The following is a 113625-nucleotide window of genomic DNA, read 5'->3' on the forward strand; positions in this document are numbered from 1 at the left end:
GCAATCGACACGCCATATTGCGGAAAGCCGTGGATGAAGTTGGTGGTGCCGTCCAGCGGGTCGATGACCCACACATTTTCGCTGGAGGTCTCGCCGTCGGCCCAGGATTGGCCGGACTCTTCCGCTAGAATCGCGTGATCGGGGTAGGCTGTCTTGATGACTTCGATGATCGCGGCCTCGGCCGCGCGATCGACTTCGGTGACGAAATCGTTGTGTCGTTTGCGCTCGGTGCGCAGGCTATCGACGTCGAAGGACGCGCGGTTGATGATGGTGCCGGCCTTGCGGGCAGCCCGGACGGCGATATTGAGCATCGGATGCATGACGGATCTCCGCGCCTGACACGCTTTTGGCAGCAGGCGAACAACACAGCGAATTGTAGAAGAACGAGCGGCGGGCCAATCTCACGATCCTGCCCGCCGTCAAAAGAGTGGCCGTATTGTATATGAACCCCGCCTCCAGTGCCCCGGAAAACACACCGAACGGCGCGCCTGCCGACCCTGAAACGTTGCGCCTGCGTGCGGCACGCTGCCGCTTCGTGCTGGTCGAGACCAGCCACCCAGGCAATGTCGGCTCCGCCGCACGTGCGCTCAAGACAATGGGTTTTGGCGAGCCCGGCAGTTTTGTACTTGTCCGCCCGCGTGAAGCCGGGGCCCAGTCACATGCCGACGCCATCGCCATGGCAAGCGGCGCGGATGATGTGCTCGCCAGCGCGCGCGTGGTCGACGACATTGGCGCGGCACTGGCCGGTGCTTCGCTCACCATTGCGCTAACGGCCCGCCCGCGTGAATTCGGCCCGCGCCGCATCGGCCCGCGTGCCGCGGCTGAGGAGGTGGCGGCCTTGCTGGCGGCGCCCGATGCCAGCGTCGCGTTTGTCTTCGGCAACGAGCGTTTCGGCCTACCCAACGAGGTGGTCGAGCGCTGCCATGTCGTGACGCATATTCCCGCCAATCCTGCGTATGCATCGCTCAACCTGTCGCAGGCGGTGCAGTTGATCGCATATGAAGTGCGCATGGCCCTGCTCGCCGCAACCGGCACCGCAGACACGCGCATGGAGGGGGTCGGTTTTGTCGGCGAGCCAGCGACGGCAGAGCAGATCGACGGGATGTTCGAACATCTGGAGCGAGGTCTCGTCGAGATCGGTTTCCTTGATCCGGCCCAACCGAAGAAGCTGATGCCGCGCCTGCGGCGTCTGTTTGCCCGCACGCAGCTGGAGACCGAGGAAGTCAATATCCTGCGCGGCATCGCGAAGCGCATGCTCGGCCGTGACGCCGAGGTCGCGCCAGGACAGCGCGCCACTTCCCCGACGGGCGCTGCCGACGACTGTCGCTGATCGCGGCGGGCCGCTGCCGCAGCGCAATCCACCTGTGACGGGCCTTTGACCCTTGCCGTCGTGCGGTAAGGCAATGCCTTACACTGCTTCGCAGCGCACATTGATGCGCGGCGGTTTCATAACGATCCACACACACCAAGATGTTCACACGCATTCGCGAAGATGTCCGCGCCATCATGGAGCGAGACCCGGCTGCGCGCAGCCGCTGGGAAGTGCTGACCTGCTACCCGGGGCTGCATGCTGTCATCGTTCATCGGGTCGCGCACGCGTGTTGGCGCCATGGCTTCAAGCTGCTGGGGCGGTGGTTCTCGCACCTCGGGCGCTTCCTGACCGGTATCGAGATCCACCCTGGAGCGACCATCGGCCGGCGCGTGTTCATCGACCACGGCATGGGTGTCGTGATTGGCGAGACGGCCGAAATCGGTGACGACTGCACGATCTACCAGGGCGTCACGCTGGGCGGCACGTCGCTCTACAAAGGCGCCAAGCGGCATCCGACGCTCGGCAAGGGCGTGGTGGTGAGCGCGGGTGCGAAGGTGCTTGGTGGCTTCGAGATCGGCGATGGCGCGCGCGTGGGGTCAAACGCCGTGGTGCTCAAGCCGGTGCCGGCTGGCGCCACGGCGGTGGGCATCCCGGCACGCATCATCGAGCGCGACGTGCCAACGGCGAAGGAGCCGGCGCTCAAGCAGGAGTTCTCGGCTTACGGCATCACGCCCGATGCCGATGATCCTGTATCGCTGGCGCTCAAGCGGTTGATCGACCACAGCGCGCTTCAGCAGGAGCGCATCGAGTCGATCCTGGCGGCGCTCGACCGTCTGGGGGCACATCTCGAGAACTCACCGAATGATCCGTTCGATGCGAGCCAGCTCAAGGGGATGCTCAAGTAGGCGTGGCGCAGTGGCGGCGCCTCAAGCCGCCACGTGCTCCACGGTCAGTACGCCGTCTTGCAGCTTGAGGAAGCTGCCGCGCGGCCGGCCCTGATCGAAGTCCCAGTCCGACAGCACCCAGCGTTCTCCGCGTGGCTCGTGATGCCGTTGCGGGCGGTGCGTGTGGCCGTGGATCAGTGTCGGCGCGCCGGTGCTTTTGAACAGGGCATCGACAGCCTCTGGCGCCACGTCGCCCATCACGGCCGCGGCGCGCGGTTCGCCAGCCACATTGGCGGACATCGCCCGGCCGGCCTCGCTGTCGGCGCGCATCTTCTGCGCGATCTTCAGCCGCCAGCGCAGGGGCATCGTCAGGAAAAGCCGCTGCACCCAGCGCTTGCGTGTCCAGTGGCGAAAGCGCATGTAGGCCGTATCGCGGGTGCAGAGCGCGTCGCCGTGGGCAAGCGCGATGCGCTGGCCGTCGGCTTCGAGCAAGCTGGGGTCGGGCAGTAGCGTGGCGTGCGCGGCGGTCAGGAAACGCCGGCCGAGCAGGAAGTCGCGGTTGCCGTGCATGAACAGCACGCGTGTGCCCGCGTCCGCGAGTTCGGCGAGCAGGCGGGCGATGTGCTGGTGGAACGGATCCACGAGCTCTTCATCGCCGACCCAATACTCGAAGAAGTCACCCAGGATCACCAGCGTGCGGGCCTCGCGTGCGCGCGTGCGCATGAAGCGCTCGAACGCGGCGGCCGTGGCGGGCATGCCGGCTGTCAGGTGCAGATCCGAAATAAAAAACACCGGCCCGGAAACCCGGACCGGTGTGTTCAGCGCGGACCCATGCGCTGCTTCGGTCATTCGATCACTTCAGCGCTTTCGATGATCACGTCTTCCAGCGGCACGTCCTGGTGAAAGCCGCGGTTGCCGGTGCGCACGGCGCGGATCTTGTCCACCACGTCCATGCCTTCGGTGACCTTGCCGAACACGGCATAGCCCCAGCCTTGCGGCGTCGGCGACGTGTGGTTCAGGAAATCGTTGTCGACCGTATTGATGAAGAACTGGGCCGTCGCCGAGTGCGGATCGTTGGTGCGTGCCATGGCAATCGCGCCGCGCTCGTTCTTCAGACCATTGTTCGCTTCGTTGTCGATCGGTGCCTTGGTCGGCTTCTGGCTCATCTTCTCGCCAGCCTCGAAACCGCCGCCCTGGATCATGAAGCCCTTGATGACGCGATGGAAGATCGTACCGTTGTAGTGGCCGTCCTTCACATAGCTGATGAAGTTGGCGACCGACTTGGGTGCCTTTTCAGCGTCCAGGGCGAGGGTGATGTCGCCGTGGTTGGTATGCAGCTTGACTTGGGTCATGGTGAATTCCTTCGGGAGCAAAGCGTTACTTCGAAACAATGGTGGCCGATTCAATCACGATCGGCTTGACGGGCACATTCTGGTACGGGAACTTGGTGGTGGTCTCCACGCCCTTGATCTTGTCGATGGTGTCGGTGCCCTCGACCACCTTGCCGAAGACGGTATAGCCGTAACCATCCTGACCAGGGTAGTTCAGCATGTTGTTATCGACCACGTTCACATAGAACTGCGCGGTGGCCGAATTCGGATCCATCGTGCGGGCCATGGCGATCGTGTACTTGTCGTTCTTCAGGCCGTTCTTCGATTCGATCTCGACGGGCGGGCGTGTGTCCTTCTGCTTCATGTCGGGCGTGAAACCGCCGCCCTGCACCATGAAGCCGTCCATCACGCGATGGAAGATCGTGCCTTTGTAGAAACCGTCCTTCACGTATTGCAGGAAGTTGGCAACCGTCTTGGGCGCCTTGTCCGGATAGACCTCGACGGTGAAGTTGCCCATCGACGTCTTGAACTGCACGCGTGGCGCTTGCGTTGCGGCGGCGGCAGTCGACACGGCCAGCGCACAGACGAGCCCGGCAAGAAGGGAGCGGAAACGGAGCATGGTCAGGAAGAGATTTGCAGGTGGGGAAACGGGATGGGCGGCGTCTCGTTACTGACGCTTGGCCGGCTGTGGGCTCACGCCGCTCGCGGCCGGTGGCGTGGCAGCCGGCTTGGGCGCCGGACGCAGGCCCGGCAGATCGGGCAGGGCCTCGAGGCGGGTGCGTGCGGTTGCGTTCTTCGGGTTCAGCTTGATGGCGTTCTGATAAGACTGCGCCGCGAGCCGCACATAGATGTCGCCGAGGCTCGATTGCGCCAGGGCATTCTCGGGTGCGACGCGGCTCGCCATGATCAGGTCGTCGCGGGCGCGCAGGAGTTCGCCGCGTTCGGCATACAGCGCCGCCAGGTTGATATACGGCTCGGGCAGTTCAGGAAAATCCTGTGTCATCTGGCTGAAGGCGACAATGGCGTCGTCGGCACGCCCCAGGCCTGCGAGCGCCACGCCGCGCTGAAAGCGGGCCTGCGCATTGCGCGGCTGCTCGGCGACATCCTTGTCGAGTTCGGCCAGCGCCTCGCGATATCGCTTCTTGGCGAGCGCGTCGTCGATGCGTTTCTGGCGCGCGACCTGGGGCGGCTGCTGGGTGCTCGGTGTCAGGTCCGCCGGTAGTGCAAAGCCGGCGGTCTGGGCGAAAACCGGTGCGGCCGACACGGCAAGCAGGCAGGCCAGGGTTGCAGCGCACAGGGTGGCACCGTGCAGACGCAGCGAACTGTTCATGAGAATGGGTTCCGTTATACTCCGCCGCATTCTAACAAACCGCCCTTGGGCGCAGCAGCGGCGACGTGCGCCAGGAAAGGTTCTTGACGGGGAGCATGCCGAGCACGTCGGCAGCCCGCTTCGTCGGTGCAGTTCCGGTAAGATATGGCGCTGGTTTTGCAGGCGCCGTGCCGCAGCAGTATGCCTCCAAGTCGGTCCGCCCGCATCGTTTGACCTCGCACACGCGGGGTGCCGAACCTCCCGACACCGCTTCATGGAATCACTCAAGATCTACAACACGCTCGCGCGTGAGAAACAGACGTTCGTCCCCATCGAGCCCGGCCGCGTACGCATGTACGTGTGCGGGATGACGGTGTACGACTACTGTCACGTCGGGCATGCGCGGGTGATGGTGGTCTTCGATATGGTGCAGCGCTGGTTGCGTGCGTCGGGGTACCACGTGACCTACGTGCGCAACATCACCGACATCGACGACAAGATCATCAAGCGGGCGGTCGAAAACGGCGAGACGATGAGTGCGCTCACGAACCGCTTCATCCAGGCGATGCACGAAGACGCCGACGCGCTTGGCGTGCAGCGCCCGGACCATGAGCCGCGCGCCACCGAATACGTGCCGCAGATGCTGAGCATGATCGGCAAGCTGCAGCACAATGGCCTGGCCTATCAAGCCGCCGATGGCGACGTGAACTACGCGGTGCGCAAGTTCCCCGGCTACGGCAAGCTCTCGGGCAAGTCGCTCGAAGACCTGCGCGCCGGCGAGCGCGTGGCAGCCAATGACGCCAAGCAGGACCCGCTCGATTTCGTGCTGTGGAAATCCGCCAAGGCCGATGAGCCAGCCGAATCGCGCTGGGCGTCGCCGTGGGGAGAGGGGCGGCCAGGCTGGCATATCGAGTGCTCTGCGATGAGCTGCGATCTGCTCGGCGAACATTTCGACCTGCATGGTGGCGGTGCCGATCTGCAATTCCCGCATCACGAAAACGAAATCGCCCAGTCCGAAGGTGCCAATGGCAACACCTTCGTCAACACCTGGATGCACAACGGTTTCGTACGCGTGAACGACGAGAAGATGTCGAAATCGCTCGGCAACTTCTTCACCATCCGCGATGTGCTGAAGGTGTACGACGCCGAAGTGGTGCGCTTCTTTATCTTGCGCTCGCACTATCGCAGCGACCTGAACTACAGCGACGCCCACCTGGACGATGCACGCCACGCTCTCACGCGCCTGTACACGGCGCTGAAGGATGTGCCCGCCGTCGCGCATGCCACGCCCGACTGGAGCGAGCCGCACGCCAAGCGTTTCCGCGAGGCGATGAACGACGACTTCAACACGCCGGTGGCCGTGTCGGTGTTGTTTGAGCTTGCCAGCGAAGTCAACAAGACGCGCTCGTCCGCGTTGGCGAATCAGTTGGCTGCGCTTGCCGGTGTGATGGGTTTGCTGGGCCGTGATCCGCATGCCTTCCTGCAGGGCGGGGCGATGGCGGATGGCCTCGATGCCTCTGAAGTGGAAGCCCGCATCGAAGAGCGTCGTGCTGCCAAGGCGGCGCGTGATTTTGCGCGCGCCGATGCCATCCGTGCCGAACTGCTTGCCGCAGGCATCGTGCTCGAGGACAAGCCTGGCGGCGTGACCGAGTGGAGACGCGCATGACCGCGGTGGCAAAGAAGGCCAGCACAACGCGTGCGGCGGCGGCCAAGAAGGCCCCAGCCGTGAAGGCGCCCGCGGGCAAGAAGGCGGCTGCGTTGAAGGCCGATGGAGTGGCGAGCAAGACTGTCGCTGCGAAGCGTCCAGCGGCCAAGACGGAGAAAGTCGCGGCGAAGAAGGCTCCGGCCAAGCGCCCGAACGCATCCAAAGTGCCGCTGCCCGAAACGCTCGGGGCCAACGAGGCTGTTCCCTTGCCAACCGAGGTCGTGCTTTCCGGGCCCCCCGCTTATTGGCAGGAGGCTTGCGCAGACCTCATGAAGCGGGACCGCATCCTGCGCAAGATCATTCCCGCGTATGGTCCGGCCCACTTGGCTTCGCGCGGTGACCCGTTCGTCACGTTGGCGCGATCCATCGTGGGGCAGCAGATTTCGGTCAAGGCGGCGCAGTCGGTGTGGGAGCGGGTGGTGGATGCGTGCCCCAGGCTGGTGCCCGCGCAGTTCCTGCGAGCCGGGCAGGAAAAGCTGGCAGGGTGCGGCTTGTCCAAGCGCAAGGCCGAATACATCCTGGATCTGGCGGATCACTTTCGCAACGGCACGCTGCACGTCGCCAAGTGGGCCGAGATGGAAGACGAGGACGTCATCGGCGAACTCACGCAGATCCGCGGTATCGGCCGCTGGACGGCAGAGATGTTTCTGATATTCAATCTGATGCGCCCGAACGTATTGCCACTGGACGACATCGGACTCATCAACGCCATCTCGCAGAACTATTTCAGTGGCGAGCCGGTCACGCGCAGCGAAGCGCGCGAGGTGGCCGCCAACTGGGAACCGTGGCGCACCGTGGCGACGTGGTACATGTGGCGCAGCCTCGACACGGCGACCACCTATTGATCCGTTCATTTCGATGAAACGCCGCGCGTCGCCGGGCGGTCAAAATCCGGTAGAATGCGCGCCTTCAAGAGCCTTTCAGAAGATCCATGAAAACAACCTTCCTGGAGTTCGAGCAGCCGATCGCTGAACTTGAGGCGAAGATCGAAGAACTTCGCTTCGTACAAGACGATTCCGCTGTCGACATTTCTGAAGAAATTTCCCGCCTGGCTTCCAAGAGCCAGCAGCTCACCAAGGATCTGTACGCCAACCTGACGCCATGGCAGGTTGCGCAGATCGCCCGGCACCCGCAGCGTCCGTACACGCTCGATTACGTCCGCGAGATCTTCACCGACTTCCACGAGCTGCACGGCGACCGTACCTTTGCAGACGATCTGTCGATCATCGGCGGTCTGGCGCGCTTCAATGGCCAGGCGTGCATGGTGATCGGTCACCAGAAGGGCCGCGACACGAAGGAGCGCGCACTGCGCAACTTCGGCATGTCGAAGCCCGAAGGCTACCGTAAGGCTAAGCGGCTGATGGAGCTGGCCAACAAGTTCGGTCTGCCGATCTTCACCTTCGTCGATACGCCGGGCGCGTTCCCCGGCATCGACGCGGAAGAGCGCGGCCAGTCCGAAGCCATTGGTCACAACCTGTTCGTGATGGCGGGCCTGAAGGTGCCCCTGATCGCCACCATCATCGGTGAAGGCGGGTCGGGCGGCGCGCTGGCCATCGCCATGGGCGATGCGGTCATCATGCTGCAGTACGCAACGTATGCCGTGATTTCGCCGGAAGGCTGTGCGTCGATCCTGTGGAAGACCGCCGAGAAGGCGCCGGAAGCCGCCGAGGCGCTGGGCCTGACCGCGCATCGCCTGAAGGCGCTGGGCCTGATTGACAAGATCGTCAACGAACCGCTGGGCGGTGCGCACCGTGACCCGAAGGGCATGGCGACGATGCTCAAGCGCGCCCTGGCAGAATCGCTGCGCCAGTTCCAAGGCATGAAGACGTCGGAACTCCAGGCGCGCCGTCACGAGCGCTTGATGTCTTATGGCAAGTTCAAGGAAACCGAAGGTCGCTGATTCGTCGGCTGATCTCGTCAACAAGGTCGCACAACGCGTTGCCGCGTGTGCGGCCTTTGTTGTTTCTGGCGAGGCGCCAACCGTCGCGATTGCGCTGTCGGGTGGTCGGGACTCCGCAGCCCTGCTGCATGCATGTGCCGCGTGGCGCGATGCCGGCACGCCCGTGCGCTTGGTCGCCGTGCACGTACACCACGGGCTGCATGCGGATGCCGACGCCTGGGAAGGCGCCTGTGCGCGCATGGCCGAAGCGGCGGGTGTCGCATTCCACGCGCGTCGTGTTCATGTTGTTGCCGACGCGGGGAAAGGCATCGAAGCGGCGGCGCGCGATGCCCGCTATGCCGCACTCCGAGCGATGTGCGCAAGAACCGGCGCGTCCATTCTGCTGACTGCGCATCATCTGGACGATCAGGCCGAAACCGTGCTGCTTCAGCTATTGCGCGGAGCAGGTGTCGATGGCCTGGCTGCCATGCCGATGGTGCGTGAAGGCGAGCTGACGTTGCTGCGTCCGTGGATCGATGTGCCGCGCAGTGAGATCGAGTCGTATGCCAGCGCGCATGGGCTCGTGTGGGTCGACGATCCGTCCAACGATGACAGCCGCTATGCGCGCAATGCATTAAGGCCGCTGCTGAGGGGCATGGCCGATCATTTCCCTGCATATCGCGAAGCGCTGGCGCGCAGCGCCGCGCATCTGGCGGACGCCGCGGCACTGATTGACGAGATGGCACAGGAGGATCTTGCGCGGGCGACCTCGGCGCAGGGGCTCAACGTTGAGAAGCTTGCCGCGCTGCCGAGGGCGCGTCAGCGGGCAGTCTTGAGGGCGTGGCTGTCGCAGGCCGGCATGCGCGCAGTGCCGGCGCGTCGCTTGGAGGACCTTTGTGCGCAACTGCTGCATGCGAGCGAACACGGTCGTTTATGCATCGACTTACCCGGGCATCGTGTCAGACGCTATCGAGGCGTGGCGGTCATCGAGCCGGAGGAGGCCGTGGCTGCCCGGCCTGTTGCCGCTGAGCCCATCCGGTTCGATCCGGCACACCGTGTTGAACAACGCGTGAGCGTCCAGGGGTGGGGCGGAGAACTCGTTTTTTCACCTGCGGTGGCGGGCATCGAGCCGCGGACACTGCAGGCGCCGCTGTCATTAGCCCCCCGTCGTGGCGGCGAGCGTATCGTGCTTCGCCCCGGCGGCCCGTCGCGGGCGCTCAAGCAGGCCTACCAGGAGGCCGGGATTCCGCCGTGGGCGCGCGCAAGGCTTCCGCTGCTCTATGCCGGTGAATCGCTGGTTTTTGCGGCGGGGCTTGGCATCGATCGCGCGGCGACCGGTCCGGGGCCCGGCTGGGATGTCTCCTGGTATCCGGCTGCCGAAGGCGGCCGCTACAGCACACGCTAGGCCGGCAGCTTGCTTGCCGATCGCTGCAAATTGCTGTATTTTCAAAAGCTTTTGCACCGCTCCGCCTCCTCCTGATCTTTCCAAGATGGCTCTCATCGTTCACAAATACGGCGGCACCTCGATGGGTTCGGTTGAACGCATCAAGAACGTCGCCAAGCGCGTCGCCAAGTGGCACCGCGCAGGTCACCAGATCGTGGTCGTCCCATCGGCCATGTCCGGCGAAACCAACCGCCTGCTGGGCCTGGCCAAAGAGATTTCGGCCCAGCCCGACCCGCGTGAACTCGACATGATTGCGTCGACCGGCGAGCAGGTGAGCGTGGGTCTTCTGGCCATCGCCCTGCACGCCGAGGGTATCGACGCCCGCAGCTACACCGGCTGGCAAGTGCCGGTGAGGACGGATTCGGCCTATACCAAGGCCCGCATCCAGTCGATCGACGACGAACGCGTGCGCGCCGACCTCGACGCGGGTCGTGTGGTCGTCATTACGGGTTTCCAGGGTATCGACAGCGAAGGCCATATCACGACGCTCGGCCGCGGTGGTTCGGATACCTCCGCCGTGGCGGTCGCCGCTGCGCTCGAAGCCGATGAATGCCTGATCTACACCGACGTCGATGGTGTGTACACGACCGACCCGCGCGTGGTGGACGACGCTCGTCGTCTGGACAAGATCACCTTCGAAGAGATGCTGGAAATGGCCAGCCTGGGCTCGAAGGTGCTGCAGATTCGCTCGGTGGAGTTTGCCGGCAAGTACCGCGTGAAGACCCGCGTGCTGTCGTCGCTGACCGACCCGCTGATGCCGCTCGACGTCGAGATGAACTCGGGCACGCTGATTACTTTTGAGGAAGATTCGAACATGGAAGCCGCCGCCATTTCCGGCATCGCCTTTGCCCGCGACGAAGCCAAGATCACCGTCATCGGTGTGCCGGACAAGCCCGGTATCGCTTATCAGATCCTCGGTCCGATTGCCGACGCCAACATCGACGTCGACATGATCATCCAGAACCAGTCGCTCGAAGGGAAGACGGACTTCACCTTCACCGTGCCGCGCGGCGAATACCAGCGCGCCCTGGCGATCCTGAACGACAGCGTGAAGGCGCATATCGGTGCAGCGAGCGTGTCGGGTGATCCGAAGGTGTCGAAGGTCTCGGTGGTCGGTGTCGGCATGCGCTCGCACGTGGGCATCGCCAGCAAGATGTTCCGCACGCTGTCGGAAGAGGGGATCAACATCCAGATGATTTCCACTTCGGAAATCAAGATCTCGGTGCTGATCGACGAGAAGTACATGGAGCTGGCCGTGCGCGCGCTCCACAAGGCGTTTGAGCTGGATCAGGCCTGATCGGCTGAACGCGTGCCGGATGGCGATCCGGAGCCACGCATCCTCACCGCGTTGTCATGCAGTTGTCGTTGACCGTGCGGGGTGAAGTGGCTAGAATACGCGCTTCGTCGCGCGGGCTCCTTCGTGCGACGCAGGTTTGGGAGACGTGGCCGAGAGGTCGAAGGCACTCCCCTGCTAAGGGAGCATCCGGGCCAAAACCTGGATCGAGGGTTCGAATCCCTCCGTCTCCGCCAGCAATGGCGGAACAACCCCGGAAGATCGCGGTCTTCCGGGGTTTTCTTTTTGGCGCGACCGGTTTTGTTCGAAATGTGTTCTGGCTGCTCGTCCGGGCTTCACGCTGAAAGACTACTGCGGCGCCAATGCACTGGCGCAAGACCGAAAAAAAGCCCGCAAGGCTCAAACCATGCGGGCTTTTTCTTGGCTCAGCGTGTGAGCGGCATCAGCCTTGGCCGACGACATCCGGCACGCCCGCGGTCACGTTGAAGCCACAGTCCACGTAGGTGATCTCGCCCGTCATGCCGCTCGCCAGGTCCGACAGCAGGAAGGCGGCCACGTTGCCGACTTCTTCGATCGTCACGTTGCGGCGCAGCGGCGCGACATCTTCCATGTACTTGAGCAGCTTGCCGAAATCCTTGATGCCGGAGGCGGCGAGCGTTTTGATCGGGCCAGCCGAGATGCCATTGGCGCGAATGCCCTTCGGCCCCAGTGCGCCGGCCAGGTAGCGCACACTGGCTTCCAGCGATGCCTTAGCCAGGCCCATCGTGTTGTAGTTCGGGACCACGCGCTCGGCACCCAGGTAGGTCAGGGCGAGCAGCGAGGCATTCGGCGAGAGCATCGGCAGCGCGGCCTTGGCCAGCGCCGGGAAGCTGTACGACGAGATGTCGTGGGCGATGCGGAACGACTCACGCGACAGTCCCTCGAGGAAATCTCCGGCGATCGCTTCACGCGGCGCAAAGCCGATCGAGTGCACGAGGCCGTCGAAATGGCCCCAGTGCTGGCCGAGGTCTTCGAACACCTTGGCAATCTGCTCGTCGCTGCCGACGTCGCAGTCGAACACCAGCTTGCTGTCGAACTCGTTGGCAAATTCGGTGATGCGATCCTTGAACCGTTCACCGACATAGGTGAAGGCCAGTTCGGCGCCTTCGCGCTTGCAGGCGTTGGCGATGCCGTAAGCGATCGAGCGGTTGGACAGAAGGCCGGTAATCAGAATGCGTTTGCCAGCAAGGAATCCCATGGTTTCTCCGTACAAATGTGGGCGAAGAAGCCGCCTCGGCATGGCGATGCGCTGCGGCTTCTGAGTCGCGCCTGCGTGCCATGGCGATCTCGCATCAACGGCACTCGGGCGATTCGGTCGGCGCGATCATACCGGAAAGCGCAGGGCTGCTCCGCTTTTGCGGGCTGCCAGACGTGCCACGTTGCAAGTCTTGTCAATGCGGGACGATCCCCGGAGCCAATTTGGCGGGAATGCGGCGACAGCGCGTTAGAATCGTTTGAACGACGCATTCAGGCGACGGTGGAGTGGGGGCAGGATATGCAAAAGAAACGGGGGCAAGAGGCGGCATGAGCGTGCTTGCAGCGGCACACAAGACGTTCAGGCGGTTGATCGCGGGATTGGTCTGCCTGCTGGCAGCCGCCGGCGCAGCACCGAGCTGGGCAGCCCACGGCTATGCCGAGTACGGCGATCTGAAATATCCCGCAGGATTTTCGCATTTCGCCTATCTCAATCCGAAGGCCCCCATCGGTGGCGTGCTGTTGCTGGGCAACCCTGATCGGCGGACGAGCTTCGACAAGTTCAATCCGTTCACGATCAAGGGGACGTCTGCGCCCGGGCTCAACCAATTGGTGTTCGAGAGCCTGCTGATCACCAGTTGGGACGAAACTGCCAGTGGCTATGGCCTCCTCGCCGACGATGTGACAGTCGCGCCTGATGAGCTCTCCGTCACCTTTCACATCAATCCGCGCGCGCGTTTTTCCAATGGCGATGCGGTGCGCGCGTCTGACGTGAAGTACTCATACGACATGCTCATGGGAAAGGGCGCCAGCCCGGCCTACCGCAGCATGACCACCGATGTGGCGAAGGTGACGGTGCTGGACGCCGCGACGATTCGCTACGACTTCAAGCGCCGCAACAAGGAACTGCCGCTCATCGTCGGCGGATTGCCAGTGTTCTCGCCCAAGTGGGGCAAGGGCAGCGGCAAGGCTGAGGATCCGGACGGCGGCAAGGATGTCGCTTTCGACAAGCTCACGTTCCAGGAGCCGATTGCCAGTGGGCCCTACGTGATCGAACGGTTCGATCCGTCTCGCGGCATCACCTTCCGTCGCAACCCGAACTACTGGGGGCGCGATCTGAACGTGCGGCGTGGCTCGTTCAACTTCGAGCGCATCCAGTACAAGCTCTACAAGGACGAGACCGCACGCCTGGAAGCGTTCAAGGCAGGCGAGTACGACGCCATGGTCGAATACCGCGCCAAGAACTGGGCCAAGAGCTACGTCGGCGTGAAGTTCCGTAACGGTGAACTGATCAAGAGCGAGTTCCCTCATCGCAACGGTGCCGGCATGCAGGGCTTCGTGATGAACCTGCGCCGGCCGCTCTTCCGTGACCTGCGTGTGCGCCAGGCGCTGACGCTCGCGCTCGATTTTGAATGGCTGAACCGTCAACTGTTCTACGGGGCGTATCGCCGGCTCGACAGTTATTTCGCCAACAGTGAACTGGCCGCCTCCGAGTCGCTCACCGGTATGCCGGGCAAGGGTGAGCTGGCACTGCTGGAGCCGCTACGCAGCAAGCTTGATCCCGATGTGTTCGGTGTGCTGCCCGCGCCGCCTTCCACCGATCCGCCGAGTTCGCTGCGCGACAATCTGCGCAAGGCGCGCCGCCTGCTGGCCCGGGCCGGCTGGACCTACTACGACGGAGCGCTGCGTAACGTCAAAGGCGAGCCCTTTGTCTTCGAGATGCTCGACGACGGCGGTGCGATGAGTCGCGTGATGGCGGCGTACGCGCGCAATCTCGAGAAGCTCGGCATCGAGGTCAATCAGCGCATGACCGACTTTGCGCTCTACCAGAAGCGTCTTGAAGAGTTCGACTTCGACATGATTTCGCTGCGTTTTCCTGACTCGCAGAGTCCGGGCAACGAGCTGAAGGACCGGTTTGGCTCTGCCGCGGCAGATGAACCAGGTTCCGACAACGTCATCGGGCTGAAGTCGCCTGCCGTGGATGCGCTCATCGACGACGTGCTGCGCGCCGGCAGCCGCGACGAGCTGATCATCGCGTCCCGCGCGCTCGATCGGGTGCTGATGCACGGCTACTATGTCATTCCGCACTGGTACTCGGCGACACACCGTGTGGCATACAACAAGAACCTGATGTATCCGGATCGTCTGCCGTATTACTACTCGGCAGAGGCCTGGGTGCTGACGGCTTGGTGGCGTGTCCCCGAGTCCCGCAACTGAACGCATCGCCTGAAGCCATGTTTGCCTATCTGATCAAACGCCTGCTGCTGCTGATCCCGACCCTGATTGGCGTGATTACGCTCACCTTCGTGGTGATTCAGTTCGTGCCGGGCGGCCCTGTCGAACAGATGATGATGGAGATGAAAGGGCGCGGTGCCGGGAGCGAGGCGAGCGGCGGCGGCGCCTTCGACTATCGGGGCCGTCGCGGCGTCGATCCCGACAAGATCAAGGAGATACGCGCGCTCTATGGCTTCGACAAGGGCCCCGTCGAGCGCTACTTCCTTATGCTTGGCCGCTTTGCGCGGTTCGACCTTGGTGAGAGCTATTTCCAGCATCGCAGCGTGTGGGAACTCATCAAATCGAAGTTGCCGGTGTCGATCTCGATCGGGCTATGGACGTTCTTCCTGACCTACCTGATAGCGGTGCCGCTCGGTATCGCCAAGGCGGTGCGGGCGGGCAGCCGGTTCGACCTGGTCACCAGCATCATCGTGCTGGTGGGTTATGCCATCCCCGGCTTCGTGCTGGGCGTATTGCTGCTGGTACTGTTTGGCGGCGGCACGTTCTTCCAGTGGTTCCCGATTCGCGGCATCACGTCAGACAACTGGGACCAGATGAGCTTGCTTGGCAAGGTGACCGATTACCTCTGGCACATCACGCTGCCGGTGACGGCCTCGGTGGTGGGGAGTTTTGCCGTTAGCACCATGCTGACGAAGAACGCATTCCTCGAAGAGATTCGCAAACAGTATGTGCTGACCGCGCGCAGCAAAGGGCTTTCGGAGCGGCGCGTGCTCTGGAAGCACATCTTTCGCAACGCGCTGCTGCCGCTGGTCACGGGCTTTCCGTCCGCATTCATCGGCGCGTTCTTCACGGGCTCGCTGCTGATCGAGCAACTGTTCTCGCTGGATGGCATGGGGCTGCTGTCGTATGAGGCGGTGGTGCGGCGCGACTATCCGGTCGTGCTTGGTACGCTCTACCTGTTCACCCTGATCGGTCTGGCTGCCCGATTGATCTCCGATGTGTGCTACGTGCTGGTGGACCCGCGCATCCATTTCGGCTCGGTTGGGCGCTAGGCGGGACGACGATCATGACCGAGTATCTGCGGACCGCCGCGCACCCGTCCAACGCCCCGGCACCCCATGCCATCCGGCATTCGCCATCGCCGCTCAAGCGTGCCTGGCGGCGTTTCAAGCAGCACCGCCTGGGTTACTGGAGCCTGATCCTCTTCGTCGCGCTGTTCGTCCTCAGCCTCGGGGGCGAGCTCATCTCCAACGACAGGCCGCTGGTCGTCAGGTATCACGGCACCTGGTACTTCCCCATCGTGAAGACCTATCCCGAGACAACCTTCGGCGGCGACTTCCCCACGCCGACGGACTACCTCGATCCGTATATCCGCGACAAGTTCAAGGAGCCGGGCAGCTTCGCGATCTTTCCGCCCAATCCCTATTCATACGAGACGTTGAATTACTTCTCGAAAGAGCCCAATCCGGCGCCCCCGTCGGCAGAAAACTGGCTTGGCACCGATGACCGCGGCCGCGATGTGTTCGCTCGCCTGCTGTACGGCTTTCGCGTATCGGTGCTGTTCGGGATGGCACTCACGCTGCTCGGGCTGCTGGTCGGTACGTTCACTGGAGCGCTCATGGGTTTCTTTGGCGGGCGCTTCGACATGGTGTCTCAACGGCTGATCGAAATCTGGAGCTCAATGCCGGAGCTGTATCTCCTGATCATCTTCGCCTCGATCTTCACCCCGAGTCTGGGGCTGCTCATCATCCTGCTGTCGCTGTTCGGGTGGATGAGCCTCTCAGACTACGTGCGCGCCGAGTTCTATCGCAACCGCTCGCTCGACTACGTCAAGGCTGCGCGAGCGTTGGGGCTCTCGAACTGGCAGATCATGTGGCGCCACATCATGCCCAACAGCCTGACGCCGGTCATCACCTTCCTGCCGTTCCGCATGAGCGCGGCCATTCTTGCGCTGACAAGCCTGGATTTCCTTGGCTTGGGCGTGCCGCCTTCCACGCCCAGCCTGGGCGAACTCCTGGCACAGGGCAAGGCCAACCTGGATGCCTGGTGGATCTCGCTGTCGACCTTTGCAGTGCTCGTGTTGACCCTCGTTCTGCTGACCTTCATGGGTGACGCGCTGCGTGACGCGTTTGACACGCGCCTGTCGTTCGCGCACCTGCGTGCACGCCAGAAACCAGCGGGGGTGAAATGACCCGAGCTGATTTGCGGCCGTCTGCGCCCAAGTATGACGGGCCGCTGCTGCGGCTGGACGATCTGTGCGTGCATTTCGAATCCGAGCACGGGGACGTGACCGAGGCGGTCAGGCATGTTTCGCTCGATCTGCATGTCGGGGAGCGCTTCGCCCTGGTGGGGGAGTCGGGGTCGGGCAAGTCCGTCACGGCGCTGTCGATCATGCGCCTGCTGGCCGATGCCCAGTACAGCGGCCGCATACTCTTCGAGGGCCGCGACCTGCTGAGCGCCAGCGAGCGTGAAATGCGAGGCCTGCGTGGCGCGGATGTCGCCATGGTGTTCCAGGAGCCGATGACGGCGCTGAATCCGCTCTATACCATCGGCAACCAGATCGTCGAGACGCTGGAGCTGCACGAAGGCCTGGGCAAGCGTGCAGCAAAGGCGCGCGCCATTGCGTTGCTGGAACGTACCGGCATCAAGGAGGCCCCGCGCCGTTTCGATGCCTTCCCGCATCAGTTGTCAGGCGGCCAGCGCCAGCGCGCGATGATCGCCATGGCATTGGCCTGTTCGCCCAAACTGCTGTTGGCCGACGAGCCAACCACCGCGCTGGACGTGACGGTTCGGATGCAGATCCTGCAATTGCTGCGCGAGCTGCAGGTCGAGTTCGGCATGGCCATCATGCTGATCACCCACGACCTGAACATGGTTCGCGCCTTTGCCGAGCGTGTCGGCGTGATGGAGCGGGGCGTACTCGTCGAGACCGGAGCGACGGCCGACGTATTCGCCGCTCCGCAACATCCCTACACCGTGCGCCTGCTGGAGAGCCGGCCGCAGCGCGATGTGCTGCCGCTGGTGCCGCTTGCGCCGGTGCTGCTCGAAGCCGACCAGTTGACCGTGACGTACGCGCGCCATCGGCCAGGGTTTGCCGGTTGGTTTCGCAGCGACGCTTTTACTGCGGTCGACGCCGTGTCATTGCAGCTGCGCGAAGGTGAAACGCTCGGCATCGTGGGTGAGTCCGGCTCGGGCAAGACCACACTTGCGCAGACGCTGCTTGGCCTGCAAGCCCCCCAAGGCGGCGACTTGCGCTTTCTGGGCAATTCGCTGCTGCGTCTTTCACGCGACCAGCGACGTGCCGTGCGGGCGCGCATGCAGGTGGTTTTCCAGGATCCCTATGGTTCGCTTTCGCCACGAATGACCATCGAGGAAATCGTCGGCGAGGGCTTGGCGTTGCACCAGCCCCACGTGAACCCGACCGAGCGGCGCCATCGTGTGATCGAGGCGCTGCGCGAAGTCGGTCTGGATCGCACCGTGCTGGGGCGCTATCCCCACGAATTTTCAGGCGGTCAGCGCCAGCGCATCGCAATTGCCAGGGTGCTGATCCTCAAACCGCAGGTGCTGGTGCTGGATGAGCCGACTTCGGCACTCGATGTGTCCATCCAGCAGCAGGTGCTTTCGCTGCTGTCTGCCCTTCAGAAAAAGTACAACCTGTCGTATCTCTTCATCAGTCACGACCTCGCCGTCATCCGTGCGATGTCACATCGTGTGGCCGTGATGAAGGACGGCAAAGTGGTGGAAGAGGGCGACACCGAAGCGGTGTTGGCGTCGCCTTCGCACCCCTATACCTGCAAGCTGATGGCGGCAGCCTCGCTGATGCCGTCGAGGGATAACCCCTAAAATCCACCGCTGATTCCCCCGTTTCATGCCGCTTTGATGCGCGGTTTTTGTAAGAATGCGCATCCAAAGTCATGTGTAAGTGCATGATTCTCATATGAATTCAGGGAAATTTGTAACGACCTTTGACAAGTCAAAGTGTCACTTTTATCATCCTGCGAGATTGTTTGAGCGGGATTCGGACGGGTTTCTTTTGCTTCCGCATATGGATGCCCGATGATGACGATTTTCCGAGGGAGAACCGATGCAGCACTTTGTATTTCATTCCATGGCGCGCCTGGCGGTAGGGGTTGTGATCGGCTGCGGCGTGATCGTGTCGAATGCAGTACATGCTGATACGGTCTTCAAGGACACGGAAGTCCGCGCCGACGTCAAACCCGACGCCAAATCCGGCCTCATCTCGAATGTGATGAGCAAGACGGGCGACGTGGTCATGAACGCGCTTGGCATGATTGGCCTGCGCTATCGCTTCGGGGGCAACACTCCCGAGTCCGGCCTCGATTGCAGCGGCTTCGTCCGCTATGTCTTCAACGACACGTTTGGCTTTCTGCTGCCGCGCCGCGCCGTGGAGATGAGCCGTGTCGGTACCAGCGTCGATATGGCCGAGTTGCGTCCCGGCGACCTGGTGTTCTTCAACACCATGCGCCACACCTTCTCGCACGTCGGCATCTATATCGGTGACAACAAGTTCGTGCACGCGCCGTCGACCGGCAGCAAGATTCGTGTGGATGATATGACGGCCTCGTACTGGGTGACGCGTTACAACGGTGCTCGCCGTATCGAAGGGAACACCGGTGCCGCGGTCAAGGGAAGCGTCGACAACTTCGTCGAAACGCTCAAGCGCGTCGACCCGAATGCCGCTGGCAAGCCGCTGGCACTGTACGGCGGCTGAGTCGCTCAAGCACCAAAAGAAAAGACCGCAGAAGCGGTCTTTTTTGTTGGCTGCGCCTGGGCTGTTTCAGTGCTGCGGGAGTGGTGAGGCCAGCACGGTCTGCGGCAGGCGCAGCTTGGCGCGCAGCAGCGGCAGCGCAGCTTGCGCGGCCTGTTCGCCCGCGAGGATGGCCTCATTGCGCGCGGTAAAGTCGCTACCCTTCACGAACGGCAGCGAGGGCGTGATCACCACATCGGCTTGGGCCAGTTCGGTCCTGTTGATGCTCTGGCCCATGATCGCCGTCGTCTGCAGCAGCATGCTGGCCTGGCCCGATACCGGCTGGGTGGAAGGGTCCGCCGAGATGTTCACGGCAATCACGAATGTGGCGCCCATCTGCTTGACGTAACTCACGGGCACGGGTGCCACCAGGCCGCCATCCACGTACTGGTGGCCGCTGATCGTCACGGGCTGGAACACGCCGGGGATGCTGCACGAAGCGCGTACTGCCTGGCCCGTATTGCCGCGTCGAAACAGGATCGGCTTGCCGCTCGACAGGTCCGTGGCCACGATGCCTAGCGGAATCCGCATTTGCTCGATGGTTTTGTGTCTGACCAGCCGGTTGATGTAATTCTCCAGTGCTTCACCCTTGAGCCAACCGCCAAAACGGGTGCCAAACGGCAGCGCCCAGTCGGCGATCATGGCCTCGTCCATCTTGAGTGCCATGCGATTCATCTCGAGGCCCGACATGCCGGACGCATGGATCGCGGCCACCACGCTGCCCGCGCTGGTCCCGGTGATGTAGTCGACCTGGATGCCCTGTGCCTCCAGCATCTTGATGACGCCGATATGCGCAAAGCCGCGCGCGGCGCCGCCACCCAGGGCCAGGCCGACACGCACCGGCGGCGTGGCAGGCTGTGCGGATGGCGGCAGGACGGCCGTCGTTGGCGTCGCAGGCGTTTCGGTTTTGCCGGACGATGGGCCGGTCACGGTACAGGCGGAGAGCAAGGAGGCGCCGGCGGCACCCAGGAAGAGGCGGCGTTGCATGAGGGTTGGATCGCGTCGAGGCGCGCAGTGATCGGTCGTCATTGTGCCAAAGTTTGGCGGCGGACTGGCCAAGCGCACCACGTGCGGTTGGTATAATTTCGGTTTCGATAAAGGCCGCTCGCGACTGATTCGGTCGTGCGGCCTTGTTCTTTCAGCCATTCCTATGACCCAGCGCGTCCGCACTCGTTTCGCTCCCAGCCCCACCGGCTTCATCCACCTCGGCAACATTCGCTCGGCACTGTACCCATGGGCCTTCGCCCGCAAGATGAAGGGAGACTTCATCCTGCGCATCGAAGATACCGACGTGGAGCGCTCCACGCAGGAAGCCGTTGACGTGATCCTGGAAGCGATGGCGTGGCTGGATCTGGATATCGACGAAGGCCCGTTCTATCAGATGCAGCGCATGGACCGTTATCGCGAGGTCATCGCGCAGATGGTCCGCCAGGATCTGGCTTACCCGTGCTACATGAGCACCGAAGAACTCGACGCGCTCCGGGAGGCGCAGCGTGAGCGCGGCGAGAAACCCCGCTACGACGGCACTTGGCGCCCCGAGCCCGGCAAGGTCCTGCCGACGCCGCCGGAAGGCGTGCAGCCCGTGATCCGCTTCAGGAACCCGATTGGCGGCAGCGTGGCCTGGGACGATGCCGTCAAGGGCCGCATCGAAATCTCGAACGATGAGCTGGATGACCTTGTCATCGCCCGGCCGGATGGTACGCCTACATATAACTTCTGCGTGGTCGTCGACGATATGGACATGCAGATCACCCACGTGATCCGTGGCGACGATCACGTCAACAACACGCCGCGCCAGATCAACATTCTTCGTGCCCTGGGCGGCACGCCGCCGGTGTACGCCCACCTGCCGACCGTGCTCAATGAGCAGGGCGAGAAAATGAGCAAGCGCCACGGCGCCATGAGCGTGACCGGTTATCGCGATGCCGGCTACCTGCCTGAGGCCGTCGTCAATTACCTCGCCCGCCTCGGCTGGGCGCATGGCGATGCCGAGATTTTTTCTCGTGAGCAGTTCGTCGAATGGTTTGACCTCGAGCATCTGGGCAAGTCGCCCGCACAATACAACCCCGAGAAGCTCGCCTGGTTGAACAACCATTACATCAAGCAAGCCGACAACGCGCGTCTGGCTGACCTGGTGAAGCCCTTCATTGAGGAGCTGGGTGGTAAGGTCGATGGTGGCCCGGTGTTGGCTGACGTCATCGCGCTGGTGAAGGATCGCGCCAACACGCTGCGTGAAGTCGCGCAGACTGCGCTGCTGTTCTACCGCACCGACTTGACCATCGATCCGGCGTTGGCGGCACAGCATCTTACGGATGACGTGCGTCCCGGTATTGCCGCGCTTGCCGAGAAGCTGGGCGCACTGCCGGAGTGGAATCGTGAAGCCATTGGCGTTGCCTTCAAGGACGTCCTCGCCGCGCATGGCTGGAAGATGCCAAAGCTCGCCATGCCCGTGCGTCTTCTTGTGGCGGGGCAACTGCAGACCCCCTCGATCGATGCCGTGCTCGAGCTGTTTGGTCGCGAGGTCGTCCTGTGCCGCCTGGCTGGGTGAGGCGTCTCGAGAAAAAATTTAGGGGAGGGTATTGCCAAGCGACAAATACTTCCCCTATACTCTTGTTTTCGCTGCAACACGAAGCGAAAACGCAGTAAAAAGCAGTAACTCGGGGCTATAGCTCAGCTGGGAGAGCGCTTGCATGGCATGCAAGAGGTCAGCGGTTCGATCCCGCTTAGCTCCACCAAAAATACCGGAAGATTCGATTCAAAGATAAATTTGAAAAGAGGCTTCCAAAACGCTAAGAAGCTCGTTATAATCGCGGTCTTCGCAGCGTCAAGACAGAAAGCGTTGCAAAACAGTTTCTGTCCCCTTCGTCTAGAGGCCTAGGACATCACCCTTTCACGGTGAGTACAGGGGTTCGAATCCCCTAGGGGACGCCAAAACAAGAGCTTAACCAGAAGCTCGTTAGCAAGGCCGGCGCAAGCTGGTCGAGCGAACCGACAAGGAGTGGTAGTTCAGTCGGTTAGAATACCGGCCTGTCACGCCGGGGGTCGCGGGTTCGAGTCCCGTCCACTCCGCCAAATCAAAACCCGCTGCTTGCAGCGGGTTTTTTCTTTTGCGCGTGTAATGCAATCGTGATCCCTCTCGCTTTCCTTTAAAGAAGGATTAAGCCGCCCGCTTTAATCAGGATGGCGGCTGATGCGATTGAAGTAGCTGATCAACAAAGCCCCAGCCACCATCAGGCTCAAGCCGTTGGCGGCCCAGAACCCTGAGGGTCCGCGCAGCATGGCGGCAATGTCCCCGAGAAGCCCGAAACCCAGCACGTAGCCGCCCCCCAGGCCTACACCCCAGAGCGAGAGTGCGTAGATGACAGTCGGAATCAGCGCAATCTTGTAGGCGCGCAAGATGAACGCCGTCATCACCTGCAGCGCATCGAACATCTGATAGAACGCGATGAAGGGTAAGAGCGGTACCGCTATCGCCATCACGGCTGTGTCGCGCGTGTAGAGACTGACCAATTCCTGACGCAGGGCGAGCACCGCTGTTCCGACGATCGCTGCGCAAAGGATCGCGAGTTTGATGCCATTCATGGCGATTCGGCGGGCCGCTGCTCGATCATGAGCGCCGATGGACTGCGCCGTCAGCGTCGACGTGGCGATCGACAGCGAGAGCGGCACCATGTAAGCCACGGCGCCCAGGTTGGCAGCGATCTGGTGTCCGGCGAGCACGACCGTACCCAGCCGGGCGATGAAGATTGCCATCAGCGTGAATGACGTGATCTCGATCAGATAGGTCAAGCCCATCGGTACGCCCAGACGGACAAGTGCCCACAATCGGGAGCGGCTGGGTGGCGAGTACTGCGTGAAGATCGAGAGCGGTGCGTAAGCCGAAGTCCGCACCAAGATGACCGCTCCCGCTGCAAACCACAGCCAGCTGACGATCATGGAGGCAAGTGCGCAGCCTGGACCGCCCATCGCCGGCAGTCCCATGCCGCCATACAGGAAGAGTGCATTGAGCGGCAGCTTGAGTACCAGCCCGGCCAGTTGCAGCACGGTGACCATCACCGGCCGGGCTAGCGCGTTGTTCAGCGCCGAATAGATCCGGAAGCCGAGCGCCGCAGGCAGGGCCAGCGCTTCATAACGCAGGTAGGCAGTCGCTTTTGCCGACAGCTCCGGTGTCGCATCCGCTAGCCGCAGCAGTGGGGCCGGAAACCAGAGGATCATTATGCCGATGGCCGCCAGCCCCAGGCCGAGCCAAACGGCCTGGCGGACTTCCTCGCCGATCTCGCTGTATTTCTGCGCGCCGTAGAGCTGCCCGGCGACTGGGGCGAGCGCCTGCAGCACGCCCATCAGGCTGATGTACACCGTCACGTAGATCGATCCGCCGAGCCCGATGGCCGCCAGATCGGCTGCAGAGGCACGCCCGGCCATGGCTGTATCCAGCACGCCGAAGGCGATCACAGCCAGTTGGCCGATCAGTACCGGCCATGCCAGGGCGGCAATGCGACGGATGTCGGCAATGAACATCGCAGACGCACCCGATGGCGTTATTGACGCAACTTGCGCCGGCGCGCCGTTGCCGGGGTGGGGGGCGGATGCGTTGCCGCGGCCGCTTCGGTGAGTCGATACATACGGAAATGTTCGTCACGGTCAGCGGGGCGCCTACCTTCCCAGATGAGGCGCCACTCGAAATTCGAGATGCTCGACGGGGCGCCATAGTCGTACGGGTCGTGGCGCAGCAGGATGTCGCAATGGTCTTCGCTGCTGCCGAAGCGGATATGCCCGAAGTAGGCGAACGAGGCGAGTTGTGCATCGCCCATGCGAATCGGTTGCACGCACGTATACGTCTGCGGCAGTGCCAGCGCCGCAGACTGCGCGACGTCGCGATACGTTTTGGCGTAGTTGATGGTGGGCAGCCACAGGGTCATCATCAACACCCACAGTAGCGTAGTGCCGGCAGCCGAGATCACTACCGCCCGCCAGATCGCCTTGGGTGCGCGGGACGTGCGCCACGCCACGATAAGGACCCATGCCGCTGTCACCAGCAGCGCGCAAGCGAGGGCTGTCCAGCTGAATTCCGGCCGGTAGCCGGGAACGATGCGGTATACGTTGCGCGCGAGTTGCGGGGGGAAGCCCGTCATCTTGGCAATCCACAGCAGCCATACGGTACCGCCAAGGATCGTGAACGCCAGTAGTGCGAACCAGTCGATGGCGCTGATCGCTCCGCGTTTGAGCGTGGGCAGCGCAAAGGCGGCCATGACGGCCATCGGCGGGATGAGGAGCAGGAAGCTATCGTCGCCAGGGTGCGGTTGCAAGAGCAAGAGCAGCATCTGAGGCGCCAGCACGGCCAGTGGCAGGACGATATGCGGGGCCGTGCGCATGCCGCTCCAGCTTCTCCAGGCCCAGGCAGCGAGGGGCCAGACCGGCCAGGCGAACAGCGGCAGGTTGCGCGCGATGAAGCCGAGGGAATAGCCCGTCGGGCCAGCGTATTGGTGGCGATCGAAGCGCGCCCATTCGCGCACGTATGTCACCGCGTCTGTCGGATTTACAGCGAGCACGTACGCCATGGCCGGCCAAGACCAACCGAGCGCCAGCGAAACCGGCAATGCCACCGTCAACAGCGGCTGCACTGGCAGCACGCGCGTCGCTCGCGCCGTGATCAGTACGGCCACGGTCACGGCGAGCGGCAGAATGGGGCCGCCCGCCAACGACAGGCAACCGATACCGATGCCATAAATAAGGCTGCCCGACTTTGGCTTATCGAGCGCCCGGATGAGCCCGTAGACGCTGACGGCCACGAAGCTGAGCGCGCCAACCAGCGGCGTGGTCTCGTGACCGCGCTGCGCCAACCCCACGCAAGCCAGGAAGATCAGCAGGGCGCCGTCCGCGAGCGTACGGCCGTAGTCGCGCGCATTGGGCTGGCCGCCGAAGACGAATTCAAAGGGTTGGACTTCGGCGCGGCGACCGAGCAGGTATGCGCCATACCAGATGCAGGCGCACGTAACGAAGAAGAAGAGGGCGGTTGCCAGGCGCGACGCATCGGATGGGCCAAGCCACTGCCCGAACAGGCGAATGCATGCTCCGCCGATCCAGTACACCAAGGGACCCGCCTGCACAACCGGGCGCCCAACGATGTTCGGCATCAGCCAGTCTTGCATGTTGCCGGTGGCCAGCGTCCACATCGCGCCAAAGCCCGCGGCGTCTTCGTTCTTCCACGGGTCGCGTGAGAACAGACCAGACAGGCCGTAGATCACGCAGATGGCGAGCAGCAGCCAACGCGGCAACTCGCGGGTGGCGGCGGCGGTCAGGCGGATGCGCGAGACGCGGTTGGTGTTCATCGGGTGTCAGACCGGGCGAGCCCAGCCGGGGTTGCACAGCGACGTGCGGATCGTAAAGAGCGGCCGAACCAACGGCCTACCATGTGCCGAGAAACAAAAAAGGCAGCCGGAGCTGCCTTTTTCTGACCACTAAGACGGTCTGCACTGAGCGGATCATGCGCTGAGCCGTCTCCGGCGCCGATATTACTTGGCAGCCTTGCCGATCTTGCTGCCGAACTTGTTGCGGAACTTCTCGACGCGGCCGGCGGTGTCCAGCACCTTCTGCTGGCCCGTGTAGAACGGGTGCGATTCGGACGAGACTTCGATCTTGGCCAGCGGATATTCCTTGCCGTCCAGCGTAATCGTTTCCTTGGTTTGGATGGTCGAGCGGGTGATGAACTTGAACTCGCTGGACATATCCTGGAACACGACTTCGCGATAATTCGGGTGAATGCCTTCTTTCATGATGGGCCCTGGGGTTGAGGTAGCCAATTCGCGGCGCGCTTCAGGTTGATGACCGTGCGACCAGCCGTGAATCACTTGCCGGGTGAATAAACGACAATTATGCCAGAGAAACAAAGGCTTGGGCAACGCACTCGTCCTGAAATCCGTCGGCCTGCCGCGTCGAAAGTGGCGCATAAAGCCTTTTTTTGTTGTGTGGCGCTCAAGGTGTGGCCAGACGTTCGATGGTGACCGTGCCCTGGCCGTCGAGATCCAGCGTTCGGCTGTCGCCCATGCGCAACGAGGTGTCGATATCGTGGGTCCACGTGTCGACCAGGGAGGGCACCTGAGCGTCGGACGACGGCCGGAAGCGATGCAGCGTCACCCCGATCGACAGTGCCTGGAACGTGCCTGAGGCGCTCACTGGCCGCAGCGTGACATCGATCCCCGTCTTGGCCCAGCGGTGGCGTATGAACTGGCATGCGGTGGTGTCGCAGCCGAGGGGGATCGTACTGTCGGGAAGTCCGGCGGCGAACCGCTTTTCCCATTCTGCCCGCGGCATCGATCCGCCAACGTCATAGGTATGCGTGTGCGCGAGCAGTGTGATGTGCTGGCCCGTGGCTGACGGCGCGGCTGGCATCGTCAGCCGTTGGGTTTCAGACTGGCCGTCGAGCCATGCTGTGACTCGGAAGATCAGCGGTGGCATTGGCTGCGCGCAGGCTGCCGAGGCAGTCATGCTCAGGACCAGCAAGCCAACATGAAACAGGCGGGATGTCGTCAAGGCAGGCACCTGTCCTGGTGATGCCCTACCTGCAGCACGCGGCGTGCCGGGTCTTGCAAATAGAACGCTTGCAAGAGCGAGTAGAGCGCCGGCAGCCTTTCGAACAACGCCGCCGGCTCGGTGAAGAACACTTCCGAAGCGACCGCGAAGAATTCGGCCGGATGTTGCGCGGCATAGGGGTCAAGCAACGAGAGGACCGGATCGCGCCCCCAGCGATGCTCGGGAACCTGTTCACATCGGTCGGCAAAGGCGTCGTACGCGGCGTGGAGATGATCGGCCCACGCTTCCCGGGCAACGTCGGTATGCAACTGCGACGAGAATGCGGGGATGCCGTCAGACGCTCCGTTGAGCATGTCGAGCTTGTGCGCAAATTCGTGAATGACCACGTTGTAGGGCTGCGTGTTCGGCTCTGCCAAACCGCTGCCGAGCTGGATGTCTTGCCACGAAAGAATGACGGGCCCGTGCTCCCATGCCTCACCGGCGGCCTCTTCCCGGACGTGATGGACAACGCCGTCTTCATCCATCACATCCTTGCGGATGATGAATTCGCCGGGGTAGATGACCACCCCATGCCACCCGCCGTACCACGCCATACCCAGTTCCAGGATTGGCACACTCGCCTGCACCGCGATGGCGACCACCATGTCGTCTGTCAGCGGCAGGTCGTGCGCGGTCGTGAATTCCTTTTCGGCGATGAAGAGCGTGGCAGTTTCACGCAGGCGTGCAAGGTCGGCAGCAGACCAATCCACCAAGAAGGGCAGGCCGGCAAGCGTGCGTGACCACAATGCATCCGGGATGGCGTAGCGCGCCAGGCGCCGCGAACGCATGCGACTGGACAGCCAATGGAAGACGGACAAAAACATGCGTCCAGTATATCGATGCCGGTGATCGTCCTGACGCGGAGCAGTTCAGGCCACTGACAGCAGGCGGGCGCCGCGCTGGTTGGCAACGTACACCGCTTCAGTGCGGCTGCGCACCTTCACGCGCCGATAGAGCGTGCTGATATGAGCCTTGGCCGTAGCTTCCGAAATATTCAGCATGCGGCTGATGGTCTTGACTGGGTGTCCGCGCGAGAGCAATACGAGAATTTCGTACTGGCGCGGCGTGATGCCCAGCAGCTTGGGGTCGGTTTGCGGATCACCCGCCAGTGCGGGGTTCGGGGCGCCGTCCAGTCGTGACTCCGGCAGTAATGCGCTGGCCGGAATGTACTGGCCGCCCGCCAGCACCAACTCCAGCGAAGCCGCGATGACCTCGCCCGGCGAGTGTTTGAGCGTGTAGCCGGACAAGCCCATCTGCATGAGGGTGCGGATGATGTCGGGGGATTCGGATTCCGCCAATACGACCACGTGACGGGCATGCGGCCGATGCATGATCTCGCCAATGGCGGAGAGCTCGTCCAACTGTGGCAGCGGCAGTCCGATGACGAGGAGTCCGGCATCAGCGTTCGTTTCGATGGCGTCGAACATGCCTTCGTCGGGTTCGACCACAGTGACGCCGGTGACACCCTTGAGCGTACGCAGCAGATGCGCGATGCCCGTACGCACCAACGGATGGCCTTCGATCAAAACAGTGTTCATGTTGTTCTCGACCTGTTACCGATCTTGCGAACATCCACGTCGCCTCCGGCGATGAAGCGGGCCGGAGCAGACCCCCGTCCGAATCATTTTAGTGGCGTATCAAGAAAATGACAGATGTCACGGTTATGTCTCGGACTTTTGTCGGCACATCCTGGCGACCGGAGTCCAGCGTTTGCCAGGGCGTGCAATTCACGCATCGGGAAACGGGCCGTCGCGATGACAGCGGATTTTTGGAGGCGGCTATTCAGCCACAACACAAAAACGCATGCCACGCTTGGGCGATTATCTTTCCGTTTGCGGAATATCCAGTCAATACAAGTCGTTGATTGTTATTGCACGGATGCCGCTCCCACCTTGGCTGGGAGGGGCGGGTCATGCCCATCAACGCGCAGCGCTGTGCCCGGCGTTCGCCACCGAAGCGGACGATCGATCTGATCGGAATGGTCGCGAACGTTGCAGCCATGGTCATCATGGCGCCGGCGTTCACAGTAGACGGCGACTTCGACGTTGCGCGTGCTTGTGTGCACGTCATCGCCTTTCGCGGCATTCCCACCGATACGTTGCCGGTGAAAACTGCCAACGGTCCTTATCCCACCCGCGCATTCGATTCATCCATCGGTTTCGTCGCGTCCCTGCTCTCGGACGGCGAACTCGGTACGTCGCATGCGTGGCTTAACAATCTCCCGGCGAGGATTTATGCGCAATCCCCTCGGAAGTGGGGGTTCGGTTTTAGGCTTGCCCATGGCGCGGTATTCCACACGCAGCCATGGTAAAAGGCGGCTAACTGCGACGCAATCGGGCCGCACTGACAGCACTTTTTCGCGCCAGTCGGGCAAGACAATGCTTTACGCCGCACTTTCCTGGCGCGAATGGTGCAGCGGGGGTTTCGCCCGGCGTTCAGCAAAGCCCATCGCCTGACCCTCCGCGACGGGTGCCTGCCAGGAAAACGGAACGGAGTGCAGCGCGGTACGGCGCCCGCGTAGGCGCGCAAGGCGCCCGTCAGGCGGTATGCAACTGTTCTGCGCGGATACCGTGTTTCTGCATCAATCGATACAACGTCACACGCGACACAGCCAGCTCGCGCGCGGTCATGCCCATGTGAAAGCCGTTGCGCGCAATGGCGGTGCGGATGGCGTCGGACTCGGCGCCTTCGCGTGCTTCCTCAAGCGTCTGGCCCGAGACCGACGCGTAGCCTTCCAAATGCAGATCGGCGGCGGAGATCTTGCGGTTGTCGGTCATCACCAGTGCGCGGCGCACGCGGTTGATCAACTCGCGTACGTTGCCTGGCCACGGGTAATGCATCATCGCGTGCAATGCGCAGGGCGTAAAACCGCGAATGCGATGCGACGCTTCGCTGGCATGCTGCGCGAGGATATGCTCGGCCAAGAGGACGATGTCGCTGCCGCGCTCGCGCAGCGGCGGCACAGACAACGTCAGCACGCACAAACGGTGGAACAGGTCAGTCCGGAATCCGCCGTGCTGCTGCGCGGCTTCAAGATCCACGTGCGTGGCAGAGATGATGCGGATGTCCAGCGGAATCGCCTGGTGTCCACCCAGCCGCGTAATCGTGCCCTGTTGCAGGAAGCGCAGCAGGCTGACCTGGCTTTCAAGCGGCAGGTCGCCGATTTCATCGAGGAACAACGTGCCGCCGTTGGCGTGCTCGACCCAGCCGATATGGCGTTGGTGTGCACCTGTGAACGCGCCTTTCTCGTAGCCGAACAGTTCCGACTGGATCAGGTGCGGTGGTATGGCGCCGCAATTGATCGCAATGAAGGGTCCGCCCGCCCGCGCGGAGGCCTCGTGAATTGCCTGCGCTGTCAATTCCTTACCGGTGCCCGACTCGCCCGCGATGAATGCCGGGGCGCTGTTCTGCGCGACCTTGCGGATGGCGCGGAAAAGACTGTGCATGGCCGGACATTCGCCGAGCATACGCGCGTTGTTGAGCTTGGGCGTTGGAGTCGCCTCCTGCGCAAGCGCAGCCATCCCCCAGGCGTGACGCAACGAATAGGCAGTTTCTTCTGCACGCAGCGGCATCTGCACATAGTCGACGCAGTAGTCGCGCACCAGCTGGCGCACGCGCTCGTGGCTCAGCATGTTTGCCGGCAGTGCAGCGACCCAGCCGACATGCGGTGCCTGCATGCAGCGCTCGAGCAAATCCAGTTCGGCGGTCGAGAAGGCACTTCCGAAATCGATCAGGCCGGCTTTGGGCGCACCGTCACGGATCGCGCAGCCAAGCTCCCGTACCGACATCACCCGCCGCACCTGCCAGTCCGCGCCCAGAATTGTCTCGTCAATCTCCCCCATGCCGGTGCGTGACGCAACCACAACGGTTCGGCATGCACCTGTACATTCCAGCGACGCATCGCGCATGGTTATCCCCCGTTCGATTTTTCGTGGCCCTGATTGCCTGCCCAAGCGGCTTAACCCGGGCAGGCTTGCAGTATGGTTGCCGGGTTTCTCTTTTGCGATGACGTTTAAGGACGAGGGGAGCAAACGCTTGCGTCCAGCGCACGTAATGCGAACGAACTAGCGAATTTCATCTCCTTGCCGAGAAAATCTGCCGATAAATCAGCCCATTGCTGGGGCAATAAAAAAGCGCACCACTGAGGGTGCGCTTTTTGATTCGTCCCGCGGGGCTCAGCCGCCGCGTCGCATCATGTCAAAGAACTCGGCGTTGTTCTTGGTCGACTTGAGTTTGTCGAGCAGGAATTCCATTGCTTCGACTTCGTCCATGTCATGGATGAACTTGCGCAGGATCCACACTTTTTGCAGGATGTCCGGCTTGATGAGCAGTTCTTCGCGGCGCGTGCCTGACTTGTTCAGGTTGATGGCGGGGTAGACGCGCTTCTCGGCCAAGCGGCGTTCCAGGTGCACTTCCATGTTGCCGGTGCCCTTGAACTCTTCATAGATCACGTCATCCATGCGGCTGCCGGTTTCGATCAGCGCCGTGCCGATGATGGTGAGCGAACCACCTTCTTCCAGGTTACGTGCCGCACCGAAGAAACGTTTCGGACGCTGCAGCGCGTTGGCGTCGACACCGCCAGTCAGCACCTTGCCCGAGGTCGGCACCACGGTGTTGTAGGCGCGGGCCAGACGCGTGATCGAGTCCAGCACGATCACCACGTCCTTCTTCAGTTCGACCAGGCGCTTGGCCTTTTCGATGACCATTTCGGCCACTTGCACGTGACGAACGGCAGGCTCGTCAAACGTCGAGGCCACGACCTCGCCGCGCACGGTGCGCTGCATTTCGGTCACTTCTTCGGGGCGCTCGTCGATCAGCAGCACGAACAGCTCGGCTTCCGGGTGGTTGGTCGCGATGGCGTGCGCAATGTGCTGCAGCATCACGGTCTTGCCGGACTTCGGGCTTGCCACCAGCAGCGCGCGTTGGCCGCGGCCGATCGGGGCAATCATGTCGATGATGCGGCCGGTGATGTTCTCTTCGGCCTTGATGTCGCGTTCGAGCGTGAGCGGCTTGTTCGGGTGCAGCGGCGTCAGGTTCTCGAACATGATGCGGTTCTTGACCGCCTCTGGAGGCTGCGCGTTGACCTTGTCGACCTTCACCAGCGCGAAGTAGCGCTCGCCGTCCTTCGGGGTGCGCACCTCGCCTTCGATGGTGTCGCCCGTATGCAGATTGAAGCGGCGAATCTGCGACGGGCTGATGTAGATGTCGTCCGTGCTGGCCAGATAGGAGGTCTCGGGCGAGCGCAGAAAGCCGAAGCCATCGGGCAGCACTTCCAGCGTGCCGTCACCAAAGATGGTTTCCCCCTGTTTCGCCTTCTTTTTCAGGATGGCAAACATCAATTCTTGTTTGCGCATGCGCTGCGCGTTATCGATCTCCAGCTGTCCCGCCATTTCCAGCAATTGGGACACATGCAAGGATTTCAGTTCTGTCAGATGCATAGACGAAGGAATGGGAAGAGCCCGAACGGGCAGCGAAACGGGAAAACGCGGGGAGGGGGAAAGATCGAGCGAACGCTCGGAGAAACGGATTGGCTGCAATCTTAGCACAACGCTGGCGCGCTTCCGGGCGGAAGCTCACCAGCGTTTGTCGGACCGGCGGAATCGCACCGCGCCGCCGTCCGAGGACACCTTACAGGTGGCTATCCAGGAATGCGGTCAGTTGCGACTTGGACAGCGCGCCGACCTTCTGGGCAGCCACGGCACCGTTCTTGAACAGGATCAGCGTCGGGATACCGCGGATGCCGAACTTGGCGGGCACGCCCTGGTTTTCATCGACGTTGATCTTGGCGATTTGCACCTTGTCGCTGTAATCCTTGGAAACTTCATCCAGGATCGGGGCGATCATTTTGCACGGGCCGCACCATTCGGCCCAGAAATCGACGAGCACGGGTTTATCGGACTTGAGTACGTCGGCCTCGAAGGACGCGTCGCTCACATATTTGATCTGTTCGCTCATGGCGGGAACCTCTGTTTTTTCGTAAAAGCTGGCGACGTGCGCCGAACCCATACATTACACGATTACGCGAACCGGCGTGTATTGGGGCCACTGTCAGTGCGGGTGCTGCTGATATAGTACCGGCGCCTTCCTTTTCAACTGTTGATTGTCGCTATCACGGTGATAGCCGCGACTGCAGTTTGTCGTCACCTGTTTTCCGCCGCATGCAGACGCTTGCCTTCGCGCCCGGCCCAGCATTCCTCTCCCGTGCCGCAGATGCCACGTGGCGCTTTCTTGACGCGCATGCACGATCGGCCGGCGCAGGCACCGTCGTCGTGCCGACCGCCGCGCAGATTCCTGGTGTACGGACCGCTCTGCACGACAGCGCGCAAGCGTCGGGCACGCCGCGTCTGTTGCCCCGCATCGTGACGCTGGGTCACTGGCTGCTGGACCTGCCACCCGAGCCGGGTCTGCCCGCTGCACGCACGACGCTCGCGCGGCTGCTCGCGGTGCAACAGGCACTCAAGACGCAGGCTTGGCTGCGGGAAGCGCTTGGTGCCCAGGACGATGCGGCGTTGTGGGGGGTGGCGCAGGTGCTCGTGACCGTGTCCGATGAACTGTCGCAACGCTGGCTTTCGCTGGATGCCGCGGATAGCGAAGCCGAAGGGCGACAGGATCAGTTGGAGCGCGCACTGGCCCAGGCGCTGGAGCAGACCTACGCGCAGTTGTCCGAGCGCTTCCTGGGCACCGAGTCGCGCATCGTGCTCACATTCTGGCGTCTGCTGTCGGGCGCGGCCGATCCGATCCCGATGCGATTGCGCGCCATGCGGCGGCTGCTCGACGCGTTGGATGGACCGATCGCATGGATGAACCCGACCGACGCGGATGGCGTCGAGCGCGATTTCCTCGAGCGTGCGTCCGAACGGGTGCCGGTGCTCGTCATCGGTTACGACTGGAATACACCGGATCGGTCGTCCGCAACGGCATCGGCGCCGCCGGTCACGCACGCGGATTTTCGTCATCTGCTGCTGCATGCCTGGCCAGAATGCGCGACGACGGCCCCGGCTGAGGACGGCGACTCCGACGCGGGGCTCCCGGGGCCCGCTCTTCGCATTGCAGGCGCAGCCCGCTTCGAGGACGAAGCCGCCTTCGCCGCGCACACACTCGTGGATTGGCTGAACGCTGGGCGCCGGTCTTTGGCGCTGGTGGCGCAGGACCGCATTGTCGCCCGGCGCGTGCGGGCGTTGCTCGCGCGCGTGAACGTCCCGGTGCGGGATGAGACCGGCTGGAAGCTGTCGACCACGCGCGCCGCAGCCGCCCTGATGCGCTGGCTGGACGTGGTGCAGGGCGATGGCGATACCGCGGCGCTGCTCGACTTCGTCAAGAGTCCCTTTTGCCTGCGTGATGCCGAGGCCGGTGCCGCCACGCCCGCGTGGGTCGCTGAGTTGGAGCGTCGCGTGCGCCGACATAACGTCACCGGCGGATGGGGGCGCTTGCGGCGTCTGGTGGCTGATCGCCCCGCTGACGACGCCGATGGCGAACCATCGGTCAACCGGTTGGCTGATCGTCTTGGCGTGCTGGCTGACGAGGCTGCCTTGTGGCGCCGCGCCGGCAATGCATCGCTCGAAGCGTGGGTGACCCTGCTGGCGGGCACCCTCGACCGCTTCCATATGCGCACCGGCCTGCAGCATGACGATGCTGGCCGGCAACTGCTTGATTGGATCGACCGCTTGCGCATGTCGGTGCATGGCTCCACCGATGCTGGAGCGCGCTTCTCGCTTGCTGAATGGCGTGCGTTGCTCTCGATGCTGCTCGACTCCGCCGTCTTCAGTGAGCCGTCCCCGCCCGCCGACCGCCGTGTGGTGATCCTGCCGCTGAACGGCGCGCGCATGCGCCGTTTCGATGGCGTGGTGGTGGTCGGTTGTGATGATGCGCAACTGCCCTCCGCGCAACCGGAGTGGTTGTTCTTCTCCAACGACGTGCGCCGTGAGTTGGGCCTGCCAGACCGTGCACAGCGATTTGCCCAGCAGGCGCGCGACCTGGCGGAAGTTCTGCTCAATCAGCCCGAGGTCGTACTGACGTGGCAGCGTCATGGCGGGCGCGGCGAGCCGCATCGTCTGTCCGGCTGGCTCGAGCGTCTGCAGCGCCGCCTCGCAGCGAGCGGCATGCGCATCGATACGCAGGTCGTTTTACCGAGCCTGCAGACCACCACCCGCCCGATCGACATGCCTGCGCCAACTGCGCCAACGCTCGTACCCTCTACGCTGAGCGCTGCCGCCTACAACAGCCTGCGTCGCTGCCCATATCAGTTCTTTGTGGGCCGCATGCTTCGGCTCGGAGAGTTGGAGGAGGTGTCGGACGAACTGGAAAAGCGCGACATCGGCGAGATCCTGCACGCGATCCTGCATCGCTTCCACCGGCAGTTGCAGGAGGCGCCCACACACGACCACAACGATCGCCAGGGCACCCTGCAAGCCATCACCGACGAACACTTTGGCCCGCTGCTGGCGGAGGACGGCAACGCGCTGCGTTTCTATCGCCGCTGGCTGGCCGTGATGCCCTCTTACCTGGCGTGGCAGGCCGCACGCGAAGCCGAGGGGTGGCGCTTCGAGGCGGGAGAAGTCGATGTCGATACGTCGATCATGCTGCCGGGCGAGCGCCCGCTGCGCTTGCGTGGTCGCATCGATCGCGTTGACGCGCATGGTGAACACGGTGTCGCGGTGCTGGATTACAAGACGCAATCGCCCATGGCGCTGGCGCGCCGTGCCAAGACGCCGTTCGAGGATTGCCAACTGCCGTTCTACGGTGTGCTTGACGCCCGCGCTCGCGCGGGCGGCTGGGTCTCGCTCGACGGCGAAGCGCGAGGCGACAAGCGCGACGTGGCGTTGGCCGATTTCACGCAAGTCGTCGACTGGCTGATCGAACAGATGCAGAAAGACATGACCGCCCTGGCCGCTGGCGCACCACTGCCAGCGTTTGGCGATGAATCGGCGTGCCGTTACTGTGCGGCGCGCGGCCTGTGCCGCAAGGGATACTGGACCGAAGGCGCCCCACGTGAGCCGGGGAGCGAAGCATGAGCGACCACGCGTACGAGCGCGACGGCGTCGCTGTCTCGCCAGAGGCCTTTTCGCGCGCGGCGTGCGATCCGCTGCGCTCTGTCGTGGTCGAGGCCTGCGCCGGCAGCGGCAAGACGTGGCTGCTGGTCACGCGCATGCTGCGTTTGCTGCTGGCTGGTGCGGCGCCAGCGGACATTCTTGCCATCACGTTCACACGCAAGGCTGCGGAGGAGATGCGGCAGCGCCTGCTCGACATTCTGGCGCAACTGGCAGGCGCGGACGACGAGGGTGTGGTGCGGGAACTCGTCGCGCGCACCGTCGATCCGCACGAGGCGCACAGCATGATCGAAACGGCGCGCGGACTGTATGCGCGCGTGCTGGAGTCGCCGTCACGCATGGCAATCGACACGTTCCACGGCTGGTTCGGGTCGTTGCTGCGCGGCGCGCCGCTGTCGTCCGGTGTGCCCCAGGGGGCGTCGTTGCGCGAGGACGCCGGACGCCTGCGTCGCGAGGCCTGGGCGCCGTTCTGGCGCGGCCTGCTGGCCGAGAACCAGGCGGGGCTGCGCGCAGCGTACGAGACGCTTGCCGATCTGGTTGGCGATTTTCAGGCTGGACGGTTCCTTGATGCCATGTTCCATCAACGCAGCGACTGGTGGGCCTATAAAGGGCAGGCGGGCGCGGAGCCGCTCGGGCCGCTCGATGCACTGCTGGGTGACGATGCCACCGTCGACCCGTTGATTGAAGCGTTGCAGGATGAGGCGCTGCTGTCCGGCATGCTGCGAGTTGCGAGCTTGCTGGGGCAGGGCGGCGCCACCGAGAGCAAACGCGCCGTGCAGATCGAATCCGCAGTGACGGCAGCGCGCGCGATTGACGTCTTCGATAAAGCAGCACGCGCGCAGGCGTTCGACGCCTTGTTCGCCGCGTTCTACACCCAGGCCGGCAAGGCCCGCGCCTGCAAGCCGACGAAGGCCCTGATCAAAGGCATTGGCGAGGATCAAGCCCAGCGCTTGGTCGGACAGCACGCCGCCCTGTGCGAAGCGCTGACCGTGTATCAGGGGCGCCGCCAGGAAGCGCGCGTGCGTGCCGTCAATGCCGCCCTCTTCACGCTGGGCGACGCGCTGATCGAGCGCTACCAGGCCTACAAGCGGCAGGCGCGTGCGATGGACTTTACCGATCTCGAGTGGGAGGCCGCCCGCCTGATGCAGGAGGAGGATACGGCCGCGTATCTGCAGGTCCGGCTGGATGCGCGCTACAAGCACCTGCTGCTCGACGAGTTTCAGGACACCAACCCGATGCAGTGGCGCATCCTGCAAGGCTGGTTGCGCGGATACGAGGGCACAGGCACCCGGCCAAGCGTCTTTCTGGTTGGCGACCCGAAGCAATCCATCTATCGTTTTCGCCGGGCGGACGCGCGGCTGTTCGATGCCGCACGCGAGATGCTCGTCTCGGAATTTGGCGCCACCGTCCTGCGCACGAACCGTACGCGGCGCAATGCGCCAGCGGTACTTGAGTGGGTGAATGCGGTGTTCATGCAGGCGCGTGCGCGCGGCGATTACCCGATCTACGCCGAGCAAAGCACTGCGGTGGAGGCGCCGGTCGGGCAGGCATTGTTGCTTCCGCTGGTGCCGGTGCCCGAGGTGGCGCAGGCCGGTGAGTCCACGCCGCGCGACACGCTGACCGAGTCGCGTGAAGAGGTGGGTGACTCCCAGCGTTACGAAGAGGGCCGTCAGGTTGCGGCCAGCCTGCTCGCTTTGCATGCGACCGAATGCGTTCGCGAGAACGGTGCCGAGCGCCCGGTCCGCTGGAGCGATTTTCAGTTGCTCGTGCGTCGCAAGCGCTATCTTGCCGATTACGAGCGCGCGCTCCGCGACGCAGGCGTGCCGTATGTGAGTCCGCGCCGTGGCGGTTTGCTCGCCACGCTGGAGGCGCTCGATTTGTGTGCGCTGCTGGATTTCCTGATGACGCCACAGGCGGATCTGCCGCTCGCGCACGTGCTGCGCAGCCCGATCTTCGCGGTCTCCAACGATGATCTGATCGCGATTGCGCAGTCCGGCGAAGGCCCGTTCGCGCCGACATGGTGGGAGCGGCTGAGTGCGCAGGCCGGTCACGCCGACGCGTCGCATGCGTTGCGCCACGCGCATCGCATGCTGTCGCGTTGGCTGGCGGCGGCGCCGACGCTGCCCGTGCATGACCTGCTCGACCACATTGTCTACACCGGTGAGCTCAAGCGCCGGTATGCCGAGTGTGCCCCTGCCGCCAACCGGGAGCAGGTGCTTGCCAATCTGGATGCCTTCCTGAAGCTCGCGCTCGACCTGGATGGCGGCCGCTATCCGAGCCTGCCGAAGTTCATGGCCGAACTGCGCGCCATCCGCCAGGGCGATGACGATGAAAGCCCCGACGAAGGCATGCAAGCCGACACCGCCGAGGCGCCCGATGCCATCGATGCCGAAGTCGTCAGCGACGGCCTGGACGCCGTGCAGATCCTGACCGTGCATGCCTCAAAAGGATTGGAGGCGCCCTTCGTGGTGCTGCTCGACAGCCATCACAGCGACCCCCGGGCTGATAACGCCGGCATCCTCATCGACTGGCCCCCGGGCGCGGCGGCGCCCACGCACTTCTCTGCATTTGGCAAGGCAGCAGAACGGGGCCGCGCGCGCAATCCGCTGTTCGAGCAGGAGGGCTTTCTTGCCGAGCGAGAGAATTGGAACCTGCTGTACGTGGCGATGACGCGGGCCCGGCAGGCGCTGATCGTTTCCGGCGTTGCCAACCGGCGGGATGCGTCGGCCGCTCAATCTGTCGACGAAGGCGATGGGCCCGAGGTGGATGGCACCGCAAGCTGGTACACGCTGTTGGCCGCCGCCGGAGTGGCCTCGCCCGCGCCTGTGCAGGATGCCCCGGGGGCAGCGCATCGTCTGGCCGCACAAGCCGCGACGGTTTCCTACCACGACTTCCGCTCGCCACTGACAGTGACCGTGCGCGTGGGCGGCGCGGTCGTCCAGGCTGAGGGTGCGGATGCCGTGTTCGATCAAGGTGCGGTCGCCCAAGGCGAGCTCCTGCACGCTGTGCTGGAGCGTCTGACGCGCCGCGGCCGTCCCGAGTGTGCGCCCGACGCTGACGCCATTGCCCGCTGGTTTGGCGCGACGGGGACGACGCAGGCAGAAGCCAGCCGTGTGGCGGAGGCCGTCCATCGCATGCTGGCGTCCGAGGTGCTGGCCCATGTGTTCGACCCCGCACGCTTCGATGCGGCGCATAACGAGATCGAACTGTTCAGCCCGGAGGGCGCGCTGCTGCGCATCGATCGTTTGATCGAGCGCGGTAACGAAGTGCTCGTCGTGGATTACAAGCTGCGGCTGCTGCCAGTCGAGCGCGCAGCCTATGCCGATCAGTTGCGCAGCTACGTCGCGGCCGTCAAGCCGATGTATCCCGGGCGCGCAGTGCGCGCCGGCGTGGCCACTGCACAGGGCGAATGGATCGATCTGGAGGCGCTGCCCGGGCCGGCAAGCCCGTCACGCGAGAGCACGCAAGGCGCGTTGTTCTGACGCGGGCTGCAAAGGCAAAGCGGGGAGAGGACGGAATAAAAGGAAGTGGGGGACGAGCCTGACCCTCGGCACTGGCGGAAAACGGCTGTGGCTGCTTCGTTCCCGACCTGACCAGGTTGACCGCGCCACCATGCGAGGAGGCCCGTCCGACCGGCATTGTAACCGACTCCCACGTCCCCACCTGAATATCCTTGCAATTCGCTCGACGCGCACGGCGTTTCAACCGTCGGAAAGCGCGTCGGAAATCCACCTCGCTTTGCTACAATCCGCCGCATGAGTTATCAAGTGCTCGCCCGCAAGTGGCGCCCTCGCGATTTCACCACGCTGGTCGGTCAGGAACACGTGGTGAAAGCGCTCACGCATGCGCTCGAACAGCAGCGCCTGCACCACGCATACCTGTTCACGGGTACGCGCGGTGTCGGCAAGACGACGCTGTCGCGCATCCTTGCCAAATCGCTCAATTGCGTCGGCGCGGACGGGCAGGGCGGCATTACCGCGCAGCCGTGCGGCGTGTGCCGCGCCTGTACCGAGATCGATGCCGGGCGCTTTGTCGATTACATCGAGATGGATGCCGCCTCCAACCGCGGCGTCGACGAGATGGCGCAGTTGCTGGACCGCGCGGTCTACGCGCCAACCAGCGGCCGCTTCAAGGTCTACATGATCGACGAAGTGCACATGCTGACCAACCACGCCTTCAACGCGATGCTGAAGACGCTGGAAGAGCCGCCCGAGCACGTCAAGTTCATCCTCGCGACCACCGATCCGCAGAAGATTCCGGTGACGGTGCTGTCGCGCTGCCTGCAGTTCAACCTCAAGCAGATGCCGCCGGGGCACATCGTGTCGCACCTGGACCGCATCCTTGGCGAAGAGGGCATCGCCCACGAGCCGAATGCGTTGCGTCTGCTGGCGGCTGCCGCGCAAGGTTCGATGCGCGATGCGCTGTCGCTCACCGATCAGGCGATTGCCTACAGCGCCGGCGAAGTGAGCGAAGCTGCCGTACGCGGCATGCTTGGCGCGATCGATCAGAGCTACCTCGTGCGCCTGCTCGATGCGCTGGCCGATGAGAATGGCGCGGCGCTTGTCGAGATCGCTGACGAGATGGCCGGGCGCAGTCTGAGCTTCTCGGGCGCGCTGCAGGATCTTGCATCCCTGTTGCAGAAGATTGCGCTGGCGCAGGTCGTGCCTGCTGCCGTGCAGGACGACTGGCCCGAGGCCGACGATGTGCGCCGCCTTGCCGAGCGCTTCGATGCGCAGTCGGTGCAACTGTTCTACCAGTTTGCCAACCTGGGCCGGAACGAACTGGCGCTTGCGCCGGATGAATACGCCGGCTTCACGATGACGCTGCTGCGCATGCTGGCGTTCCAGCCCGGACAGTCGGGCGGGGACACGCCAGGGCCTTCGGGTGGTGGCAAGCGGACTGTGTCATCGACGAGTGCGGCGGCAGCGCCGGCCCGTCCGGTTATCGCGGCGGCCTCGCCTGCCCCTGACGCGGCGCCCGTCGCGCAAGCTTCGCCGGCAGTGCGTGCGGAGCCGGTGGCGGAGGCCCCACGCGCGACATATCAGGTGAGCCCACAGGTACCGGCACCAGCGGCGACCGCTCCGGCAGCGCCAACAGCTGCAGCGCCAGCACGACGGTCGCCGGCCATGGAAGCGTTGGCGGCTGCACGTCAGGCATCGAGCCGGGGTCGGAACGGTGCGGCTGCGCCTGTTGCCGCGCCGGCTGAAGCACCTGCGTCGCCGGCGCGCCCGACAGGCGTGGGCCCGCGCCCGAACGCGGCCGCGGCGCCTGCGTCGCCGGCACCACGCCGTGAGCCGCCTGCTGCAAGGCCTGCGCCGTCAGACGACTCCGGTCCGCCGCCATGGGATGCAATGCCCGGCGAGTTCGCTTCGCCCTCGCTCGACGAAATCGACGCAGCGTTTGCTGGCTGGGATGCGGCTTCGACGACGCGAACGGAAACTCCTGCGCCGGCCGCGCCGCCTGCACAGATTGAGGCACCGGCGGCTGTCTCCGCGCCAGCCAAGGAAGCCGCGTCCGAACCGGAAGCGGCTGCCACGCGGCCTGATCTGAGCGCCAGTGGTCTGGCAACGTTCGACGGTGACTGGCCCTCCTTGGCCGCGCGCTTGCCGCTGCGGGGCCTGGCACAGCAGCTTGCCTACCAGAGTGAACTGACAGCCGTGGATGGCCTTACCGTGCGTTTGCGCGTACCGCTGCCGGCTCTCACCGAGGCGGGCGTCGTCGAGCGACTGGAAGCCGCGCTGACTGATCACTTCGGCACGCCGGTGCGTGTGGCCTGCGATATCGGCGCAGCGCGCGCCACTGCCGCAGCGGTAGATGCCGAGCAACGTGCCAAGCGCCAGCGCGATGCCGAAGACGCCATCGCGGCGAATCCGTTCGTGCAGGCGCTGATCCGGGATTTTGCCGCGCAGGTGGTGCCGGGCTCGATCCAACCGCACGCGCACTGAACCATATTCCTCAGGACCCCAATGACTGATTGCCGGCGCGCCCTTATTAGCGGCGCGCCTCGTATGACCCATTTCAAGGAGCAGCGAACATGATGAAAGGCCAGATCGCCGGGCTGATGAAGCAGGCCCAGCAGATGCAGGAAAACATGAAGAAGATGCAGGAGCAGCTCGGCCAGATCGAGGTGGAAGGCGTGTCCGGCGCCGGCCTTGTGAAGGTCGTGATGACCTGCAAGAACGATGTGAAGCGCGTGTCGATCGACCCGAGCCTGCTGGCGGAGGGCGAGGACAAGGAGCTGCTGGAAGACCTGGTTGCCGCCGCGTTCAATGATGCCGTGCGCAAGGCCGAGGCCACCACCCAGGAGAAGATGGGGTCGGTGACCTCCGGCCTGGGCGGTATGGCCGGCATGCTGCCGCCGGGCTTCAAGCTGCCGTTCTGACGCGGCATCAACCAGGATTGCGCCATGGTGCTGGAATCTGCGCTCTTGCACATCAAGCCCGGCCAGGAGGCGGCTTTCGAGGCAGCCTTTGACGAGGCTCGCCACACCATCGGCGCGATGAACGGCTTCGTGTCGTTGTCGCTGTCACGTTGCGTGGAGCGGGCCAGCGACTACCTGCTCCTGGTGCAGTGGCAGACGCTGGAAGACCATACCGTAGGTTTCCGACAATCAGCGGCGTACCAGCGCTGGCGCGCGCTGCTGCATCACTTTTACGAGCCGATGCCGGAAGTGCTGCACCACATGACGGTTCTGGAGCACGCGTGATGCGCAATGGCCCTGGCACACCGTCTGCGCTGCAAATGCTGGTGGAGGCGCTGCGCGTCCTGCCGGGCGTCGGCCCCAAGTCGGCGCAGCGCATGGCGTATCACCTGCTGCAGCATGATCGCGAGGGTGCGGCGCGGTTGGCGCAGGCGTTGGCCGAGGCCACGGAGTCCATCCAGCATTGCAGTCGCTGCAACACGTTTACCGAGCAGGATGTCTGTGAAACCTGCCTCGACACGCGGCGCGATGCGTCATTGTTGTGCGTGGTGGAAACGCCTGCCGATCAGATGATGATCGAGCAGACGCTCACCTACCGCGGCCAGTATTTCGTGCTGATGGGGCGGTTGTCGCCACTCGACAATATCGGCCCCAAGGAGATCCACCTGGAGCGCCTCCTGGCCCGCGCAACCGACCCCGCGCTGGGCGGCCCATGCACCGAGGTGATACTGGCCACGAATTTCACCAGCGAAGGCGAGGCGACTGCGCACTACATCGGCGAGATGCTCAAGGCGCGCGGCATCAAGGCGACGCGGCTGGCGCGCGGCGTGCCGGTGGGCGGTGAACTGGAATACGTCGATGCGGGTACGATCGCCCGCGCGGTGCTGGACCGACGCCAGCTTTGAACTGACGTTCGACGCTCAGAATTCCGTGTGCAGCCGTGTGCCGAAGAAGACGGCGGGGCCTCGGTCGGCGTTGTAGCCCGGATTGCGGATCCATTGCACATCGGCGCTGATCCACAGGTGCTTGGCTGCCTGCATGCTATAGAACGCCTCGACGATCTGCTCGGGCGCGTAGTTCAACTGACCATCCCCCAAGAACACGCCCATGCCGCCTTGCTGCAGGTAGCGGCGGTGGTCCGGCGACAGCATGTTGATGGCGGCTGCCAGCCCCACCGTGTCGTCCGAGCGCCCCCACTTGCTTCCGTTGACGAGCGTGCCGAACGATACCGATCGGTCGATTTCCGTGAAAGCGTAGGTTTCTGTCTTTCCGTCTGCCCATGAGGCGCGCGCAAACACGCCGACGTCATCGCTGATCTGCTGTTCGCCGCCGATGCCAACGCCGACCTTGGTGGTATCGCGCCGCACCAGGCTGATGTCGGGCGCGGTCCCTGTCGACTGGCCGAGCGACAGGGCATCGTCGTAGCGCCCCATCACGGCGTTGTTGCGGAAAAGCATGACGCGCAGCTTGCCAGGCTGTCCGGCGAGCGTGTGGCTGCGCTCGACTTCGAGCACATCGCCGTAGTGGCGGGCGATGCGGGTGTCGAGCGGCAGGCCGTTCGAATCCTGTGGTTGGATGAAGCGGCCCACGCGATAGGCCCAGTCGCCGTCGTAGTACTCCAGGGCGGCCCCCCAGGTGTAGCCGCGCGCGTCGGCCGCATAGTCGAATGCGCCGTGCGTCAGGAATGACCAGTTCAGGAATTGCGTGCGCTGGTCGTGCGCATACTTCACGACGTCGAAGACGTCGAGGACCGAAATATTGCCCGCCGTGAAGACAAGACGGCGTTTGTCGATCGGGCCGGCAAACTGGTTCATCGCGGCCTCCTGATCCTCGCTGCCGCCACCCAGGCCGACGGTTTGGCGAACGAATGCGCGGGCGCGGTAGACCGTCGGGTTGGGTCCAGCGGTCTTGGCGAGTTCACCATTGGTGAAGCCTGCCAGGCCGTGCAATCCGGAGAAAGGCTGGCCAAAGGCGATTTCCGGGTTGATGTGCACCTCGGCGCCTTGCCACAGGCGCATGCCGAGATCGAGCGTGGTCGTGACCGAGTAGCTGCTGGTGGACCGGCCCGACAGGCTGTTCGGGCCGCTGTACGGCGAGTGGAACGACAGGTCGTGCTGCCATACATAGGTCGCCTGACCGTGCACGGCAAAACGGTCCGGGTCGTTGATCGCCCAGCCTGTCGATTGCTCGTCAGCCAAGGCGCGGCCGGCGCACAGCGCGAGGGCGGAAAGGGTGGTCAGGCAGAGGAGACGGGAGCGGAACGGCAGCAACATGGGAGCAAGCGGGGTGAACGCCGTTAGAATCCCAGTGCGTCTGCGAAATGGGAAACGGCCAAAGCCCGCCATGTTAGCCGCGTACCGGTGACGCCTGAATGAAACGTACGCCGAACGCCTCCAATGTTGCATCTTTTCCACCTTTTGCCTCCGCGATGAACCTCGCCCGTTTCGATCTCGTCACTCTCGGCCTGTTTGTGGCGGTGGCCCGGTTGGGCAGTATTTCGGCCGGTGCGCGCCAGTCGCATCTGGCGGTTGCGGCGGCCAGCAAGCGCGTTTCGGATCTCGAGACTGCCGTCGGTGCGCCGCTGCTGTACCGCCATGCCGCCGGCGTGGAACTGACGGAGGCGGGTCAGGCCTGCTTCCGCCATGCCGTGGGCATCCTGCAAGATGTCGAGCGCATGGCTGGAGCGCTGTCCGACTTTGCAGCGGGCACCCGCGGGCTAGTGCGCGTGTGGGCCAATACGTCGTCGATCACGCAGTTCCTGGCCGATGACCTAGCAGCATTCATGCTCGCCAACCCGGCCATCCGGATCGCACTGGAAGAGCAGGACAGCGGCGATATCGTGGCCGCGCTGCGCGAGAACCGCGCGGATCTTGGCATTTTTGCCGCTGGCACACCCTGCGAGGGGCTCAAATCGTTTGACTACCGTGAGGACGACCTCGCCCTCGTCACACCGCGCGGCCACCCGCTCGCCGGACGCAAGCACGTGCACTTTGCCGAAGCCGTGGATTTTGATTTCGTGAGCCTGCCACCCGGCACGTCGCTGGCAGCGCAGCTGCTGGAGGAAAGCCTGCGGCTGGGCAAACCGCTGCGCCTGCGCATCCAGGTGCGCAGCTTTGAAGCCGTCTGCAGGATGGTCGCCTCGGGTCTGGGTGTCGGTGTGCTACCGCGCATTGCTGCGCAGGGGCACGTGTCGAGCTTGCCCGGTGCCGGCCTGGCGCTGGTGCCATTGCAGAACGAATGGGCGCATCGCCGGCTGCTGGTGGGCGTGCGCGACCCCGATGCGCTGACCAGTTCGGCGCGCCTGCTGATGACGCATCTGCTCGGCAATCCTGCCGCTCTCTGAATTCCTTTTTCGTACGACCATGCCAACACAGGTTTTGCAGGACATCCGCGTGCTCGAGCTCGGGCAATTGATCGCCGGGCCGTTTGCCGCCAAGACGCTCGCCGACTTTGGCGCACAGGTCATCAAGATCGAGCCGCCGGGGCAGGGCGATCCGCTACGCAAATGGCGCATGCTGCATGAGGGCACATCGGTCTGGTGGGAGGCGCAGTCGCGCAACAAGCTATCGGTGTGTGTGGACTTGCGCGTGCCCGAAGGCCAGGATGTCGTGCGCAAGCTGGCCGCGGAAGCGGACGTGCTGATCGAGAACTTTCGCCCCGGCACGATGGAGAAATGGGGCCTGTCGTACGAAGCGCTTTCAGCCATCAACCCGAAGCTCATCATGCTGCGCGTATCCGGCTACGGCCAGAGCGGCCCCAAGCGTGACGAACCCGGCTTCGCCGCCATTGCCGAGGCCATGGCCGGGCTCCGTTACCTCACCGGCGAGCCGGGCCGGCCACCAGCGCGCGCCGGGCTGTCGCTCGGCGACACGATCGCGGGGTTGCATGGCGCCCTCGGCGTCTTGCTGGCGCTGTACGAACGTGATGCGCGTGGCGGCACGGGTCAGGTGATCGACGTGGCGCTGTACGAATCGGTCTTCAACATCACCGAAAGCCTGCTGCCCGAATACTCGGTCTTCGGTGCGATACGGCAGCCGGCCGGCGGGGCATTGCCCGGCATCGCGCCGTCCAACGCGTATCGCTGTGCCGGAGGCGAATACGTGCTGATCGCTGCCAATGGCGACAACATCTTCCGTCGGCTGATGCTCAGGATGGGCAGGCAGGACCTGGCAGACGATCCCGGACTGTCCCGCAACGATGGCCGGGCCGCGCGCGCGGATGAAATCGACGCTGCGATCAACGCCTGGACGGGTGCGTTGCCCATCGGCGATGTCCTGGCCGCGCTGCATGAGGCCCAAGTGCCCAGCGGGCCGATCTACACCGTTGCCGACATCGCTGCAGACCCGCACTACCGTGCGCGCGGCGTGATTGCAACCGTGCGTGCGCAGTCGGGCATCGATGTGGAAATGCCCGGCGTCGTGCCGAAGCTGTCCGGCACACCCGGTGCCGTGCAGACGAGCGCCCCACGGTTGGGCCAGCACACGCGCAACGTGCTGCGCGGTCATGGCTTGAGCGATGCGCAGATCGACACGTTGGTTTCGCAAGGCATCGTCGCCGAGGCCAAGGGCTGAACAGCTAGGACGATCCCGCATGTTGTGTGGCAAATCGTTGCGGTAATATCGCCGCCAAGGCAGTGAACCGCCTAGAACAACGCAACCAGGAGATGAGCATGGAAGCACGAGGCATCAGCCGCTGGGCGAAATGGATGGGCGCAGCGCTGTGCGCGGCAAGCCTGCTGGCGTCGAGCCCCGCCGTGCTCGCACAAGGCAAGCCCGAGAAGAGCAAGGTGACGATCGCGGTGGGCGGCAAGGCGTTGTTCTATTACCTGCCGCTTACGATCGCGGAGCGCCTCGGTTACTTCAAGGATGAAGGCCTGGACGTAGAGATCGTCGACTTCGCTGGCGGCGCCAAGGCGTTGCAGGCCGTGGTGGGCGGTAGCGCCGACGTGGTGAGCGGCGCCTATGAGCACACGCTGGTGCTGCAGGCGAAGGGCCAGATGTACCAGGAGTTCGTCCTGCAGGGCCGCGCTCCGCAGATCGTGCTGGCCGTCAGCAACAAGACGATGCCTAACTACAAGTCGATTGCGGACCTCAAGGGCAAGAAGATCGGCGTGACGGCGCCCGGCTCGTCGACCAACATCATGCTCAACTACGTGCTGGCACGTGCCGGGATCAAACCGAACGAGGTGTCGATCATCGGTGTGGGCCCGAGCAACGGCGCGATTGCCGCGGTGCGCTCCGGTCAGATCGACGCGCTGGCCAACCTGGACCCGGTCATCTCGATGCTCACGCAGAAGAATGAAGTGCGCGTCGTCTCCGATACCCGCACGCTGGCCGATACCAGGGCCGTTTTTGGCGGGAACATGCCCGCTGGCTGCCTGTACGCGTCGACCGCCTTCATCCAGAAGAACCCGAATACGACGCAGGCGCTGACGAACGCCATGGTGCGTGCGCTCAAGTGGCTGCAGAAGGCGGGACCGTCGGACATCGTCAAGACGGTTCCCGAAACGTATCTGCTGGGCGACCGCGCTCTCTACCTGGCCGCGTGGGACAAGGTACGCGAGGCGATCTCGCCGGATGGCACGATGCCGGTCGATGGCCCCGTCACGGCACTGCGTACGCTGTCGGAATTCGACGCGGAAGTGAAGGGTAAGCAGATCAAGCTCGACCAGACCTTCACCAACGCCTTCGTCCAGAAGGCCAACGCCAAGTACAAGTAAGCCTCACAGGCTTTTGACAGCGCGCCCGGTTTGTCCGGGCGCATTGTTTTTGGGACGCATCTCATGACGACGCCCGCGCTTTCGTTCGATCAGATCACCTGTACCTTCATCTCCGCCGATCAACCGGGGCAGCGTTACAACGCCGTGCAGAACACCACGCTCGATATTCAGGCTGGCGAGTTTGTCTCGGTGGTCGGGCCGACCGGCTGCGGAAAATCGACCTTGCTCAATCTTGCGGCCGGGCTGCTCCAGCCGTCATCAGGGCAGGTGAGGGTCTTCGGGGCGCCGCTCGTCGGCATCAACCGCCGCGCCGGCTACATGTTCCAGGCCGAAGCGCTGATGCCATGGCGCAGCGCGCTCGACAACGTGCTGGCCGGGTTGGAATTTCGGGGGATGCCAGATAAAGAGGCGCGCGACCTTGCGATGTCCTGGCTTGCGCGCGTTGGTCTGGGAGGGTTTGAGGACCGCTATCCGCACCAGCTCTCGGGCGGGATGCGCAAGCGCGTCAGCCTGGCGCAGACGCTGGTGCTGGACCCAGACATCATCCTCATGGACGAGCCGTTCTCGGCGCTCGACATCCAGACGCGTCAGCTGATGGAAAACGAGGTGCTCGATCTCTGGGCTGCCAAGCGCAAGGCGGTGCTGTTCATTACCCACGATCTGGATGAGGCGATCGCCATGAGCGACCGCGTGGTCGTGCTGGCCGCCGGCCCCGGCACGCATCCCATCGGGGAATTTGTGATCGACCTGCCGCGCCCGCGCGACGTTGCCGAGATTCGCGATCAGGCCGGCTTCGTCGACCTCCACTCGCGCATCTGGGATGTGCTGCGCGAAGAAGTGCTCAAGGGGTACGCGCAGCATCGTCGCGTGGCCTGAACCGAATCCGATCGATCTCTCCCATGGCAAATCGTCCGCTTTCTCCTGTTGCATTGCGCACGTGGCAGCTTGGCCTGCTGGTCATCACGCTTGGCGTGTGGCATGTCGCCACCCGTTCGCAGGACGTCGCGTTCTTTTTCGGTGAGCCGCTCATCGTCGCCCAGCGCATCTGGGCGTGGTTCGTGACGGAGCACGATATCTACCTGCATCTTGGCGTCACGCTGGCCGAGACCGTGCTGGCGTTTGCGATCGGCACCGCCAGCGGCCTGGGCGCCGGCTTGTGGCTGGCGCTGAGCCCGGCCGCATCGGCAGTGCTCGATCCCTATATCAAGGCGGCCAACTCGATGCCGCGTGTGATTCTGGCGCCGATCTTTGGCGTGTGGTTCGGGCTGGGTATCTGGTCAAAGGTTGCGCTGGCAGTGACGCTGGTCTTCTTCATCGTCTTCTTCAACGTCTACCAGGGTGTGAAGGAGGTCAGTCCGGTGGTGCTGGCCAATGCGCGCATGCTTGGCGCATCGCAGCGCCAGTTGCTGCGTCATGTCTATCTGCCCAGCGCGACGAGCTGGGTGTTTTCGTCGCTGCACACGTCGGTGGGTCTCGCCTTTGTGGGGGCGGTGGTGGGTGAGTACCTCGGCTCTGCGAGCGGGGTCGGCTACCTCATCCTGCAGGCTGAAGGCACCTTCGACATCAACACGGTGTTCGCCGGAATCGTCGTGCTGACGGCCTTTGCGCTGGTGCTCGACTGGCTGGTCGGGCTCGTGGAAAAGCGCCTGATGCGCTGGCAACCGAAGACCGGCGAAACCGAACAGCTCTGATGCGTTGGCCGTCACATCAACCCTGCATCGTGCAGGGTCATGCAACTAGACGGTCGGTCTACTACAATCCGGGTCACCATGAGCAAGCACCCCGAACCTGTCACCGCTGAAGGCGCCGAGGCCCGGCACGACACCCGCGATCGCATTCTTGACGCCGGTGCCGAACTGATCCTCGGGCGCGGGTTCTCGGCCGTCGGGCTGGCTGAGATTCTCGGCCGCGCGCAAGTGCCCAAGGGTTCGTTCTATTACTACTTCGGGTCCAAGGAAGATTTTGGCGTTGCCATGCTGGAGCGCTATTTCCAGGACTACGATGCGGGCGTCGTCAGCTTGTTCGGCGACACGCGCCTGAGTGCACGTGAGCGGCTGCTGCGCTATTTCACCGCGTGGATCGATCTCCACGAACGCAGCGCATGCGAAGTCACCTGCCTGGCAGTCAAGCTCTCGGGCGAGGTATCGGATTTGTCGGAGCCGATGCGCAAGGTATTGTCTGCGGGGATGACGCGTATGGTCGAGCGGATAGCCGCGGCCATCGAAGCAGGCGTTGCCGACGGTTCGCTGGCGCCGGTGCAAGACGCCCGCCATCTGGCCGAAGGGCTTTACGCCATGTGGATGGGCGGGGCGCTGCTGGCCAAGGCGCATCGTAGCGTCGCGGCGTTCCAGAGTTGTGTTGCACAGACCGAACGCTTGCTGACCAAGCCCACGCACTGATTTCAATGAACGCGATTGCCGGCGAGGCATGTTCCTCGCTTTTTCTTTGATTCCGGTTCTAGATGACCGGTCGAATAGTTTGTTTCAGGAGCTGATATGACCCAACAATTGCTGTCCCCCATCCAGGTCGGTCATACGACCCTCGCCAACCGCGTTGTGATGGCGCCGCTGACGCGCTCTCGCGCCGGCCAGCCCGGCGACGTGCCGACTGAACTGAACGTGACTTACTACGCGCAGCGCGCCACCGCTGGCCTGATCGTGACCGAGGCGACGCAAATTTCCCGCCAGGGCCAGGGCTACGCCTGGACGCCCGGCATGTACACCGACGCGCAGGAGGCCGGCTGGAAGGCGGTGGTGGATGCCGTGCACGCCAAGGGCGGCCGTATTTCGCAGCAACTCTGGCATGTGGGCCGGATCTCGAACACGCTGCTCCAGGAAAACGGCCAGGCACCGGTCGCACCGTCGGCGATTGTCGCCAAGGGGGCGCAGAGCTTTGTCGTGCATCCGGACGGTACGCCTGGCAACGCGCCGACCAGCGAGCCGCGTGCCTTGGCGACGGAAGAGATTCCCGGCATCGTCGCGCAATACCGCCAGGCCGTGCAGCGCGCACACCGCGCCGGCTTTGACTTTGTCGAGATCCATGCCGCCAACGGCTATCTGCTGCATCAGTTCCTGTCGACCAACAGCAACCAACGCACCGACCAATATGGTGGTTCGCTGGAAAACCGCGCGCGGCTGATCCTGGAAGTGGTTGACACGGCCATCGCCGAGATCGGTGCTGACCGGGTGGGTATCCGCCTGTCGCCGCACTTTGTCGCGCACGACATTGCCGATACGCAGGCGGAAGACAGCGCGCTGTACCTCGCGCGTGAACTGACCAAGCGCGGCATCGCCTATCTGCACATCGCCGAGCCGGATTGGGCAGGTGGCCCGGAGCTGACGACGGATTTCCGTCGCCAGCTGCGCGACGCCTTCCAGGGCACGTTGATCGTCTGCGGCCAATACACGGCGGAAGAGGGCGAACAGATGATTGCTTCCGGCCTGGCGGATGCCGTGGCATTCGGCCGTCCCTTCATCGCCAATCCCGACCTGGTTGCGCGTTTCCGCGCGGGTGCAACACTGAACACGCCGGACCGTTCAACCTTCTACGGCGGCCAGGAAAAGGGCTACACCGACTATCCGACGCTGGAGGCGGCGGCCTGACCAGACGGGCTATCCGCAAACAAAAAGCCGTGCCGGGCACAACCCGACACGGCTTTTTTTCCAAGCGCTGTCTACACTCAGGGCTGGATGACGACCTTGCCCGTCACCTTGCGTGCGGCCATGTCAAGTAGGGCCTGCGTGGTTTGTTCCAGCGGATAACGCGCCGAAATGTGCGGACGGATCTTGCCTTCCTGCATCCAGCCGAGCATCTGCATCATGTTGGCCAGGTTTGCCTTGGGCTCGCGTCGGGCGAATTCGCCCCAGAATACGCCAACCAGCGACGCGCCCTTGAGCAGCGCGAGGTTCAGCGGCATCTTCGGAATTTCGCCATTGGCAAATCCGACCACAAGGTACCGGCCGCGCCAGGCAATCGAGCGGAAGGCCGGCTCCGCGTAAATGCCGCCGACCGGATCGTAAATCACGTCCGGCCCCTTGCCGTCGGTGAGCTCCTTGATCCGCTCGCGCAGGTCTTCGGTCGAATAATTGATGAGCGCATCCGCGCCATGGTCCTTGCAGACAGCGAGCTTTTCATCGCTCGACGCGGCGGCGATCACGCGCGCGCCGATGGCCTTGCCGATCTCAATGGCCGCCAGCCCGACGCCGCCGGCAGCGCCCAGCACCAGCATCGTCTCGCCGGCCTTGAGTTGCCCGCGATCGACCACCGCATGGTGCGACGTACCGTAGGTGAGCGTGAAGGCGGCCGCCGTATCGAAGGCCATTCCCGGCGGCATTGGCATCACCACCTTCGCCGGTGCCTTGACCTGCGACGCAAAGGCGCCCTGGCCAAGGAAAGCGATGACGTGGTCGCCGGCCTTGACGTGCGCCACGCCCTCGCCAACGGAACGCACCACACCCGCGACTTCCGAGCCCGGCGTGAAAGGCAGTTCCGGCTTGAACTGGTACTTGTTCTGGATGATCAGCACATCGGGGAAGTTCACGCCTGCCGCCTTGACATCGATGACGACCTCGCCGGCGCCCGGCGAGAGGTCCGGCAGCGTTTCGATCACCAGCGATTCGGGCGGGCCCCAGGTCTTGCAGACGACGGCTTTCATGGTGTGTCTCCTGATCAATCTAGTGTTGGATTGTTCGCCATCGCGCGTGCATCGCGCGCGATCTCGTCTGGCAGTGTAACCGAATAAAAGCACGATCGTTCGATTCGGTTTCGTGATGTCGTCGGGCGGATGCGTCGATGGGCTTTCGTCGGTGCGCTCGGCACGCGGGCGGACACGATTTGGGAACGCCGCTCGGTTACAATCCGCGCCATGCATATTCTCATCGCCAATGACGACGGATACCTCGCGCCCGGTCTTGCGGCGCTCCATCGTGCGCTCGCGCCGCTTGGCCGCGTAACGGTGGTGGCGCCGGAACAGAACCACAGCGGTGCGTCCAACTCGCTCACGCTGCAACGTCCTCTTTCGGTGTTCGAAGCCACGGAAGGAGCCCAGAAGGGTTTCCGCTTCGTCAATGGCACGCCGACGGACTGCGTGCACATCGCGCTCACCGGCATGATCGACGAGCGGCCCGACCTGGTCGTCTCCGGCATCAACCAGGGTCAGAACATGGGCGAGGACGTGTTGTACTCCGGCACCGTCGCCGCTGCCATCGAGGGCTACCTGTTCGGTATTCCGTCGATCGCTTTCTCGCAGGTCGACAAAGGCTGGACGCATCTCGATGCCGCGGAGCGGGTCGTCCGTGAAGTGGTGGAGCGCTATCTGGCCGATCCGCTCGACGGTTCCGTCCTGCTCAACGTCAACATTCCGAATGTCCCTTACAGTGAACTGGCGGGATGGCGGGCAACACGCCTCGGCAAGCGGCACCAGTCGCAACCGGTGATCCGCCAGGCCAATCCGCGTGGGGAGCCCATTTTTTGGGTCGGCGCGGCCGGTGACGCAAAGGATGCCAGTGAGGGCACCGATTTTCACGCTGTCGCGAATGGCTTCGTTTCGCTGACGCCGCTGCAACTCGACCTGACCGACACGGCGCAATTGGGCGCGGTGCGCCGCTGGCAAACGTCATGATTGCCCTGGTGGCTCATGTCTGAGCGTCCGCGCGGCCGGCGCTTTCCCCTGACCCTCGACGCCGTCGTTGAGCGTCAACCTGCAGAGCGCCAGCGCGAGACACGGATCTCCTCCGGTGTCAGCGCTGTGCCCAGACCCACGCCCGCCCGTGCCGTGTCCGTTGAGCGTCTGGGGTCTGCGCCTGTGCCGGCGCCCGCGGCGCAGCGCGTCGCTGGCGTCGACGCAACAGTCGGAGCCGTTGCCGCCAGCGCGGTGCAGGCTCGAACGCAGGCAGCCCATGCGGCAGCGGGTGGCATGGCATCGGATCGTGCACGTCAGGCCCTGGTAGGCCGCGTGCAGGCCGCAGGGGTGAGCAGTGCCCGCGTCCTCGCAGCCATTGGCGCTGTCCCGCGTCATTTGTTTGTCGATGCTGGGCTGGCCTCGCAGGCCTATGAAGACTCCGCATTGCCGATCGGCCATCAGCAAACCATCTCTAAGCCCTCGGTGGTCGGCCGCATGATCGAGTTGCTGGTGCGCGACCGACCTGCCCGCCGGGGTGCGCCGCTGGCGCGCGTGCTGGAAATCGGAACAGGCTGTGGTTATCAGGCGGCCGTGCTGTCGCAGCTTGCCGACGAGGTGTACTCGATCGAGCGCGTGCGGCCGCTGCATGAAAAAGCCAAAGCGAACTTGCGGCCACTCCGGGTGCCAAACATCCGGCTGCACTACGGCGACGGCATGCTCGGGCTACCGAAGGCTGCGCCCTTCGATGCCATCATCCTGGCTGCGGCGGGGATGGAGGTGCCGCAGGCGCTGCTCGACCAGCTTGCCATCGGGGGCCGTCTGATCGCTCCCGTGGCGGCCGAACGTAGCGGCGGTCCGGCTCAGCAGCTCGTTCTGATCGAGCGCAGCAGCCGATTCCAGTTTCACAGTACCGCCCTTGAAGGCGTTTTCTTTGTCCCGTTAAAATCAGGAACTGTTTAGCATGTCCACTTCCCGGAGCTTCATGAACCGTCCAAGCCCCGCACGCGCCGGCCGGCTCGCTGTGGCCATGGTGTCGACCGCATTGCTGGCGGCTTGCGCATCCTCCGGCAACCAGGCGCCTGTTCTCGACCGCACCTCGCGTGCCGGCAGCACGACCACCGTTTCGCAGGAGCCGCCACCCCCGGGCTATTATCGGGTCAAGCGTGGCGATACGTTGTACAGCATCGCCCTGCGCAATGGCCAGGCCCCGCGTGACCTGGTGGCCTGGAACAACATCGCCAATCCGAATCAGATCGAGGTGGATCAGCTGATCCGTGTGGTGCCCCCGAATGCCGACGTGAGCAGCAGCGGGGCTGTCGTCACGCCCGTCCGCCCGGCCAACACGACCGCGCAACCCGTCGATTCCGCGCCGGTGACCCCGTCGCCCGCGACTGCGTCCGGGACCGCTGCCGGGGCAAGCGACAGCGCGATTGCATTGGCTTGGCCCGCACGCGGCACGCTCATCAACCGTTTCGATGACAAGGGCAACAAAGGCATCGATATCGGTGGCAAGCGCGGTGAGCCGGTGGTCGCTGCCGATGACGGAAAAGTGATCCACGTCGGACCCTTGCGTGGGTACGGGAATCTTGTCATCATCAAACACAACGACACGTTCCTGACCGCCTACGGTAACAACGACAAGGTTCTGGTCACCGAGCAATCCACGGTCAAGAAAGGGCAAAAGATCGCCGAAATGGGCAGTACCGATGCGGATCGCGTAAAGCTTCACTTTGAAGTGCGCCGTAACGGCAAGCCGGTCGATCCGATGCGTTTCCTGCCGCCTCAATAGAGGAATGCATGCCGCGCCAGAAAGCCGCCACGCCCGCCAGCCCCGCCGATGACAACATCGACGCTGCAGATGGCCAAAGCGCCGCCAATGGGCGCGCGGGGCGGCGTCCGCGCGGCGCGGCGCAGGCTCCCGCGGGAGACATCGAAGTCGTCGATGCATTGATCGAAGACGCACCCGTTGCCGACGCGACCGATCTCAGTGATAACGCTGACGTCGAAGAGTCCGACGAAGACGAGGAAGAATCGGCGGAGGCGGAAGAGCCTGCACCGGAAGAGGATTTTCGCAAGGTGCTGCAGGCAGAGCTTGCGGCCGACACCGTTCAGCACTACCTGAATCGCATCAGCATCAAGCCACTGCTGACGCCGGCCGAAGAACTGCATTTCTCGACACTGGCCAAGGCGGGCGAATTCACTGCGCGGCAGGTCATGATCGAGCGCAATCTGCGCTTGGTGGTGAGCATCGCAAAGGGTTATCTGAACCGCGGTGTCCCGCTGCTCGATCTCATCGAAGAGGGCAACCTTGGCCTCATGCACGCGATCGAGAAGTTCGACCCTGAGCGCGGATTCCGCTTCTCGACATATGCAACGTGGTGGATTCGCCAGAGCATCGAGCGCGCAATCATGAATCAGGCGCGTACGGTGCGATTGCCCGTGCATGTGATTCGCGAACTCAACCAGGTGTTGCGTGCCAAACGCCATCTGGAGAAGAGCGGTGTCGACGGCCGTGACGCGAGCCTGGAAGACATCGCCCACCTGCTCGGCAAAACGACTGACGAAGTGCAGGACGTGCTCTCGCTCAACGAGCACACGACTTCGCTGGATACGCCTTTCGATCTTGATCCAGGTACGAGCCTGCTCGATTTCCTGTCGGACGAACATGGCGCCTCGCCGGATCAGGAGGTCGCGCATCGCGAGCTGTCGCACCTGATGAAATCGTGGCTTGCGCGGCTGTCGGATAAACACCGCTACGTGGTCGAGCGCCGCTTTGGTCTCAACCACATCGAGCCTGCGACGCTGGAAGAATTGGCTGCCGAGATGGGCCTCACGCGTGAACGCGTTCGCCAGATCCAGCAAGAGGCGCTGGTCAAGCTCAAGCGGCATTTCGCCTCGCAAGGCGTACGGAAAGACGCGGTGCTGTAAGACCCCGCTGCTCGTCTTCTTTATCCCTCAATCGTTTTTCAGTTCAAGCAGCATTGGTTGATGGTCCGATGCCTGCGTGGCGCCGTTCACCTCGACGCGCAGCAAGCGTTCTCTCAGCGGTTCGCTGATCAACATGAAATCGCATGCGTAGGCGGGCTCGGCCCAGCCGGCGCGGTCATGCACGCCGAAGGTGGGCGGCTGCGGCGTCGACCCATGAGCGACCTGCCATGCGTCGTGCAATGAGGGTTCCTGCGCGAACGGACCGGTGGCCAAGTGCTTCGGCGCCGAATCCGTTCTGCAGTTGAAGTCGCCGCAGATGACGGTCGCCATGGTTTGCGCGAGCGGCCGGAAGGGGCCATCTTCCGGTTCGGGGCCAAGGATGGGCGGGTGGGCTGCTCGGGCGCAGCCTTCCGCGTGGATGGCGCGTAGCGCGTCAACCTGCGCAAGCCGCTGAGGTTCCGAGTAATACTCCAGATGCGTCGTGATGACGCGCAGCGGGCCAAACTGGGCCTGCAGAACCGCCTCGATGGCCATGCGGGGCATCGTCGGCGTCGTATCCGGCGGGCAAGGGAGCGCGTGGCGGATGACGTACAGCACGGGCAGTCGTGTAGCGATGGCGTTGCCGAGGCGTTGTACGCGCGTGCCGTCGCCGCGTTCGAGCGCGAAGCCCCCGATCACGGTGTACTGCGCGCCAAGTGCGTTCGCGATTTCTCCCCATTGATTGACGCCCGGGTGACCGGGGAGGCTGCCGAAGCCGGCGGTCACCTCCTGCAGGCACAGCACGTCAAGCTTCCCCATGGCGCTTGCTTCGCCGAGTTGGCGTGCGAGGTCAACGCGCCCGTCGGCGCCGCGGCCCCATTGGATGTTCCACGTCAGGATGATGGTGCCCATGCTGGCCCTCCGGTGTCTTACAATGCCGCCCTTGTCCCCAATTTTCCCAGGCTCGCCCGTGTCTCAAGCTGCATCCAATGTCACGCCTTCGTCTTCTGATCCAGCAGCCGCTGAGCCAGCCAAGGTGTCGCGGGGCCGCAGGAAGCCCGAGATGCCTGTGGCGGGCCCGCTGGAGATTGTCTCCCTCGACAGCGAGGCGCGCGGTGTCGGTCGCCTGGTCAACGAAGACGGCACGCCCGGCAAGGTTGTTTTCGTGGAAGGCGCGTTACCGGGCGAGCGGGTGATGTATCGCACCCATCGTGCCAAGCCGTCATACGAGCAGGCGAGTGTGGTGACTATTCTGCGCCAGTCCGCTTCGCGCGTGAGGCCACCATGCAAGTTCTTTGGTGTCTGTGGCGGCTGCTCGATGCAGCATCTGGACTCTCGAGCGCAGGTTGCCATCAAGCAGCGTGTCCTGGAGGATGACCTGTGGCACCTCGCCAAACTGCGGCCTGATGTCGTGTTCAGGCCGATCGCGGGGCCCGATTGGGGTTACCGTTATCGCGCCCGCCTGACGGTGCGGCATGTGGCGGCCAAGGGTGGTGTGCTGGTCGGTTTTCACGAGCGCAAGAGCAGCTATGTCGCCGACATGACTTCCTGCGAGGTGTTGCCGCCGCATGTGTCGGCGTTGCTGGTGCCGCTGCGCGAATTGGTGGGGCGCCTGTCGATCGTGCAGCGCATGCCCCAGATCGAACTGGCAGTCGGTCAGGATGTGACGGCGCTGGTGCTGCGCAATCTGGAACCCATTACGCCCGCCGATGAAAACGAACTTCGAGCGTTCGCTGATCAGCATGACGTGCAGTTCTGGTTGCAGCCTAAGGGGCCAGACACGGTCTACCCGTTCTATCCGCTTGACCGCCAACTGACCTACACGTTGCCTGAGTTCGGTATCACGATGCCGTTCAAGCCGACGGACTTTACCCAGGTCAACCACCAGATCAATCGCGTGTTGATGTCGCGCGCGTTGAAGCTGCTGGACGCGCAGCCTGCCGACCGCTTGCTCGACCTGTTCTGCGGCATTGGCAACTTCACGCTGCCGATGGCGACCCGGGCCCGCGAAGTCATGGGCATCGAGGGCAGCGAGGCGCTGACCACCCGTGCGCTTGCCAATGCCAAGCACAACGGACTCGATTCGAAGACGACGTTTGCGTGCCGGAACCTGTTCGAAGTGACGGCTGACGATATTGCCGCGTTGGGCAAGTTCGACCGCTGGTTGGTCGACCCGCCGCGCGAGGGGGCGCTGGCTGTGTCCAAGGCGCTGGCGGAGTTGGCCCAGCGTGGTGGCGACGCAGCAGCGCTGCTGCCGCGTCGCATCGTCTACGTGTCATGCAATCCGGCCACGCTGGCACGTGATGCCGGTCTGCTCGTGCACGAAGCCGGTTATCGGCTGGCGGGGGCGGGTGTGGTGAACATGTTTCCGCACACGTCGCATGTGGAATCAATGGCGGTGTTTGAGCGGAATTGATGGCGGGCTCCGCGCAGCCGACAAAAAAACCGGCGCTTGGTGCGCCGGTTTTTCTTTTTTGCTGTGCCGCCAGCGGCGCAGCGCGACGTCAGTCGCGATTGCCGCCGAAGATTCCGAGGATGGCGAGCAGGTTCGTGAAGATGTTGTAGACGTCCAGGTAGATCGCCAGGGTAGCGGTTACATAGTTGGTTTCGCCGCCATTCACGATGCGTTGCACGTCGAACAGGATGTAGGCCGAGAAGATCGCGATGGCCAGCACCGAGATCGTGAGCATCATTGCCGGCAGTTGTAGCCAGATGTTGGCCACCGAGCCGACGATCAGCACCAGCACGCCCATGAACAGCCATTTGCCCAAGCCCGAGAAGTCGCGCTTGCTGACCGTGGCGACCGTAGCCATCGCGCCGAAGATGATGGCCGTGCCGCCAAAGGCAGTCATGATGAGCGAGGCGCCGTTCGAAAAACCGAGAATCATCCCGATGAGGCGCGACAGCATCAGGCCCATGAAGAACGTGAAGCCGAGCAGCAGGGCGACTCCAAGGCCGCTATTCTTGAAACGCTCAATGGCGTAGAAGAAGCCGAAGGCCACGGCCATGAACAGCACGAAGCCCATGAGCGGGTTGCGTGCCATCAGGTTGAAGCCTGTGGCGACGCCAATCCACGCACCGAGGATGGTGGGGATCATGGAAATTGCGAGCAGCCAATACGTATTGCGCAGCACGCGGTTGCGGACGGCCAACGCGCCGGCGGTGCCGGAAGCGCCAAAACCGTACGTGTTGAGTTGGTTGTCCATGCGAACTCCTTGGGTAGATGACATTGCAGACAATGTGACGACACACCGAATGTGGCATCCGGAGGTTGCTTTTGCAAGCCACATCGTCCCTCTTTGGAGGGACAGGATGCCACGCGGTTCCTGCGTTCGGGGGAGGATCCTGCGCAAAAACGCCGGTTTGGGGTGATTTTTTGTGCGCTCAGTAAGGCGATCCTAAGGCCGTGCAGCCCCAGGCACGCGTACCGCTGCGGCGGGTGATCTTGGCGGCGCCTTCCGCGCCTGCCAGGCATTGGCCTGGGTTGCACCGCCTGAGATTCAATCCGGCCCCGCCCCGTGCTAGAATCCGACGTTTATCTTTGACGTAACACCTTCATTTTTTGGAGTTTTTGATGGCGATCGAACGCACTCTGTCGATTATCAAACCGGATGCCGTGGCCAAGAATGTCATCGGCCAGATCTATGCCCGCTTCGAAGGCGCTGGCCTGAAGATCGTCGCTGCCAAGATGATTCACCTGTCGCGCGCAGAAGCCGAGCAGTTCTATGCTGTGCACAAGGAGCGCCCGTTCTTCAAGGATCTGGTCGACTTCATGATCTCGGGTCCGGTGATGGTGCAAGCGCTGGAAGGCGAAAACGCGATCGCCAAGAACCGCGACCTGATGGGCGCAACCGATCCGAAGAAAGCCGAGAAGGGCACGATCCGCGCCGACTTCGCCGACAGCATCGACGCGAATGCCGTGCACGGCTCCGACGCTGCCGAGACGGCCGCCGTGGAAGTGGCTTTCTTCTTCCCGGGTCTGAACATTTACAGCCGCTGAGCGTCAACACTGAACCACGTTGGCGGTTTCGGGTTGCAAGTCATGAACGATATGGTGAATCTCCTCGATTTCGACGCACAGGGCCTGCTCGCATACTGCGAGAGCCTGGGCGAGAAATCATTTCGCGCCAAGCAATTGCAGCGCTGGATTCACCAGTCGGGCGCATGTGATTTTGGCGAGATGACCGATCTCGCCAAGTCGCTGCGCGAAAAGCTTGCGACCCGCGCCACCATTCAGGCACCGGCGGTCATTTCCGATCATCTCTCGTCTGACGGTACGCGCAAGTGGCTGGTCGACGTGGGGCAGGGCAATGCTGTCGAGACGGTGTACATCCCCGAAGAGACACGCGGCACCTTGTGCGTGTCGTCTCAGGCGGGATGCGCCGTCAACTGCCGCTTTTGTTCGACGGGCAAGCAAGGCTTCTCGCGCAACTTGAGCACGGGCGAGATCGTCGGCCAACTGTGGATGGCTGAATTCGCCATGCGCAAGCAGCTTGGTCGCGGCCCCAAGGATGATCGCGTCATCACGAACGTCGTGATGATGGGCATGGGTGAGCCCCTGCTGAACTACGACGCGGTGGTGCCGGCGTTGTCCCTCATGCTGGACGACAACGCGTATGGGCTATCGCGCCGTCGTGTGACCGTGTCCACCTCTGGCGTAGTGCCGATGATGGATCGGCTATCGCGCGATCTGCCGGTGGCGCTTGCCGTGTCACTGCATGCGTCAAACGATGCGCTGCGCGACGTCCTCGTGCCGCTCAACAAGAAGTATCCGCTGGCCGAACTGATGGCGGGCTGCCGCCGCTACCTCGAGTTTGCGCCACGCGATTTCATCACCTTCGAATATTGCATGCTGGACGGCGTGAACGACACCGTCGAGCACGCCCGCGAACTGCTGCGCGTCGTTGCCGACGTGCCGTGCAAGTTCAACCTGATCCCGTTCAACCCATTTCCCGAATCAGGGCTGAAGCGCTCGAACAACGAGCAGATCCGTCGTTTCTCGCAGGTACTGCTCGACGCAGGCATCGTCACCACCATCCGCAAGACGCGTGGCGATGACATCGATGCGGCTTGCGGCCAGCTGGCGGGCGAGGTCAAGGATCGCACCCGCCTGGCCGAGCGCGGGAAGTTCGGCAAAATCGTTCCGGTCCCGGTGGTCGAGGCCGAATCCACACAACGTATGGGTACCGCATGAAGCGTTGGTCGACTGCTGTCAGTCTGGTCTTCACGCTGGCAGCCGCCGGGTGCGCATTGCCGCCGCCGGCCCAGACGCAAGACGTCAAGACGCCCATTTCCGAACAGGCTGATACAGGCCGTCGCGCAGCGATCCGGCTGCAGCTGGCGACCCAGTATCTCGAGGCCGGGCAGGCCGCCACGGCGCTTGACGAGGTCAAGAGCGCCATGGCGATCGATCCGAACGTGCCGGGGGCGTACCACATCCGGGCGCTGGCCTACATGAACCTGGGTCAGCACGAGCTTGCCGACTACAGCTTCCGCCGTGCTTTGGCGGTTACCCCGCAGGATGGGGACCTGTTGAACAACTACGGCTGGTTCCTGTGCTCGCAGGGCGGGAAGCCCGCGCAGGGAATGACGATGCTGCGCCAGGCCATCGAGACGCCTGCTGCCGGCAGCCCGGCCAAGCCTTGGACAAACCTCGGCGTCTGCCAGATGCGGCAGGGTGACTTGGACGGCGCGGAGAAGAGTCTCACGCGCGCCACGTACATCGACGCCAATAATCCGCTGACCAACGTGACGTTGGCGGAACTCTATTACAAGCGCCGCGAATACGCGCGCGCCATGCCGTTCATCGAACGGGTCAACAGTCGCAGTCCGAGCGCCGAAAGCTTATGGCTCGGCGCCCGTATTGCGCGTCGTCTGGGGGATGTCTCCCAGCAGAATGCATGGAGCGCGCAATTGCAGCGCCGATTCCCCAACGCGCCCGAAGAGGCGGCTTTCGAACGAGGAGCCTGGGATGATTGACCGTGACGTGGCGAGCGCTGATGCCCCGTCTCAAGGGGGAACGCCTGCTTCGAATGCGCCGGCATCCGCGTCGCCGGAGCGCGACAGCGCGCTGCGCGAAATTGCCGAGCGACTGCGTGACGGCCGAGAGCGTCAACGTCTGACAGTTGAGGATCTGGCCACGCGCCTGAAAGTGGCGCCGGGAAAACTGCGGGCGGTGGAATCGGCGGATGTCGGAGCATTGCCTGACATGACTTTCGCCAAGGGATTGATCCGTGCGTATGCACGTGCGCTGCAGGTTGATGTGGATGATCAGTTGGCACGCCTGAATGCGCGCGTCCCTGTGACCACGATCGGCTTGCGGCCGGAAGGCGGGTTGGGGGAGTCGTTCTCCGACAGGCCGAGTTTTGCCAAGCGACGTGGCAGCCGGGGCTGGCTGATTGGAGCGCTGGTCGCCGCTGTTGTGGTGGGTGCTACGTTGGCCGGCATGGACCGGCTGAAGCAGTGGCTGGCCACGCAGACGGCCGTCACGCAGACCGCGGGGCCTGCAGCAAGCGAGGCCGCGTCTGCGGAACAGCAGGCGCCGTCTGAGACGGCACAGGCGCCTGCGACTGTTCAGTCGGAAGCGCCCGCAGCATCGATGCCGGTCCCGCTGACGCCCACTGCGCCGGCTGCTCCAGCCTCGGGCGTGGTGACCGCGCCGCTGGTTGTCCCGCCAGTGCTGCCTCGGTCGGATAACAACGCGGCCTCGGCGCCTGCCGTCGCCGCTGCGGATGTGAAACCTGCATTGGTTGAGGTGGACACTCCGGCCGCCACGACGGCCAAGCCCGCCGAATCGTCGGCCAGCGGCGGTACCGTCTCGGTGCGGTTTTCCGGTGCCTCCTGGTACGAGATCAAGGATAAGTCCGGCAAGACACTCGCCAGTGGTCTGTCCAAGGAAGGCGAATCGCATGACCTCACCGGCATGCCGCCCTTCAAGGTCGTCTTCGGCAATGCCGAAGCGGTCGACGCGTTGACGGTGAACGGTGCATCCGTCGACATCCGCAAGTACGCCCGCAATCGCGTGGCACGGGCTATCCTGCCCTGAACCGTTTTGTTGAATGGTGCGGCGCCCTTTTGGCGCGGCACCCTGCATGATCATGGAAACCTCCACGCCTCTCGATTGCGCTCCCGCCTTGGTAGGCCCGCTGCCGCGCCGGAACTCGCGTGCGGCAGAAATCCGCTGGGGTGGACGCATTGTGCATGTGGGCGGCGATGCGCCGGTCTGCGTGCAGTCGATGACGAACACCGACACGTCGGATGCCATCGGTACGGCGGTTCAGGTCAAGGAACTTGCGCGGGCCGGCTCCGAGCTTGTGCGCATTACCGTCGACACACCGGCTGCCGCGGCCGCAGTGCCGGCCATTCGGGAGCAACTGGATCGCATGGGGGTCGATGTACCGCTGGTGGGGGACTTCCACTACAACGGTCATAAGCTGCTCCAGGACTATCCGGAGTGCGCGCAGGCGCTGTCGAAATATCGAATCAATCCCGGAAACGTGGGTCAGGGTGCGAAGCGCGACACGCAATTCGCACAGATGATCGAGATTGCCTGCCGCTATGACAAGCCGGTGCGGATCGGTGTGAACTGGGGCAGCCTCGATCAGGATCTGCTTGCCCGCATCATGGACGAGAACGGCCGCCGTGCCACGCCGTGGGATGCCCGCACGGTGATGGTCGAGGCGCTGATCACGTCGGCGATCCAATCGGCACAGAAAGCGGAAGAGCTGGGTTTGCCTGGCAACCAGATCATCCTGTCGTGCAAGGTGTCTGCGGTACAGGATCTGATTGCGGTCTACCGGGAGCTGGCGCGGCGCTGTACCTACGCATTGCATCTCGGCCTGACCGAAGCCGGCATGGGCAGCAAGGGGATTGTCGCGTCGACGGCCGCGCTGTCCGTGTTGCTGCAGGAGGGCATTGGCGACACGATCCGCATTTCGCTCACGCCCGAACCGGGCGCCCCGCGGGAGAAGGAAGTCATCGTTGCGCAGGAGATCCTGCAGACGATGGGCCTGCGCAATTTCACGCCGATGGTCATCGCGTGCCCGGGTTGCGGCCGCACCACCAGCACGGTGTTTCAGGAACTGGCGGCGCGCATCCAGTCCTATCTGCGAGAGCAGATGCCGACGTGGAAGCAGCAGTACCCTGGCGTCGAAGAAATGAACGTCGCGGTGATGGGCTGCATCGTCAACGGACCGGGCGAAAGCAAGCACGCGAATATCGGCATTTCGTTGCCGGGTACGGGTGAATCGCCGGCAGCGCCGGTGTTCGTCGACGGCGTGAAGGTGAAGACGCTGCGCGGTGAGCGCATTGCCGAGGAATTCCAGGCGATTGTCGACGAGTACGTGCGCACGCATTACGGTGCGCAACCCCCGGTGACGGCCTGAGACGGCATCCGGTTTCATAGCAAGCATCCATAAGCCGGCCTGCAGAAGAGGCCGGCTTTTAACGTGACATCATGAGCGAATCCAAACAACTACGGGCGCAAAAGATCGCGGGCGTCAAGGGCATGAACGACCTGTTGCCCAGTGATGCCCCGCTCTGGGAGCATTTCGACAATGCCGTGCGCAGCATGCTGCGCGCGTACGGCTATCAGCAGATCCGCACGCCCATCGTCGAGCAGACACAGTTGTTCGTGCGCGGCATCGGCGAGGTGACGGACATCGTCGAGAAGGAGATGTACTCCTTCACTGACGCGCTGAACGGCGAGCAACTGACCATGCGCCCTGAAGGCACGGCCGCCGCGGTGCGTGCCGTGATCGAACACAACCTGCTGTACGACGGCCCGAAGCGCCTGTGGTACACGGGCCCGATGTTCCGCCATGAGCGGCCCCAGCGCGGTCGTTATCGTCAGTTCCACCAGGTTGGCGTGGAGGCGCTTGGCTTTGCAGGCCCGGACATCGATGCCGAAGTCATCCTGATGTGCCAGCGCCTATGGGACGATCTCGGTCTCGTCGGCCTGAAACTGGAGCTGAATTCGCTTGGCCAGGCGGAAGAGCGCGCCGCACATCGCGCTGATCTCATCCAGTATCTGGAAGGCTTCCAGGACATTCTGGACGAAGACGGCAAGCGCCGCCTCTACACCAACCCGCTGCGCGTGCTCGACACCAAAAATCCTGCGCTGCAAGAGATGGCCGCAGGCGCACCCAAGCTCATTGATTACCTGGGCGAGGAGTCGCGCGCGCACTTCGAAGGGGTGCAGAAGCTGCTCAAGGCCAATAACATTCCGTTCACCATCAACCCGCGTCTGGTGCGTGGACTGGACTATTACAACCTCACCGTGTTCGAGTGGACGACCGATAAGCTCGGTGCGCAAGGCACGGTGGCGGGTGGCGGACGCTACGATCCACTGATCGAGCAGATCGGTGGCAAGCCCGCACCAGCATGCGGCTGGGCGATGGGCGTCGAGCGCATCATCGAACTGCTGCGCGAAGAGAAGCTGGAGCCGGAAGCGCAAGGCTGCGATGTTTATATCGTTCACCAGGGAGACGAGGCGCAGGTCCAGGCGCTGGTGGCGGCCGAGCGGCTGCGTGACGCGGGTCTGGACGTCATTCTTCACGCTTCTGCGGAAGGGCGTAATGGCAGCTTCAAGTCCCAATTCAAGCGCGCGGACGCGAGTGGTGCATCCTATGCGGTTATCATTGGCGACGATGAAGTCGCCCAAGGTGTGGTGCAGATCAAGCCGCTGCGCGGCGCCCCGAATGCCGACGCCCAGCAGTCTGTGCCGTCCGACCAGTTGGTCGATCGCCTGATCGATGCCATGGTGGCCAGCAGCGACTGACCACGGTTTTTCCATTCCGCGACTCAACCCCAAATACCTCAAGCTCCGCAAAGCATGGCCTACGATCTCGAAGAACAGGAACAACTGGAGAGCCTCAAGCACTGGTGGCGCGATAACGGCAACGCGGTGACGTGGGTTGCCATTGTGGTACTGCTGGCGATGGCCGGCTGGTTCGGCTGGAAGAACTGGCAGCGCAAGCAGGCCGGCGAGGCATCGGTGCTGTACGAGCAAGTGCAGAAGGCGGTGGAGGGCAAGGACGCCGAGAAGCTCAAGCGCGCGGCCACCGACATGGAAGACAAATTCGGCGGCACCGCCTATGCGCAGATGTCTGCGCTGGCTGCGGCCAAGGCGCTATATGAAGCGAACGATGCGGCCGGCGCCAAGGCCCAGTTGCAATGGACCATCGACCACGCGCGCGATGACGAGTACAAAGCGCTAGCCAAGTTGCGCCTGGCGGGGCTGCTGCTTGACGAGAAAGCCTATGATCAGGGCCTCGCGCTGGTGTCCGGCGAAGTTGCCCCTGCCTTTGCGGCGCTGTATGCCGATCGCCGTGGCGACCTGCTCGCCGCGCAGAACAAGGCGGAAGACGCGCGCGCAGCCTACAAGCTTGCGCTGGAGAAGTTCGGCCCGGCAGACGCTTCGGCGCGCCAGATCGTGCAGTTCAAGCTGGATGCCCTGGGCGGCGCCTGAGCAGGCGCAGGTCGCGCGCAATTCAACGCATAACAAAGGATCCCGATTTCATGATTCACGCACTTGAGCAGAGTGGTGTCGCACGCAGTGGTATTGCACGTTCCGCGCGCGCGGCGGTGCTGGCGCTGTCCGCAGTGGCCGTCCTCGGCGGTTGCTCGCTGTTCAGCAGCAAGAACAAGCATGAGCCGGCCACGCTGCAGGACGTTCAGCAGGTGCTGGGCGTTCGTCAGGTGTGGAGCGTGAACGTCGGCAAGAGTGGTCGCTACGTGATGCAGCCTGCCGTCGCCGGCAATAACGTGTACGTGTCGTCTGCTGGCGGTACCGTGACTGCCCTGGAGGGCGCGACGGGCCGTACCGTGTGGCAGGGCAAGGCTGATGTGGATCTGACCTCGGGCCCGGGCAGCGACGGCGCGCTGACTGCCGTCGCCGGCGAGAAGGGCGCCGTTGTGGCGTTCGACGAGAAAGGCGCGCAGAAATGGAAGATTGCGGTCAATGGCGAAGTGCTGACGGCGCCGTTGGTCGGGCAGGGGCTGGTGGTCGTTCGTACCACGGACGGCCGCATCTTCGGTTTGGATGCCGCCAACGGCGAACGCAAATGGATCTACCAGCGCTCGCCGTCTGCACTGAACCTGCGCAGCAGCCTGCCGATGGTCTTCGCTGGTGACAACATCATCCTCGGCTTTGCCGGTGGCAAGCTGGGTGCGCTGGCTGCCAGCAACGGTGGGCTGCGCTGGGAAGCTGCGGTGTCGTATCCGCACGGCGTGTCGGAAATCGAGCGCCTGAACGATGTGACCGGCGCCCCATCCATCGACGGCCAGCAGGTTTGCGCGGCAAGTTTCCAGGGGCGCGTTGCCTGCTTCGATATCAGTACCGGTGCGCCGCGTTGGGGGCGTGATTTCTCGTCACCGACCGGCGTGACGCAGGGAGACGGCGCGCTCTTCGCTGCTGATGAAAAGTCGATCGTGTACGGCTTCAACGCACGGAACGGCGCGGATCTGTGGAAGAACGAATCCCTGCTGTGGCGTGACCTTGGGACGCCGCTGGCGTTCGGTCGTGCAGTCATCGTCGGTGACTTCGAAGGCTGGCTGCATTTCCTCTCGCGCGACGACGGCAAGTTCATCGCCCGCGTGAAGACAGACGGAAACCCCATCGGAGCGGCACCGGTGGTGGTTGGCCAGACGCTGGTCGTGCAGACGCGCGGCGGGGGCGTTTACGGTTATCTGCCCAAGTAATATTGGCCGCCGCATGCCGATAGCATGCGGCGGCACAGGAATCATACGAGGCGGCACTACCGTCTCAAACCCGCGCCCGCGTATCCCGCGGGCGTCTTGCATCTGTTCGGCAGGCCGTTCGGATGCCAACAGCAGTTGCAACTACCGGAATTTGCCGTGACGCCTCTCGCGCACGGTACGCAAGCATGAAACCAGTGATTGCCCTCGTTGGGCGGCCGAATGTCGGCAAATCGACCCTGTTCAACCGTCTGACGCGTTCGCGTGACGCGCTCGTCGCGGACATGCCGGGCCTGACGCGCGACCGCCATTATGGCGAGGGCCGCGTGGGCGAGCGTCCCTTCATCGCAATTGATACGGGCGGATTCGAGCCGGTCGCCAAGGAAGGTATCGTTGCCGAGATGGCCAAGCAGACACGTCAAGCCGTGGTCGAGGCTGACGTGGTCATCTTCCTCGTCGATGGGCGCCTCGGCCTGGCGCCCCAGGACCGGGTGATCGCAGACTATCTTCGCAAGACGGGCCGCCGCATCCTGCTCGCGGTGAACAAGGCCGAGGGGATGAAATACACCGCCGTGGCCACGGATTTCTACGAACTCGGTCTGGGCGACCCGCGTGCCATTTCGTCGGCCCACGGCGATGGTGTGCGAGATCTCGTGGACGAAGCGCTCGACCTGGCCTTTGCCGAGCGCCCGGAGCTTGCCGAGGCAGCCGACGCGCACGACCATGGCACCCGCATCGCCATCGTTGGCCGTCCGAATGTCGGCAAGTCGACGCTGGTCAACGCCTTGATCGGCGAGGAGCGCGTGATCGCCTTTGACATGCCCGGCACCACGCGCGATGCCATTTATGTGGATTTCGAGCGTAACGGCAAGCCTTATACGCTGATCGATACGGCCGGCCTGCGCAAGCGCGGCAAGGTCTTCGAGGCAATCGAGAAGTTCTCGGTGGTCAAGACGTTGCAGTCGATCGCAGACGCCAACGTGGTGGTGTTGCTGCTCGACGCGCAGCAGGATATTTCAGACCAGGACGCGCATATCGCAGGGTTCATCGTGGAATCGGGCCGCGCGCTCGTGATCGGCGTGAACAAGTGGGATGGCCTGACGGGCCATGCGCGCGACCGCATCAAGCATGACCTGGAGCGCAAGCTGCAGTTCCTGTCGTTTGCCAATGTGCATTACATCTCTGCCAAGGAGCGGACCGGGATTGGCGCGCTGATGAAGTCCGTGGACGACGCATACGCTGCCGCCATGGTCAAGTTGCCGACGCCCAAGCTGACCCGCGTGTTGCAGGAGGCCGTCGAGTTCCAGCAACCACGTCGTGCCGGCGTATCGCGTCCGAAGCTGCGCTATGCGCACCAGGGTGGTTCCAATCCACCGATCGTGGTGATTCACGGCAACGCGCTCTCGAACATTCCGGAAACGTACCGCCGTTACCTGGAGGGACGCTTCCGCGACGCCTTCCAGTTGAAGGGAACTCCGCTTCGGATCGAGTTTCGTACGAACAAAAACCCCTACGCCCAATCCAACGACTGAGCGTCGGGCGCCTGACGCTCTAGGGCGGCGTGTGATTCGGGGGCATTTGGGCGAGGGATCGCCGAAAAGGCCGAGCCATTTCATATGGCGGGGTCATCGGTTTTCCGTTTGCTTTCCCCGATTTCTGAGGCTAAATTCTCGAGACATGGAGCTTGGTGTCTGCAAACCCAGGCGCCATCGGCGTCATTCGGACGCGTCTGGCCGACTCTTTTGACGAACTTTTTTTGCGTCGAGTGCTTGAACCCGGGCTTTCCAGCCCCATAACCCACCACTAAACCTATAAATCTGGAGTGTGCCATGAGCAACAAAGGGCAATTGCTACAAGACCCGTTTCTGAATGCGCTGCGTAAGGAGCATGTGCCGGTGTCGATTTATCTCGTCAACGGCATCAAGCTGCAAGGCAATATCGAATCGTTCGACCAGTACGTCGTGCTCCTGCGCAATACCGTGACGCAGATGGTGTACAAGCACGCAATTTCCACCGTGGTGCCGGCACGTGCCGTGAGCTTCCGCGTGGACGAAGCGTCCGACGCCTGATCTGCCTCGCTCCCGCCGCCGTCCGAGCGGCGGGACGCACCCATCCTCGGTTTCCCCTTCTTCATTTCCCCGCTTGGCATCCCATCCCACCTCCGATTCGGAGCCGACACGCGCCATTTTGGTCGCCGTCGATTTCGGTAAGCACGATTTCCAGGAAAGTTTGAGTGAACTGGCGCTGCTGGCCTCCACGGCTGGCTCGGAGCCGGTGCGCGCCGTTACGGGCAAGCGTTCCAGGCCGGACGCAGCATTGTTCATCGGTGCGGGCAAGGCTGAGGAGGTGAAGATCGCAGCGGACGAAGAGGACGCCGAGATCGTCATCTTCAACCACGCACTGAGCCCGGCGCAGCAGCGTAACCTTGAGCGCTTTTTCGGCCGTCATGTTGTCGATCGGACCGGTCTCATTCTCGACATTTTCAGTCAGCGGGCGCAAAGCCATGTCGGCAAGGTGCAAGTGGAGCTTGCGCGCGTCCGCTATCAGGCCTCGCGCCTGGTACGGGCATGGAGCCACCTGGAACGCCAGAAGGGCGGGATCGGTATGCGCGGCGGTCCGGGCGAGCGCCAACTCGAACTTGATCGCCGGATGCTCGACGAACGCGCCAAGCGTCTGTCGACCGAGCTCGACAAGCTGCAGCGCCAGCACGATACGCAGCGCCGTGCGCGCAGCCGTAACGATGCGTTCTCCGTGTCGCTGGTCGGCTATACCAACGCCGGCAAGTCGACGCTGTTCAATGCCCTGACCAAGGCGCGCACGTACGCGGCGAATCAGCTGTTCGCGACGCTGGATACGACGTCGCGCCGTCTCTACCTCGAAGGGCTGGGTAACGTCGTGCTGTCGGATACGGTCGGTTTCATCCGCGACCTGCCTACCCAGCTGGTGGCCGCATTCCGTGCGACGCTGGAGGAAACCGTGCACGCTGACGTGTTGCTGCACGTGGTCGACGCGGCCAGCACGGTGAAGCACGAGCAGATGGAGCAGGTGGGCCGCGTCCTGCACGAAATCGATGCCAGCGGAATTCCGCAGATTCTCGTGATGAACAAGATCGATGCGGCTGAAGAGCTGCGCGCCCAGGGTCCGCGCATCGAGCGCGATGAGACCGGCGCGGTGCGCCGGGTCTTCGTCTCCGCCATCGAGGGGGCGGGGCTGGATCTGCTGCGCGAAGCGCTCGTCGAAACAGCAATCCGCCTGCGCGAGCATCCGCCGTCGGACGACGCGGACTTCGATCCGCGCTTCGACCGGCGTCGCGATGCGCAGCCTGCACACCGTGACGAACTGTCGCAAAGCTTGCAGAGCAGTGGCGCTTCCGCCGAAGGTGACGGACAGGGCTGATAGAATCCCCTGTCACTTCTTTCACAGTCAGACATCAGGACAAGCCCGACCGCTCATGCCCGAGATTTCGACCCAGTCATCCTCCACGGCCTCGCCCAGTCCGGCGCGGGGGTTGTGGCACCGCTTGCGGGTGCTGCTTTCATTGAACGATCCGCGCTGGGGGCGCGGCGATGACCATCACGCCCAGCGCAATGACATGGACGAGCCGAAGCGCCAGAGCAAGCCGCCGCAGGATGGCCCGCCGGATCTTGACGAGCTCTGGCGCGACTTCAATCGCCGCTTGAACAATCTGTTCGGTCGCAAGGATGGCGGTAACGGTGGAGACGGCGCTCCGTCACCGCTGCGCCCCGGAAATGGCCGAGGTGGTTCTGGTCTGGGTGTCGGCGTATTGCTGGCTGTGCTGGCGGGCCTGTGGTTGGCCAGCGGCTTCTTCATCGTGCAGGAAGGGCAGACTGGCGTCATCCTGCAGTTCGGTCGCTTCAAGTATCTGGCGACGCCGGGTATCAATTGGCGTCTGCCGTATCCGATCGAGTCACACGAGATCGTCAATCTGTCAGGCGTGCGCACGCTCGAGATCGGCCGCACCACCCAGATCAAGGACACGAATCTGAAAGATTCGTCGATGCTGACGCAAGACGAGAACATCGTCGATGTCCGCTTTTCGGTGCAATACAACATCGCAGACCCGGTCGAGTACCTGTTCTTCAATCGCACGGACCGCGGTGGCGACGAGGAACTCGTCACGCAAGCCGCTGAAACGTCTGTGCGCGAGATCGTTGGCCGAAACAAGATGGACGCGGTGCTCTACGAGGGCCGCGATGCCGTCAGTCGCAATCTGGGCGAATCGATCCAGCGCATTTTGTCGGCATACAAGACCGGTATTCGTATTCTCAGCGTCAACGTGCAGAGCGTGCAGCCTCCCGAACAGGTGCAGGCTGCGTTCGACGACGTGACGAAGGCCGGCCAGGATCGCGAGCGTGCCATCTCCGAAGGCCAGGCATATGCCAATGACGTCGTGCCTCGCGCCAAGGGAACCGCCGCGCGGCTTCTCGAGGAAGCGCAGGGCTACAAGGCGCGCGTGACGGCACGCGCAGAGGGCGATGCCGCGCGCTTCGCGTCAGTCCAGCGCGAATATTCCAAGGCCCCGCAGGTCACGCGGGACCGCATTTACCTGGAAACGATGCAGGACATCTACGCCAATGCGACCAAGGTGATGGTCGACCAGAGCAACGGCAGCCTGCTGTATTTGCCGCTCGACAAGCTGATGGCTCAGACGCAGGGCGACAGTTCGCGCCCGGCGGCTGCGCCTGGTGCCTCGCCCCAGGACAGCGGCTCGGCGCAGGGCGTGCCGACCCCCTCAAGCCCGTCGTCGACAAGTGACGCCGACTCGCGCTCGCGCGAAGCGCTGCGTAACCGCGACCGCGATTCCCGCTAAGAGGAGGGCACATGAATCGTCTGATTTCCGCCCTCGTGGCGCTGGTGATCGCTCTGGCGGTGTTTTCGTCGGTCGTGTTCGTGGTGGACCAGCGGCAGTACGCCGTGGTGTTTGCCTTCGGTGAGATCAAGCAGGTCATCAAGGAGCCGGGGCTGCACTTCAAGCTGCCGCCGCCGCTGCAGAACGTCGTCTTCATGGACAAGCGCCTGCAGACCATCGACGTCGCTGGCGCAGATCGCTTCATCACGGCCGAGAAGAAGAACCTGCTGGTCGACTGGTTCGTCAAGTGGCGAGTGGCTGATCCGCGCCTGTTCTACGTCAGCTTCAAGGGCGACAACCGCCTTGCGCAGGACAGCATGACGCAGAAGATCAACGCCATTGCCCGCGATGAGTTTGCAAGGCGCACCGTGTCCGATGTGGTCTCGACTGATCGCGAAGCGGTGATGCAGAGCATCCTCAAGGGCGTACAGGAGTACGGCAAGTCGGTGGGTGTCGACATCATCGACGTGCGCCTGAAGCGCGTCGATCTGCTGGCCAGCGTCACGGAATCGGTGTACCGGCGTATGGAAGCCGAGCGCAAGCGTGTTGCCAACGAGTTGCGTTCGACCGGCGCTGCCGAAGGCGAGAAGATCCGCGCCGACGCGGATCGCCAGCGCGAAGTCGTGCTCGCAGACGCCTATCGCGATGCCCAGAAGATCAAGGGTGAAGGCGATGCCCGTGCCGCCGACATCTACGCCGATGCGTTTGGCCGTGATCCGCAGTTCGCCGCGTTCTGGCGGAGCATGGAAGCGTACCGCGCGTCGTTCCACGATCGCCGGGACGTGATGGTGTTGCAGCCGAACAGCGATTTCTTCAAGTACATGCGCAGCCCGAATGGCGGCAGCTCGACAGCGGTAGCGCCGGCTGCACAGTCGGGACGTCATCGCTAGTACAATGCGTCGCTGACCGTATTTGCGGCGGACAGACCCCGGCTTGCCGGGGTTTTGTTCGTTCGCCCATCGCCTCCCATGGAAGAGTCACTCCCCACTGTTTTGCTGGCCGCGTGCGCGCTGGTGCTCGTATTCGAGGGCATTCTGCCGTTTGTGGCGCCGCAAGCCTGGCGCCGCGCCTTCCAGATGCTGACTGAATTGCCGGATGAAAAGCTGCGCGTGATCGGGCTGGTATCGATGGCAGCAGGACTGATCCTGCTGCGACTGCTGCACCGCTAACCGATTCCCCACGTTTTCAGAAATCCGCCGTACCAAGACTGTTGACCGAGACCGCCATGCCGACCAACTGGCTGCTGCCCGAATCCATTGCCGACGTGCTGCCCTCCGAGGCGCGCAAGATTGAAGAGCTGCGCCGGCGCATGCTCGACCTGTTCCGTACCTACGGCTATGAACTGGTCATGCCGCCGATGCTGGAATACATCGAGTCGCTGCTCTCCGGTACGGGGCATGACCTCGATCTGAAGACCTTCAAGTTGGTCGACCAGCTTTCCGGGCGCACCATCGGCCTGCGTGCAGACATCACACCACAGGTGGCGCGCATCGATGCGCATTTGCTGAATCGCGCCGGCGTGACGCGCCTGTGCTACGCGGGCTCGGTACTTCATACCCGTCCGAGTGGGTTTAACGTCACGCGAGAGCCGTTGCAGATTGGCGCTGAAATCTACGGTCATGCCGGTCTGGAAGCCGACCTCGAAATCCAGGAGCTGATGCAGGCTGCACTGTCGGCCGCTGGCTTGGCCGACGTGCGCCTGGACTTGTGCCATGTTGGCGTGGTGGCGGCGTTGCTGGAGCAGTCGCCCATCGCCTTGAACGTACAGGATGATCTGTTTGCCGCGCTGGCTTCCAAGGACGTGCCCGCACTGCGCGCCATCACGACTGGGCTGCCGGCGGCCCAGCGCGACGCAATCAACCTGCTGCCGTCGCTGTACGGCGGCGTCGATGTGCTGGCCCGCGCCCGGGCGGAACTGCCGGCGCAGCCGGCCATCGGTCGCGCGCTGGATGATCTTTCCACCCTGGCCGAGCGTGCCGGCGGTGCCACGGTCAATATCGACCTGGCAGATCTGCGCGGCTACCACTACCACAGCGGCGTGATGTTCACGGCCTATGTGGCAGGCATACCGAACGCCGTGGCGCGCGGTGGCCGCTATGACAAGGTCGGCGAGGCTTTCGGCCGGGCGCGTCCCGCCACCGGTTTTTCGCTCGACCTGCGGGAAGTCGCCGGTATTTCGCCTGTGGAAGCGCGCGCTGCCGCGATCCACGCTCCCTGGTCTGGCGATGCCCGGCTGCGCGAGGCGATTGCCGTCCTGCGCGCCGCCGGAGAGATCGTCATTCAGTCGCTGCCCGGGCATCCGGAAGATCTGGACGAATTTGCTTACGATCGTCAGCTCGTGGAAGAGGGCGGCGTGTGGATCGTCAAGCCCCGCAAGGCCTCCACTTGAGGCTGTTGCATAACGTTCTGCAAAACCCGGCAATTTCGGGGAAGGCCCTGACAACAAGGGTAGAATACGTTTTTAACCCATCTGCAAATTCAACATGTCCGCACCAGCAGTGAGCCAAGGACGCAATGTCGTCGTCATCGGCACCCAGTGGGGTGACGAAGGTAAAGGGAAAATCGTCGATTGGCTGACCGATCATGCGCAAGGCGTGGTTCGTTTCCAGGGCGGACATAACGCAGGCCATACCCTCATCATCGGCGGCAAGAAGACGATCCTGCGCCTGATCCCGTCGGGCATCATGCGCGATGGCGTCGCGTGCTACATCGGTAACGGTGTGGTGCTGTCGCCTGAGGCGCTGTTCAAGGAAATCGACGAGCTGGAATCGGCCGGCGTGCAGGTGCAGAACCGTCTGCGCATCTCGGAAGCGACTACGCTGATCCTGCCGTACCACGTCGCCATCGACAAGGCGCGCGAGCTGAAGCGCGGTGCTGCCAAGATCGGTACCACCGGCCGCGGCATCGGTCCTGCGTACGAAGATAAGGTCGCCCGCCGTGCGCTGCGTGTGCAAGACCTGTTCGATCCGGCGTATTTTGCCGAGCGCCTGCGCGAGAACCTGGACTTCCATAACTTCGTCCTGACGCAATACCTGAACCACCCCGCGCTGGACTTCCAGCAGACGCTGGACGAGATGTTGCCGTATGGCGAGCGCCTTGCGCCGATGGTGACGGACGTGTCGGCCGAGCTGTTTGCCGCGAATGCTGCGGGCAAGAATCTGATGTTCGAAGGTGCGCAAGGCACGCTGCTCGATATCGATCACGGTACCTATCCGTTCGTTACGTCCAGCAATTGCGTGGCAGGTAATGCGGCCGCCGGAGCAGGCGTGGGCCCGGGCCAACTGCATTACATTCTGGGGATCACCAAGGCGTATTGCACGCGTGTGGGCTCAGGGCCGTTTCCGAGCGAACTGTACGATGCGGACAACCCTGCACGCCAGGACCCGACTGGCGTGCGGTTGGCCAATGTTGGCAAGGAGTTCGGCTCGGTGACCGGTCGTCCCCGTCGTACCGGCTGGCTCGATGCCGCGGCGCTGCGTCGCGCGATCCAGATCAACGGCGTGTCGGGACTTTGCATCACCAAGCTTGACGTGCTCGACGGGCTGGAGGCGATCAAGCTGTGCGTCGGCTACATGCTGGATGGCAAGGAGGTCAACATCCTGCCGCGTGGCTCTGATGCCGTCGCGCGTTGCCAGCCGATCTACGAAGAATTCCCGGGCTGGAATACGTCCACCTTTGGCCTGAAGGAATGGAATGCGCTGCCCGAGACCGCGCAAGCCTATCTGAAGCGCGTGGAGGAAGTGGCCGGTATCCCGATCGCCATGATTTCGACTGGCCCCGATCGCGACGAGACCATTCTGCTGCGTCATCCGTACAAGGATTGAGGCGCAGCGCTCCGATTCGCCCGGTGATCCGCCGGGCGAATTTTTATTGGAGCGGCGTTCCCTGCAACACAAATAAAACACGACTGCGACAACTCACGTCGCATTACCGATGACGAAGAGGTGCACCATGAACCAGCCGATCAACGATGACTCGCACCTGTGGGTATCCTGGGACGAATACCACGGTCTGATCGAGCGCCTGGCGCTGGTCGTCCATGAGTCCGGCTGGAAGTTCGACAAGATTCTGTGCCTGGCGCGGGGCGGCCTTCGCGTGGGCGACCAGCTCTCGCGCATCTACGACCTGCCGCTGGCCATACTGGCGACCAGCAGCTATCGTGAGGCCGCCGGCACGCAGCAGGGCGATCTCGATATTGCCCAGTACATCACCATGACGCGTGGCGAACTGTCAGGCCGTGTGCTGCTGGTGGATGATCTGGTGGATTCCGGTGTCACGCTTGAGCGCGTGGGCCGTCACCTCAAAGAGCGCTATCCCGCCGTGACCGACGTGCGTACCGCCGTGCTGTGGCATAAGGCATGCTCGAAGATCAAGCCGGATTATGCGGTGCAGTTTCTGCCGACGAATCCCTGGATCCATCAGCCATTCGAGGAATATGACACGTTGCGTCCGCACAATCTGGCCGCGTGGATCAAGCGAGGCAAGGCCCGCGCTGCCGGTAACGGTGAAGCGCCAGCGGTTTGATCCATCGGAGGGCTGCGTCGAAGGACGTGCGGAGTGGCGTGAGCGGCTTGCGCCGTGCGTGCCACTTCGGTAACCTCGTGACACGGGCTGCAACATTGGTCCGAAACCCCCGCAAGGACTGGCTTTGCGGTTCGTATGTGGGGTCGATCGATGTGTGGTATGTCCGGCGCGACGAACCAGGCATCGAGCCCACCCAGCGTCTGGGGCAGGAGCGGTTGGTGAGGTTTGTCCAGCCCAGGCGTGATAGCCAAGACACAATGCCTGTCGTTTTTCGCGGAGCGCCGCGTCAGCAACTGAACAACCACCCGGTTTCGGAAAAGAAAAACGGCGCAACTTGCGTTGCGCCGTTTCTAAACTCTGGTGCCCAGGAGAGGACTCGAACCTCCACGGAGTTACCCGCTAGTACCTGAAACTAGTGCGTCTACCAATTCCGCCACCTGGGCAGGTGTGCGTGTGCAGAAGCTGTAATTATTACGGGATCGAGCGATCCTGTCAACATTCTAGAAGAAAAAATTGAATCAACCGACATATCCGATCCCGAGCCGCGAGGAAATCCTTGGTGTGCTCCGCACGTCGGGGTCTCCGTTGTCTGCCTCCGATATCGCCAAGGCGCTGTCGGTCACGCGCAAAGAGCATGACGGCTTTCTCAAGCGGCTGACCGCCATGGAGCGGGACGGTCAGATCGAACTCAATCGCAAGGGGCGCTACGAACTGGCGCACCAGCCGAACTTTATTGAAGGGCGCGTGATCGGCCACCGCGACGGTTACGGTTTCTTTGTCCGGGATGACGGCGAACCGGACATCTTCCTGCCCGAGCGCGAGATGCAGAAGGCCATGCACGGGGACCGCGCCCTGGTGCGTGCTGTCGGTTACGACCGGCGTGGGCGTACCGAAGGGCAGATCGTCGAGATCCTGCAGCGGGCAAACAAGCGCGTCATCGGGCGGTTGCTGTCGGAAAGCGGCACGCTCGTCGTGGCGCCTGAAGATAAGCGCCTGGGCCGCGACATCCTGATCGCGCCCAAGGGGCAAGGCAAGGCCAAGGTTGGCCAGGTGGTGAGCGTCGAGATCCTGGAGTATCCGGATCGCTATGTGCAACCGATTGGTCGCGTGGTCGAAGTGCTGGGTGAGATAGACGACCCCGGCATGGAGATCGAAATTGCCGTGCGCAAGTACGGTGTGCCGCACGAGTTTTCCGAGCCGACGCAACGTGAGGCCGAGGCGCTGCCTGATGTCGTGCGTGATGCCGATCTGGCCGGCCGCATCGATCTGCGTGACGTGCCGCTCGTGACCATCGATGGCGAAGATGCACGCGATTTCGACGATGCCGTGTACGCCGAGCCGATCAAGATCGGGCGGAGCAAGGGTTGGCGGCTGATCGTGGCCATTGCGGACGTCTCGCATTACGTGCGTCCGGGGCATCCGCTCGATGCGGACGCCATCGACCGTGCCACTTCGGTGTACTTCCCGCGCCGGGTGATCCCGATGCTGCCGGAGAAACTTTCCAATGGCCTGTGCTCGCTGAATCCCGATGTGGACCGCCTGTGCATGGTCTGCGACGCCGTGATCACGGCCAAGGGGCAGATCAAGGCGTTCCAGTTCTATCCGGCGGTGATGCACTCGAAGGCGCGCCTGACCTACAACGAGGTCTGGGCGATCCTCGCCAACGTGAAGGGTCCGGAGGCTGCCAAGCGTGCTCCCTTGGTGTCGCATCTCCAGGACCTGTACGAGTTGTACCAGACGCTGCTCAAGTCGCGCCGTGAGCGTGGTGCGATCGACTTTGATACGACCGAGACCTACATCGTCTGCAACGCACAGGGCAAGATCGAGCAGATCCTGCCGCGCACCCGCAACGATGCGCACCGGCTGATCGAAGAGTGCATGCTGACGGCCAATGTCTGCGCAGCAGAGATGCTGGAGCGCTACAAGCACTCGGCGCTCTATCGCGTGCACGCCGGCCCGACCGAGGAAAAGCTCCAGGCCCTGCGTGCCTTCCTGAAGACGAATGGCCTCACGCTGGGCGGAGGCGACAAACCGCAGGCCGCCGATTATGCCGAGCTGATGGAGAAGGTCGCGGCGCGCCCCGACGCGCCCATGCTCCAGACCATGCTATTGCGCTCGATGCAGCAGGCGGTGTACAGCCCCGACAACATCGGCCATTTTGGCTTGGCCTATCCGGCGTATGCACACTTCACGAGCCCGATCCGCCGCTATCCGGACTTGCTGGTACATCGGTCCATCAAGGCGATCCTGCAGCGCACGCGGTATGTGCCATCCCTGGGGGCGGGCGTCCAGCTGAACAGCGCGCTGTCGCCGAAGGCGCGCCGCCTTCAGGCTGAAGCGGAAAAGGGCGTGCCGGCAAGCATCGTCAACAAGGCCAAGGCTGAGGCGATCTGGCATGAACTCGGCACGCATTGCTCAGCCAATGAGCGCCGTGCGGACGAGGCGTCGCGTGATGTCGAAGCCTGGCTCAAGTGCTACTTCATGCGCGACAAGCTGGGCAACGAGTTTTCAGGCACGGTGAGTGCCGTCACGTCATTCGGCATCTTCGTGCAGCTCGACGAGCTGTATGTGGAGGGCCTGGTGCACGTGACCGAGCTCGGCAGCGATTACTTCCAGTACGAAGAAGCCCGTAACGAGCTGCGGGGCGAGCGGACCGGCATCCGTTACCGCTTGACCGATCGCGTGCGCGTGCAGCTGCTGCGAGTCGACCTGGATGCGCGGAAGATGGATTTCCGCCTGATTCAGGAGCCCTCGGTAAAGGCGCTGCGTCCGGCCAAGGTGGCTGGGGCACCCGAAGCGGTGGCCGGGCGTCAACCGACCGTGGCCACGCCCGCGCCGCCGGTCGGGCGCAAGAAGCCGCGCCAGTTGGCGGCACTGCTGGGCGGTACGGCCAAGCCGGAGGAGTCATTCGACGAGACGCTCGACCGCGTCTTCGAAGAGCAGCCGGTGTTCGAGCCGGGTTCGCGTGCTGTGCCACCCGGCCATGCGCACGCTAAGCCCGCTCGCAAAAAGCAGCCCGCGCGCGTGACCAAACCGAAGGGTGCGAAGCCCGCCGCGCCGCGCAAGACGGCAAGCAAGGCGGCCCGGAAGTCCAAGGGGCGCTAAAACAGCCGGGGAGCGAGGGCAGACAGGTACAATCGCGCCATGTCCCAATCCAAGCTCCTCATCGGCTTTCACGCCGTCACCGCCAGACTGCGTCATGACGCGCGGTCGATCGACGAAATCTACTTCGAAGCCAACCGCCGCGACCGCCGCATGCAGGATTTCCTGAAAGCCGCGGAAGCAGCGGGCGTGCGCCTCATTCCCGCTGACAATGACCGGCTGCGCGGCATTGCCGGCACCGACCGCCACCAGGGCGTGGTGGCCAAAGCGGAATCGCTTTCGCTGGCACTCAATCTCGACGAGCTGCTTGACGGCATTCAGGGCACGCCGTTGCTGCTGGTGCTCGATGGTGTGACCGATCCGCATAATCTTGGCGCTTGCCTGCGCGTGGCCGATGCGGCTGGCGCACACGCCGTGATTGCACCGAAGGATCGCAGCGTCGGCATCAACGCGACGGTGGCAAAGGTTGCCAGCGGCGCCGCCGAAACCGTTCCCTACATCACTGTGACGAACCTCGCGCGCACGCTGCGTGAACTGCAGGAACGTGGCGTATGGGTGATCGGCACGGCTGACGAAGCCGAGCAGGATCTCTATCAAGCCGACTTCAAGGGCCCGATTGCCATCGTGATGGGGGCGGAGGGGGAGGGCATGCGACGCCTCACCCGCGAGACATGCGACACGCTGGTCCGCATCCCGATGGCGGGCAGCGTGGAAAGCCTGAATGTGTCGGTCGCCAGCGGCGTGTGTTTGTTTGAAGCCGTGCGCCAGCGCGCGGTAGCATCCGCGAAGAAGTGATGGACGCCGGACCGGCGGCCAGATCCGACGCGGCCGCGTTGGTGCAGGCCCAAGCGTGGGTCAAAGCGGCGGAACGTGTGATGGTGCTGACGGGGGCCGGCGTGTCGGCTGAATCCGGTGTGCCGACCTTTCGCGACGCACTCACGGGTCTGTGGGCGCGGTTCAACCCGGAAGACATGGCGACCGAGGCTGCATACCGGAAGCATCCACGCATGGTGTGGGACTGGTACCAGCAGCGCCGCGAACGCGTGCTGCAGGTCCAGCCTAATCCCGCGCATCTCGCGATTGCCGACCTGGCCAGGCGCAAGACGGTGACGCTGGTGACGCAGAACGTCGATGGCCTCCACCAGCGTGCCGGCAGCGAAGGCGTGATCGAGCTGCATGGCAACCTGTTCGCCAACAAGTGGCTGGGCGGATGCGGCAAGTGCGATATCGCCACGGCGCAAACGGGTCGACCACCACGTTGCGCCACGTGCGGCGCCATGCTGCGCCCAGGTGTCGTGTGGTTTGGTGAGCCGCTGCCGCTGGTCGCCAATTACCGCGCCGAAGAGGCAGCCAGTTCGTGCGACGTGTGCCTGGTGGTGGGGACGTCCGGCCTGGTCTATCCGGCAGCCGGTCTGCCGGGCCTGGCCAAAGACCATGGCGCGAGGGTGATCGTTGTGAATCCCGAGGCGAGCGCGCTGGATGCAACGGCCGACCTGGTCATCCACCAGCCGGCGGGCACGTGCCTTCCCGCCATGCTGGCTTGAACCTTCATTACGCGGCCGCGAGCAGCGGCTGAATCAACGCTTCCAGTTTCACCGTATCCGCCGCAAACAGGCGCAGCCCTTCCGCCAGCTTTTCGGTGGCCATGGCGTCGGCGTTCATGTGCCAGCGGAACGATTTCTCGTCGGCGGGCAGGCGCACGATGTTGGCCGCATTCGCGCTGTCCGGGGAGAGCTTGCGCTCGGCAGGCGAGTCGGTCGCCTGCAACTGCGCGAGCAGGTCCGGGCTGATCGTCAGCAGATCGCAGCCCGCCAGTTCGATGATCTGCGAGGTGTTGCGGAAGCTCGCACCCATGACTTCGGTCGGGTAATCGAATTTCTTGTAGTAGTTGTAGATGCGCACGACGGACTGTACGCCCGGGTCGTTCGCGCCGCCTTGCGCCACAGGATCCCATTCGGCACCGGCATCCTTCTTGTACCAGTCGTAGATGCGTCCCACGAAAGGCGAAATGAGCTGCACGCCGGCTTCCGCACACGCCACCGCCTGCGTCAGCGAGAACAGCAGCGTCATATTGCAGCGAATGCCTTCGGCGCGGAGCTGATCTGCTGCCCGGATGCCTTCCCAGGTCGAGGCGATCTTGATCAGCACGCGTTCGCGTGCCATGCCGCGCGCTTCGTACAGCGAGATCAGGTGCCTGGCCTTGGCGACGGTCGCTTCCGTGTCGAACGACAGGCGTGCATCCACCTCGGTCGACACGCGGCCCGGGATGATCGACAGAATCTCACAGCCAAATGCGACCAGCACGGCGTCGATGATGTCTTCCACGCTGCCGCTGCGGGCGTCGCGCACGGCTTGCTCAAGCAACGGGCGGTATTCAGCCTTCTGCACGGCCTTCAGGATCAGCGAAGGGTTGGTGGTTGCGTCGTGCGGCGCGTAGGCGCGCATTGCCTGGAAATCACCCGTGTCGGCGACGACGGTGGTGAACTGTTTGAGTTGATCGAGCTGATTCATGTTGGCAGAAGCAAAGCCGGCAAGGCGTCGGGGGTTGGACGTTGAGCCGATTGTACTCTGGGCTTCTGCCTGCACCAGCCGGCGCCGTGCCGTTGTCTTGATCCGGTACACTACTGGGCTTTCCGATTCGGACCGGGTTTGGGAGTGTTTGCCATGACGCAGGATGCATTGAAGGCACTGGTGGCGCAGGCTGCCGCAGATTATGTATTGGCCAATGTGCCCGAGGGCGCGGTGCTCGGCGTCGGCACGGGCTCGACCGCCAATCTCTTCATCGATGCAGTGGCGCCGCACAAAGCGCGCTTCGCCGGTGCCGTGTCCAGTTCCGAGGCATCGACGCGCCGCTTGCAAGGCCATGGCTTCGCGGTACTTGACCTGAACGAAGTCGACGTGATTCCCGTGTACGTGGATGGTGCTGACGAAATCGATGCGTCGGGCGCCATGATCAAGGGCGGCGGCGGCGCGCTCACGCGCGAGAAGATCGTGGCTTCCGTTGCCAAGGAATTCGTCTGCATCGCAGATGGCAGCAAGCTGGTCGAGACGATGGGCGTATTCCCGCTGCCGGTCGAGGTCGTGCCGATGGCCCGTGCGGCCGTGGCGCGCCAATTGGCGGCACTTGGTGGCCAGCCGCGCCTGCGCATGACCAAGGAAGGTCAGATCTACAAGACCGACAACGGCAATGTGATTCTCGATGTTTCCGGCCTGCAGATCGCCGATCCCAAGGGGCTCGAGTCGGTCATCAATGACATGCCCGGCGTGGTGACGGTGGGGCTGTTCGCCAAGCGCGGCGCCAATGTTCTACTGCTGGGCACTGAGGCTGGCGTGCAGCGTCGGGATTTCTGAAGCGCATGGCGCTGCCGGATGGCGGCGCAGCCAAGAAAAAATGCCGTTCAGCGCAAACTGAACGGCATTCTTCTTTTTTAGCCCCGGTCAGGCCGAGGGCGGGGGGACGTAGCCTGCGGCCTCGTCAGCGCCATCACCGAAGAAATACTTCTCGGTCTGCTTGAGCAGGTACTGGCGGGCACGCGAATCCGCCATGTTCAGGCGGTTTTCGTTGATCAGCATCGTCTGGTGCTTGAGCCAGCCGGCCCAGGCTTCCTTCGATACGCTTTGCCAGATCTTCTTGCCCAGTTCGCCGGGCAGGGGCGGGAAGTCGAGACCTTCGGCTTCCTTGTTGAGCTTGACGCAGTGGACCATGCGGGCCATGGGGATTTCCTCTCTTGTGGCGGATGCGCCGCCCAGGGGGCGCACAGTCGTCTATTGTAAGCCGCGGACCGGGCGCCGCCGGGATTCCGGCATGCCGGCTGGGTATTTACAGCTTCTTCATCAGCACCATCGAGCGGCGTTGCCAGTTGTACAGTTTGCGGCGGTCTTCCGGCAGGTCATCCACCGACGCATGCACAAAGCCGCGCTTGAGGAACCAGTGCTCGGTACGCGTGGTGAGTACGAACAGGCGCTTGAGTCCAATGGCGCGGGCACGCGCCTCGATATGCTTGAGCAGGCGCTCGCCGTCCCCGGTGCCCTGGCTTTCGGGAGAAACGGTGAGGCACGCCATTTCGCCCACGCTTTCCTTTGCGTAGGGATACAGCGCCGCGCAACCGAAGATGATGCCGTCGTGCTCGATGACCGAGAAGTTGGCGATATCACGTTCCAGTAGCCGGCGTTCGCGCGGCACCAGCGTGCCGTCGGCCTCCAGCGGTTCGATCAACTGCACGATGCCGCCCACGTCGTCGAGCGTGGCTTCGCGCAGGTATTCCAGATCGGTATGCGACACCATCGTGCCCACGCCGTCGTGCTGGAACAGTTCCAGCAGGATGGAGCCATCCAGCGCGAATGGGATCAGGTGTGCCCGGCGCACGCCGCCGCGCATGGCCTTGACGATGTGCTGCAGGTAATAGGCCGTGTCGTGCGAGAGGCTGCCTTCGCGCAGGCGCTCGATGGCAGATTCCACCGAAAGCTCCTGCTGCAGCTTGCCCACGCGGTCCACCAGCCCGGCCACCTCGGTGATGAAGATCAGCTTGTCCGCCTTGAGCGCGGTGGCCGTGTTGGTTGCCACATCTTCCATCGACAGGTTGAATGCCTGCCCGGTAGGAGAGAAACCCAGCGGCGACAACAGCACGATCTTGCGGTTCGACAGCGAATGCTGGATCGATTCCGCATCAATCTTGCGCACCAGCCCCGTGTGCTGGAAATCCACCCCGTTGACGATGCCGACCGGCCGTGCCGTGACGAAGTTGCCCGATACCACGGAGACGCGTGCGCCGGCCATCGGCGTATTGGGCAGGGCCTGGCTGAAAGCCGCTTCGATATCCAGGCGCAGTTCGCCGGAGGCTTCCTTGGCCGATTCCAGCGCGGCGTTGTCCGTGACGCGGATGCCATCGACAAACTGTGTCTGCACATGACGCAGGGCCAGTTGCTCTTCCACCTGCGGGCGCGAGCCGTGCACCAGCACGATGCGCATCCCCATGGCCTGCAACAGGGCTACGTCGTTCACCAGCGATCCCAGCAATCCGGCCTTGACGAGCTCGCCGCCGAAACCGATCACGAAGGTCTTGTCATGGAAGGCGTGGATATACGGCGCCACCGCGCGCAGCCAGTCGACGAACTGCTGCTGTTCCGGCGTGGGGGGGATGGGCGCAACGTCGACGGGGGCGGGCGTGTGCGCCACCAGCGAGACGCCGGAGGCGGGGGCAGAGGAACGAGCGGTCACGGGCGGATGGGGAGGGTGGCGCAGGGGCGCGGCCGGTGCAGGAAAGATGCGCGGATTATAATCCCGCCCGATGTCAGATTCCCATGCCCAGCCGCCCCGGCCACGCCCGGCAGCGCCCTCACCGAAATCGCCCAAAGACACCCCGCCGCACGAGCGCAGGCCCGGCGGCAACGGTCGTCCGCCGCGCCGCCCCAAGCCTACGTCCGAGCAGCTCGCCGCCGCGCTGGAGGCGCGCCGCGCGCGTGCCAACCGGGTGCCGCCGATTACGTTTCCGGAAGCGCTGCCCGTGTCGGCCCGGCGCGACGAAATCGCCCGGGCCATCGCCGCCAACCAGGTGGTGATTGTTTCCGGCGAAACCGGATCGGGCAAGACCACGCAGTTGCCGAAGATCTGCCTGTCGATCGGGCGCGGCATTGGCGCCGGCGGCACCGGACTGATCGGGCACACGCAGCCGAGGCGGATTGCCGCCACGTCGACGGCCAAGCGCATCGCGCAGGAAATCGGGACGCCGGTGGGTGAGCACGTGGGTTTCCAGGTGCGCTTCAACGACACGCTGTCGGCGGGTGCATCGGTCAAGCTGATGACCGACGGGATCCTGCTGGCCGAGACGCAGAACGATCCGCTGCTGCGCGCCTACGACACGATCATCATCGACGAGGCGCACGAACGCAGCCTCAACATCGACTTCCTGATCGGCTATCTCAAGCAGCTTCTGCCGCGCCGGCCGGACCTGAAGGTCATCATTACTTCGGCCACCATCGACGCACAGCGGTTTGCCGAGCACTTTGCGGGACCGAAGGGGCCGGCGCCCATCATCGAAGTGAGCGGCCGGCTGTACCCCGTGGAAGTGCGCTACCGCCCGGTCCAGCGGGACGAAAAAGACAAGGAGCGCGACCTGTACGACGGCATCGTCGATGCGGTCGACGAACTCGCGCGCGAAGGCCCGGGCGACGTTCTGATCTTCCTGCCGGGCGAGCGTGAGATTCGCGAGGCCGCCGAGGCGCTGCGCAAGCATCATCCCGCGCATACCGAGATTCTTCCGCTGTTTGCGCGCTTGTCCGTGCAGGAGCAGGAACGTGTTTTCAAGCCGTCCAATGCGCGCCGCATCGTGCTGGCAACCAACGTGGCCGAGACGTCGCTGACGGTGCCGGGCATTCGCTACGTGGTCGATACGGGGCTGGCGCGCGTCAAGCGCTATTCGTATCGAAACAAGGTCGAGCAGCTGCAGATCGAGCCGGTCTCGCAGGCGGCAGCCAATCAGCGTGCCGGCCGCTGCGGCCGGGTGGCGGATGGTGTGTGCATTCGCCTGTACGAAGAGGCAGACTTCATCGCGCGGCCGCGCTTTACCGATCCGGAAATCCTGCGTTCGTCGCTGGCGGCGGTCATTCTGCGGATGAAGGCGCTGCGCCTGACCGACGTCGAGCAATTTCCGTTCATCGAACCGCCGCTTGGCCGGGCGATTGCCGACGGTTATCAGCTCCTGCAGGAGCTCGGCGCCGTCGATGACGAGAATGCGTTGACGCCGCTGGGCAAGCAGCTCGCGCGGCTGCCGTTGGACCCGCGCGTGGCGCGGATGATCCTGGCCGGACGCGATCACCAGTGTCTGCGCGAAATGCTCATCATCGCCAGTGCATTGTCGGTGCAGGATCCGCGCGAGCGCCCGCAGGAATTGCAGCAGCAGGCAGACCAGGCGCACCGTCAGTTTGTCGACGAAAAGTCCGAATTCCTGGGCTGGGTGAAGCTCTGGAAATGGTTTGAAGAGGCTGTCGCGCACAAGAAGTCCAACAAGCAGCTGCAGGAAAGTTGCCGCTTGCACTTTCTGTCGCACGTGCGGTTGCGAGAGTGGCGCGACGTGCATTCGCAGCTGCACACCACGGTGGCCGAGCAAGGCTGGAAGCTCAATGCGTCCGATCCGACCTACGAGCAGTTGCACCTGGCGCTGCTGACGGGGTTGCTCGGCAACATCGGCGTGCGCATTGAAGAGGCCGATGGAAAGGGCCGTGAATATCTTGGAGCGCGCGGCATCAAGTTCTTTCTGTGGCCGGGCTCCGCCATCTCGCGCAAGGCTGGCAAGTGGGTGATGGCGGGCGAGCTGGTCGAGACAAGCCGCTTGTTCGGCCGGACGCTGGCCCGCATCGAACCCGAATGGGTGGAGAAGGTCGGCGCGCATCTGTTGAAGGTGTCGTGGAGCGACCCCCATTGGGAGAAAAAGGCCGGACAGGTGATGGCGTTCGAACGCGGCACGCTGTACGGTCTGCCGGTGTACCAGCAGCGACGCGTGCATTTCGGGCCCATGCAGCCCAGGGAAGCACGAGAGCTGTTCATCCGCCGCGCGCTGGTCGATGGGGAGTTCGAAACGCGCCTGCCGTTCTTCACGCAAAACCAGCGCCTCGTGCGTGAAATTGAGAACCTCGAGCACAAATCGCGTCGCCAGGACGTGCTCGTCGACGACGAGCTGATCTACGCGTTCTACGACAGCCAGGTTCCAGCCGACATCCACAACACTGTCGCTTTCGAACGGTGGTATGCCGAGGCCGCCAAGGGCAGCCAGAAGCTGCTGTACCTGAATCGCGATGATCTGATGCGCCACGAGGCGGCCGGCATCACGACGGACCTGTTCCCCAAGACGTTACCGATCGCGGGCATCGACATGGGGCTGACCTACCACTTCGAGCCAGGCAGCCCGCGTGATGGCGTGACCCTCACGGTGCCGCTGTATGCGCTCAACCAGGTGCCCGCCTTGCGCGCCGAATGGCTGGTGCCCGGCATGCTGAAGGAGAAGGTGCATCTTCTGCTCAAGAGCCTGCCGCAAAAGCTGCGCCGCCACTGTGTGCCGCTGCCGGATTACGCGGCCGGCTTTGTCTCGCGCGTCAGGCTGGGCGACGGCGACCTGCTCGACCGCCTGATCGCCGACGTGCGCGAGCAGACCGGCACGCCGCTCAAGCGCGCCGACTTCAAGCTCGAAACGCTGCCCGCGCATCACTTCATGAACTTCAAGGTGATCGACGAGCACGGCCGTCAGCTCGACATGGGGCGCAACCTCGCCCAATTGCGTGCCGAACTGGGCGGACGGGCACAGCAGACGTTTCAGTCGATCGCCGCCAAGGACGCGTCCGTCGTTGGCGCACAGGGCGAGAGCGGCAAACCGGGCAAGGCCGGCAAGAGTGAGGCACCGGCCAATGCGGCGCTGTATTCCGGGTTGACCACCTGGAACTTTGGTGCACTTCCAGAGCTGCTGGAAATCCGCAAGGGCAGTCAGACGCTGTTTGGCTATCCGGCGCTGGTCGCCGCTGGCGATCACTGCAACGTGGAAGTCTTCGACGATCCGGCCGAGGCGGCGCGCATCCACCGGCTGGGTTTGCGCCGGTTGTTTGCCATTCAACTGCGTGAGCCGTTGAAGTATCTGGAAAAGAACATTCCCGGGCTGTCGCAGATGGCCATCCAGTTCATGAATCTGGGCACGCAGGATGACCTGCGCAACCAGATCCTGGATGCGACGCTCGAGCGCGCTTGCCTGCAGGACCCGCTGCCCACCGACGACGCCACCTTCGGTGCGCGCAAGGATGAGAGCCGGGCCCGATTGACGCTGCTCGCGCAGGAGATCGCACGGCTGGTTGGTGCCATCCTGGCCGAATACGCGCAATTGCCGCGCAAGCTGCAGATCGCCAAGCCGTTTGCCGCTGCCCATGCCGATATTGACGCGCAGTTGAAGGCGCTCATGCACAAGCGCTTCATCGAGGCGACGCCATATGCGCAGTTGACGCATTTCCCGCGCTACCTGAAGGGGATTGCACTGCGCATCGACAAGCTCAAGGCGGATCCGTCACGCGATACGCAGCGCATGCAGGAGATGACGCCACTCATCCAGCAATACCAGCGCGCTGAAAAGGCATTGCGCGTGCAAGGGCAGGGCGGTAACGACCCGCGCATGGAGGAGTTCCGCTGGATGCTGGAAGAGCTGCGCATCGCCTTGTTTGCGCAGGAATTGCGCACGCCGGTACCGATGTCGGTCAAACGGTTGCAGAAGGTGTGGGAGTCGATGCAGCGATAGTGGCGATGTTTGCCCGCGGGCACGGAAAGTTCCCGCTTTCTTTTTTTGATTTCTGTCAGCGTTGGCTTGAGGGCGAGCGTTAGAATGACTGGCTAAGTTGCTGAATCGTATCGTCATGTCTGCCTCGCGCGCCTCCTTTGCTTCCCGCTGGTTCTCTACGCTTGCCCTGTCTGCTGCGCTCCTTGCAGCGGCTCACACGGCGCGTGGTGAAGTCGTCACCGTCCTCAATTCAGGCGATGCCAGCGTCACCTTGATCGACAAGGACACGCGCAAGGTCCTGGAGACCTTCCCAATCGGTAAGGAGCCGCACCACCTGATTGTCACGCCAGATGAGAAGTCGCTGATCGTTGCCAACGCGGTTGGTAACGAGCTGGTCTTCCTCGACCCGCTCACCGGCAAGATTCAGCAACGCGTGCCACACATCGATGACCCGTATCAGATCGGTTTTTCGCCGGACCAAAAGTGGTTTCTGACGACGGGCAACCGCCTGGATCGCGTCGACATCTACCGTTGGGATGGCCACGCGCTGACCATCGCCAAGCAGTTGCCGCTGGCCAAGACGCCCAGCCACATCGCCTTTACCGCTGACAGCAAGGTGGCATTCGTCACGCTGCAGGATTCGAACGAAATCGTCGCCATCGATCTGCCTACGCAGACCGTGATGTGGCGCATGACCTCCGGCTCCGCGCCGGCAGGCGTGTGGGTGACGCCGGACCAGAAGTACCTGCTTGTGGGCATGACCGGCGCCGACTACGTCGAGGTGATCGACTGGCGCACGCGTACCAGCGTCAAGCGCATCCAGACCGGCAAGGCGGCGCATAACTTCCGCGCGGTGGGTGACAAGCGGCATGTGTTCCTGTCCAACCGCGTGTCGGGCACGATCAGCATCATCGACGAGCAAACGCTGACCAAGGTCGGTGACATCACCGGCCTGCCTCCGGGTCCCGATGACATGGAACTGACTGCGGATGGCAAACAGCTCTGGGTGACTTGCCGCTGGGCCAAGCGCGTGGCGATCGTCGACGTGGCGAGCCGCAAGGTGGTGGACGAGATCAAGGTCGGACGCTCGCCGCACGGTATCTACTTCCGCTCGCGTGCTCCGCTCATTTAAGGTGTGACGATCATGAACATCGGCCTGTCGATGCTGCGCAAGGCGGCCGCCATGGCTGCGCTGGGTGTGTGTGCGCTGGCGGCAGCGGCACCTGGCGGCGTCAACGCTGGCGCGTGCAAGGGTACGATTTACCTGACCTTCGATACCGGCAGCATGAGCCAGGCACAGCTGATTGCCGACACGCTGCGCCGGCACCGGATCCACGCGACGTTCTTCCTCGCCAACGAGAAAACCATCCACGGAGACAGCACGCTGGATGAGGCCTGGGCGCCCTACTGGAAGTCGCTGGCCGCGGACGGTCACGCCTTCGGTACGCACACGTTCGACCACGTCTACTACAAGGGCGAGGCGGGTGCCGGCAAGGTGCGCTTCCGCCCGCAGTTCGGCGAGCAGGGCGGTCGCAACGTCGTCTGGGGTGAGCCAGAATTCTGTGCCGAACTCAAGCGCAGCGCTGACCGATTCAAGGCCATGACCGGGCTGCCAATGGATCCGTTGTGGCGTGCGCCGGGTGGTCATCTGTCCGCGACGACCGAGGCGTGGGCCAAGCAGTGCGGCTATGCGCACGTGGCATGGGCGTCGGCAGGTTTCCTGGGCGACGAACTGCCGTCCGAGCGCTACCCGAACGCGATGCTGCTGGACAAGGCCCTGGCCAATCTGCGCGATGGGGACATTGCGGTGGCGCACCTGGGCATCTGGTCGCGCAAGGACCCATGGGCGCCCGCCGATCTCGAGCCGTTGATTACAGGGCTGGAACGCAAGGGATTCTGCTTCGCCACGCTGCGCGACCATCCGCAGTACAAGGCCTGGTTTGCCACGCATCCGGCCGCACGCTGATCGCTTCGCCATGCTTGACTGGATTGCCGACACCTTCACCCAGACGCAGGACTTGCTGTTCCAGTACGTCGTGATGCCGGTGACCTATGCCGTTGGTCTGGGCGGATACGTGGAAGACGCTTACCCGGGCACCGAATGGCTGCTGATGGGGTTGGTGCAGATTGCCGTGCTGTTGCTGGTGTTCCGGCCGCTCGAGCGCTGGCGCCCGGTCGAGCCGATGCACGACCGCAAGGCCGTGCGCGCTGACATCATCTACACACTGTTTCATCGGCTCGGCTTCTTTCCGCTGCTGATGTTCTTCACGCTGCAGCCGTTGATCGACCGTCTCGACGGCAAGCTGCGCTTCTGGGGATGGGCTCACCTGAATGTCGAAGACTGGTGGCCGGGCGTCACGTCCATTGCCATCGTCAGCTTCTGCATTTACCTGCTGTTGTTCGATCTGCTCGATTACTGGTATCACCGTCTCTCGCACAAGTTTGACTGGTGGTGGAGCCTGCACGCGCTGCACCACAGCCAGCGGCAGATGACGCTATGGTCGGATAACCGCAATCACATCATCGATGACGTGCTGCGCGGGGCCGTATTTGCGGTCGCCGCGCTTGTCATCGGGGTGGAGCCGTCGCAGTACGTCCTGCTGGTCGCCATTTCGCAGCTCCTGCAAAGCCTGCAGCACGCCAACGTGCGATTGCATTTCGGCTGGCTGGGTGAGCGCCTGCTGATCTCGCCGCGGTTCCATCGGTTGCACCATGCCATCGGTATCGGGCACGAAGTGCAGGGCAAGCCGGGCGTGCTCGGCGGCTGCAACTTCGGTGTCTTGTTCCCCTGGTGGGACATGTTGTTTGGCACCGCCGTCTTTTCGCCCGAGTTCCACGCTACGGGCATCCGTGATCAGCTTCCTGCACCACAAGGCCGTTCGCGTGATTACGGGCGCGGCGTGCTGCGTCAGCAATGGCTCGGCCTCAAACGCCTGTTCCGCCGCGCATAAGCTGCGCCTCAAGAACCGGCCGGCGGCATGTCGGCCTGCTGTGCTAGGCTGTCTCCCTCTCCATCTTCCGGTTTTCGCATGAACGACCTGATCCGCTCGTTTGGCCGTGCGCTGCTGTCGCAATTGCATCCGCGCATGCTGTTCCTGACGGTGCTTCCGTTCGTTGTTGCGCTGCTGTTGTGGGGCGCCGTCCTGTATTTCGGCTGGGATGCAATGAACGGCATCGCCAGAAACGCGGTCGAGAGCTGGACCTTCATGGGCTGGATCAAGAGCGGCCTCAATGCCATCGGCATGGCGGGTCTATGGTCGGCCATCGCGCCGCTGCTCGTGATCACGCTGCTGGTGCCGGTGATCGTGGTGTCGATCCTCGTCTTCGTGAGCGTGACGGTGGTGCCGCGGGTCATGCGCTTTTTGGAGCGCAGCTACCCCCAGCTCGAGCGTCGCAAGGGCGGCTCGCTTGCGGGTAGCGTATTGCATGCCTTGCTGTGCACGCTGGTGTTCATCGCCGTGGCGGTCGTGACTTTGCCACTGTGGTTGATCCCGCCCTTCTTTGCGCTGATTCCGCCCTTGTTGTGGGGCTGGCTGACCTATCGCGTGATGACCTACGATGCCCTTGCCGATCACGCCACGGCAGAGGAGCGCCGCGCGATCATGCAGCGTTATCGCCTGCCGCTGCTGGGTATCGGCGTCGCGGTTGGCATGCTCGGCTCTGCGCCGACGCTGCTGTGGGTATCGTCGGTGGTGACCATCGTGTTGTTTCCGATCATTGCCATCGCGGTCATCTGGCTCTACGTGCTGATCTTCATTTTTTCCGCGCTGTGGTTTGGTCATTTCTGCCTGCGCGCACTGACGCGCCTGAGGGCCGAGGCGCCGCCTGCGCGGATGGTCGAAGCTGGCATCATTGAAGTCGCGACCATTGAACTGCCCCGCGAGTAACGAGGACTGACATGGCATTCGGCATGATCATCATCGGCGACGAGATCCTCTCTGGCCGCCGCGAAGACAAGCATCTGCGCAAGCTGATCGAAGTGCTCGGCGCGCGCGGCCTGACGCTGGAATGGGCCGAGTATGTCGGCGACCAGCCTGCGCGCATCACCAGCGTGCTCAAGCGCACGTTTGCTGGCGATGACGTGGTGTTCTGCACCGGCGGCATCGGTGCTACACCGGATGACCACACCCGCCAATGCGCTGCCGCCGCGCTCGGCGTGCCGCTCATCCTGCACCCCGATGCGCGCGAGCAGATTGCACGGCGCATCGCCGAGACATCCGCCGGCGACCCGGTCAAGGCCGATCTTTCCACACCCGAGAACCAGCACCGGTTCAAGATGGGCGAGTTTCCTGAGGGAGCGCGCATCATCCCCAACAGCTACAACCGTATCCCGGGCTTTTCGGTAGCGCACCACCACTTCATGCCGGGCTTTCCGGTCATGGCGTGGCCGATGATGGAGTGGGTGCTCGATACCTACTACGCCGATCAGTTCCACCGTGCCCCGCGCGAGGAGCGCTCGTTTCTGGTGTTCGGTCTGCCGGAATCCCGGCTGACCCCCCTGATGGAGCGTATCGAAGCCGAATTCGATGGCGTAAAGGTGTTCAGCTTGCCCAGCGTGGGCGATGCCGCGAGGGGCGAGCGCTATGCGCGCTCGCATATCGATCTGGGCGTGAAGGGCGCGCCGGAGCGCGTCGCCGCGGCTTATGCGATTCTGCGCGAAGGCGCGCTCGCGCTCGGCGGCGAGGTCATCGATACGGAAGCCGCAACGGCGCCCGGAACGTCGTAGCCGGCAGGGTCAGGCGCCGTGCCACGGCAGGCCGCGGAAGCACCAGCCTTCCACGGTCTTACGGTGACCTTCGCCGTCCTTGGCCCCTTCGAAGCCTTCCAGTACATCCATCGCGTGCCTGTAGCCCGCTTGCGCGGCAGCCACTGCCGCATGCTTGGAGCGGGCCGCGCTGCGGCACAGAAAGAGTACCGGAGCATCCTTCGGGACGGACGCCTCCAGTGCGCTGAGGAAGTTCGGGTTGCGCACGCCGCCCGGGTACTGGTTCCATTCCACATGCACAAACTGATCGGGCGACACGTCCGGCGTACCGACCCAATCGAGCTCAGCACGGGTTCGCACGTCGACCAGGCGCGCCTGCGGATCGGCAGCCAACAGGGCGGCAGCCTCCTGGGGCGACAGGGCGCCGAAATACTGCAGCTGGTCGGCTTCACGGCGGGCAGCGGCCGCTTCCAGCAAAGACTCACGTGTGAGTGTGGTGGCAGTCATGGCAATGGGCGGGATGGAAAGGGCTTATTCTAGCGCCGCCTACCAGCCTCTCGGGTCAAAATCCCAGAAACGGTGCAATGCGAATAAGCGAGCCCCGCATTGGTGCAGTCTCGATTTCTGTGCACCGTTTATGTGCGTTGACTTTCTTTCGTGAACAACGACGGTCAGGAAGAAAAGTTGTCAGTGCAGCACCTTGAGGCTGACGGCGAGGGGCGGCGTACCGCGTCTTGCGTGGGCTCGCAAGGGGCTGCACTATTTGCGGGAGTTCATGCCCGTCAGCTGGCCGCAATTGGCATGCTTTCTGCTAAGATTCCCGCGGTCTTTTTCAAGGGCGTTCGGCATGTCGGACGACCTTGCGAGGAAGAAGATGTTTCGGGGTGGGGACGGATCGCGCTGATCCGTCACACATCCGGCTCACAATACTTTGCGTTATTGCGCTACCAGGAGAATGGCATGTCCCAAAGCATTGCAGACGTGATGAAGCTCGTGAAGGAAAACGACGTCAAGTTCGTCGATTTCCGCTTCACCGACACCAAGGGTAAGGAGCAGCACGTCTCGGTCCCCGTTTCGCATTTCGACGAAGACAAGTTCGAAAGCGGCCACGCATTCGACGGCTCGTCGATTGCCGGCTGGAAGGGTATCGAAGCCTCGGACATGCTGCTGATGCCGGATTCGAACACCGCCCACGTTGACCCGTTCTACGAAGAACCGACCCTCGTGCTGACCTGCGACGTGGTCGAGCCCTCGGACGGCAAGGGCTACGACCGCGACCCGCGCTCGATCGCCAAGCGCGCTGAAGCGTACCTGAAGAGCACGGGCCTGGGCGATACCGCCTTCTTCGGTCCGGAACCCGAATTCTTCATCTTCGACGGCGTGACCTGGAACGTCGACATGCAAGGCTGCTTCGTGAAGATCCAATCCGAAGAAGCGCCGTGGTCGTCGGGCAAGGAATTCGAGCACGGCAACTCGGGCCATCGTCCGGGCAAGAAGGGCGGCTACTTCCCGGTTGCCCCGATCGACACGTTCCAAGACATCCGCTCGGAAATGTGCCTGATCCTGGAATCGCTGGGCATTCCGGTTGAGGTGCACCACCATGAAGTGGCAGGCCAGGGCCAGAACGAAATCGGCACGAAGTTCAGCACGCTGGTGCAACGCGCCGACTGGACCCAACTGCAAAAGTACGTGATCCAGAACGTCGCACACACCTATGGCAAGACCGCCACGTTCATGCCGAAGCCGGTCGTGGGCGACAACGGTTCGGGCATGCACGTGCACCAGTCGATCTGGAAGGATGGCCAGAACCTGTTCGCAGGCAACGGCTACGCCGGTCTGTCGGAATTCGCGCTGTACTACATCGGCGGCATCATCAAGCACGCTCGCGCGCTGAACGCCATCACCAACCCGGGTACGAACTCGTACAAGCGTCTGGTGCCGGGCTTCGAGGCTCCGGTCAAGCTGGCTTACTCGGCACGCAACCGCTCGGCTTCGATCCGTATTCCGTACGTTGCGAACCCGAAGGGCCGTCGTATCGAAACGCGCTTCCCGGATCCGCTGATGAACCCGTACCTGGGCTTCTCGGCACTGATGATGGCCGGCCTGGATGGCGTGCAGAACAAGATCCACCCGGGCGAAGCTGCCGACAAGAACCTGTACGACCTGCCGCCGGAAGAAGACGCAAAGATCCCGACCGTGTGCTCGAGCCTGGATCAGGCCCTCGAGTACCTGGACAAGGATCGCGAGTTCCTGACCCGCGGCGGTGTGTTCACCAACTCGATGATCGATGCCTATATCGAGCTGAAGATGGAAGAAGTCACGCGTTTCCGCATGACGACGCACCCGGTCGAGTTCGAGATGTACTACTCGCTGTAATTGGCGAGCGCCCCGATCGATGTGTCGGGGCGAAGCGACGGTTGTGAAGGGAGGGCGGCTCAGGTCGCCCTTCCTTTTTGTGAAGGCGGGGTTTGTGGCTAGAATGATCGTCTGCCGGTCTCCGGCGACCGACCGACGTTTCAGCCAGATTCCATCCATGCTCCGTCTTTCTCCACGCATCGCATCCGGACTGCTTGCCGCCATGGCGGCGCTCGGGCTTATGTCCTTGCAGGCGCCCGCGTTCGCCGACGATGTTTATTTGTGCACGGGCCCGAACGGTGTGCCGGAGTACCGTAACAGCGGCAACGTGAAGGGTTGCAGGAAGCTGGTGCTGCCCGACGTGGTGACCGTACCAGGCACGCGCAGCCCGCGCAGTGCCGGTGCCGCGCCTGCACCGGCGCAGGGCAATGCGGGTGGCGGCTTCCCGCGCGTGGACAGCGCTACCCAGAAGGCGCGCGACAGCGAACGCCGTCAAGTGCTGGAAGCCGAACTGGCCGAAGAAGACCGCAAGCTGCAGGCGTTGCAGGCCGAGTACAACAATGGTCAGCCCGAGCGCCAGGGCAATGAACGTAACTATCAGAAGTATCTGGACCGCACCGCGCAGTTGAAGAGCGACATCGAGCGCAGCCAAGCCAATGTCGATTCCATCCGCCGGGAGCTGGGCAACCTCAAGGAGTAGCTGAACGATGCGTCGACTGATCCGCAAAGCGGCCCCCCGCGATGAACAGGAACAGACGACGCCCTCCGCGCCGTCAGCGTCATTCGCCGGGTTGGGCGTGCCTCCCGGCGAAACCATCGATGGGCCGCCGCCCATTCCCTTCTCGCACAGCGGGCCCCCGTCGTACCCCGGGCTTGATGCTGTGCCCAACCCCATCCTGTTCATCCGTTATCCGGCGCTGACGATCTTCTACGCCAACCCGGCCGCTGAGGCTGCGTTGGCGGTGTCGCGCCGCCAACTGGTGGAGATGTCGCTGCACGAGCTGTTTGCCGATCCTTCGGAGCTTGCCGAGATGATCGCCACGGTGGCGGGGCGCCAGTTCGATGCCAAGCGGCGCGATGTATCGCTCGAGCGGCCGGGTCACGAACCCCTGCACGCGCACGCAGTGGTGGGCGCGGTCGATTTTGAGCCCGGCGCCGTACTGATGGAGCTGCTGCCGAACGAGCAGAAGATTCGGAGCGAACGCGAAGAACGCCTGCTGGACCTGACCTCCGCCAACAAGGAACTGATCCGTAACCTTGCGCACGAGATCAAGAATCCGCTCGGCGGCATCCGAGGCGCTGCGCAATTGCTGGAGTTCGAACTCCCGGAGCGGTCGTTGCGCGAGTACACGCAGGTCATCATCAAGGAATCCGATCGGCTGCAGACGCTGGTGGATCGCCTGCTGGAGCCGCACCGGCACCCGCATATCGTGGGTGACGTGAACATCCACGAGGTGCTCGAGCGTGTGCGCTCGGTGGTGCTGGCCGAGTTTCCGCAGGGACTGCGCATCGTGCGCGATTACGACGCAAGCCTGCCTGAGTTTCGCGGCGACAAGGAACAGCTGATCCAGGCGGTGCTCAATATCGTCCATAACGCCGCGCATGCGCTGGGGCCGCGCATCGCGCAGGGCGATGCAGAAATCATCTTGCGCACACGTGTCGCAAGAAAAGTCACGATTGCCAAACGTCTGTACAAGCTGGCATTGGACTTGCATGTGGTGGACAACGGTCCTGGTATCCCGGACGACATACGCGAGCGCATCTTTTTCCCGCTTGTGTCAGGACGGGAAGGGGGAAGCGGGCTGGGCCTGACACTCGCGCAGACGTTCGTGCAGCAGCACGACGGCCTGATCGAATGCGAGAGCAGGCCAGGCCAGACGGATTTCCGCATTCTCGTGCCCCTGCATTGAGCGCAGGGTGCGCGGGCCCAGGCAAGACGAAGTCAAGCAGACGAACCAACACATGAAGCCAATCTGGATAGTCGACGACGATCAATCCATCCGCTGGGTCCTTGAGAAAGCGCTGGCGCGCGAGAGCCTGCTGTCGCGAAGCTTCACCAACGTTCGGGATGCGCTCAACGCGCTGGACGAAGAAACGCCCCAGGTCCTGATTTCCGATGTCCGCATGCCGGGCGGCTCGGGGCTCGATCTGCTCCAGGCCATCAAGGCCAGGCATCCGGGGCTGCCGGTCATCATCATGACCGCGTATTCCGATCTTGATAGTGCCGTGGCTGCGTTCCAGGGCGGCGCGTTTGAATACCTCGCCAAGCCATTCGACGTGGATCGCGCGGTCGAGCTGATCCGCCGCGCGCTGGAAGAGAGCCTGCGCGAAGAGGAAATCGACGATCGCCTGAGCGATGCGCCCGAGATCCTCGGGCAGGCGCCGGCCATGCAGGACGTGTTCCGCGCGATCGGGCGGCTGTCGCAGTCCAACGTGACGGTGCTGATCACCGGCGAATCGGGCACCGGCAAGGAGCTGGTGGCGCGCGCGCTGCACAAGCACAGCCCGCGTGCCAGCGGCCCGTTCATCGCGCTGAACACCGCGGCGATCCCCAAAGACCTGCTGGAATCCGAACTCTTTGGCCACGAGCGGGGCGCCTTTACCGGCGCGCAGACCATGCGACGCGGCCGCTTCGAACAGGCAGAGGGCGGGACGCTGTTCCTCGATGAAATCGGCGACATGCCATTCGACCTGCAGACGCGCCTGCTCCGCGTGCTGTCGGATGGCCACTTCTATCGCGTTGGCGGTCATAACCCGCTCAAGGCCAATGTGCGCGTCATCGCGGCCACGCATCAGAACCTGGAGACGCGCGTCAAGGATGGCCTGTTCCGGGAGGACTTGTTCCACCGCCTGAACGTGATCCGGCTGCGCTTGCCGGCGCTGCGCGAGCGCCCGGAAGACATCACCCTGCTGGCGCGCCACTTCTTGCAGAAGAGCGCCAAGGAGCTGGGTGTGGAGCCCAAGCGCATGTCGGATGAGGCCCTGGCGCATGTCGCCACGCTGCCGTTCCCGGGCAACGTGCGGCAGCTCGAAAACCTGTGCAACTGGCTCACCGTCATGGCGCCGGCGCAGACCATCGAGATCAAGGATCTGCCGGCCGATCTAGTGCGGGGCAACGCGCAGATGCTGCCAGCCATGGGCGACGTCGCCACGGCGCGTCCGCTCTTCGTTTCCGAACCTTCACAGGGCGGCGAGCCGTATGGCGCCGCGCCATCAAGCGACGCGATGGCAGGGACAGCCGCCGCGGGCGCTTCCTCGGTAGCGGGTTGGGAGCGTGCGCTTGCGGGCGAGGCCAAGGCGATGCTCGAAGCCGGTCAGCCCGAGGTGATGGATGCGCTGACACGCCGCTTCGAGAAGGCGATTCTTGAAGCGGCGCTGAGCGTCACGCGCGGGCGCCGCGTGGAAGCGGCTACGCGTCTGGGCATCGGCCGCAACACCATCACACGCAAATTGCAGGAGCTCGGCTTCGACTGACGCGCGGTTGAAGCCGGCCTCACAGAATATCGTCGAGCTTGGCGATTGGGATTGGGCGGATTTCCGAAGAGGGAATCCGCCTTTTTTTGCCGCTCGCCCGCAGCTCAGTGCAGGCTGTGCTTGAGCTGAGAGAGGGTCTGATGTGTGCGCATGACGGCAGACTGCACGGTCGGATCCACCTTGTCAGCGTGCTGGCAGGCCAGCTTCGCCCGGTCGGAGCAGACTTCGAGCTTGTCTACCGCTTCGATGACGGTTTGCTCATTCCCCGACTGCACGCGGGCGTGACATTCGCGGGCCTGTTGGTCCAGTTGCTGGATCGATTGCTTCAGAGCGTCGGGCACGTTCTGGTGGGCTGCACAGGTTTGTGCAAGTTGCGCGATGGCGCTTTCAGCGTGTTCGAACCGTCGGCGCATTTCCTGGGTTTGCATGGGAAGCCTCCTGTCAGGGCGTTGCAGGGACGTTGCCTCCGCATGCACCGTTGTGAGGCGATCACATGATGCAAAGCGGTGCAACGCCCCATCGTGGCGCAAGCACCGTGCCGTATGCGGCAGGCTGCACCGAATGGCGCCCGACGAAGCGCTGACGAAGCCGCGGGGGTGCCGAGGCTTCAGGCACGCGGCGGCGGCAGGGCAGGGGCACGTGCGCCAAGAATGCGCTCGGCCACTTCGGCGAAACCGTCGCCGCCTTCGGCGGAGGTCAGATACGCCGGCGGTACGGGCAGCGCATCGATCACGTCCAGAACGTTGGCCACCCCTGCCGAGAGTGGAAAGAACTCGAACATCGCCGCGTCGTTGGCTGAGTCGCCCACGAATACCCACTGCTCGCGCTCGGTATGCAGGTCGATGCCGAAGGCACGGCGGGCCAGCGACACGCTTGCGCTGAGCTTGTCGTGCTTGCCGAACCAGCCGTTGACGTGGATCGAGCTGACGGTGGCATGCATGCCATGCGTACGCATGATGTCGACGATATGCTGCACGGCATTCTGCGGCAGGGGCGGCACCTGCTCGGCATGGTCGATGGCAAGATCGGCCGCATGCCAGGCCTGGTCGGAGGCAAGCGCCGCGCCCGGGACTGCGCGCAGGATCTCGGACCCGATTTCGCGGATCCGCTCGAGATTGCGATGGCGCGTCTGGGCATCATCAACGAAATCGGTCGCCAGGTGTCCACGAGCGTCGATGCGCATGGCGAACGCACCGTTCTCGCCGATGACCGCATCCACGGGCCACAGGCGCGCGATGACTTCGCACCAGGCGATCGAGCGGCCCGTCACCGGAACGATCTTGATGCCTGCGCGGTGCAGGCGCTCCAGCGCCGAGTAGGTCTGCGCAGGCAGCTTGCCGCGCGTGGTGAGTGTGCCATCCACGTCGGTGAACACGCCCTTGATGTTCCGCAGTGCGTCATCGGGGAGCTGGTGCAGGGCTTGCGGAACGCGTCGCGCGGCAATGGCGGGCGAGATTTCAGGCGAGTCCGGGGTAGTGGGCGGGGTGGGTTGGGCGAGCATGCTGCGAGCGCAAAAAGAGGATGGCTGTGATGCATTCTAACGGCCGGCGCGCCCCAAACCTTGGAGGGTTTTCCCAATTTCTTTGTGACAGAAAGAGAAGTAACATCCCGCTGTCATAAAAATGCCCGATCGTTCTTATAGAGTCGGTGCACCGTGGGCGAGCGAGGGAGCCGCCAGGTCCGAAAACAAGGAGAAATGATGACGGTCAAGAAGATTGCGGGGGCAGCTGCAGTGCTGGCCGCGTGTACGTTTGCGCAGGCCGCGTACGCAGTGACGGAAATCCAGTGGTGGCACTCGATGGAAGGCGCCTTGAACGACAAGGTGAACGAGATCGCCAACAAGTTCAACGCCAGTCAGTCCGACTATAAGATCGTACCGGTCTACAAGGGTCAGTACGATGAGTCGCTGGCGGCAGGCATCGCAGCCTTCCGCGCCGGCAACGCGCCGGCCATTCTTCAGGTATTCGAGGTGGGCACCGCGACGATGATGAACGCCAAGGGCGCCATCGTGCCGGTGGCCAAGGTCATGAAGGACGCTGGTGAGAAGTTCGACCCGAAGGCCTATGTGCCTGCCGTGGCCGGCTACTACACGTCGAACAAGGGCGAGATGCTGTCGTTCCCGTTCAACAGTTCGACCACGATCATGTATTACAACAAGGACGCCTTCAAGAAGGCCGGCCTTGACCCGAACAAGCCGCCCGCAACGTGGCAGGAAGTGGCTATCGACGCGGCCAAGCTGAAGGCCGCGGGCTTCCAGTGCGGTTATACGACCGACTGGCAATCGTGGGTACATCTGGAAAGTTTCTCGGCATGGCACAACGTGTCGTTCGCGACCGAGAACAACGGCTTTGGCGGCCCGAAGGCGCGGCTGGTGTTCAACGGCCCGGTGCAGGTCCAGCACATCCAGAACCTGCTGGACATGGAGAAGAAGGGTTACTTCACCTACGCCGGCCGCAAGGACGAGCCGAAGGCGAAGTTCATCGCGGGCGAGTGCGCCATGCACACGGGTTCGTCGGCGGCGCTGGCGAATATCCGCAAGGGCGTGGGTACCAAGTTCGCGTTCAGCCCGGCGCCGCTGCCCTACGAGGCAGGCGTGCCCGGCGCCCCGCAGAACACCATCATCGGCGGCGCTTCGCTGTGGGTGATGGGCGGTCACAAGGCCGAGGAGTACAAGGGGGTGGCCAAGTTTTTTACCTTCCTCTCGCGTCCGGACATTCAGTCTGACTGGCACCAGTCGACCGGCTACCTGCCTGTCACGATGGCTGCCTACGAGCTGACCAAGAAGTCCGGCTACTACGATAAGAACCCGGGTGCCGACGTGGCCGTCAAGCAGATGATCGTCAAGACGACCGACAAGTCGCGCGGCATCCGCCTGGGCAACTTCCCGCAGATCCGCCAGGTGATCGACGAGGAACTCGAAGCCGTCTGGGCTGGCAAGAAGTCGCCGAAGGAAGCGCTCGACACAGCGGTGGCGCGCGGCAACGAACTGCTCGCCCGCTTCGAAAAGACCGTCAAGGAATAAGCGCCCCTCGGCGCTCGTCGTCAACCGCCGGCCACGTGCACCTGCACCGGCCGGCGGTGCGTTTTTGGAATGTCGCATGGAAAAACGCGTCGTTTTCCGATCGCGCTGGCTGCCTTACGTGCTGGTAGCGCCGCAGATCGTCATTACCCTGGTGTTCTTCTTCTGGCCGGCGGGACAGGCGCTGTATCAGTCATTGCTGCGTCAGGATGCCTTCGGCATCAATCTTGAATTTGTCGGACTGGAGAACTTTCGCGATCTCTTTGCCGATCCGACGTATCTCGAGTCATTCAAGACCACGGCGGTATTTGCCATCGGCGTGACGCTGGTGGGTCTGGGCACGTCGCTGGCCCTGGCGTACTTCGCCGATCGCGCCTTGCGCGGCGCCACGTTCTACAAGACGCTGCTGATCTGGCCGTACGCGGTCGCGCCGGCCGTGGCGGGCGTGCTGTGGAGCTTCCTGTTCAATCCGTCGCTGGGCATCGTGTCGTTCGTGATCCGGAAGCTGGGGGTGGACTGGAATTTCGTGCTCAACGGCAACCAGGCGCTGTTGCTGGTCGTGATCATCGCGGCGTGGAAGCAGATCAGCTACAACTTCCTGTTCTTCCTGGCCGGGTTGCAGAGCATCCCGAAATCGCTGATCGAGGCGGCAGCGATCGACGGCGCGGGACCATGGAAGCGCTTCTGGTCGATCGTCTTCCCGCTGCTGTCGCCCACCACGTTCTTCCTGATGGTCGTCAACGTCGTGTACGCGTTCTTCGATACCTTCGCCATCATCGATTCGGTGACGCAAGGGGGGCCGTTCAAGGCGACCGAAACGCTCGTCTTCAAGGTCTACCAGGACGGCGTGCGCGGGCTGGACATCGGCGGCTCCGCGGCGCAGTCGGTGATCCTCATGGGCCTCGTGATCGTGCTGACGATCGTGCAGTTCCGCTACGTCGAGCGCAAGGTTCAATACTAAGGAGCGGACCATGATCGAACGCCGTCCATTCCTGGACTTCCTCACCCACGTTGTGCTGATCCTGGGCGTGGTCATCGTCGCCTTTCCGGTATATGTGGTCTTCGTTGCCTCGTCGCTGACCACCGAAGAGGTGCTGCAGGCGCCAATGACGTTGATTCCCGGGCCGCACCTGATCGAGAACTATCGCGAAGTGCTCACGCACGGCATGGGCAACTCCGCCACGCCGGTCGGCACCATGCTGATGAACAGCCTGATCATGGCGCTGGGCATCTCGCTCGGGAAGATCGCGATCTCCATCATCTCCGCCTTCGCGATCGTCTACTTCCGCTTTCCGCTGCGCAAGACGTTCTTCTGGCTCATCTTCGTCACGTTGATGCTGCCGGTGGAGGTCCGCATCCTGCCGACCTACAAGGTCGTGTCGGACCTCGGCATGCTCAACAGCTACTTTGGCCTGACGATTCCGATCATTGCGTCGGCGACGGCGACGTTCCTGTTCCGGCAATTCTTCCTGACCATTCCCGATGAGCTGGCGGAGGCCGCGCGTATTGATGGGGCAGGGCCGCTCAAGTTTTTCTGGGACGTGGTCCTGCCGCTGTCGCGCACCAGCATTGCAGCGCTGTTCGTCATCCAGTTCATCTATGGCTGGAACCAGTACCTCTGGCCATTGCTGATCACGACCGAGAAGAACATGACACCCATCGTGCTGGGCGTGACCCAGATGATCTCCCGCTCGGGGGATTCCGCCACCGACTGGAACCTGCTGATGGCCGTCGTGATGCTCGCCATGCTGCCGCCCGCGGCCGTGGTGATCGGCATGCAGCGGTGGTTCGTGAAGGGCCTCGTCGAAACCGAAAAGTAAAAGAAGCAAGATGGCAAAACTGTCGCTACGCAACGTTCAGAAGCACTACGCCAACCTCCAGGTCGTGCACGGCATCGACATGGAAATCGGCGATGGGGAGTTCATCGTCATCGTCGGGCCCTCGGGCTGCGGCAAGTCCACATTGCTGCGCATGGTGGCGGGCCTTGAGCCGATCACGGGCGGCGAAGTGTGGATCGGCGATCGCGTCGTCAACGAGTTGGAACCGGCAGAGCGCGACATCGCGATGGTGTTCCAGAACTACGCGCTGTATCCGCATATGACCGTGTTCGACAACATGGCCTACGGCCTGAAGATTCGCGGCCTGCCAAAGAGCGACATCCAGGCGCGCGTGCAGCAGGCTGCAGGCATTCTCGAACTTGGCAAGCTGCTGGATCGCAAGCCGCGCCAGTTGTCCGGTGGACAGCGCCAGCGCGTGGCCATGGGTCGCGCGATCGTGCGGGAGCCTGCCGTGTTCCTGTTTGACGAACCGCTGTCCAACCTCGATGCCAAGCTGCGGGTGCAGATGCGACTCGAGTTGAAAGAGTTGCATCGGCGCCTGCGCACGACGAGCCTGTATGTCACGCACGATCAGGTTGAAGCCATGACGCTGGCCGATCGCATGATGGTGCTCAATGCGGGGCGGGTCGAACAGATCGGCACGCCGCTGGAGGTGTACTCGCGCCCGGCCAGTACGTTCGTGGCTGGCTTCATCGGCTCTCCTCCGATGAACCTCGTGCCCGTGTCGCGCCAGGCAGGGGGGGGGCCGCAGATTCGCGTCGATGGCGCGAAGGAGGGCGTGGCTTGCGCAACGCTCGGCCACCTGCCGATGGGCCTGCACCTCCCCGAGCAAGCACTGATGGGATTGCGGCCGGAACATATCGAGCCGTGCGCGCCCGACCAGGCCATTGCGTTCATTGACGTGCGTGTGGTCGAAGCCCTCGGCGCAGATGCCTTCGCATACGGTTCGCTGGCGGGTCATCCGATCGTCGTGCGCCTGGAGCCGCATGCCAGGGTGCAGGGCGGTGACAGGCTGCCTGTCACGGCTTCGGCGGAGCACCTGCACTGGTTTGATCCGCACACCACCCGGCGCATCGAGGCGCTGGCATGAGCGGCGCACGCAACTTGCCGGCCTGGCCGTATCCGCGAGCCATTGCGCATCGTGGAGCGGGCAAGCTGGCTCCGGAGAACACGCTGGCCGCGTTCCGTCATGGCGCATCGTTCGGTTATCGCATGTTCGAATTCGACGTCAAGCTGTCGGGCGACGGCGTCGCCGTGCTGTTGCATGACGCCACGCTGGAGCGCACCACCAATGGCAGCGGCCGCCTCGATGCACTCACGCTTGCTCAGATCGTGCAACTGGATGCCGGTAGCTGGCACAGCCCGGCGTACGCCGGTGAACCGGTGCCGACGCTGGCGGCGATCGCGCGCTATCTGCGCGCCAACAGTTTCCTCGCCAACATAGAGATCAAGCCGGTGCCCGGCGCCGAATGGCGTACCGGGGCAGCGGTGGCGCTGGATGCACGCGCCCTGTGGGCCGGCGCGGACGTGCCGCCATTGCTCTCGTCGTTTTCCGAAGAGGCGCTGGCAGCGGCTCGCGAGGCGGCACCGGAATTGCCGCGCGCGCTCCTGCTCGACAAATTGCCCAGCGACTGGCTGGATCGCCTGCGTGCGCTGGACTGTGTCGCCCTGGATGCCAATCATCGCGAACTGACGCCGGAGATCATCGCGACGGCGCATGCGGCGGGTTTCCGCGTCTGCTGCTACACGGTCAACGACATGGAGCGTGCCCGCTTGCTGTGGAGCGCCGGACTGGACGGCCTGATCACCGATTGGGTGGGCCAGATTTCGCCTGCGGAAATGTGATGAAACCGATGCTTTGACATGCCCGAACAACGGTCGTTTGTCATGTCAAAGAATCGGAATATTCCTGATAAACGTGCTATGCTTCCTGCCCGTGAAGACTTAGGTCCTTCCCGCACAACTTGTCTGTAAAAGCTGTCTCGGCACCATCTTTCCCGCAATACGCGATCCGGTCCGACCAGGTGATTCCAGGCGATTCAAAGTTTGCGATCCGCTAACCGGTCAAGCCGTGTCGCGGAAGGTTGATAAACCCGCTGAACTCCGGCAGACCCGGAGAAAGGTGAGCGCCCGATGACTGAGCTGTATAAGCAGTACCTGGATACTTCGTACCTGTCCGGCGGCAATGCCGCATACGTTGAAGATCAGTACGAAGCCTATCTTCAAGATCCCACGTCCGTCAGCGAGGCACTGCGCGCGTATTTCGATGCGCTGCAGAACGTTCCCGCTGTTGACGGTTCCAACGCCCGGGATATCCCCCACGCCCCCATCATCACGTCGTTTGCTGAGCGCGCCAAGTCCGGCCCGATCAAGACGATTGTCGCGTCTGCCGATTCCGACATGGGTCGCAAGCGCGTGGCCGCGACGCAGCTGATTGCCGCGTACCGCAACGTGGGCCTGCGCTGGGCCGATCTGGATCCGCTCAAGCGCCAGGAGCGCCCGCCGGTGCCGGATCTGGACCCGGCCTTCTATGGTTTCACCGAAGCGGATCAGGACATCGTCTTCAATGCCAGCAACACGTATTTCGGCAAGGAAACGATGAGCCTGCGCGAGCTGGTGAACAACCTGCGCGAGACGTACTGCGGCTCGATCGGCGCCGAATTCATGTACATCAGCGACCAGGCGCAGAAGCGCTGGTGGCAAGAGCGCCTGGAGTCGATTCGCTCCAAGCCGACCTTCTCGGCCGAAAAGAAGAAGCACATCCTCGAACGGCTGACAGCCGCTGAAGGTCTCGAGCGCTTCCTGCATACGAAGTACGTCGGCCAGAAGCGCTTCTCGCTGGAAGGCGGCGAGAGCTTCATCGCGGCCATGGATGAACTGATCCAGCACGCCGGCGCCAAGGGCGTGCAGGAAATCGTGATCGGCATGGCCCACCGCGGCCGCCTGAATGTGCTGGTGAACACGCTGGGCAAGATGCCGGCCGACCTGTTTGCCGAATTCGAAGGCAAGCACGTGGACGATCTTCCGGCCGGCGATGTGAAGTACCACAAGGGCTTCTCGAGCGACGTGACCACCCCTGGCGGCCCCGTTCACCTTTCGCTGGCGTTCAACCCGTCGCATCTGGAAATCGTCAACCCGGTCGTGGAAGGCTCGGTCAAGGCACGCCAGGAGCGCCGTGACGACAAGACCGGCGCGCAAGTGCTGGCCGTGCAAGTGCACGGTGATGCGGCGTTCGCTGGCCAGGGTGTCGTGATGGAAACCCTGAACCTTGCGCAAACGCGCGGCTACGGTACGGGCGGCACGATCCATATCGTCATCAACAACCAGATCGGCTTCACCACGTCGGACCCGCGCGATACGCGCTCGACGCTGTATTGCACCGACGTGGTCAAGATGATCGAAGCGCCGGTGCTGCACGTGAACGGTGATGATCCGGAAGCCGTCGTGCTGGCCATGCAACTGGCCATTGACTACCGCACGGAGTTCAAGAAGGACATCGCGGTTGACATCATCTGCTACCGCAAGCTCGGCCACAACGAGCAAGACACGCCGGCGATGACGCAGCCGCTGATGTACAAGAAGATCGGCACGCACCCCGGCACGCGCAAGCTGTACGCAGACAAGCTTGTGACGCAGAACACCCTCAAGACCGAAGAGCCGGATGGCCTGGTGCAGGAATACCGCGCCGCCATGGACGCCGGCAAGCACACGGTCGACCCCGTCCTGTCGAACTTCAAGAACAAGTTCGCCGTGGACTGGATGCCGTTCCTGAACCGCAAGTGGACGGACTCGGCCGATACCGCTGTGCCGATGGCCGAACTCAAGCGACTGGCCGAGCGCATCACCACGATTCCCGAGCACTTCAAGCTGCACCCGCTGGTGGAGAACGTCGTCAACAACCGCGCCAAGATGGGCAAGGGCGACCTGTCGCTGGACTGGGGCATGGGCGAGCACCTCGCCTTCGCCTCGCTGGTGGCTTCGGGATACCCGGTGCGCATCACCGGCCAGGATGCCGGTCGCGGCACGTTCACGCACCGTCACGCGGTGCTGCACGACCAGAACCGCGAGCGCTGGGATGCCGGCAGCTACGTTCCCCTGCAGAATGTGTCGGACAGCCAGGCTCCGTTCACCGTGATCGACTCGGTGCTCTCGGAAGAGGCCGTGATGGGCTTCGAGTACGGCTATTCGTCGGCAGAGCCGAACACCCTGGTGATCTGGGAAGCCCAGTTCGGCGACTTCGCCAACGGCGCACAGGTGGTGATCGACCAGTTCATCTCGTCGGGCGAAGTGAAGTGGGGCCGCGCCTCCGGCCTGACGCTGATGCTTCCGCATGGCTACGAAGGCCAAGGTCCGGAGCACAGCTCGGCACGCCTGGAGCGCTACCTGCAGCTCTGCGCAGACCACAACATGCAAGTGGTGCAGCCGACCACGCCGGCACAGATCTTCCACCTGCTGCGTCGCCAGATGATCCGGATGTTCCGCAAGCCGCTGATCATCCTGACGCCGAAGTCGCTGCTGCGTAGCAAGGACGCTGTGTCGCCGCTGTCGGATCTGGCCAAGGGCCATTTCGAAACGGTGATCGCCGATACGGCCGAAGATCTGAACGCCGCCAAGGTCAAGCGCGTCGTGGCCTGCTCGGGCAAGGTCTACTACGACCTGGTCAACGCCCGTAAGGAACGTGGCCTGACCGATACGGCCATCATCCGTGTGGAACAGCTCTATCCGTTCCCGCACAAGGCGTTCGCAGCCGAGCTGAAGAAGTATCCGAACCTCGCTGAAGTGGTGTGGTGCCAGGACGAACCGCAAAACCAGGGCGCCTGGTTCTTCGTGCAGCACTACATCATGGAGAACATGGCCGAGGGTCAGAAGCTGGGCTACGCAGGCCGCCCGGCCTCGGCATCGCCGGCCGTGGGCTACTACGCGAAGCACAACGAGCAGCAGAAGGCGCTGATCGATGCGGCATTCGCCAAGCTCAAGGGCTTCGTGCTGAACAAGTAAGCGACAAGAGCGCATCGGGGCAGGCGCTGCCGCCCCGATGTGTCCTCGCTCCCGAATTCCACCGTACATCGCATCAAGGCGCGCCCCCGCCGAACAGGGGCGCGCACACATGAATTCAAGGAACCACCGAAATGGCTATCGTTGATGTCAAGGTCCCGCAGTTTTCCGAGTCCGTTGAAGAGGGCACGCTGATCTCCTGGAAGAAGAAGCCGGGCGAAGCCGTGGCCCAGGACGAAATCCTGATCGAAGTCGAGACCGACAAGGTCGTGCTGGAAGTGCCGGCCCCGTCGGCTGGCGTGCTGGCTGAAGTGCTGGTGGCGGACGGCGCGACTGTCACGTCGGAACAGCTGCTGGCCAAGATCGATACCGAAGGCAAGGCGGGTGCAGCTGCTCCGGCCGCTGCCGCTCCGGCGCCTGCCGCTGCCGCCCCCGCACCGGCTGCCGCGGCTCCGGCTGCTGCCGCCACGGGCGGCGTGGCCATGCCGTCGGCTGCCAAGCTGATGGCTGAGAACAACCTGTCGGCTGGCCAGGTGGCTGGCACGGGCCGCGATGGCCGCATCACCAAGGGCGACGTCCTGGGCGCCGTGGCTGGTGGTGCCAAGCCGGCGACGGCCGCCGCTCCGCAAGCTGCGCGTCCGGCCCTGCAGCAAGTCGCGGCACCGGTCGACTTTGCCGTGCTGGGTGATCGTCCGGAAGAGCGCGTGCCGATGAGCCGCCTGCGCGCCCGTATCGCCGAGCGCCTGGTGCAGTCGCAATCGACCAACGCCATCCTCACCACCTTCAACGAAGTCAACATGAAGCCGGTGATGGACTTGCGCGCCAAGTTCAAGGACCAGTTCGAGAAGACCCACGGCGTGAAGCTCGGTTTCATGTCGTTCTTCGTGAAGGCGGCTGTCCACGCGCTGAAGAAGTACCCGATCATCAACGCATCGGTGGACGGCAACGACATCGTCTACCACGGCTACTTCGACATCGGTATCGCTGTCGGTTCGCCGCGCGGCCTGGTGGTGCCCATCCTGCGTAACGCCGACCAGATGAGCCTGGCCGACATCGAGAAGAAGATTGCCGAATTCGGCCAGAAGGCCAAGGATGGCAAGCTGACGCTCGACGACCTGACCGGCGGCACGTTCTCGATCTCGAACGGCGGTACGTTCGGCTCGATGCTGTCCACCCCCATCATCAACCCGCCGCAATCGGCCATCCTGGGCGTGCACGCCACCAAGGATCGTGCCGTGGTGGAGAACGGCCAAGTCGTCGTCCGCCCGATGAACTACCTGGCCATGTCCTACGACCACCGCATCATCGACGGCCGCGAAGCCGTGCTGGGTCTGGTGGCGATGAAGGAAGCGCTGGAAGATCCCGCACGCCTGCTGCTGGACCTGTAATCGACCGCGTTGATGACACGAGACGCCGCCCACGCTGTGCGGCGGCGTCCGAATCGAGGATTTCTCCATGAGCAAAGAATTTGACGTGCTGGTGATCGGCGCCGGCCCCGGCGGTTACATCGCCGCCATCCGCGCTGGCCAGCTGGGCCTGAACGTAGCCTGCTGCGAAGACAACGCCTACGACGATCCGAAGGGCGAGCCGCGCCTGGGCGGCACCTGCCTGAATGTCGGCTGCATTCCCTCGAAGGCGCTGCTGGCCTCGTCGGAAGAGTTCGAGAACGTGAACCACCACCTGGCCGACCACGGCATCACGGTGGAAGGCGCGAAGGTCGATGTCGCCAAGATGCTCAAGCGCAAGGACGACATCGTCGGCAAGATGACGAAGGGCATCGAGTTCCTGTTCCGCAAGAACAAGGTGACGCTGCTCAAGGGCCACGGCAAGTTCGTCGGCAAGACCGACGCGGGCTATCAGGTGGAGATCGCAGGCAAGGCCGGCACGGAAGTCGTGACCGCCAAGCACGTGATCATCGCCACGGGCTCGAAGGCTCGCCACCTGCCGGGCGTGAAGGTCGACAACGTGACCATCGTCGATAACGAAGGCGCACTGAAGTTTGGCGAAGTGCCGAAGAAGCTGGGCGTGATCGGCGCTGGCGTGATCGGCCTGGAGCTGGGTTCGGTGTGGCGCCGTCTGGGTGCCGAAGTGACGATTCTCGAAGCGCTGCCGAGCTTCCTCGGTGCGGCTGACGAATCCGTTGCCAAGGAAGCCAACAAGCTGCTGACCAAGCAGGGCCTGAAGATCAATGTCGGCGTGAAGGTCGGCGAGATCGAATCGTCGGGCAAGGGCGTGAAGGTGAACTACACCGACGCTGCCGGCGCTGCGCAAGTGCTGGAGTGCGACAAGCTGATCGTGTCGATCGGCCGCGTGCCGAATACCGACAACCTGGGCCTGGAAGCGATCGGCCTGGCGGCGGATCAGCGTGGCTTTATCGAGGTGGACGAACACTGCGCGACCAAGCTCCCGAACCTGTGGGCGATCGGCGACGTGGTGCGCGGCCCGATGCTGGCGCACAAGGCAGAAGACGAAGGCGTGGCCGTGGCCGAGCGCATCGTCGGCCAGAAGCCGCACATCGACTATAACTGCATTCCGTGGGTCATCTACACGTACCCGGAAATCGCATGGGTCGGCAAGACCGAGCAGCAGCTCAAGGCCGAAGGCCGCGAGACCAAGGCCGGTCAGTTCCCGTTCATGGCGAACGGCCGTGCGCTTGGCATGGGCGCATCCGACGGTTTCGTGAAGGTCATCGCCGACGCGAAGACCGATGAAATCCTGGGCGTGCACATCGTGGCTGCCAACGCCTCGGATCTGGTGGCCGAAGCCGTGGTCGCGATGGAGTTCAAGGCGGCAGCCGAAGACATCGGCCGCATCTGCCATCCGCACCCGTCGATGTCGGAAGTCATGCGCGAAGCCGCGCTGGCTGTCGACAAGCGTCAGCTCAACATGTAATCGCTCGCCGCGAGGCAAGCACGATGCCCGGCCAATCCGCAGGATTGCCGGGCATTGGTCCATTTGGGCCACCGAAAGGCTGGCCCCACGCAGATGAACGTCCAGGAAACCTATCTCAAGGAACTGAAGGTGCGCGGCTACCAGCCGGACGAGGCGCAACAGCGCGCCGTCGACCGCCTGCAGCATTGCTACGACGAATGGGTCAGCTACAAGTCCCGGCGGTCGAACG

At 63.5% G+C, this 113625-nt stretch carries 98 protein-coding genes, 5 tRNA genes and 1 other RNA gene (2 of these 104 running past the window's edge); 76 read left to right on the forward strand and 28 right to left on the reverse strand.

Features of this window, described 5'->3' with window-relative positions:
• Nucleotides 1-320: the 5' portion of an inositol monophosphatase family protein gene (locus R2N03_RS17335; protein ID WP_316659055.1), read on the reverse strand. 493 nt of this gene lie to the left of the window's left edge; only the first 320 of its 813 coding nucleotides appear in the window; it begins with the start codon at nucleotides 318-320; the stop codon falls past the left edge of the window.
• A 122-nt stretch (nucleotides 321-442) separates the two neighbouring features.
• Between R2N03_RS17335 and R2N03_RS17340 the strand changes: the two genes are divergently transcribed.
• A complete protein-coding gene (locus tag R2N03_RS17340) occupies nucleotides 443-1330 on the forward strand; it encodes an RNA methyltransferase (RefSeq protein WP_316659056.1) in 888 nt (295 codons plus the stop codon).
• A 140-nt stretch (nucleotides 1331-1470) separates the two neighbouring features.
• Entirely contained in the window at nucleotides 1471-2217 is a 747-nt protein-coding gene (gene cysE / locus R2N03_RS17345) for a serine O-acetyltransferase (RefSeq protein WP_316659057.1), read from the forward strand.
• A 21-nt stretch (nucleotides 2218-2238) separates the two neighbouring features.
• On the opposite strand, the gene R2N03_RS17350 is transcribed toward cysE, so the two are convergent.
• The 4 genes from R2N03_RS17350 to R2N03_RS17365 are packed head-to-tail and all read right to left on the reverse strand — an operon-like array spanning nucleotide 2239 to nucleotide 4857.
• The gene (locus tag R2N03_RS17350) at nucleotides 2239-3045 is read right to left on the reverse strand and encodes a UDP-2,3-diacylglucosamine diphosphatase (protein ID WP_316659058.1); all 807 of its coding nucleotides are present in this window, start codon (nucleotides 3043-3045) and stop codon (nucleotides 2239-2241) included.
• Nucleotides 3042-3548: a peptidylprolyl isomerase gene (locus tag R2N03_RS17355; RefSeq protein ID WP_316659059.1), complete on the reverse strand. Its 507-nt coding sequence runs from the start codon at nucleotides 3546-3548 to the stop codon at nucleotides 3042-3044. The genes R2N03_RS17350 and R2N03_RS17355 overlap by 4 nt, the downstream gene beginning before the upstream one ends.
• 25 nt (nucleotides 3549-3573) lie before the next feature.
• Nucleotides 3574-4146 carry a peptidylprolyl isomerase gene (locus R2N03_RS17360; RefSeq protein ID WP_316659060.1) on the reverse strand — a complete coding sequence of 191 codons (573 nt, stop codon included), beginning with the start codon at nucleotides 4144-4146 and terminating at the stop codon, nucleotides 3574-3576.
• Nucleotides 4147-4194: 48 nt separating this feature from the next.
• Nucleotides 4195-4857, reverse strand: a complete 663-nt coding sequence (locus tag R2N03_RS17365) for a tetratricopeptide repeat protein (protein WP_316659061.1) — start codon at nucleotides 4855-4857, stop codon at nucleotides 4195-4197.
• Between the two features lie 253 nt (nucleotides 4858-5110).
• Between R2N03_RS17365 and cysS the strand changes: the two genes are divergently transcribed.
• From cysS to R2N03_RS17395, 6 genes are all read left to right on the forward strand, one after another.
• Nucleotides 5111-6502: a cysteine--tRNA ligase gene (gene cysS, locus R2N03_RS17370; protein ID WP_316659062.1), complete on the forward strand. Its 1392-nt coding sequence runs from the start codon at nucleotides 5111-5113 to the stop codon at nucleotides 6500-6502.
• On the forward strand, nucleotides 6499-7386 hold the full coding sequence (locus R2N03_RS17375) for a DNA-3-methyladenine glycosylase family protein (protein WP_316659063.1): 888 nt from the start codon (nucleotides 6499-6501) through the stop codon (nucleotides 7384-7386). Before cysS ends, R2N03_RS17375 begins: the two co-directional genes overlap by 4 nt.
• A gap of 86 nt (nucleotides 7387-7472) precedes the next feature.
• Nucleotides 7473-8441: an acetyl-CoA carboxylase carboxyltransferase subunit alpha gene (locus tag R2N03_RS17380; RefSeq protein ID WP_316659064.1), complete on the forward strand. Its 969-nt coding sequence runs from the start codon at nucleotides 7473-7475 to the stop codon at nucleotides 8439-8441.
• A complete protein-coding gene (gene tilS, locus R2N03_RS17385; RefSeq protein WP_316659066.1) occupies nucleotides 8410-9825 on the forward strand; it encodes a tRNA lysidine(34) synthetase TilS in 1416 nt (471 codons plus the stop codon). Before R2N03_RS17380 ends, tilS begins: the two co-directional genes overlap by 32 nt.
• 85 nt (nucleotides 9826-9910) lie before the next feature.
• Nucleotides 9911-11161, forward strand: a complete 1251-nt coding sequence (locus R2N03_RS17390) for an aspartate kinase (protein ID WP_316659067.1) — start codon at nucleotides 9911-9913, stop codon at nucleotides 11159-11161.
• 139 nt (nucleotides 11162-11300) lie between these two features.
• A tRNA-Ser gene (locus R2N03_RS17395) sits at nucleotides 11301-11394 on the forward strand.
• A 206-nt stretch (nucleotides 11395-11600) separates the two neighbouring features.
• On the opposite strand, the gene fabI is transcribed toward R2N03_RS17395, so the two are convergent.
• Nucleotides 11601-12395, reverse strand: coding sequence for an enoyl-ACP reductase FabI (gene fabI / locus R2N03_RS17400; RefSeq protein ID WP_316659068.1), 795 nt, complete (start codon nucleotides 12393-12395; stop codon nucleotides 11601-11603).
• 326 nt (nucleotides 12396-12721) lie between these two features.
• Here fabI and R2N03_RS17405 point away from each other — a divergent pair, with 326 nt between their 5' ends.
• The 5 genes from R2N03_RS17405 to R2N03_RS17425 all read left to right on the forward strand — a co-directional run bounded on the left by R2N03_RS17405 (nucleotide 12722) and on the right by R2N03_RS17425 (nucleotide 19358).
• Entirely contained in the window at nucleotides 12722-14608 is a 1887-nt protein-coding gene (locus R2N03_RS17405) for an extracellular solute-binding protein (RefSeq protein WP_316659069.1), read from the forward strand.
• Between the two features lie 17 nt (nucleotides 14609-14625).
• Complete coding sequence (locus tag R2N03_RS17410; protein ID WP_316659070.1) at nucleotides 14626-15678, forward strand: microcin C ABC transporter permease YejB; 1053 nt, start codon at nucleotides 14626-14628, stop codon at nucleotides 15676-15678.
• A 14-nt stretch (nucleotides 15679-15692) separates the two neighbouring features.
• The gene (locus R2N03_RS17415) at nucleotides 15693-16817 is read left to right on the forward strand and encodes an ABC transporter permease (RefSeq protein WP_316659071.1); all 1125 of its coding nucleotides are present in this window, start codon (nucleotides 15693-15695) and stop codon (nucleotides 16815-16817) included.
• Entirely contained in the window at nucleotides 16814-18469 is a 1656-nt protein-coding gene (locus R2N03_RS17420; protein WP_316659072.1) for an ABC transporter ATP-binding protein, read from the forward strand. The genes R2N03_RS17415 and R2N03_RS17420 overlap by 4 nt, the downstream gene beginning before the upstream one ends.
• Before the next feature lie 241 nt (nucleotides 18470-18710).
• On the forward strand, nucleotides 18711-19358 hold the full coding sequence (locus tag R2N03_RS17425) for a C40 family peptidase (protein ID WP_316659073.1): 648 nt from the start codon (nucleotides 18711-18713) through the stop codon (nucleotides 19356-19358).
• Nucleotides 19359-19424: 66 nt separating this feature from the next.
• Here the strand turns inward: R2N03_RS17425 and R2N03_RS17430 are convergent, their stop codons facing one another.
• Nucleotides 19425-20381, reverse strand: a complete 957-nt coding sequence (locus R2N03_RS17430; RefSeq protein WP_316659074.1) for a patatin-like phospholipase family protein — start codon at nucleotides 20379-20381, stop codon at nucleotides 19425-19427.
• A gap of 163 nt (nucleotides 20382-20544) precedes the next feature.
• Here R2N03_RS17430 and gltX point away from each other — a divergent pair, with 163 nt between their 5' ends.
• The 4 genes from gltX (at nucleotide 20545) to R2N03_RS17450 (ending at nucleotide 22466) form a co-directional block, all read left to right on the forward strand.
• Nucleotides 20545-21942, forward strand: a complete 1398-nt coding sequence (gene gltX / locus R2N03_RS17435; RefSeq protein ID WP_316659075.1) for a glutamate--tRNA ligase — start codon at nucleotides 20545-20547, stop codon at nucleotides 21940-21942.
• Nucleotides 21943-22053: 111 nt separating this feature from the next.
• A tRNA-Ala gene (locus R2N03_RS17440) sits at nucleotides 22054-22129 on the forward strand.
• Between the two features lie 120 nt (nucleotides 22130-22249).
• Nucleotides 22250-22325: transfer RNA gene (locus tag R2N03_RS17445), tRNA-Glu, on the forward strand.
• 64 nt (nucleotides 22326-22389) lie between these two features.
• Nucleotides 22390-22466: transfer RNA gene (locus R2N03_RS17450), tRNA-Asp, on the forward strand.
• Between the two features lie 99 nt (nucleotides 22467-22565).
• On the opposite strand, the gene R2N03_RS17455 is transcribed toward R2N03_RS17450, so the two are convergent.
• The 6 genes from R2N03_RS17455 to R2N03_RS17480 all read right to left on the reverse strand — a co-directional run bounded on the left by R2N03_RS17455 (nucleotide 22566) and on the right by R2N03_RS17480 (nucleotide 28501).
• A complete protein-coding gene (locus R2N03_RS17455) occupies nucleotides 22566-23912 on the reverse strand; it encodes an MATE family efflux transporter (protein WP_316659078.1) in 1347 nt (448 codons plus the stop codon).
• 20 nt (nucleotides 23913-23932) lie between these two features.
• Nucleotides 23933-25723 carry an ArnT family glycosyltransferase gene (locus R2N03_RS17460; RefSeq protein WP_316659079.1) on the reverse strand — a complete coding sequence of 597 codons (1791 nt, stop codon included), beginning with the start codon at nucleotides 25721-25723 and terminating at the stop codon, nucleotides 23933-23935.
• Between the two features lie 183 nt (nucleotides 25724-25906).
• Nucleotides 25907-26167 carry a type B 50S ribosomal protein L31 gene (locus tag R2N03_RS17465; protein WP_316659081.1) on the reverse strand — a complete coding sequence of 87 codons (261 nt, stop codon included), beginning with the start codon at nucleotides 26165-26167 and terminating at the stop codon, nucleotides 25907-25909.
• 199 nt (nucleotides 26168-26366) lie between these two features.
• Entirely contained in the window at nucleotides 26367-26879 is a 513-nt protein-coding gene (locus tag R2N03_RS17470; protein ID WP_316659195.1) for a hypothetical protein, read from the reverse strand.
• Between the two features lie 41 nt (nucleotides 26880-26920).
• Nucleotides 26921-27787, reverse strand: a complete 867-nt coding sequence (locus tag R2N03_RS17475; RefSeq protein WP_316659083.1) for a M90 family metallopeptidase — start codon at nucleotides 27785-27787, stop codon at nucleotides 26921-26923.
• Between the two features lie 45 nt (nucleotides 27788-27832).
• Nucleotides 27833-28501 (reverse strand): response regulator transcription factor, encoded by a 669-nt coding sequence (locus R2N03_RS17480; protein ID WP_316659084.1) that lies wholly within the window; start codon nucleotides 28499-28501, stop codon nucleotides 27833-27835.
• 374 nt (nucleotides 28502-28875) lie between these two features.
• Between R2N03_RS17480 and R2N03_RS17485 the strand changes: the two genes are divergently transcribed.
• Nucleotides 28876-29274 carry a hypothetical protein gene (locus R2N03_RS17485; RefSeq protein ID WP_316659085.1) on the forward strand — a complete coding sequence of 133 codons (399 nt, stop codon included), beginning with the start codon at nucleotides 28876-28878 and terminating at the stop codon, nucleotides 29272-29274.
• A 226-nt stretch (nucleotides 29275-29500) separates the two neighbouring features.
• On the opposite strand, the gene R2N03_RS17490 is transcribed toward R2N03_RS17485, so the two are convergent.
• From R2N03_RS17490 to trxA, 3 genes are all read right to left on the reverse strand, one after another.
• The gene (locus R2N03_RS17490) at nucleotides 29501-30871 is read right to left on the reverse strand and encodes a sigma-54 dependent transcriptional regulator (protein ID WP_316659196.1); all 1371 of its coding nucleotides are present in this window, start codon (nucleotides 30869-30871) and stop codon (nucleotides 29501-29503) included.
• 267 nt (nucleotides 30872-31138) lie between these two features.
• Nucleotides 31139-32401: a transcription termination factor Rho gene (gene rho / locus R2N03_RS17495; RefSeq protein WP_039596074.1), complete on the reverse strand. Its 1263-nt coding sequence runs from the start codon at nucleotides 32399-32401 to the stop codon at nucleotides 31139-31141.
• 190 nt (nucleotides 32402-32591) lie between these two features.
• Complete coding sequence (trxA, locus tag R2N03_RS17500) at nucleotides 32592-32918, reverse strand: thioredoxin TrxA (RefSeq protein ID WP_252678766.1); 327 nt, start codon at nucleotides 32916-32918, stop codon at nucleotides 32592-32594.
• Between the two features lie 203 nt (nucleotides 32919-33121).
• Here trxA and R2N03_RS17505 point away from each other — a divergent pair, with 203 nt between their 5' ends.
• On the forward strand, nucleotides 33122-35974 hold the full coding sequence (locus R2N03_RS17505; RefSeq protein WP_316659087.1) for a PD-(D/E)XK nuclease family protein: 2853 nt from the start codon (nucleotides 33122-33124) through the stop codon (nucleotides 35972-35974).
• Entirely contained in the window at nucleotides 35971-39492 is a 3522-nt protein-coding gene (locus R2N03_RS17510) for a UvrD-helicase domain-containing protein (RefSeq protein ID WP_316659088.1), read from the forward strand. The genes R2N03_RS17505 and R2N03_RS17510 overlap by 4 nt, the downstream gene beginning before the upstream one ends.
• Nucleotides 39493-39540: 48 nt before the next feature.
• On the opposite strand, the gene ffs is transcribed toward R2N03_RS17510, so the two are convergent.
• An RNA gene (ffs, locus tag R2N03_RS17515) (signal recognition particle sRNA small type) lies at nucleotides 39541-39639 on the reverse strand.
• Between the two features lie 126 nt (nucleotides 39640-39765).
• Between ffs and R2N03_RS17520 the strand changes: the two genes are divergently transcribed.
• The 4 genes from R2N03_RS17520 (at nucleotide 39766) to recR (ending at nucleotide 43336) form a co-directional block, all read left to right on the forward strand.
• Nucleotides 39766-41955: a DNA polymerase III subunit gamma/tau gene (locus R2N03_RS17520; protein ID WP_316659089.1), complete on the forward strand. Its 2190-nt coding sequence runs from the start codon at nucleotides 39766-39768 to the stop codon at nucleotides 41953-41955.
• A gap of 89 nt (nucleotides 41956-42044) precedes the next feature.
• Nucleotides 42045-42392, forward strand: coding sequence for a YbaB/EbfC family nucleoid-associated protein (locus R2N03_RS17525; protein ID WP_316659090.1), 348 nt, complete (start codon nucleotides 42045-42047; stop codon nucleotides 42390-42392).
• 24 nt (nucleotides 42393-42416) lie between these two features.
• A complete protein-coding gene (locus R2N03_RS17530) occupies nucleotides 42417-42716 on the forward strand; it encodes an antibiotic biosynthesis monooxygenase family protein (RefSeq protein WP_316659092.1) in 300 nt (99 codons plus the stop codon).
• Nucleotides 42716-43336 (forward strand): recombination mediator RecR, encoded by a 621-nt coding sequence (gene recR / locus R2N03_RS17535; protein WP_316659093.1) that lies wholly within the window; start codon nucleotides 42716-42718, stop codon nucleotides 43334-43336. Before R2N03_RS17530 ends, recR begins: the two co-directional genes overlap by 1 nt.
• Nucleotides 43337-43351: 15 nt before the next feature.
• Here the strand turns inward: recR and R2N03_RS17540 are convergent, their stop codons facing one another.
• Nucleotides 43352-44704, reverse strand: coding sequence for a carbohydrate porin (locus tag R2N03_RS17540; RefSeq protein WP_316659095.1), 1353 nt, complete (start codon nucleotides 44702-44704; stop codon nucleotides 43352-43354).
• A gap of 155 nt (nucleotides 44705-44859) precedes the next feature.
• On the opposite strand from R2N03_RS17540, the gene R2N03_RS17545 reads away from it, so the two are divergent.
• The 7 genes from R2N03_RS17545 (at nucleotide 44860) to R2N03_RS17575 (ending at nucleotide 51752) form a co-directional block, all read left to right on the forward strand.
• Nucleotides 44860-45774: a LysR substrate-binding domain-containing protein gene (locus R2N03_RS17545; protein WP_316659097.1), complete on the forward strand. Its 915-nt coding sequence runs from the start codon at nucleotides 44860-44862 to the stop codon at nucleotides 45772-45774.
• A gap of 19 nt (nucleotides 45775-45793) precedes the next feature.
• On the forward strand, nucleotides 45794-47002 hold the full coding sequence (locus R2N03_RS17550; protein WP_316659098.1) for a CaiB/BaiF CoA transferase family protein: 1209 nt from the start codon (nucleotides 45794-45796) through the stop codon (nucleotides 47000-47002).
• Between the two features lie 134 nt (nucleotides 47003-47136).
• Entirely contained in the window at nucleotides 47137-48150 is a 1014-nt protein-coding gene (locus tag R2N03_RS17555) for an ABC transporter substrate-binding protein (RefSeq protein WP_316659197.1), read from the forward strand.
• A gap of 63 nt (nucleotides 48151-48213) precedes the next feature.
• On the forward strand, nucleotides 48214-49026 hold the full coding sequence (locus R2N03_RS17560) for an ABC transporter ATP-binding protein (RefSeq protein ID WP_316659099.1): 813 nt from the start codon (nucleotides 48214-48216) through the stop codon (nucleotides 49024-49026).
• A gap of 23 nt (nucleotides 49027-49049) precedes the next feature.
• Nucleotides 49050-49841, forward strand: a complete 792-nt coding sequence (locus R2N03_RS17565; protein ID WP_316659100.1) for an ABC transporter permease — start codon at nucleotides 49050-49052, stop codon at nucleotides 49839-49841.
• A gap of 78 nt (nucleotides 49842-49919) precedes the next feature.
• Complete coding sequence (locus R2N03_RS17570; RefSeq protein WP_316659101.1) at nucleotides 49920-50549, forward strand: TetR/AcrR family transcriptional regulator; 630 nt, start codon at nucleotides 49920-49922, stop codon at nucleotides 50547-50549.
• A 96-nt stretch (nucleotides 50550-50645) separates the two neighbouring features.
• Complete coding sequence (locus R2N03_RS17575; protein WP_316659102.1) at nucleotides 50646-51752, forward strand: alkene reductase; 1107 nt, start codon at nucleotides 50646-50648, stop codon at nucleotides 51750-51752.
• 77 nt (nucleotides 51753-51829) lie between these two features.
• Here the strand turns inward: R2N03_RS17575 and R2N03_RS17580 are convergent, their stop codons facing one another.
• Entirely contained in the window at nucleotides 51830-52804 is a 975-nt protein-coding gene (locus R2N03_RS17580; protein WP_316659104.1) for an NADPH:quinone oxidoreductase family protein, read from the reverse strand.
• Nucleotides 52805-53014: 210 nt separating this feature from the next.
• On the opposite strand from R2N03_RS17580, the gene surE reads away from it, so the two are divergent.
• The 4 genes from surE to rpoS are packed head-to-tail and all read left to right on the forward strand — an operon-like array spanning nucleotide 53015 to nucleotide 56698.
• Nucleotides 53015-53770, forward strand: a complete 756-nt coding sequence (surE, locus tag R2N03_RS17585) for a 5'/3'-nucleotidase SurE (RefSeq protein WP_316659105.1) — start codon at nucleotides 53015-53017, stop codon at nucleotides 53768-53770.
• Nucleotides 53771-53785: 15 nt separating this feature from the next.
• On the forward strand, nucleotides 53786-54730 hold the full coding sequence (locus R2N03_RS17590) for a protein-L-isoaspartate(D-aspartate) O-methyltransferase (protein ID WP_316659106.1): 945 nt from the start codon (nucleotides 53786-53788) through the stop codon (nucleotides 54728-54730).
• 1 nt (nucleotide 54731) lies between these two features.
• Nucleotides 54732-55559 carry a peptidoglycan DD-metalloendopeptidase family protein gene (locus R2N03_RS17595; RefSeq protein ID WP_316659107.1) on the forward strand — a complete coding sequence of 276 codons (828 nt, stop codon included), beginning with the start codon at nucleotides 54732-54734 and terminating at the stop codon, nucleotides 55557-55559.
• An 8-nt stretch (nucleotides 55560-55567) separates the two neighbouring features.
• On the forward strand, nucleotides 55568-56698 hold the full coding sequence (rpoS, locus tag R2N03_RS17600) for an RNA polymerase sigma factor RpoS (RefSeq protein WP_316659108.1): 1131 nt from the start codon (nucleotides 55568-55570) through the stop codon (nucleotides 56696-56698).
• A 27-nt stretch (nucleotides 56699-56725) separates the two neighbouring features.
• Here the strand turns inward: rpoS and R2N03_RS17605 are convergent, their stop codons facing one another.
• Entirely contained in the window at nucleotides 56726-57589 is an 864-nt protein-coding gene (locus tag R2N03_RS17605) for an endonuclease/exonuclease/phosphatase family protein (RefSeq protein WP_316659109.1), read from the reverse strand.
• 151 nt (nucleotides 57590-57740) lie between these two features.
• On the opposite strand from R2N03_RS17605, the gene rlmD reads away from it, so the two are divergent.
• Nucleotides 57741-59093 carry a 23S rRNA (uracil(1939)-C(5))-methyltransferase RlmD gene (gene rlmD / locus R2N03_RS17610; RefSeq protein WP_316659198.1) on the forward strand — a complete coding sequence of 451 codons (1353 nt, stop codon included), beginning with the start codon at nucleotides 57741-57743 and terminating at the stop codon, nucleotides 59091-59093.
• A gap of 88 nt (nucleotides 59094-59181) precedes the next feature.
• Here rlmD and R2N03_RS17615 read toward each other — a convergent pair whose 3' ends face one another.
• Nucleotides 59182-59883, reverse strand: a complete 702-nt coding sequence (locus tag R2N03_RS17615) for a Bax inhibitor-1/YccA family protein (RefSeq protein ID WP_316659110.1) — start codon at nucleotides 59881-59883, stop codon at nucleotides 59182-59184.
• Nucleotides 59884-60251: 368 nt separating this feature from the next.
• Here R2N03_RS17615 and ndk point away from each other — a divergent pair, with 368 nt between their 5' ends.
• The 17 genes from ndk (at nucleotide 60252) to R2N03_RS17700 (ending at nucleotide 77768) form a co-directional block, all read left to right on the forward strand.
• Nucleotides 60252-60677 carry a nucleoside-diphosphate kinase gene (gene ndk / locus R2N03_RS17620; RefSeq protein WP_316659112.1) on the forward strand — a complete coding sequence of 142 codons (426 nt, stop codon included), beginning with the start codon at nucleotides 60252-60254 and terminating at the stop codon, nucleotides 60675-60677.
• Nucleotides 60678-60719: 42 nt separating this feature from the next.
• Nucleotides 60720-61871, forward strand: coding sequence for a dual-specificity RNA methyltransferase RlmN (rlmN, locus tag R2N03_RS17625; RefSeq protein WP_316659113.1), 1152 nt, complete (start codon nucleotides 60720-60722; stop codon nucleotides 61869-61871).
• Nucleotides 61868-62656 carry a type IV pilus biogenesis/stability protein PilW gene (pilW, locus tag R2N03_RS17630; RefSeq protein ID WP_316659114.1) on the forward strand — a complete coding sequence of 263 codons (789 nt, stop codon included), beginning with the start codon at nucleotides 61868-61870 and terminating at the stop codon, nucleotides 62654-62656. Before rlmN ends, pilW begins: the two co-directional genes overlap by 4 nt.
• On the forward strand, nucleotides 62649-63722 hold the full coding sequence (locus R2N03_RS17635; RefSeq protein WP_316659115.1) for a RodZ domain-containing protein: 1074 nt from the start codon (nucleotides 62649-62651) through the stop codon (nucleotides 63720-63722). The genes pilW and R2N03_RS17635 overlap by 8 nt, the downstream gene beginning before the upstream one ends.
• A 52-nt stretch (nucleotides 63723-63774) precedes the next feature.
• Nucleotides 63775-65061: a flavodoxin-dependent (E)-4-hydroxy-3-methylbut-2-enyl-diphosphate synthase gene (gene ispG, locus R2N03_RS17640; protein WP_316659116.1), complete on the forward strand. Its 1287-nt coding sequence runs from the start codon at nucleotides 63775-63777 to the stop codon at nucleotides 65059-65061.
• 71 nt (nucleotides 65062-65132) lie between these two features.
• The gene (hisS, locus tag R2N03_RS17645; protein ID WP_316659117.1) at nucleotides 65133-66455 is read left to right on the forward strand and encodes a histidine--tRNA ligase; all 1323 of its coding nucleotides are present in this window, start codon (nucleotides 65133-65135) and stop codon (nucleotides 66453-66455) included.
• 54 nt (nucleotides 66456-66509) lie between these two features.
• Complete coding sequence (locus tag R2N03_RS17650; RefSeq protein WP_316659118.1) at nucleotides 66510-67145, forward strand: YfgM family protein; 636 nt, start codon at nucleotides 66510-66512, stop codon at nucleotides 67143-67145.
• Between the two features lie 50 nt (nucleotides 67146-67195).
• Nucleotides 67196-68377: an outer membrane protein assembly factor BamB gene (bamB, locus tag R2N03_RS17655; RefSeq protein ID WP_316659119.1), complete on the forward strand. Its 1182-nt coding sequence runs from the start codon at nucleotides 67196-67198 to the stop codon at nucleotides 68375-68377.
• 185 nt (nucleotides 68378-68562) lie between these two features.
• Entirely contained in the window at nucleotides 68563-69906 is a 1344-nt protein-coding gene (gene der, locus R2N03_RS17660; protein ID WP_316659120.1) for a ribosome biogenesis GTPase Der, read from the forward strand.
• 297 nt (nucleotides 69907-70203) lie between these two features.
• Nucleotides 70204-70443 (forward strand): RNA chaperone Hfq, encoded by a 240-nt coding sequence (hfq, locus tag R2N03_RS17665; RefSeq protein ID WP_167862886.1) that lies wholly within the window; start codon nucleotides 70204-70206, stop codon nucleotides 70441-70443.
• Between the two features lie 73 nt (nucleotides 70444-70516).
• Nucleotides 70517-71770: a GTPase HflX gene (gene hflX / locus R2N03_RS17670; protein ID WP_316659122.1), complete on the forward strand. Its 1254-nt coding sequence runs from the start codon at nucleotides 70517-70519 to the stop codon at nucleotides 71768-71770.
• 55 nt (nucleotides 71771-71825) lie between these two features.
• Nucleotides 71826-73205 carry an FtsH protease activity modulator HflK gene (hflK, locus tag R2N03_RS17675; RefSeq protein ID WP_316659123.1) on the forward strand — a complete coding sequence of 460 codons (1380 nt, stop codon included), beginning with the start codon at nucleotides 71826-71828 and terminating at the stop codon, nucleotides 73203-73205.
• 11 nt (nucleotides 73206-73216) lie between these two features.
• Nucleotides 73217-74134, forward strand: coding sequence for a protease modulator HflC (gene hflC / locus R2N03_RS17680; RefSeq protein ID WP_316659124.1), 918 nt, complete (start codon nucleotides 73217-73219; stop codon nucleotides 74132-74134).
• A gap of 78 nt (nucleotides 74135-74212) precedes the next feature.
• Nucleotides 74213-74413, forward strand: a complete 201-nt coding sequence (locus R2N03_RS17685) for a DUF2065 domain-containing protein (RefSeq protein WP_316659125.1) — start codon at nucleotides 74213-74215, stop codon at nucleotides 74411-74413.
• Between the two features lie 56 nt (nucleotides 74414-74469).
• A complete protein-coding gene (locus tag R2N03_RS17690; RefSeq protein WP_316659126.1) occupies nucleotides 74470-75633 on the forward strand; it encodes an ATP phosphoribosyltransferase regulatory subunit in 1164 nt (387 codons plus the stop codon).
• Between the two features lie 94 nt (nucleotides 75634-75727).
• A complete protein-coding gene (locus R2N03_RS17695) occupies nucleotides 75728-77068 on the forward strand; it encodes an adenylosuccinate synthase (RefSeq protein WP_316659127.1) in 1341 nt (446 codons plus the stop codon).
• A gap of 127 nt (nucleotides 77069-77195) precedes the next feature.
• Complete coding sequence (locus R2N03_RS17700; RefSeq protein ID WP_316659128.1) at nucleotides 77196-77768, forward strand: phosphoribosyltransferase; 573 nt, start codon at nucleotides 77196-77198, stop codon at nucleotides 77766-77768.
• A 358-nt stretch (nucleotides 77769-78126) separates the two neighbouring features.
• Here R2N03_RS17700 and R2N03_RS17705 read toward each other — a convergent pair.
• A tRNA-Leu gene (locus R2N03_RS17705) sits at nucleotides 78127-78211 on the reverse strand.
• A 70-nt stretch (nucleotides 78212-78281) separates the two neighbouring features.
• Here R2N03_RS17705 and rnr point away from each other — a divergent pair.
• From rnr to R2N03_RS17720, 3 genes are read left to right on the forward strand one after another with little or no spacing between them, the layout of a single operon-like run.
• Nucleotides 78282-80873, forward strand: coding sequence for a ribonuclease R (rnr, locus tag R2N03_RS17710; protein ID WP_316659129.1), 2592 nt, complete (start codon nucleotides 78282-78284; stop codon nucleotides 80871-80873).
• Nucleotides 80874-80912: 39 nt separating this feature from the next.
• On the forward strand, nucleotides 80913-81665 hold the full coding sequence (rlmB, locus tag R2N03_RS17715; RefSeq protein ID WP_316659131.1) for a 23S rRNA (guanosine(2251)-2'-O)-methyltransferase RlmB: 753 nt from the start codon (nucleotides 80913-80915) through the stop codon (nucleotides 81663-81665).
• Nucleotides 81665-82414: an SIR2 family NAD-dependent protein deacylase gene (locus R2N03_RS17720; protein ID WP_316659132.1), complete on the forward strand. Its 750-nt coding sequence runs from the start codon at nucleotides 81665-81667 to the stop codon at nucleotides 82412-82414. Before rlmB ends, R2N03_RS17720 begins: the two co-directional genes overlap by 1 nt.
• A gap of 7 nt (nucleotides 82415-82421) precedes the next feature.
• Here R2N03_RS17720 and tal read toward each other — a convergent pair whose 3' ends face one another.
• Nucleotides 82422-83381, reverse strand: a complete 960-nt coding sequence (gene tal / locus R2N03_RS17725; protein ID WP_316659133.1) for a transaldolase — start codon at nucleotides 83379-83381, stop codon at nucleotides 82422-82424.
• Between the two features lie 153 nt (nucleotides 83382-83534).
• On the opposite strand from tal, the gene rpiA reads away from it, so the two are divergent.
• Nucleotides 83535-84221: a ribose-5-phosphate isomerase RpiA gene (rpiA, locus tag R2N03_RS17730; protein WP_316659134.1), complete on the forward strand. Its 687-nt coding sequence runs from the start codon at nucleotides 83535-83537 to the stop codon at nucleotides 84219-84221.
• Nucleotides 84222-84308: 87 nt separating this feature from the next.
• Here the strand turns inward: rpiA and R2N03_RS17735 are convergent, their stop codons facing one another.
• Together R2N03_RS17735 and argA are read right to left on the reverse strand one after the other, a co-directional pair.
• Nucleotides 84309-84584 carry an oxidative damage protection protein gene (locus tag R2N03_RS17735; protein WP_147213497.1) on the reverse strand — a complete coding sequence of 92 codons (276 nt, stop codon included), beginning with the start codon at nucleotides 84582-84584 and terminating at the stop codon, nucleotides 84309-84311.
• Nucleotides 84585-84690: 106 nt separating this feature from the next.
• Nucleotides 84691-86088, reverse strand: a complete 1398-nt coding sequence (argA, locus tag R2N03_RS17740; protein ID WP_428984426.1) for an amino-acid N-acetyltransferase — start codon at nucleotides 86086-86088, stop codon at nucleotides 84691-84693.
• A gap of 70 nt (nucleotides 86089-86158) precedes the next feature.
• Here argA and hrpA point away from each other — a divergent pair, with 70 nt between their 5' ends.
• The 6 genes from hrpA (at nucleotide 86159) to R2N03_RS17770 (ending at nucleotide 94844) form a co-directional block, all read left to right on the forward strand.
• Nucleotides 86159-90139, forward strand: a complete 3981-nt coding sequence (hrpA, locus tag R2N03_RS17745; RefSeq protein ID WP_316659135.1) for an ATP-dependent RNA helicase HrpA — start codon at nucleotides 86159-86161, stop codon at nucleotides 90137-90139.
• A gap of 115 nt (nucleotides 90140-90254) precedes the next feature.
• Entirely contained in the window at nucleotides 90255-91250 is a 996-nt protein-coding gene (locus tag R2N03_RS17750; protein WP_316659136.1) for a YVTN family beta-propeller repeat protein, read from the forward strand.
• 12 nt (nucleotides 91251-91262) lie between these two features.
• On the forward strand, nucleotides 91263-92084 hold the full coding sequence (locus R2N03_RS17755) for a polysaccharide deacetylase family protein (RefSeq protein WP_316659137.1): 822 nt from the start codon (nucleotides 91263-91265) through the stop codon (nucleotides 92082-92084).
• Nucleotides 92085-92094: 10 nt separating this feature from the next.
• Nucleotides 92095-93069 carry a sterol desaturase family protein gene (locus R2N03_RS17760; protein ID WP_316659138.1) on the forward strand — a complete coding sequence of 325 codons (975 nt, stop codon included), beginning with the start codon at nucleotides 92095-92097 and terminating at the stop codon, nucleotides 93067-93069.
• Between the two features lie 78 nt (nucleotides 93070-93147).
• Nucleotides 93148-94005: an EI24 domain-containing protein gene (locus tag R2N03_RS17765; protein WP_316659140.1), complete on the forward strand. Its 858-nt coding sequence runs from the start codon at nucleotides 93148-93150 to the stop codon at nucleotides 94003-94005.
• 11 nt (nucleotides 94006-94016) lie between these two features.
• The gene (locus R2N03_RS17770; RefSeq protein ID WP_316659142.1) at nucleotides 94017-94844 is read left to right on the forward strand and encodes a competence/damage-inducible protein A; all 828 of its coding nucleotides are present in this window, start codon (nucleotides 94017-94019) and stop codon (nucleotides 94842-94844) included.
• Between the two features lie 9 nt (nucleotides 94845-94853).
• Here R2N03_RS17770 and R2N03_RS17775 read toward each other — a convergent pair whose 3' ends face one another.
• Entirely contained in the window at nucleotides 94854-95330 is a 477-nt protein-coding gene (locus R2N03_RS17775; RefSeq protein ID WP_316659143.1) for a rhodanese-like domain-containing protein, read from the reverse strand.
• 453 nt (nucleotides 95331-95783) lie between these two features.
• Between R2N03_RS17775 and R2N03_RS17780 the strand changes: the two genes are divergently transcribed.
• The 4 genes from R2N03_RS17780 (at nucleotide 95784) to ntrC (ending at nucleotide 100652) form a co-directional block, all read left to right on the forward strand.
• The gene (locus R2N03_RS17780) at nucleotides 95784-97199 is read left to right on the forward strand and encodes a 3-hydroxylaminophenol mutase (protein WP_316659144.1); all 1416 of its coding nucleotides are present in this window, start codon (nucleotides 95784-95786) and stop codon (nucleotides 97197-97199) included.
• A 157-nt stretch (nucleotides 97200-97356) separates the two neighbouring features.
• The gene (locus R2N03_RS17785) at nucleotides 97357-97878 is read left to right on the forward strand and encodes a DUF4124 domain-containing protein (protein ID WP_316659145.1); all 522 of its coding nucleotides are present in this window, start codon (nucleotides 97357-97359) and stop codon (nucleotides 97876-97878) included.
• 7 nt (nucleotides 97879-97885) lie between these two features.
• Nucleotides 97886-99088 carry a nitrogen regulation protein NR(II) gene (glnL, locus tag R2N03_RS17790; RefSeq protein ID WP_316659147.1) on the forward strand — a complete coding sequence of 401 codons (1203 nt, stop codon included), beginning with the start codon at nucleotides 97886-97888 and terminating at the stop codon, nucleotides 99086-99088.
• A 52-nt stretch (nucleotides 99089-99140) separates the two neighbouring features.
• Complete coding sequence (gene ntrC, locus R2N03_RS17795) at nucleotides 99141-100652, forward strand: nitrogen regulation protein NR(I) (protein WP_316659149.1); 1512 nt, start codon at nucleotides 99141-99143, stop codon at nucleotides 100650-100652.
• Between the two features lie 104 nt (nucleotides 100653-100756).
• Here ntrC and R2N03_RS17800 read toward each other — a convergent pair whose 3' ends face one another.
• Entirely contained in the window at nucleotides 100757-101080 is a 324-nt protein-coding gene (locus tag R2N03_RS17800) for a hypothetical protein (protein WP_316659150.1), read from the reverse strand.
• Nucleotides 101081-101259: 179 nt separating this feature from the next.
• Nucleotides 101260-102153 (reverse strand): HAD-IIB family hydrolase, encoded by an 894-nt coding sequence (locus R2N03_RS17805; RefSeq protein WP_316659151.1) that lies wholly within the window; start codon nucleotides 102151-102153, stop codon nucleotides 101260-101262.
• A gap of 198 nt (nucleotides 102154-102351) precedes the next feature.
• Between R2N03_RS17805 and ugpB the strand changes: the two genes are divergently transcribed.
• From ugpB to zapE, 9 genes are all read left to right on the forward strand, one after another.
• A complete protein-coding gene (ugpB, locus tag R2N03_RS17810; protein WP_316659200.1) occupies nucleotides 102352-103674 on the forward strand; it encodes a sn-glycerol-3-phosphate ABC transporter substrate-binding protein UgpB in 1323 nt (440 codons plus the stop codon).
• A 76-nt stretch (nucleotides 103675-103750) separates the two neighbouring features.
• On the forward strand, nucleotides 103751-104632 hold the full coding sequence (ugpA, locus tag R2N03_RS17815; RefSeq protein WP_316659152.1) for a sn-glycerol-3-phosphate ABC transporter permease UgpA: 882 nt from the start codon (nucleotides 103751-103753) through the stop codon (nucleotides 104630-104632).
• A 10-nt stretch (nucleotides 104633-104642) separates the two neighbouring features.
• Nucleotides 104643-105491: a sn-glycerol-3-phosphate ABC transporter permease UgpE gene (ugpE, locus tag R2N03_RS17820; RefSeq protein WP_316659153.1), complete on the forward strand. Its 849-nt coding sequence runs from the start codon at nucleotides 104643-104645 to the stop codon at nucleotides 105489-105491.
• A gap of 10 nt (nucleotides 105492-105501) precedes the next feature.
• Nucleotides 105502-106599 carry a sn-glycerol-3-phosphate import ATP-binding protein UgpC gene (locus tag R2N03_RS17825; RefSeq protein ID WP_316659154.1) on the forward strand — a complete coding sequence of 366 codons (1098 nt, stop codon included), beginning with the start codon at nucleotides 105502-105504 and terminating at the stop codon, nucleotides 106597-106599.
• Complete coding sequence (gene ugpQ / locus R2N03_RS17830; RefSeq protein ID WP_316659155.1) at nucleotides 106596-107354, forward strand: glycerophosphodiester phosphodiesterase; 759 nt, start codon at nucleotides 106596-106598, stop codon at nucleotides 107352-107354. Before R2N03_RS17825 ends, ugpQ begins: the two co-directional genes overlap by 4 nt.
• A 288-nt stretch (nucleotides 107355-107642) precedes the next feature.
• A complete protein-coding gene (locus tag R2N03_RS17835; RefSeq protein WP_316659156.1) occupies nucleotides 107643-110507 on the forward strand; it encodes a 2-oxoglutarate dehydrogenase E1 component in 2865 nt (954 codons plus the stop codon).
• Nucleotides 110508-110638: 131 nt separating this feature from the next.
• A complete protein-coding gene (gene odhB / locus R2N03_RS17840; RefSeq protein WP_316659157.1) occupies nucleotides 110639-111892 on the forward strand; it encodes a 2-oxoglutarate dehydrogenase complex dihydrolipoyllysine-residue succinyltransferase in 1254 nt (417 codons plus the stop codon).
• A 67-nt stretch (nucleotides 111893-111959) separates the two neighbouring features.
• Nucleotides 111960-113396 carry a dihydrolipoyl dehydrogenase gene (gene lpdA, locus R2N03_RS17845; protein ID WP_316659158.1) on the forward strand — a complete coding sequence of 479 codons (1437 nt, stop codon included), beginning with the start codon at nucleotides 111960-111962 and terminating at the stop codon, nucleotides 113394-113396.
• Nucleotides 113397-113489: 93 nt separating this feature from the next.
• On the forward strand, nucleotides 113490-113625 hold the 5' end (the start) of the coding sequence (gene zapE, locus R2N03_RS17850) for a cell division protein ZapE (protein ID WP_316659159.1). Its footprint extends 962 nt past the window's final position; only the first 136 of its 1098 coding nucleotides appear in the window; the start codon lies at nucleotides 113490-113492; its stop codon lies off the right edge, out of view.

Origin of the sequence: Ralstonia condita (assembly GCF_958405655.1) — a bacterium.
Classification (GTDB): domain Bacteria; phylum Pseudomonadota; class Gammaproteobacteria; order Burkholderiales; family Burkholderiaceae; genus Ralstonia; species Ralstonia condita.

Excerpts from the sequence above, each read along its gene's own strand:
- R2N03_RS17340 (WP_316659056.1), top strand. The coding sequence starts at position 443 with ATGAACCCCGCCTCCAGTGCCCCGGAAAACACACCGAACGGCGCGCCT.
- cysE (WP_316659057.1), top strand. The coding sequence starts at position 1,471 with ATGTTCACACGCATTCGCGAAGATGTCCGCGCCATCATGGAGCGAGAC.
- R2N03_RS17350 (WP_316659058.1), bottom strand. The coding sequence starts at position 3,045 with ATGACCGAAGCAGCGCATGGGTCCGCGCTGAACACACCGGTCCGGGTT.
- R2N03_RS17355 (WP_316659059.1), bottom strand. The coding sequence starts at position 3,548 with ATGACCCAAGTCAAGCTGCATACCAACCACGGCGACATCACCCTCGCC.
- R2N03_RS17360 (WP_316659060.1), bottom strand. The coding sequence starts at position 4,146 with ATGCTCCGTTTCCGCTCCCTTCTTGCCGGGCTCGTCTGTGCGCTGGCC.
- R2N03_RS17365 (WP_316659061.1), bottom strand. The coding sequence starts at position 4,857 with ATGAACAGTTCGCTGCGTCTGCACGGTGCCACCCTGTGCGCTGCAACC.
- cysS (WP_316659062.1), top strand. The coding sequence starts at position 5,111 with ATGGAATCACTCAAGATCTACAACACGCTCGCGCGTGAGAAACAGACG.
- R2N03_RS17375 (WP_316659063.1), top strand. The coding sequence starts at position 6,499 with ATGACCGCGGTGGCAAAGAAGGCCAGCACAACGCGTGCGGCGGCGGCC.
- R2N03_RS17380 (WP_316659064.1), top strand. The coding sequence starts at position 7,473 with ATGAAAACAACCTTCCTGGAGTTCGAGCAGCCGATCGCTGAACTTGAG.
- tilS (WP_316659066.1), top strand. The coding sequence starts at position 8,410 with ATGGCAAGTTCAAGGAAACCGAAGGTCGCTGATTCGTCGGCTGATCTC.
- R2N03_RS17390 (WP_316659067.1), top strand. The coding sequence starts at position 9,911 with ATGGCTCTCATCGTTCACAAATACGGCGGCACCTCGATGGGTTCGGTT.
- fabI (WP_316659068.1), bottom strand. The coding sequence starts at position 12,395 with ATGGGATTCCTTGCTGGCAAACGCATTCTGATTACCGGCCTTCTGTCC.
- R2N03_RS17405 (WP_316659069.1), top strand. The coding sequence starts at position 12,722 with ATGAGCGTGCTTGCAGCGGCACACAAGACGTTCAGGCGGTTGATCGCG.
- R2N03_RS17410 (WP_316659070.1), top strand. The coding sequence starts at position 14,626 with ATGTTTGCCTATCTGATCAAACGCCTGCTGCTGCTGATCCCGACCCTG.
- R2N03_RS17415 (WP_316659071.1), top strand. The coding sequence starts at position 15,693 with ATGACCGAGTATCTGCGGACCGCCGCGCACCCGTCCAACGCCCCGGCA.
- R2N03_RS17420 (WP_316659072.1), top strand. The coding sequence starts at position 16,814 with ATGACCCGAGCTGATTTGCGGCCGTCTGCGCCCAAGTATGACGGGCCG.
- R2N03_RS17425 (WP_316659073.1), top strand. The coding sequence starts at position 18,711 with ATGCAGCACTTTGTATTTCATTCCATGGCGCGCCTGGCGGTAGGGGTT.
- R2N03_RS17430 (WP_316659074.1), bottom strand. The coding sequence starts at position 20,381 with ATGCAACGCCGCCTCTTCCTGGGTGCCGCCGGCGCCTCCTTGCTCTCC.
- gltX (WP_316659075.1), top strand. The coding sequence starts at position 20,545 with ATGACCCAGCGCGTCCGCACTCGTTTCGCTCCCAGCCCCACCGGCTTC.
- R2N03_RS17455 (WP_316659078.1), bottom strand. The coding sequence starts at position 23,912 with ATGTTCATTGCCGACATCCGTCGCATTGCCGCCCTGGCATGGCCGGTA.
- R2N03_RS17460 (WP_316659079.1), bottom strand. The coding sequence starts at position 25,723 with ATGAACACCAACCGCGTCTCGCGCATCCGCCTGACCGCCGCCGCCACC.
- R2N03_RS17465 (WP_316659081.1), bottom strand. The coding sequence starts at position 26,167 with ATGAAAGAAGGCATTCACCCGAATTATCGCGAAGTCGTGTTCCAGGAT.
- R2N03_RS17470 (WP_316659195.1), bottom strand. The coding sequence starts at position 26,879 with ATGACTGCCTCGGCAGCCTGCGCGCAGCCAATGCCACCGCTGATCTTC.
- R2N03_RS17475 (WP_316659083.1), bottom strand. The coding sequence starts at position 27,787 with ATGTTTTTGTCCGTCTTCCATTGGCTGTCCAGTCGCATGCGTTCGCGG.
- R2N03_RS17480 (WP_316659084.1), bottom strand. The coding sequence starts at position 28,501 with ATGAACACTGTTTTGATCGAAGGCCATCCGTTGGTGCGTACGGGCATC.
- R2N03_RS17485 (WP_316659085.1), top strand. The coding sequence starts at position 28,876 with ATGCCCATCAACGCGCAGCGCTGTGCCCGGCGTTCGCCACCGAAGCGG.
- R2N03_RS17490 (WP_316659196.1), bottom strand. The coding sequence starts at position 30,871 with ATGCGCGATGCGTCGCTGGAATGTACAGGTGCATGCCGAACCGTTGTG.
- rho (WP_039596074.1), bottom strand. The coding sequence starts at position 32,401 with ATGCATCTGACAGAACTGAAATCCTTGCATGTGTCCCAATTGCTGGAA.
- trxA (WP_252678766.1), bottom strand. The coding sequence starts at position 32,918 with ATGAGCGAACAGATCAAATATGTGAGCGACGCGTCCTTCGAGGCCGAC.
- R2N03_RS17505 (WP_316659087.1), top strand. The coding sequence starts at position 33,122 with ATGCAGACGCTTGCCTTCGCGCCCGGCCCAGCATTCCTCTCCCGTGCC.
- R2N03_RS17510 (WP_316659088.1), top strand. The coding sequence starts at position 35,971 with ATGAGCGACCACGCGTACGAGCGCGACGGCGTCGCTGTCTCGCCAGAG.
- R2N03_RS17520 (WP_316659089.1), top strand. The coding sequence starts at position 39,766 with ATGAGTTATCAAGTGCTCGCCCGCAAGTGGCGCCCTCGCGATTTCACC.
- R2N03_RS17525 (WP_316659090.1), top strand. The coding sequence starts at position 42,045 with ATGATGAAAGGCCAGATCGCCGGGCTGATGAAGCAGGCCCAGCAGATG.
- R2N03_RS17530 (WP_316659092.1), top strand. The coding sequence starts at position 42,417 with ATGGTGCTGGAATCTGCGCTCTTGCACATCAAGCCCGGCCAGGAGGCG.
- recR (WP_316659093.1), top strand. The coding sequence starts at position 42,716 with ATGCGCAATGGCCCTGGCACACCGTCTGCGCTGCAAATGCTGGTGGAG.
- R2N03_RS17540 (WP_316659095.1), bottom strand. The coding sequence starts at position 44,704 with ATGTTGCTGCCGTTCCGCTCCCGTCTCCTCTGCCTGACCACCCTTTCC.
- R2N03_RS17545 (WP_316659097.1), top strand. The coding sequence starts at position 44,860 with ATGAACCTCGCCCGTTTCGATCTCGTCACTCTCGGCCTGTTTGTGGCG.
- R2N03_RS17550 (WP_316659098.1), top strand. The coding sequence starts at position 45,794 with ATGCCAACACAGGTTTTGCAGGACATCCGCGTGCTCGAGCTCGGGCAA.
- R2N03_RS17555 (WP_316659197.1), top strand. The coding sequence starts at position 47,137 with ATGGGCGCAGCGCTGTGCGCGGCAAGCCTGCTGGCGTCGAGCCCCGCC.
- R2N03_RS17560 (WP_316659099.1), top strand. The coding sequence starts at position 48,214 with ATGACGACGCCCGCGCTTTCGTTCGATCAGATCACCTGTACCTTCATC.
- R2N03_RS17565 (WP_316659100.1), top strand. The coding sequence starts at position 49,050 with ATGGCAAATCGTCCGCTTTCTCCTGTTGCATTGCGCACGTGGCAGCTT.
- R2N03_RS17570 (WP_316659101.1), top strand. The coding sequence starts at position 49,920 with ATGAGCAAGCACCCCGAACCTGTCACCGCTGAAGGCGCCGAGGCCCGG.
- R2N03_RS17575 (WP_316659102.1), top strand. The coding sequence starts at position 50,646 with ATGACCCAACAATTGCTGTCCCCCATCCAGGTCGGTCATACGACCCTC.
- R2N03_RS17580 (WP_316659104.1), bottom strand. The coding sequence starts at position 52,804 with ATGAAAGCCGTCGTCTGCAAGACCTGGGGCCCGCCCGAATCGCTGGTG.
- surE (WP_316659105.1), top strand. The coding sequence starts at position 53,015 with ATGCATATTCTCATCGCCAATGACGACGGATACCTCGCGCCCGGTCTT.
- R2N03_RS17590 (WP_316659106.1), top strand. The coding sequence starts at position 53,786 with ATGTCTGAGCGTCCGCGCGGCCGGCGCTTTCCCCTGACCCTCGACGCC.
- R2N03_RS17595 (WP_316659107.1), top strand. The coding sequence starts at position 54,732 with ATGTCCACTTCCCGGAGCTTCATGAACCGTCCAAGCCCCGCACGCGCC.
- rpoS (WP_316659108.1), top strand. The coding sequence starts at position 55,568 with ATGCCGCGCCAGAAAGCCGCCACGCCCGCCAGCCCCGCCGATGACAAC.
- R2N03_RS17605 (WP_316659109.1), bottom strand. The coding sequence starts at position 57,589 with ATGGGCACCATCATCCTGACGTGGAACATCCAATGGGGCCGCGGCGCC.
- rlmD (WP_316659198.1), top strand. The coding sequence starts at position 57,741 with ATGCCTGTGGCGGGCCCGCTGGAGATTGTCTCCCTCGACAGCGAGGCG.
- R2N03_RS17615 (WP_316659110.1), bottom strand. The coding sequence starts at position 59,883 with ATGGACAACCAACTCAACACGTACGGTTTTGGCGCTTCCGGCACCGCC.
- ndk (WP_316659112.1), top strand. The coding sequence starts at position 60,252 with ATGGCGATCGAACGCACTCTGTCGATTATCAAACCGGATGCCGTGGCC.
- rlmN (WP_316659113.1), top strand. The coding sequence starts at position 60,720 with ATGAACGATATGGTGAATCTCCTCGATTTCGACGCACAGGGCCTGCTC.
- pilW (WP_316659114.1), top strand. The coding sequence starts at position 61,868 with ATGAAGCGTTGGTCGACTGCTGTCAGTCTGGTCTTCACGCTGGCAGCC.
- R2N03_RS17635 (WP_316659115.1), top strand. The coding sequence starts at position 62,649 with ATGATTGACCGTGACGTGGCGAGCGCTGATGCCCCGTCTCAAGGGGGA.
- ispG (WP_316659116.1), top strand. The coding sequence starts at position 63,775 with ATGGAAACCTCCACGCCTCTCGATTGCGCTCCCGCCTTGGTAGGCCCG.
- hisS (WP_316659117.1), top strand. The coding sequence starts at position 65,133 with ATGAGCGAATCCAAACAACTACGGGCGCAAAAGATCGCGGGCGTCAAG.
- R2N03_RS17650 (WP_316659118.1), top strand. The coding sequence starts at position 66,510 with ATGGCCTACGATCTCGAAGAACAGGAACAACTGGAGAGCCTCAAGCAC.
- bamB (WP_316659119.1), top strand. The coding sequence starts at position 67,196 with ATGATTCACGCACTTGAGCAGAGTGGTGTCGCACGCAGTGGTATTGCA.
- der (WP_316659120.1), top strand. The coding sequence starts at position 68,563 with ATGAAACCAGTGATTGCCCTCGTTGGGCGGCCGAATGTCGGCAAATCG.
- hfq (WP_167862886.1), top strand. The coding sequence starts at position 70,204 with ATGAGCAACAAAGGGCAATTGCTACAAGACCCGTTTCTGAATGCGCTG.
- hflK (WP_316659123.1), top strand. The coding sequence starts at position 71,826 with ATGCCCGAGATTTCGACCCAGTCATCCTCCACGGCCTCGCCCAGTCCG.
- hflC (WP_316659124.1), top strand. The coding sequence starts at position 73,217 with ATGAATCGTCTGATTTCCGCCCTCGTGGCGCTGGTGATCGCTCTGGCG.
- R2N03_RS17685 (WP_316659125.1), top strand. The coding sequence starts at position 74,213 with ATGGAAGAGTCACTCCCCACTGTTTTGCTGGCCGCGTGCGCGCTGGTG.
- R2N03_RS17690 (WP_316659126.1), top strand. The coding sequence starts at position 74,470 with ATGCCGACCAACTGGCTGCTGCCCGAATCCATTGCCGACGTGCTGCCC.
- R2N03_RS17695 (WP_316659127.1), top strand. The coding sequence starts at position 75,728 with ATGTCCGCACCAGCAGTGAGCCAAGGACGCAATGTCGTCGTCATCGGC.
- R2N03_RS17700 (WP_316659128.1), top strand. The coding sequence starts at position 77,196 with ATGAACCAGCCGATCAACGATGACTCGCACCTGTGGGTATCCTGGGAC.
- rlmB (WP_316659131.1), top strand. The coding sequence starts at position 80,913 with ATGTCCCAATCCAAGCTCCTCATCGGCTTTCACGCCGTCACCGCCAGA.
- R2N03_RS17720 (WP_316659132.1), top strand. The coding sequence starts at position 81,665 with ATGGACGCCGGACCGGCGGCCAGATCCGACGCGGCCGCGTTGGTGCAG.
- tal (WP_316659133.1), bottom strand. The coding sequence starts at position 83,381 with ATGAATCAGCTCGATCAACTCAAACAGTTCACCACCGTCGTCGCCGAC.
- rpiA (WP_316659134.1), top strand. The coding sequence starts at position 83,535 with ATGACGCAGGATGCATTGAAGGCACTGGTGGCGCAGGCTGCCGCAGAT.
- R2N03_RS17735 (WP_147213497.1), bottom strand. The coding sequence starts at position 84,584 with ATGGCCCGCATGGTCCACTGCGTCAAGCTCAACAAGGAAGCCGAAGGT.
- hrpA (WP_316659135.1), top strand. The coding sequence starts at position 86,159 with ATGTCAGATTCCCATGCCCAGCCGCCCCGGCCACGCCCGGCAGCGCCC.
- R2N03_RS17750 (WP_316659136.1), top strand. The coding sequence starts at position 90,255 with ATGTCTGCCTCGCGCGCCTCCTTTGCTTCCCGCTGGTTCTCTACGCTT.
- R2N03_RS17755 (WP_316659137.1), top strand. The coding sequence starts at position 91,263 with ATGAACATCGGCCTGTCGATGCTGCGCAAGGCGGCCGCCATGGCTGCG.
- R2N03_RS17760 (WP_316659138.1), top strand. The coding sequence starts at position 92,095 with ATGCTTGACTGGATTGCCGACACCTTCACCCAGACGCAGGACTTGCTG.
- R2N03_RS17765 (WP_316659140.1), top strand. The coding sequence starts at position 93,148 with ATGAACGACCTGATCCGCTCGTTTGGCCGTGCGCTGCTGTCGCAATTG.
- R2N03_RS17770 (WP_316659142.1), top strand. The coding sequence starts at position 94,017 with ATGGCATTCGGCATGATCATCATCGGCGACGAGATCCTCTCTGGCCGC.
- R2N03_RS17775 (WP_316659143.1), bottom strand. The coding sequence starts at position 95,330 with ATGACTGCCACCACACTCACACGTGAGTCTTTGCTGGAAGCGGCCGCT.
- R2N03_RS17780 (WP_316659144.1), top strand. The coding sequence starts at position 95,784 with ATGTCCCAAAGCATTGCAGACGTGATGAAGCTCGTGAAGGAAAACGAC.
- R2N03_RS17785 (WP_316659145.1), top strand. The coding sequence starts at position 97,357 with ATGCTCCGTCTTTCTCCACGCATCGCATCCGGACTGCTTGCCGCCATG.
- glnL (WP_316659147.1), top strand. The coding sequence starts at position 97,886 with ATGCGTCGACTGATCCGCAAAGCGGCCCCCCGCGATGAACAGGAACAG.
- ntrC (WP_316659149.1), top strand. The coding sequence starts at position 99,141 with ATGAAGCCAATCTGGATAGTCGACGACGATCAATCCATCCGCTGGGTC.
- R2N03_RS17800 (WP_316659150.1), bottom strand. The coding sequence starts at position 101,080 with ATGCAAACCCAGGAAATGCGCCGACGGTTCGAACACGCTGAAAGCGCC.
- R2N03_RS17805 (WP_316659151.1), bottom strand. The coding sequence starts at position 102,153 with ATGCTCGCCCAACCCACCCCGCCCACTACCCCGGACTCGCCTGAAATC.
- ugpB (WP_316659200.1), top strand. The coding sequence starts at position 102,352 with ATGACGGTCAAGAAGATTGCGGGGGCAGCTGCAGTGCTGGCCGCGTGT.
- ugpA (WP_316659152.1), top strand. The coding sequence starts at position 103,751 with ATGGAAAAACGCGTCGTTTTCCGATCGCGCTGGCTGCCTTACGTGCTG.
- ugpE (WP_316659153.1), top strand. The coding sequence starts at position 104,643 with ATGATCGAACGCCGTCCATTCCTGGACTTCCTCACCCACGTTGTGCTG.
- R2N03_RS17825 (WP_316659154.1), top strand. The coding sequence starts at position 105,502 with ATGGCAAAACTGTCGCTACGCAACGTTCAGAAGCACTACGCCAACCTC.
- ugpQ (WP_316659155.1), top strand. The coding sequence starts at position 106,596 with ATGAGCGGCGCACGCAACTTGCCGGCCTGGCCGTATCCGCGAGCCATT.
- R2N03_RS17835 (WP_316659156.1), top strand. The coding sequence starts at position 107,643 with ATGACTGAGCTGTATAAGCAGTACCTGGATACTTCGTACCTGTCCGGC.
- odhB (WP_316659157.1), top strand. The coding sequence starts at position 110,639 with ATGGCTATCGTTGATGTCAAGGTCCCGCAGTTTTCCGAGTCCGTTGAA.
- lpdA (WP_316659158.1), top strand. The coding sequence starts at position 111,960 with ATGAGCAAAGAATTTGACGTGCTGGTGATCGGCGCCGGCCCCGGCGGT.